Consider the following 97,772-nt stretch of genomic DNA (forward strand, 5'->3'; position numbering starts at 1 on the left):
TTGTTGGTCAAATAACCACAAGCAGATTACTGGTGATATTTAAAGTGATTTTAAGGCCTGCTGGCAATATTTATTTTATTTGCGAGTGAAGTTAGATGATTTTAGTTACAGTTAGGTGGCAGAATATATTGAAAGCTACAAATCCAGTCTATCCTACTAAAAGAGCAGCTTAATAAAGTTTTATTAAGATAAAAAACTCTATTAAGCTGCCTGATACTATTTAGATAACAATTATTCTATCCATTGAAGAATTTGTTGCTGAATTTTTTCTGCACTTAATCCCATTTGCGCTAACAATCGTGCTGTATCACCATGTTCAGTAACAATATCAGGAATTCCGAGTGTCAAAACGGGTTTAGTCAGATTATGCTGTACCAGCGCTTCAAGCACAGCACTTCCTGCACCGCCAATTTTACTGTTTTCTTCAAGCGTAACTATATAATCATGTTCTGCTGCCAGCTGTACTAATAACTCTGTATCCAGTGGTTTGACAAAACGCATATCTGCTACTGTAGCATCAATAGCATTAGCTACAGTCAGTGCCGGTTGTACCATACTACCAAACGCTACCAAAGCAATTTTACTTCCTTTGCGGCGTACTACTCCCTTACCAATTGCTACTGTGGACAAATCTGATCCCGCTTCGATACCGGTACCCGTACCACGCGGATAACGCACAGCCGCCGGCTGATTAAGCTGATAGCAGCTTGATAATAGTAAACGGCATTCGCGTTCATCACTAGGAACAGCAATTACCAGATTAGGTACACAGCGCAAATAGCTTAAATCATAGACACCCGCATGTGTCGGACCATCTGCACCGACAATTCCACCGCGATCAATAGCAAACAAAACCGGCAAATTCTGTAATGCCACATCATGAATCAGCTGATCGTAAGCACGTTGCAGAAAAGTTGAATAAATTGCTACAACCGGCTTCATCTGCTCACAGGCAAGTCCGGCAGCAAAAGTAACCGCATGCTGTTCTGCAATACCTACATCAAAATAACGTTCAGGGTAAAGCTTCTCAAACTCTACCAGACCACTGCCTTCACGCATTGCCGGAGTAATGGCCAGTAATTTATTGTCTGCTGCGGCCTGATCGATTATCCACTGACTAAAAATCTGTGTATAAGTGGGTTTAGCAGCCCCGGCAGATGAATGCAAACCCTGCTGAGGATCAAATGCACTGACAGCATGGAATGCAACCGGATCATTTTCTGCCAGTTTATAGCCATGCCCTTTTTTAGTAATAATATGCAACAATTGCGGCCCTTTACGGCTGCGCATTTCCTGCAATACATCTACCAGCTGAATCACATCATGCCCGTCAACCGGACCGGAATAGGTAAATCCAAAATTATCAAATAATGATAAAGTTTCAGAGCTGGTGCTTTCTTCAATCAGCCCCTTAATTTTATTTTCTACCCGCTGAGCCACATCCAGAGCACCCGGAACCAGACTCAGCACTTTTTCTGATTTGTGCTTGATAGATTTCACTAAGTCTTTTACATCATGCAAAGGATTTTTCGCTAAATATTTGGGTAAAGCTCCCACATTGGGTGAAATAGACATTTCGTTATCGTTGAGAATAACCAGCAAATCAATGTCCATATCTCCGGCATTATTCAACGCTTCAAATGCCTGTCCCGCCGTCATTGCCCCGTCACCAATAATAGCCACACTACGATTGGTTTTATGCTGTAATTTATCAGCAACAGCCATACCCAGAGCAGCACCAATCGAAGTAGAGGAATGACCGACGCCAAACACATCGTATTCAGACTCGCTTCGTTTAGGAAACCCGGCCAGACCACCGCATTGCCGCATTGTATTCATGCGTTGCTTACGTCCGGTCAGAATTTTATGCGGATAACTCTGATGCCCTACATCCCAAATCAGATGGTCATATGGCGTCTGATATACATAATGCAAAGCAACAGTTAACTCAACTGCCCCCAGATTACTGGCAAAGTGTCCACCTGTTTTACTTACTGATTCCAGTAAATAGGCGCGTAATTCATCGGCCAGCTTAGGTAACTGTGTTTTTTGTAAACGACGAACATCCTGCGGTAAATCAATGGTATCAAGCAGTGGTGTAGGATTCATGATCAGACTTTGCTTATTATTAATTTATTAATCCGGGTGACAGATCAAATACCTGCCAAGTAAATGCAGAGTAATTATATACCAGCATACCCCCTGCACGGGGGTATTTCATTGTATGACGATAAATTATTTTTATCCGGATTCATCCAAATAATTTAAGTCAATCAAAACAATTCAATCTTAAATTACCAATCAACACTATTGAATTACTCACGATGATAAGGATGATTATGCAGAATCGACTGTGCACGATAAAGCTGCTCTGTCAGCAATACCCGCACCATACCATGAGGTAAAGTAAGACTGGAGAGCCGCAATAACAAATTCGCCCGCTGCTTTAAACCATCAGTCATACCATCGGCACCACCAATAACAAAACACAGATTATCACCCTGATGCTGCCATTTTTTTAACCAGTCAGCGAGTTCCATCGAAGTAGGGGCTTTTCCGCGCTCATCCAGAACTATCAGGTAACTATGCGCAGGAATGGCTGTAACAATACGCGCCTCTTCTGCAGCCATTGCCTGCGCTGTACTAGTCCCGGGACCACGTTTTTCCGGCTTGATTTCTTTAAGCTGAAACTGAATTTCACGACCAAATCTTTTACTGTAATCGGTCACAGCATAATCTACCCATTGCGGCATTTTCGTTCCTACCGCCAGCACAGTAATATTCATTCAATTCCAGTAAAATGAGTATCCGGCACAAATCAATCTGCAGCCTGCCATGGCTTAGCTGCCCCAGCATGAAAGGAAGGTTTTTCACCACCCCACAAAGCTTCAATATCATAATAATCGCGTACTGCTGGCTGCATAACATGCACAACCAGATCACCAGCATCAACCAATGCCCATTCACCGCCATCAAGACCTTCAGTGCTGATAATTTCATAACCAGCCTCTTTCAAATCGACAGCCACATTGTTGGCCAGAGCCTTTACCTGACGTGTACTGTCACCACTGGCAATAATCATGCGTGAAAACAGCGAAGTTTGTGCTGAAGTATCCAGCACAATAATATCTTTTCCTTTAATATCTTCAAGTGCATTAACGCTAACGGCTACCATATTTTCCCATTGAGCGATAAGATTTTCATCCATATAGTAAAATACCCTATTATGTTAAAAGCATTTCCAGCTTAGAAATACTCTATAAATATAAATTATGCCTGATAAAGACCTTCATGGTCGATGTATTCAGCCACAGTCTCCGGAACATCATCATGATGACCTGATGACCATTTTGCACGAATATCAGTTGAGCTGACTGGTAAAAATGATGTTTGTAATAAAACTGCACGTCCGCCATCACTACCATCCGGTACCGTCATATTTTTAGCCAGTGCATCTGGCAACCATTGCTGCAATGATTCCGGCAAATCGGTTAATCTCTGTTGACCGCGCTGAGCAATTGCCAGATTCACACTTTGTAGCAGAGCCTGATAGCGATGCCAGTGAGGTAATTGCAACAATGAATCCATTCCCAGCAACCACCATAACTGAGTCTGCGGAAATACCTGACGAAACAGAGATACTGTATCAATAGTATATGTAGGTCCATTACGTAGTACATCGCAATCAGACACACTAAAACGTTTGTCTGTACTAATTGCCCTTTCCACCATAGCAAGACGTTGTAGTGCCGGTGTACAGATAACTGTCGGTTTATGATACGGATCACCAGCCGGAATAAAAATAACATTATCCAGCATTAACTCATCCGCAAAACCCTGTGCAATATGAATATGCCCATTATGCGGAGGATCAAAAGTACCGCCAAACAAACCGATACGTTTCATACTTTATTTCCGTTAACCACAATATTCAGCTTACCAGTAATCGGATGAATAACCAGACCATGCACCCTAATCTCACTGGGCATCAGAGGATGCTTACGTATCATATTCACCGAATGCATAATAGCATCTTCCACACAATCAAAATCAGTTAACCATTTATGGAAATCTACGCCGGCATTTTCCAGAATTTCAAGGCGCTCATCGCTGATCCCCCGGGCGCGCATTCGGTCAAGCATATCAGGCACATGTAATTCCTGCATGCCGCAATCATAATGCCCGATCACCATAATTTCAGTTACATTCATTTCAAATACAGCCACTAGTAATGAACGCATCACGGAACCCCAGGGATGGGTGACTAAAGCACCGGCATTACGAATTACCTTAGCATCTCCATTCTTCAATCCCAGAGCACGGGGTAATAAATCCAGAATCCGTGCGTCCATACAGGAAACAATCGCCAGATTTTTTTCCGGATATTTATCTGTAAAAAATTGCTCATACTCTTCTGCATCAACAAATCTCTGATTAAAGTCCATAATTTCATCGATTAAAGACATAATTTCTCCCTCTGCATTTATTTAATCGTTACATGAATCTTATTACATTGATACATCAGCCCGAAGAACAAAAACCATAAAATATTCAGGCAGCCCAACGGCTGCCTGTTAACAAACCGAACTGTCTATGCACCTAACCAGAGCAATTTAAAAGCCCATAGTACAGCAATAATCCACACCATATAAGAAACTTCTTTAACTCTGCCACAGAACAGTTTAATTAGTGCATAACTAATAAAACCCATTGCAATGCCATCTGCAATTGAATAAGCGAAAGGCATAAAAATCAGTGTAAAAAATGCAGGTGCAGCTTCAGATACATCTTTCCAGTCAATTTCCATCATACTGCGCATCATCAGTACACCCACATATAACAAAGCAGGCGCAGTTGCATATGCCGGCACACTGGCAGCAAGCTTGGAAAACCACAAACTGGCCAGCATCAGAAGACCAACCACCACTGCTGTCAGACCTGTACGGCCGCCTGCAGCTGCTCCTGCTGCCGACTCTACATAAGCAGTAGTAGAAGAAGTACCCAGCCCGGCACCGACTACAATTGCCGTTGAATCGGCCAGCAACGCTTTTTTTACCCGTGGTAATTTGCCATCCACTAACAAACCGGCACGTCCGGCAACACCAATCAGAACACCGGTACTGTCAAATAAATCCACAAAGAAAAACACAAAAATAACGCTAACCAGACTCATGCTAAATAAATCATGAAAATCCAGCTGTAAAAAGGTAGGAGCCAGAGAGGGAACAGGCGCAAATATTCCCTTAAACTCATTAAGACCTGCTACTGAAGCAATAGCCGTAATTGCCAAAATACCGATAATAATTCCGCCACGTATGCGGAAATGCTCCAAAGTAACTATGAAACAAAAGCCCACGATCGTCAACAGCACCTGAGGAGAATGAATATCACCCAGGCTGACCAGAGTGTTCGGATTAGATACCACTACTTCGGCACTTTTGAGCGCAACCAGAGCCAGAAATAAACCAATACCGCCGCCAATAGAATACTTGAGAGAATTCGGTAGTGAATTAACAATCGCTTCGCGCACCTTAAACAGGCTTAAGATAATAAAAACAATACCGGAAACAAAAACTGCACCCAGTGCTACCTGCCATGATATACCCATACCTTTTACAACAGCATAAGTAAAATAAGCATTCAGTCCCATACCGGGCGCGAGTGCGATCGGATAATTGGCTACCAATCCCATCATCATGCAGGCAAAAGCTGAAGAAATACAGGTAGCCACAAATACCGCACCAAAATCCATTCCGGCATCCTTAAGAATAGAAGGATTAACTACCAGAATATAGCTCATTGCCAAAAAAGTAGTCAGACCGGCTAACACCTCAGTGCGCACACTGCTGCCACTTTCTTTAATTTTAAAAAAACGATCCAGAAAAGAAGTACCCGCTGGGCTCATGCCAATTCCTTTTAATACCGAACAAAGGCCAGACAAAACCGGTTATCATTAATAAATGTTTACTGATAACCAGACGAAAAAACAAATAAATATAGCATCACATTCCGACAACAAGCACAGCCTTTATACTGTATTAATGTACATGTTCCGGTATCCAGATAAATGGATTAATGCAGCGTTTCCCCTTATTAGAAAGATTAATCACTTAATCGGCTAAAACCATTTTTCCGCGTAAAGAAAAAGTATGTGCCTCAGTGATTTCCAGCTCTACCATCTGATTAATCAGACGAGGATGCCCTGTAAAATTAACTACCCGGTTATTTGCTGTACGCGCCTGTAACTGATTAGGATCTTTTTTAGACACACCTTCTATAAGACAGCGCTGTATACTGCCAAGCATAGATTGATTAATACGCGCTGTCTCAGCTTCAATCACTGTATTTAATGCTTCCAGACGACGTACTTTTTCGGCATGAGGAGTATCATCCGGTAAATTTGCTGCTGGTGTTCCCGGACGCGGACTATAGATAAATACAAAGCTCAAATCAAAAGCCAGGTCTTGTACCAGCTTCAGAGTTTGCTCAAACTCACGCTCAGTTTCTCCCGGAAAGCCAACAATAAAGTCTGAACTTAAACATAAATCCGGCCGGATAGCCCGCAACTTACGGATAATATGTTTATACTCTAAGGCTGTATAGCCACGTTTCATTGCCATTAAAACACGGTCGGAACCAGACTGTACCGGAAGATGCAAATGTGATACCAGCTTAGGTAAATCACGATAACATTCAATAATTGCATCAGAAAATTCACGCGGGTGGCTAGTCGTAAAGCGCATGCGTTCAATACCGGGTATCTCATGCACTATGCGCAGCAACGTTGCGAAATCACAAATTTCACCATCACCCATATCGCCGCGATAGGCGTTTACGTTTTGTCCCAGCAGATTAATTTCTTTGACACCCTGTTGTGCCAGACCGGCAATTTCAGTAAGCACATCGTCAAGTGGACGTGAAAATTCCTCTCCGCGCGTGTAGGGTACAACACAAAAACTGCAATATTTGGAACAGCCTTCCATAATAGATACGAACGCTGCTCCACCTTCAACACGTGCAGGCGGTAAATGATCAAATTTTTCTATTTCTGGAAAAGAAATATCTACCTGTGACAGACCACTGGTTTCCTTATCAAGAATCATTTGTGGTAAACGATGCAAAGTCTGAGGACCGAAAACCACATCCACATAAGGTGCGCGCTGAATAATCGCCTCACCTTCTTGTGAAGCCACACAACCACCTACACCGATAATTAAATCCGGATTTTTAACTTTCAAAGGTCGGATACGACCCAAATCTGAAAATACTTTTTCCTGAGCCTTTTCCCGAACCGAGCAGGTATTAAAAAGAATAATATCTGCATCTTCAGCCCTGTCAGTTCGTTCTAATGGTTGCCCTTCTGCCAGAACAGACAGCATTTTTTCACTGTCGTATTCATTCATCTGACAACCAAAGGTTCGTATAAATACTTTTTTCATAACACCTACAATAATTATTCAACCTGAGGATTATTAGGTCTTACTAATGCGTCCTGCTCTTCATCAGTCAGTACCCAGATTTCCTGAATCTGACTTGCTCTGTCAACTCGCACTGCTATCGTTGCATTCTTAAATTTGTATAAATTGTTATACGTAACAAAACGATTATTTGTATCATGTATACGTACTCCCCTGCTTAATTGAAATGTTTTATTACCTTTAACTAAGCCCAAACTTAACGTACGTAACCATGCTTTTTTTGCCGTTCCTAATACAACCTGCTGTCCTTCTGCTTGTTTCAATACAACTATATGAATATCATTAGGTAAAACACGACCTGCCCATACTAATGAAGAGGATAAAAAAATCAGGCTCAACAATACTAAACGTAAATATTTCATGATTTCTCCTTAAATAACAATAGTCAGCTAAGCGTCAATAATTATACGCAGAAGAGAGATAAACAGCAGCTTTTTAAGAAAAACGAATTCTGAAAAGCTAAAACAGTAAATACAAACTTATTAAATCAAACAAATGTATTTAAATAGAATTACGGTAATAAACTTACACTAAACAAGTAGTTTAAATTCGGTTCAAAAATCAGCTTTTTATTTGTGTATTGATTAATTCCTAAAATAACTATATTTTCGGCATCATAACAAAAAACCAAACTTACTCAATGATGAAAAAAGTAGTGAATCGTACTTATTAAAATTTATAGATATATACTGAATTACTACATCACGACAACTAAATAAATATACATTTTCAAACTATTCACAAAACCATAAAGCAAAAAATCAAAATGAAACAAGCCAGCCTGATGGCTGGCTTGTTCGTGAAGCCTGATTACTCAGCTACAGCTTCAGATTCAGGTGCTTTCTCAACCAACTCAACCAGAGCCAGCGGAGCATTATCGCCTTTACGGAAGCCATACTTCAATATGCGCAGATAGCCACCATTCCGATTAGCAAAGCGCGGGCCTAACTCATTGAATAACTTAACAACAACATCACGATCACGTGTACGATTAAAAGCTAAACGATGATTAGCCAGTGAAGGCTTTTTACCTAAAGTAATCAATGGTTCAGCTACACGACGCAACTCTTTTGCTTTCGGCAAAGTAGTTACAATTGTTTCGTGAGTCAATAAAGAATTGGCCATATTACGCAACATAGCAGCGCGATGACTGCTGGTGCGATTTAATTTGCGGTTACCATTACGATGACGCATGTCATTATCCTTTAATCATCAAACTTGTGGCTTTTCCAGACTGGCCGGCGGCCAGGCTTCCAGTTTTGAACCCAACGTCAATCCTTTGGAAGCCAGGACTTCCTTGATTTCGTTCAGAGATTTTCTACCCAGATTCGGGGTTTTCAACAATTCAGTCTCTGTGCGTTGAATCAAATCGCCAATATAGTAAATATCTTCAGCTTTCAAGCAGTTTGCTGAACGAACGGTCAACTCCAGATCATCAACTGGACGAAGCAGAATCGGATCAATCGGTGGTTCTTTCTCTTCTACCACGGTAACTGGAGTACCCTGTAAATCTGCAAAAATTGACATTTGATCAATCAAAATACAGGCCGCATTGCGAACTGCTTCTTCAGGGTCAATAGCACCGTTGGTTTCAATATCTAAAACCAGACGATCTAAATCAGTACGCTGCTCAACACGAGCAGGTTCTACTTCAAAGCTGACACGACTGATAGGCGAAAAGCTTGCATCTAGTTGAATAGCGCCGATACGTTTGTGGTCGTCTTTATTACGACGACCTGACACAGATTCATAACCTCTGCCTTGTTCAACCTTAATTTCCATATTGATACTACCACCTTCAGACAGGTGGCAGATAACATGATCAGGGTTAACAATTTCGACATCATGAGGTAACTCAATATCAGCTGCGGTAACAACACCAGCACCTGATTTTTTCAAACTTAAAGTTACTTCTGTGCGGCCATGCACTTTAAATACTACACCTTTCAGGTTCAGCAGAATATCAACAACATCCTCCTGAACGCTGTCAAGTGTAGAATATTCATGCAATACGCCTTCAATCGTTACTTCTGTCGACGCATAACCATTCATTGATGACAGTAAGATACGACGCAAAGCATTACCCAACGTATGGCCGAAACCACGTTCAAAAGGCTCCATAGACACTTTGGCACGGGTAGCAGACAAGGTGTCAACGTCAATTTGACGTGGCTTCAAGAATTCGGATGTGTTTTGCATTTAACTGTCCTCACTTAACCAGCTTTATTTAGAGTAAAACTCTACCACCAGCTGTTCATTAATATCGCCACTCAATTCAGTGCGATCTGGCATGTTTTTGAAAACACCTTCCAGCTTGCCTTCTTCAACAGAAACCCAGCTTGGTAAACCGATCTGGCTGGCAAGACTGAATGCTTCCTGAATTCGCACCTGTTTTTTGGCTTTTTCGCGAACAGCAACCACATCACCAGCTTTCACCTGAAAAGAAGGGATGTTTACAACCTGACCGTTCACGGTAATGGCTTTGTGAGATACCAACTGACGGGCTTCGGCACGAGTAGAGCCAAACCCCATACGGTATACCACGTTGTCTAAACGAGATTCCAACAACTGAAGCAGCAATTCACCAGTCGAACCTTTACGACGGGCTGCTTCAGCAAAGTAACGGCGGAACTGACGTTCTAACACACCGTAAATACGGCGGATTTTCTGTTTTTCACGTAATTGCAGACCATAGCCGGACAAACGCGGTTTTTTTGCGCCATGCTGGCCGGGAGCAGAGTCTAGTTTACATTTTGAATCCAGAGAGCGACGTGCACTCTTCAGAAACAGATCTGTGCCCTCACGACGGGCTAATTTACATTTCGGGCCGGTATAACGTGCCATACTCAAATACTCCTGTTAGATACGACGTTTTTTAGGTGGCCGACAACCATTGTGTGGCAATGGAGTAACGTCTGTAATACTGGTAATCTTGAAACCAAGAGCGTTGAGCGCACGCACAGAAGATTCGCGACCAGGACCCGGCCCTTTAATGCGAACTTCCAGATTTTTTACGCCATACTCTTGGGCAACTTTACCAGCTGCTTCTGCCGCAACCTGAGCGGCAAATGGTGTGCTCTTACGTGAACCTTTAAAACCAGCACCGCCAGAGGTAGCCCAAGATAATGCATTGCCCTGACGGTCAGTGATAGTAATGATGGTATTATTGAAAGATGCATGTACATGCACAATACCTTCACTTACGGATTTACGTACTTTCTTGCGCACACGAGCTGTGTTTGCTTTAGCCATTATTATTCCTTATCAATTATTTCTTGCCTGCGATCGCTTTACGCGGACCTTTACGCGTACGCGCATTGGTACGGGTACGCTGACCACGGCACGGTAAACCACGACGATGACGCAGACCACGATAACAGCCCATGTCCATCAGACGTTTGATGTTCATGGTTACTTCACGGCGTAGATCACCTTCTACATGGTATTTGGCAATCTGTTCACGCAAAGCATCAAGCTGAGTCTCGTCTAAATCTTTTACTTTAGTGCTCGGCACAACGCCGGCAGCTTCGCAAACCAGTTTAGCGCGAGACGAACCAATACCATAAATAGCCTGAAGGCCAATTACGATATGGGCATTGTTAGGGATATTTACCCCTGCAATACGAGCCATATTTTTTCCTTAGGGCAAAAGTCTGTCACTATAACACAAAGACTTATGGTTATCCATTAGCCTTGGCGTTGTTTATGACGAGGGTCAGTACAAATCACGCGTACGACACGATTACGACGAATGATTTTACAATTACGGCAAATTTTCTTTACCGATGGCTGAACGCGCATATTATTTCCTTTCTACTCTTAGCGGGCGCGGAAAACGATGCGGGCACGAGTCAAATCGTACGGAGTCAATTCCACAGTCACTTTATCACCGGGTGAAATACGAATGTAATGCATGCGCATTTTTCCGGAGATATGACCTAAAACGACGTGATCGTTTTCAAGTTTAACTTTAAAAGTTGCGTTGGGCAGGGTTTCAAGAATTTCACCCTGCATTTGTATGGTATCTTCTTTAGCCATAATACTTAACGACGTGATGATAATGATTTCATCGCAGAACGCTTCATCAGATGTTCATACTGACTGCTCATTACGTAAGAAGCGATTTGCGTTTTAAAATCCATGGTCACCACCACCAGAATAAGTAGTGAGGTGCCACCTAGGTAGAAAGGTACATTCATCGCAGAAGTCAGCACTTCCGGAATCAGGCACACGATAGCAATATAAATTGCGCCCCAAAAGGTCAAACGCAATACAACTTTCTCCAGATAACGACTGGTTTGCTCACCAGGCCGAATACCCGGAACGAAAGCACCACTTTTCTTCAGATTTTCTGCCATTTCCCTTGGACTGAACACCAAAGCCGTATAGAAATAACAAAAGAAGATAATAGTAGCTGCAAATAACAAAATATAAACAGGCTGACCATGCTGCAATAATGTAGCCAGTTTCTGTAACCAACTATCCGGATTTGCCGAACCAAACCAGCTTAACAGAGTAGATGGAAACAAAATGATACTGGATGCAAAAATTGGCGGAATAACCCCAGCCATATTCAGTTTGAACGGCAGATGAGAGTTTTGCGCCTGCATAATGCGATTACCTACCTGACGTTTGGCATATTGCACAGGTACTTTACGTTGTGCACTTTCAATATATACAACAGCATATATCAATGCCAGCGCACCAACAATCAGTGCAACAGCCATCAGATAACTAATTGATCCCTGACTGGTTAATGTCAGCAAACGACCAATACCGGCAGGCAGACTGGCTGCAATACCGGCGGTAATAATCAGCGAAATACCATTACCTATACCACGTTCAGTAATTTGTTCACCCAGCCACATCAGAAACATGGTTCCTGTAACCAGACAAACCATAGTTGAGAAATAAAACTCAATCTGACCGGAAACTACTACATTTTGCTGGTAAACAAATGCAGCAGCACCAAAGCTTTGCAAAGTGGCCAGCAAAACAGTACCGTAACGGGTATATTTGGTCAAAGTACGGCGCCCCGCCTCACCTTCTTTTTTTAGAGCCTTCAATGAAGGAATAATTTCAGAAGCAAGCTGAATAATAATTGAGGCTGAAATATAGGGCATTACACCTATTGCAAAAATACTGAACCGTTGCAGAGAACCGCCGGAAAACATATTAAGCATACTCAATATGCCCCCGCCGGCACTTTCATACAATTTGGTCAAAGCAGCACCATCCACACCGGGCACTGGAATATGTGAACCGATGCGGAATACAACCAACGCACCAAGTAAAAATAACAGACGATTTTTTAAATCACCGAACTTTGAAAGTCCTGTTGCGGATTGCGGATTAGCCACTTGAGTCCTTGCCTTATTCTGCTACTTTACCACCGGCAGCTTCAATGGCCTGTTGCGCACCTTTGGTGGCCTTAATACCATTTAAAGTTACCGCCTTATCAATACTGCCTGATGCAATAATTTTAACATTCAGAGCAGTAGCAGGCACCAGTCCTGCCTGTTTCAGAACTAAAACATCAATTTCATCAACTGCAATTTTAGCCAGTTCATCTAAACGCACTTCTGCATTCAGATTAGCAGTCAGAGATTTAAAACCGCGTTTCGGCAGCCGGCGTTGCAAAGGCATCTGACCGCCTTCGAAACCGACTTTATGATAACCACCTTTACGGCTTTTCTGACCCTTATGGCCTCGGCCACAAGTTTTGCCTAAACCGCTGCCAATGCCACGACCTACACGGCGAGCCGCGTGTTTAGCACCTTCAGCAGGTTGAATGGTATTCAAAAGCATGTTACTTCTCCACTTTCAAAAGGTAGCTGATTTTATTGATCATGCCACGATTTTCGGGGGTATCAAGCACTTCAACAGTATGCTCGCGGTGACGTAAGCCTAAACCGCGTGCACAGGCACGATGAGCAGCAATAGTGCCAATCAGGCTTTTAACCAGTGTAATGCGTATGGTTTTTTGCTCACTCATGATCTGCTCCTAAAATTTCTTCTACGGTCAGGCCACGTTTAGCAGCAATCTCAGCCGGCGTATACAGCTTAGACAATCCGTCCAGAGTTGCGCGAACAATGTTGTATGGATTGGTTGAACCATGTACTTTAGCAGAGATATTATGAATACCCATTGCATCAAATACCAAACGCATTGGACCACCAGCTTTCACACCATTACCTTCTTTGGCCGGTTGCATGAATACACGTGTTGCACCATGGCGACCAATTACTTCGTGATGAATGGTACGTCCATTTAAAGGCACTTTGATCATATTGCGGCGGGCTTGATCCATAGCTTTCTGTACAGCCACAGGTACTTCTTTAGATTTACCTTTGCCCATACCAATGCGACCATCGCCATCACCTACTACGGTTAAAGCCGAGAAGGCCATAATGCGGCCACCCTTAACCACTTTGGTCACACGGTTTACGGCAACCATTTTTTCAATCAGGCCGTCACCGCGTTCTTCAGTTTCGTGTTTTGCCATATTTCTGGTCTCCAGTTTATTAGAAGCTCAAACCGTTTTCACGGGCTGCCTCAGCCAAGGCTTTAACGCGACCATGGTATTGAAAACCAGAACGGTCAAAAGCCACTGCATCAATGCCGGCCGCTTTGGCTTTTTCAGCAATGCGTTTACCAACTACAACAGCAGCATCTACATTGCTACCATATTTAATGCTGGCACGAACATCAGCCTCAAGAGTAGAGGCCTGAGCCAGTACTCGGTCACCTTCAGCGCTAATAACCTGGGCATAAATGTGATTATTGGTGCGGAAAACGCACAATCTCACTTTGTTCAGGGCTGCAATTTTGGCACGGGTTTTACGTGCTCGACGCAGTCTTGCTACATTTTTATCCATCAGTGAGCCTCAATTATTTTTTCTTGGTTTCTTTAATAACGACACGCTCATCAGCATAACGTACACCTTTACCTTTATAAGGTTCCGGCGGACGGAATCCACGAATTTCAGCGGCCACCTGCCCTACTACCTGTTTATCTGCACCGGCAATGATTACCTCGGTAGCAGAAGGAGTAGTAGCAGTAATACCTTCAGGCAATTCGTAATTAATCGGATGAGAGTAACCTAAAGAAAGATTCAATACTTTACCCTGAGCCTGAGCGCGATAACCCACACCAATCAGTTGCAGCTTTTTCTCAAAACCATTGCTCACGCCCACAACCATATTGTGCAATAAAGCACGAACTGTACCGGATAAAGCATTTGCTTTTGTACTGTTATCATTGGCGGTAACAACCAGCTGACCATCATTCAATGCTACATTTACTTCAGCGTGCTGATGCAGAGACAATTCGCCGTTTTTACCTTTAACAATGATAGCCTCTGGAGAAAACTTAACGTCAACGCCAGCCGGAACCACTACCGGATGTTTTGCAATTCGAGACATGTTTTCTCCTTAGGCAACTACGCACAATAACTCACCGCCAATACCATTGGCTCGGGCTTTACGGTCAGTCATTACGCCTTTAGAAGTGCTCACAATCACAACGCCCAAACCATTCATTACAGAAGGAATGTCGTTGGAACCTTTATACACACGCAGACCAGGACGTGATACGCGCTGAATGCGCTCAATTACCGGCTGACCAGCATAGTATTTCAATTGTATTTCCAATGTCGCCTTGGTTTCAGTAGATACGGCGAAATCTTCTACGTAGCCTTCTTCTTTCAAAACTTTGGCAATTGCTACTTTCAGTTTTGAAGAAGGCATACTTACAGAGACTTTATTCGCACGCTGAGCGTTGCGAATACGGGTCAACATATCGGAAATAGGATCATGCATACTCATATTTTATACTCCTATTACCAGCTGGCTTTGATGACACCCGGAATTTCACCACGCATGGCGATTTCACGGATTTTGGTACGGGCCAAGCCGAATTTACGGAAATTACCACGCGGACGACCGGTCAAAGCGCAGCGACGACGTTGACGAATCGGAGCAGCATTACGCGGAATAGCCTGCAGTTTCAGACGTGCCTGAAAATGTTCTTCATCAGTCGCGTTAGCATCATTGATGATGGCGAAAATGGCTTCACGCTTTGCAGCATATTTTTTTGCCAAAGCTTCACGCTTCAGCTCACGATTAATAAGTGCTTTCTTAGCCATAATTAACCCTTAAACGGAAATTTGAACAGAGACAGCAGTGCTTTGGCTTCTGCGTCAGTTTTGGCAGTAGTGGTAATAGTAATATTTAAACCACGCAAAGCATCAATTTTATCGTATTCAATTTCCGGGAAAATAATTTGTTCACGCACGCCCATGTTGTAATTACCACGACCGTCGAATGATTTACCATTTACACCGCGGAAGTCACGTACACGCGGCAAAGCGATTGCAATCAGACGATCCAGAAATTCATACATACGATCACGGCGCAAAGTTACTTTGCAGCCAATCGGGTAATTATCACGGATTTTAAAGCCTGCAATTGACTTGCGTGCTACAGTTACTACTGGTTTCTGACCAGCAATTTTTTCCAGATCACCAACTGCATGTTCCATTACTTTTTTATCGGCAACCGCTTCACCAACACCCATGTTGAGGGTAATTTTTTCAATACGCGGTACTTCCATGATAGATTTGTAACCGAACTGTTTGGTCAACTCAGGAACAACAGTAGTGTTATAAAAGTCTTTTAAACGAGCCATTGATTACTCCTTAAGCTCCCACGGCGGCACCGGTAGATTTATATACACGGGTACGCACTACTTTGCCGTCTACAGTTTCTACTTTGATACCTACGCGGTCAGCTTTTTGGGTTTCCGGATTGAAAATCGCTACATTGGAAATAGCCAATGGCGCATCTTTGGTGATTACACCACCTTCAATCCCACGCATGGGGTTAGGTTTCTGGTGACGTTTAACACGATTTACGCCGTCAACAATCACTTTATCACCCAAAACACGCACTACTTTACCCTGTTTGCCCTTATCTTTACCGGCAATAATGATCACCTGATCACCAGTTTTAATCTTTTTCATTGCAACCTCACTTACAGTACTTCAGGAGCCAATGAAACGATTTTCATGAATCGCTCAGTACGTAGCTCACGGGTTACCGGGCCAAAAATACGGGTACCAATTGGTTCCAGTTTGGTATTCAACAGCACGGCTGCATTGTTATCAAATTTGATCAGTGCTCCGTCATTACGACGTACACCTTTAGCTGTACGCACTACCACAGCGTTATATACATCGCCCTTTTTAACGCGACCACGGGGAGCTGCGTCTTTTACGGCCACTTTAATAATGTCGCCTACAGATGCGTAGCGACGCTTAGATCCACCTAATACTTTGATGCACATTACGCGGCGCGCACCAGAGTTGTCAGCCACATCTAAGATGGTCTGCATTTGAATCATGTTATTACCTTTAAAAATCCAACTTAATTTACCGCTTTCAGTCAGCCTGTTACCACTTAATAGCTGTCTGAAACCATTAACGGTTCTAGTAAACCAGTCTTGGGTCCCGAAGGGAGAGTTCCGGCGACTGCCGGAGACTTTCAAGAAACTGAAAGTTAAGGAACGAAGTTTACAGACAATATCTGATTGTCGCAAGACTTCGTTCCCTAATTGCAGCACATTGTTGTGTTAATTACACATTACGTGCTTTCTCAATCAGCTCAGTTACAACCCAGCTTTTGGTTTTTGACAACGGGCGACCTTCGGAAATGACAACAACGTCACCAATACCGTATTGGTTTTGCTCATCGTGCGCATGGATTTTAGTAGAACGACGGATTACTTTACCATACAGCGGGTGTTTCACTTTACGTTCCACCAATACTGTTACAGTTTTATCCATTTTGTCGCTCACGACTTTGCCCTGCAAAGTACGTACGTTTTTAGCTTCAGTCATTATTCACCATCCTTCTGATGCAAAATGGTTTTTACACGAGCAATATTACGACGCACTTTTTTCAGCTCACTGTTTTTACCCAGCTGGCCGGTGGCGTGCTGCATACGCAAACCAAACTGCGCTTTCAACAGACCAACCAGTTCTTCGTTTAACTGCTCAACAGATTTGTCTTTCAATTCACTGGTTTTCATTATTGACCTACCTGGCGTTTAACAAATACAGTCTGAATCGGCAATTTGGCTGCAGCCAGTTCAAAAGCCTGACGAGCCAATGTTTCATCAACACCGTCCATTTCGTAGAGCATTTTGCCCGGCTGGATTTCAGCAATGTAATATTCCACATTACCTTTACCGCCACCCATACGAACCTGAATTGGTTTTTCAGTAATAGGTTTATCCGGGAATACGCGGATCCAGATACGACCGCCACGTTTAATATGACGGGTCATTGCACGACGTGCTGCCTCAATCTGGCGTGCAGTCAAACGACCGCGACCCACAGCTTTCAGACCAAAATCACCAAAGCTAACTTTATTGCCACGAGTAGCAATACCGGTGTTGCGGCCTTTTTGCTGTTTGCGGTATTTCATTCTAGTTGGCTGCAGCATTTCGACCACCTGCCTTTCTGCTGTGTTTCTTGTCCTGTTCCGGCTTAGCCTGAATTTCACCCGGTGTCAGTTCACCTTTGTAAACCCAGACTTTGATACCGATAATGCCATATGTAGTTTTGGCTTCGCTGGTAGCGTAGTCAACATTGGCACGCAGGGTATGCAAAGGCACACGACCTTCACGATACCATTCGGTACGCGCAATTTCGATACCGTTCAGACGACCTGAAGACATAATTTTGATGCCTTTGGCGCCAACGCGCATAGCATTCTGCATAGCACGTTTCATGGCACGACGGAACATAACGCGTTTTTCCAGTTGTCCGGCAATATTGTCCGCAATAATTTGCGCATCGATTTCCGGTTTACGGATTTCTTCGATGTTTACATGCACCGGCACGCCCATGATTTTCTGCAAATCACGTTTTAATACTTCAATGTCTTCACCTTTTTTACCGATTACAATACCAGGACGGGCACTGTAAATGGTAATACGTGCAGATTTTGCCGGGCGTTCAATTACCACGCGACCTACAGAAGCATTTGCAAGACGTTTGCGTAAAAAATGACGCACGTCGATATCTTCTTTCAGCACTTTGGAAAAGTCGCCGCTTTTGGCAAACCACTTGGAAGACCAATCTTTATTCACTGCCAGGCGAAAGCCTGTAGGGTTAATTTTTTGTCCCATCGCTTTTCCTTAGTTGCCTACAATCACGTTGATGTGACAAGTTTGTTTTTCGATGCGGTTACCACGACCTTTAGCACGTGCCTGAAAACGTTTCAGACTCGGACCTTTGTCGATATAAATAGTAACCACTTTCAGTTCATCGATATCAGCACCTTCGTTGTGTTCAGCATTGGCTACTGCAGATTCCAGCACCTTTTTAATCAGTTCAGCACCTTTTTTCGGGCTGAATGTCAAAATATTCAACGCCTGGGCAATATCTTTACCACGTACTAAGTCAGCTACCAGACGGGCTTTTTGTGCTGAAATACGGGCATTTTTGTGTTGTGCACTAACTCTCATGTTTTATCCCTTATTTTTTAGCCTTCTTATCAGCCAAATGGCCTTTGAAGGTACGGGTCAATGAGAACTCACCCAACTTATGACCAACCATGTTATCGCTGATAAATACCGGCACGTGGGTACGGCCGTTGTGTACAGCAATGGTCAGACCGATAAAATCAGGCAGAATAGTGGAACGACGTGACCAGGTTTTAATCGGGCGTTTGTCGTTATTAGCACGAGCCGCATCGACCTTTTTCAGTAAATGCAGGTCGACATATGGGCCTTTTTTTAATGAACGAGCCATATCAGTTAACCTTTATTTGAGTAACGGCGGCGAACAATCATATTGTTCGTGCGTTTATTACGACGAGTACGATAGCCTTTAGTCGGTGTACCCCATGGGCTAACCGGTTCACGAGCTTCACCAGTACGACCTTCACCACCACCATGCGGGTGGTCAACCGGGTTCATCACAACACCGCGTACGGTCGGACGAATACCACGCCAGCGTTTAGCACCGGCTTTACCCAGTTTTTGCAGGCTTTGTTCTTCATTGCCTACTTCACCAATGGTGGCACGGCAATCAACATGAATTTTACGTACTTCACCTGAACGCAGACGCAGCTGTGCATATACGCCTTCTTTTGCCAGCAATACAGCAGATGCACCAGCTGAACGGGCAATCTGTGCACCTTTACCCGGTTTCATTTCGATACAATGAAGAGTTGTACCTACCGGAATATTGCGGATTGGCAGATTATTACCAGCTTTAATTGCAGCTTCAGAACCGGAAACCAATACGGCACCTACCTGAACATTACGCGGCGCAATAATGTAACGGCGTTCACCATCTGCAAAACACAATAACGCAATATGAGCGGTACGGTTCGGATCGTACTCAATACGTTCCACTTTAGCAGCGATACCGTCTTTATCATTACGTTTAAAGTCAACAATACGGTAATGGTGTTTGTGACCACCACCTTTATGACGGGTTGTAATGCGTCCGCCGTGATTACGACCGGCAGTTGAAGACTGTTTTTCTAATAATGGTGCATAGGGTGCACCTTTATGCAAGCCTTCCGCAACCACGCGTACCATTCCGCGACGGCCAGCAGAAGTCGGCTTCATTTTAACAATAGCCATAGTGCTTATTCCTTATCTGCAGAAGCGGCAGCAGATTCAATATCCAGCTCCTGTCCAGCCGCCAGGCTGACATAAGCTTTCTTAACATCGCTGCGCTTACCGATGGTACGGCCAAAACGTTTGTTTTTGCCTTTAATGATGGTTGTGGCTACAGAATCCACTTTCACATTAAATAATAGTTCCACTGCTGCCTTAATTTCAGGTTTAGTGGCATTCGGCAATACTCTAAACGTCATCTGGTTGCGTTTTTCAGCCAGCATGTTGCTTTTTTCGGAAACAACAGGAGCCAAGAGCACTTGCATTAAACGTTGTTGATTCATACCCATTGCTCCTCAAGTTGTGCAACTGCTGCTTTGGTAAGCACCACTTTCTTAAAGCGTAACAGATTGTACGGATCAGTTTGCTGTGCTTCCAGAACCAGTACATTAGGCAGGTTGCGGCTAGACAAGTAAACGTTTTCATCCAGCTGTTTGGTAATGAACAATACCTGCTCCATACCCAGATTTTTAACCTGTTCAGCAAATGCTTTGGTTTTAGGAGTAGCAGCAGACAATTCATCAATAACAAACAGGCGTTCATCGCGTACCAGCTGAGACAGAATGGCTGCCATACCCGCACGGTACATCTTACGATTTACTTTCTGGGTAAAGTTTTCATCTGGTTTATTCGGGAACGCACGACCACCACTGCGCCACAGCGGAGAAGATGTCATACCGGAACGGGCACGGCCGGTTCCTTTCTGACGCCATGGTTTTTTAGTGGAGTGTTTTACTTCGGCACGGGTTAACTGTGAACGGTTACCGGAACGGGCATTGGCCAGAAAAGCTGTAACCAGCTGGTGAACCAGATCTTCATTGTATTCACGTGCAAACAATGCGTCAGACGCAGCAACTGCACCTGCAACCTGACCCTGAGCATCAATTAATTTCAGTTCCATTACGCACCTACCTTCACGCTCGGACGCACGACAACGTCGCTGTTAACCGCACCGGGCACCGCACCTTTTACCAGCAATAACTGACGTTCGGTGTCTACGCGTACGATTTCCAGATTCTGAATGGTGGACTTAACGTTACCGTACTGTCCGGCCATACGTTTGCCACGGAATACGCGACCCGGATCCTGTGCCATACCGGTTGAACCAGGCACACGATGAGAGCGTGAGTTACCGTGAGAAGCACGCTGAGAACCAAAATTGTGACGTTTGATGGTGCCAGAAAAGCCTTTACCTTTACTGGTACCAGTGACATCAATTAACTGACCTGCTGCAAAAATGCCGACATTGATTTCAGCACCGGCAGACAATTCAGCCAGTTTTTCTTCAGAAACAGCAAATTCAACCAAACCACGACCGGCTTCAACACCTGCCTTGGCAAAATGACCTGCCTGTGCCTTGCTTACGCGATTGGCTTTTTTCTGACCAAAAGTTACCTGTACGGCAGTGTAGCCGTCAGTAGCTTCGGATTTGAGTTGAGTGACGCGATTGGCAGACATATCCAGTACAGTTACCGGAACTGATGCGCCGTTCTCATCGAACACGCGCGTCATGCCTACTTTGCGCCCAACCAGACCTAAAGTCATAGTTATTTCCTTTTATAAAGGGACCAATTACGATTGATTGGCCTCGCACAAATAAAGAATCTTGCCGACGTAAAATCGGCAAGATGGCGATAGTATCATGTTTACTCTGCATGAATCAATTTTTTATGCAAGTAAAGCACGGATTTTTAGATAAAAAACAACGTTTATGCCTTATACATGACTATTAGTCTGGATTTCGGGTATTTTTACTCTGCCTGAATATAAATATTATCTGATTAATTCATCAGTAATACTTTGCAAAAACTGAAGCCGCTCAGGCTTCAGTTTCCCGTCTGCCGCAGCCTGTTTCAGTGCACAGCCCGGTTCCTGACGATGAGTACAATTATGAAAGCGGCACTCTCCGATATACTGACGCATATCAGGGAAATAATGCAGCAGATTACTAACTAACAAATGATGTAAGCCAAATGCCTGCAATCCGGGCGAATCAATAAGCTGACTGTGTGCATCCAGATCATATAATTGTGCATGAGTCGTGGTGTGACGGCCTGAATCCAGTGCCGCTGAGATATCACCTACCCTTGCCTGTTCATTACCCAGTAATGCATTGGTTAAAGTTGATTTACCCATACCTGACTGACCTAACAGGATTGCCCGCTCTCCCTGCAAATACCGGTGTAGCTCAGCCACATTATATAAGGCACTAATATTGATTACCTGATAACCCAGACTCTGATAAAACGCCAATTTTTCGAGCCAAAGCTTATTTTGTGGTAAATCTGCCTTATTTAATACAATCAGTGGCGGTATATCCGCAGCCTCTGCAGCCAGTAATGCACGCTGCAATAATAATTCACTGGGAGTCGGTACAGCAGCCAGTACGATTAGCATAAGGGTAACATTGGCCGCAATGAGTTTACTGCGCGTAGCATCCTGCCGGTAAAGCAGGCTGCGCCGGGGTAAATAATCCTCAATTACAGCCTGCTGCTGATTGATATGACTAATATGGACTTCATCACCACAAGCAAAATCAACTCTTTTCTTTCGCGTAGTGGCTTCATAAGTTTTACCCGCATGTGTGCGCACCATGAAGCGGCGCCCGAAACTGGTAATAATCTGTGCTGTTAATAATTCATTCGCAGGCTGCGCCATTCTCAGTCTGCCTTTACGGCTGTTTGTAATGCCGCAATACGTTCCCGTGCTCCCGGATGCGAATCATAAAACCGCGAATACCAGATATCGCTAACCAGACTGGAGGCATTAGTACGATAAAGTTTGGTTAAAGCATGAATCAGATCATCGGCATTTGCATATTTTGCTGCAAAACGGTCTGCTTCAAATTCATTTTTACGCGACAAAACACTCGACAATGGTGAAAACGGAAAAGTAAATACGGGCAGTACCAACATGAATAATAATAAAGCCATAGCATGACTGACTTCATGCACACCCAGACCAGTATAAAAACCAGTCTGAGGTAATAGCCAGCCCAAAACAGCAAAAACAATTAAAGCCAATATAAAAGTAACAATCATTTGTTTGAATACATGTTTGTGGGCAAAATGACCTAACTCATGAGCCAGCACAGCCTCAACCTCACTTATCTGCATATCTTTCAGTAAGGTATCAAAAAATACAATGCGCTTATGTTTCCCCAGACCAGTAAAATAAGCATTACCATGCCCGCTGCGTCTGGAGCCATCCATTACAAAAATACCATCACTCTGAAAACCAGTACGCTGCAACAAGTTTTCAATCCGGGTTCGCAATGCATCATCTTTCAATAGTTCAAATTTATTGAAAAGCGGCGCAATCCATTTTGGAAAAGCCCACATCAGTAATAAGGAAAAACTGACCCATACCAGCCATACAGCCAGCCACCATGCGCCACCAAACCAGTTTGCTGCAATCAGAATCCGCATCAGCCACAGAATAATATACAGTAAGGGCAAGCCAACAATAATGGCTATAAGACTACCTTTAAACTGATCAGCAATAAAAGTAGCCATGGTCATTTTGTTAAAGCCAAATTTTGCCTCCAGACAAAAACTGCGGTACCAGGCGATCGGCCAGCCAAGAATCATATTAACCAAAGCAAACAGACCAATAAGCACAATTCCCTGTGCAATATCGTGCTGCACCCATTTCTGACTTAAATGCGCTAATAGATCAAGACCGCCACCAAGTGTGAATATTAGCAATAATAATGCCTGAAACAGAATTTCATAACGAGCCAGACGCTGCTTGGCCAAAGTATAATCTGCTGCTTTCTGATGCTCTGCCAGAGACACACTTTGTACAAAAGCCGACGGAACATGGCTACGATGTGCCAGTACAGCTTTACTTTGGCGAACCGAAAGATATAGCTGGCCACATATGCTGCAGATGAAAAATAATAAAAACAATATATAAATTGTTTGGGCAGAAAGATAAAACACCATAAAAATACTTTGTACCTGAAAATAATCATTTTAACGGAGTTTATCTGTTACTGGCTGAAAAGTGTCTGAATAAACATCCTTCTATTTAAAATTAACATGATTATTTAACTGAATAATATATTTATTACTGTATGTTATCTTGTGATAATATCCAAAACTACTTACAACATTACACAAATTATATTCAATTTAGAATAATTGAAATTCAGTCTGTTCTGTGTTTTCCTAAAACAATTACTTTTGCCTGATTTTAGCTCTAGATATAGGTAAAAAAATCAGCTTAACCTATCAGCCTTATCAGAAAGAAGCTAAAATCATATTTTATTATTAATCAAGATTAAGATATGCAAAACGCTAAAAATCTTGCGTGGCTGGATATGGAAATGACCGGATTAAATCCGGATACAGACCGTATTATAGAAGTTGCTATGATCATTACCGATAGTGACCTGAATATACTCGCACAGTCTGAAGTACTGGTAATTCATCAGCCAGACAGCATTATCGATCATATGGATAAATGGAATACCACCACTCATACCCGTACTGGTCTGGTAGATAAAGTAAAAGCTTCCACGTTAACAGAAGCTGAGGCTGAAGAAAAATTGCTGGCTTTTATCAGTGAGTGGATACCGGAAAAAGCCTCACCAATGTGTGGCAATTCCATTCATCAGGATCGCCGCTTTATGGTGCGCTACATGCCGCGACTGGAAGCTTACTTCCATTACCGCAATCTGGATGTTTCTACTCTTAAAGAACTGGCTAGACGCTGGAATCCTGCCATTGTCAAAGGCATTAGTAAAAAAGGTGCGCATCAGGCTCTGGATGATATTAAGGAAAGCATTGAGGAAATGGCTTATTATCGCGAACACTTCTTAACAATACCTAGCTGATTTTGTATACTGCCCTATTTATCTTTGCTGAAATTAATTCCGGTTATGATCAATCCGTCCTGCCCCATTAATCAGACAGCCATTTGGGCACAATTGCATCAGCATCAGCGCAGCACCCGTTTCTTGCATATGCGCGACTTATTCCGTCAGCAGCCGGATCGTTTTGCACAAATGCATGAACAATTAAATGGTCTGTTACTGGATTACAGCAAAAACCGTATTACTGAAGATACACTTGCATTACTGATTGAGCTGGCCAATATTGCAGATGTACGTGGCTGGACTGATAAAATGCGCCGCGGTGATAAAATTAATGTTAGCGAAAATCGTGCCGTATTACATACAGCACTCAGGTTACCGCCGCATGCTGAATTGTATGTTGATGATCATAATATCGTACCGGATATCCATCGGGAACTGGAACGAGCCTACTGCTTTGCCGAATCAGTGCGCAATGGTGAATATACTGGAGCTGGTAATGAACGTATTACGGATATTATTAATATAGGTATTGGCGGATCTCATCTTGGTCCGGAAATGGTGACACTGGCCTTACGTCCGTTTCAGCAAACTGGTCTGAATATTTATTATGTTGCCAATGTTGACGGCGCCAACCTGATTCAGGTATTGAATAAAATTAATCCGGCCACAACCATTTTTATCATTGCTAGCAAATCCTTTACTACACCTGAAACTTTGCTGAATGCACAAACCGCACGTAATTGGTTTTTACAACAGGGAATGAGTGAAGCTGATATCAGCCGCCATTTTATAGCGATAACCAGTGCTGTTGATAAAGCACAGGCTTTTGGTATCACTTCGGATCATACATTCTCCATGTTTGACTGGGTAGGCGGCCGCTACTCTGTTTGGTCAACTATTGGATTATCAGTTATTTGTGCCATTGGTAAAGAAAATTTTCAGGATTTTCTTGCTGGCGGCAGAGCAATGGATGAACATTTTTTTCATGCACCGCTAAGACATAATATTCCGGTTTTACTCGGACTGATCGGATTGTGGTATCACACCTTTTATACCACAACCAGCCATGCAATTATTCCTTATGACCACGGACTGCGCCGTCTGGCTGCGCACTTGCAGCAGCTGGACATGGAAAGTAATGGAAAACAGGTAAGCCGTTATGGAGAACGGCTGGACTTTGATACTGGTCCGATAATCTGGGGGGAGGAAGGTGTTAACTGCCAGCATGCTTTTTTTCAATTACTGCACCAGGGGCCACGACTGATTTCTTCCGATTTTATTGTTCCAGTTAACAGTTTTTATCATGTCAGTACCCAGCATAAAGTACTTGTTGCTAATGCCTTTGCTCAAACTGAAGCACTGATGCGTGGTAAAACACTGGCGGAAGCTTATGCCGAATTAATTGATCTGGATAACAAATCACGCGATATTATGGCTCCGCAAAAAGTATTTCCGGGTAATCAGCCATCTAATACACTCTTAATAGATGAAATTAACCCGTTTAATCTGGGTATGCTGCTGGCCATGTATGAACATAAAGTATTTGTACAGGGTGTAATCTGGGGAATTAATTCATTCGATCAGTGGGGTGTAGAGTACGGAAAAGTTCTGGCTAAAAATATTGAACCGGAATTAAGTACTAATGATTCGCTACACCATGATGCTTCAACTAACGGCCTCATTGACTATTTCAGAAAACATCATCATGACACAAACCTTAATTGACATTACCACCAAACTGGATGAACTGGGACATACGGTAACCTGTGCCGAATCATGTACCGGGGGCTTGTTGGCAGCAGAACTAACTCGCCTGCCGGGTAGTTCAAATTGGTTTAATATGGGCTATGTCACTTATAGCAATCAGGCAAAAAAACAGTTACTTAATGTTAACGAAACAACTTTGCGCCATTATGGAGCTGTCAGTGAGGAATGTGTACGCGAAATGGCACTGGGTGCTCTGATTAATTCGAAAGCAAATTATGCTATTTCGATTTCCGGTATTGCCGGACCAACTGGAGGAAGTGCCGAAAAACCAGTTGGTACAGTATGGTTCGGGCTGGCAACCAAACAGCGTATCTGGGCTAAAAATTATCAGTTTAACGGTAACAGAGATACAATCCGCACTCAGGCTGTGGAATATGCTTTGCGTTTTTTACGTCAATATTTATACCGTTAAACCAGACTGTCTACGTTATCAGAATCCAGCAGATAAAATAAAACTGACCGGTTTTTCACAGCCGGTCAGTTTTTCATTTCAAACAGAATTGAGAATCAACCATACTTATTCAATACGTTCACCATGGATACTCACATCCATACCTTCGCGTTCTGAATCATGATCAATACGTAAACCGCGACATACAATTGCCACAATTTTAAGAATCAGATAAGTCATAATTACGCTGTATACAATTGTAATAACTACATCTTTAATCTGTGCCAGCAGTTGACTACCTATAGCCGCCTCACCGCCAAAAATGGCGTTACTGAATAGCAAACCAGTTAAAATTGAACCAACGATACCGCCAAAGCCATGAATACCAAAGGCATCAAGCGAATCATCATAACCAAATCTGCGTTTTAAATATACTGCGGCAAAATAAGCAGCAACAGCTGTCAATACTCCGATTACCAATGCAGCTTGTGGACCGACAAACCCGGCAGCAGGTGTAATGCCTACCAGACCGGACACTGCACCAGAAGCCATACCCAATGCAGAAGGTTTATGTCCTGCCAGTTTTTCACATAACATCCATGTTAATGCTGCTGAAGCTGCTGCTATCTGAGTCACAGCCATAGCCATACCGGCAGAAGCATCCGCAGCACCAGCTGAACCGGCATTAAAGCCAAACCAGCCAACCCATAGCATCGCAGCACCGGTTAGAGTAAGTACCATATTATGTGGTGCCATTACATCCTTACCGTATCCCAGACGTTTACCAATCACCAGTGCAGCTACCAGTCCGGCAACACCGGCATTAATATGCACAACCGTTCCGCCGGCAAAATCCAGAACCGGTGTTTGCGTATTACTCATAAAGCCTCCGCCCCAGACCCAGTGACATATCGGCGCATAAACACAAGTAACCCAAAAACCGGAAAATAACAATAAGGCTGAAAATTTCAGACGTTCGGCAAAAGCACCTGTCACAATAGCCGTAGATATAATAGCGAAGGTCATTTGAAAAAACATGAATACTGACTCAGGAACAGTACCATCTCCATTAACAATAGTAGTCATTTCTCTGGTTTTATCCAGCCCCATACCACCAAGCATAAATCGATCCAAACCACCTATAAATGAATTACCCGGGGTAAAAGCTAAAGAATAGCCTATTATCATCCACAGCACACTCACCAGAGCGGCAACGACAAAGCTGTGCATCATGGTACCCAATACATTTTTTTTTCGTACCATTCCACCATAAAACAATGCCAGACCCGGAACAGTCATCAGCAAAACCAGTACGGCAGAAGTCATTACCCATGCTGTATTACCTGCATTTATCTCTGACAGCGGTCGCCACCATCCGGACAAATCAGCAGCCAGTAGCGGCAATGGTAATAACAGAGCTGTCGTTACTACACATTTATCAATCAACTTCATTGTATTTCCCTTAATAAATATTCAGATTATTTATACAGCATCCGATCCGGACTCACCTGTACGTATTCGCACCACCTGCTCAACCGCTGAAACAAAAATTTTGCCGTCACCCACTTTACCTGTACTGGCACATGTCATTATCGCTTCAACAGCCCGCTCTACCAGATCATCTACGAGTACAATTTCTATTTTAATTTTAGGTAAAAAATCGACTTCATATTCTGCACCCCGATAGATTTCAGTATGTCCTTTTTGCCTGCCAAAACCTTTTACCTCACTGACAGTCATTCCTTGCACACCTATTTCAGCCAGTGCTTCACGTACATCATCCAGCTTGAATGGTTTAATCATCGCTGTGATTTTTTTCATATAACTCTCCTCTTTTCAGAATTTTTGAATGTTACTCATCAAGACAGTCTTAATGACATTCATCAAATCCAAATTGTTAATTCTGCAATTTGCAGCAAGCAAAAATTTTAATAACACCATACATCTTTATTTTAAATCTGCAAAGATGTATCAAAATTACTGAGGTATTTATCTTATTTTTTGCTAATGAATCCCTCAGACAAATGACATAATCAATCTGGTTGATATAGCCTATAGAACAAATAAAATAGTTATATAAACCATTTATATTTCAATTCTGCATATAAACTAATCAGCTCAATAGATATAAATACATATCAACTCCAGATGATATCTTTATCAGAAATTGTATCTGAGAGAATAAAAGTAGCAGATGAAATAAAATTACATTTATTATTCTTTTTGCATAAATAATTTCAATAGAAAACACACACATGTGACATACATTAAATATGCCGTATCAGGTATAATTAATCACGACAGTAAAAATAAATATATGCATTATTGAAACTTCATGTTTCTATCAAGAGGTCAACATGCTAATTTGCAATCCGTATGAAATCGTTATCCAGGGTATGACTAATAATAATAAACGTTTTCGTCCCAGTGACTGGGCCGAGCGTTTATGCGGTATATTGTCCTCTTTTGATCAGGGACATCGTCTGTCTTATCATCAATGGGTTCGTCCTATTTTAATAGATAATATTCGTTGTGTTGCCGTTGATCGTAAACTGGAAGAAATCAGCAGCACAGCATTCAATTTTCTGATGGACTTTGCCCGTGATAACGACCTACGTATTCTGGATTGCAAATCTTTATTAGAAGAACAGGAACATAAACAAATTACACTCACCGATGCTGTATCTCAGAAAAATGCAGAAACAGCACAAACACAATTAAATACAATTCAAACAGAAATAGAAATAGAACTACAGGTTCCGGTTAATCAATTACGTGAACTGACTCCTGCAGAGACTAGTTCTGCTTTTGCAGCTTTGCATCTGTTGCATCCCAATATTCGTGATATAGCTCAGTTTCAGGATCTGGTCAAAATTCAGCAGACCGAAGGTTATCGTCTTTTGGGAATATTTGAAGAAGGTAAACAGAATGCCGTGACCGTTTGTGGCTTTCGAATTGTGACTAACTTTGCTTCTGGACGCCATATACATATTGATGATTTAGCCAGCCTTCATTTACCCATAGCTGATGAGCAGGCTAGCCAGATTTTCAAAACATTGAAAACAATTGCAATAAATGAACACTGTAGCAGTATTCATGCTGATTCAAATGTATCTTCGGATAGTAGCAATATGCATCATTTATATCTGAAAAACGGTTTTACATTATGCAGCCATAAATTCAGCCAAAAAATTGATTAAATAACATCTTCATAACATATAAAAATACAGGATATTTCATATCCTGTATTTTTTATCCGCATATTAGCTATCAAGATAGCAAATTTATCTTCAGTTAATTTGTTTTTAAAATACACAAATCAGATTGAATTTATTTTCATATTTCTGAATAGCACGATATAAATCTCATTCTTTTTCAGAAAGATAGCCACGCAATTTCTGCATAGCTTTGGCTTCAATCTGGCGGATACGTTCTGCAGATACACCATATTCACCAGCCAGGTCATGCAAGGTTAATCCACCATCATCTGCCAGCCAGCGACTTTCAACAATATGCCGGCTGCGATCATCCAGTTTAGCCAGTGCATTCTGCAAACCTTCGGTCTGCAGAGTATAATGCGCCTGCTGCGCCAGTACTTGTGTTGGTTCTGTAGTACTGTCAGTCAGCCAGTCTATCGGTGCAAAATTATCCTCATCATCATTTTCTGCCAGCAGCGACATGTCCTTACCTGTCATCCGCTGTTCCATTTCCAGAACTTCAGACAGTTTCACACCTAAATCATCAGCAATCGACTGTGCTTCTTTGTTACTTAACGCAGCCATAGATTTGCGCATACTGCGTAAATTGAAGAATAATTTACGCTGTGGTTTAGTAGTAGCTACACGTACCAAACGCCAGTTACGTAAAATAAATTCGTGTATTTCAGCTTTAATCCAATGTACCGCAAACGAAAATAAACGTACGCCACGACTTGGCTGAAAGCGTTTTACCGCTTTCATCAAACCAATATTGCCTTCCTGAATCAAATCAGCCTGATTCAGACCATAACCATCATAACCACGAGCGATAGAAACGACTACACGCAAGTGGGACAAAATCAGTTTTTTTGCAGCCTCTAAATCCCCTTCGGTCTGGCGTACCGCCAAATCCTGTTCTTCCTCAGGAGAAAGCATAGGAATATTGTTTACGGTATGAATGTATTGCTCCAAACTACCATGCCCGGTCAGCACGGGTAATGCAAAAGCGGTATTCATGCCTGTCCTTTCTCTGTGTGCCCAGCTATTTAATTATTTTTCGCTCCCTACAATAACACATTGTTTATTGCAGGAAAACAATTAATAACTGAGTTAATAATTTATCATTGTAATTAAAATATTACTGTACTTCAATTACTATTTATGATTTGTTCATTATAGGAAAAATAATGTATATTCAAAATTATGATTGTATAAATTTATCATTATACGCATTAGTTTGGTTTATTCAATGGCGATAATGTCCATAAATACCTAGTATTAACAGTAAAAACAGACTGATCAAAGCCAAAGACCAGCTGCTTCCGAGTCGCATATAGGGTGTACTACCTTTATAACCGGATATTTCACCTTCTAATACAGATGCAGTATCAGGTTTGAGTTGTGCCACAACTTTCCCTTTAGGATTAATAATTGCAGTCATTCCTGTATTGGTTGCACGAACCATATAGCGCCCTGTTTCTAATGCACGTGCCTGAGATTGCTGTAATTGCTGCTGCATAGCATGTGACTTTCCATACCAGGCCATATTGCTTACATTTGCCAGTAAACTCGCCTGTTTGGCTGTAGCAATTAGTTCATCTCCGAAACCATCTTCATAACAAATATTAAATGCAATACGCTGATTAGCCAGTTGTAAAGGCATTTGTCCTATGCCACCACCAGAAAAACCGACCAGTGGCATGTCCATCTTACTATACAGCCAGCCCAGTAAAGCCGGAAAAGGAATATACTCACCAAACGGAACCAGATGATTTTTTGCATAGAAAGGTAATCCGGCTGTTACAGGAGTAGCTGTAAAATTAATCACTGCATTTTGATAACCGGTTCCATCTGCCGTATATTGCGGAATACCCACGGCGAGTGCAGAACCATGGCTGCGCGCAAGCTGAGTAAATTCATCTAATAGTTCAGCAGGCATATCCTGACGCATTACCGGAATCGCTGTTTCTGGCAAAATAACAATATCTGCATGGGTACTGGCTATCTGATCAAAATAACGTTGTAATGTTGGCTGTAATGACCGCTCATCCCATTTGAATGACTGCGGAATATTGCCTTGTGCCAGAGCAATCCTGGCATGAGTGCCATCTGACTGTGTAAAGTGAAACTGTAATAATATTGCTCCAAGCAACCATACACTTATTAATGCAACACCACAGCTAATCTTTACTCTCCAGCTTTTTGCCAGTACCAACTCAGCCAGCCAGGCACCACTGGCTACAGTAACCAGTGTAACCAGAAAAATACCACCCACTGGTGCATAACCGGCCAGAGCCGAATCTGCTATTTGGCTATAACCCCAGATGCCCCAGCCAAAACCTGTTAGTGCACGTTCACGGACAAATTCAGCCAGACACCATAACAAAGGCAATACAATAGTATGGCAAATAGTGCCTGAAAACCTGAATTTACCCAGTAACCAGAATACTATAGCAGGATAAATAGCCAAATAAGCAGGTAATATCAATGTCAGCGGCCAGGCCCAAATTTGCGCTAATCCGGCAATATCATGTAAAGCAATATCTATCCAGTAGAGTAATGATGTATATGCAGTTAATGCCCACAGATAGGCTGTCCTGATACGCCATTGTGGCCGTACACTCTGCAAAATCAGCAATACCGCCAGTAAAACTGGTAATAACCAATAATGATAATAAGGAGCAAAGGTAAATGGTACCAGAACCGCAGATATGAATAATAACGGCCAGTACACCCATGCTTTAGCTAAAATAGCATGACACTTCATAGCAGAAGAATGTTGTGCAGCTATCTCCGGTTGAGCAGTCACATAAATCTCCGCAGCTTTTAGACAGCTAAATTAAAATTTAATAATTACATTAGCCATTAATGGCAAACATCAATATTCATTATATTTTAATAATATATTTTCAATACAATATATGATTAATTACCATAAATATTGCCTTCTATAAAATACGGATTGATAAGCTATCTCTATGTTTCTGTAGCTAAAACAATGTAAATAAAAAAATTTTCAATGCGCAAACGCATTAAGTATACTAATCTACATCATGTTTAACAGTTACCATTAGTGTCTGTAAGCGCCGTGCATCAGCCCGGGCTATTGTGAAGTTTAATTTACCAATGGTAATTTTTTCACCTCGTACTGGCATGTGGCCTATTTCCTGAATAACCAGACCACCAATAGTGTCTACTTCTTCATCAGAATAATCAGTACCGAAGAATGCATTGATATCTTCTATTTCTGTCACCGCATTAACGCGAAACCGCTCAGCAGACACTGCAAAAATATTATCAGCACTATCATCTTCATCAAATTCATCTTCGATATCACCAATGATAGGCTCTATTACATCTTCAAATGTCACCAGTCCGGAAGTACCGCCATATTCATCAACAACAATAGCCATATGATTACGTTGCTCACGGAATTCTTTCAGCAATGTATTCAGTGATTTACCCTCCGGAACAAATACAGCAGGACGTAATATTTGCTCTAGCTGAAAATGCTCTGTTTTATTCCAGTATTTGAGTAAATCTTTTGCATGCAGGATACCCAGAATTTCATCTTTATCCTCACCAATTACCGGAAAACGAGAATGAGCAGTATCAATGATATAAGTAATAATTTTGTCTAATGAATCATCAATCTTAATCACATCCATCTGGCTGCGCGTTATCATCGCGTCGCGTACTTCCAGATCAGCGAAGTCCAGTACATTTTCCAGACATTGTAAGGTATCTGCATCAAAAACCTGTCGTTCATGGGCTTCCCGCAAGGTTTGCAGTACGTCTTCTTCAGTATCCGGCGTCTCTCCAGATATACGATTAACCAGTCGCTCAAAAAATCCGGGTTTCGATGAACTTTCGTCCATAATCAATATTCATCCTGTATATAGGGATTGGTATATCCTAACTGATGCAGAATACGAATTTCAAGCGCTTCCATAATTTCTGCTTCATCATCATCAATATGATCATAGCCCATCAGGTGTAAAACACCATGGACAGTAAGATGAGCGTAATGCGCTATTACTGATTTATGCTGATCAGCTGCTTCTTTTTCTATCACCTGCGGACAAAAAACCAGATCACCATTGAGTTCTGAGCAGTTAGGTAAATACATACTCTCACCTTCATTGAGTGCAAAACTCAGAACGTTAGTTGCATAATTTTTGTTTCGATAATTATGATTAAATTGGCATGCCGCATCTTCATTACATAGTAATATGGCAATATTGGCTCGGTTATAACTATTCTTACACGTTTGCCATATCCATTGCCGCCACTGTCTATAAGTCGGAACAAGGCTGGCATTACTGCGATTATCGACATTTAAACTGAATATTTGATTCAAATGCTGTAAAACCGGCTTTTTTTTGGCAATTTTCATCTAATTTATTTTGGATCCTAATGGATATATTTTAGCAAGTGCTACTGATAAATGCACTAACTACTCCTATTTCGTTTTAATTACCTTAAAAATCTGATATTTCATTCTAATTACTACTATTCGTATTAAAAATCTGACCAATAAGAATTTATTTATCCTGTGTTAGTGCATAGTATTATTTATATACAATTGTAGGAATGATCTATTGGAATTCTTTTCTAAAATTTTTTATTCAGTGTTTTTAAAAATAATTTAGTTATTATTTTAAGATTAAGATATTTATTATTTCAGTAGTTAATGAATACTAGGCTTTAAAAAAACAATATTTTGACATTTCACTAATAGATATAGCTGATTAATGAATAATTAAGACTATTTCTTTCGCCAATAAACAAAATCCATAAGTAAATTCAATCTTTTATTCAAATATGAATATACTTATGGCAAAAGACATCTGGTAAATTGATTGCTTTAAATAATTTAAAATATACTGCTATTCTAAGCTACTTATCAATTTACCTCTTTGATATAAAATTACTCACCCTGCTTAAATATATGAAAACAGGGCTTTCATTATATATGATAATTTAGCGTAAAATATCTACAATACTACGTGCTGCGCGGCGGGCATCCAATAAAATGAGGCCAAGCTTAGCGCCTTCGTTAGCAGTAACTGCCAGCACATTGGTCTCACCTGCCTGAATTAGCAGAATATAACCATGTTTACCCTTTACCATAACCTGTTCGAGTTCATCACACTGTAACTCACGGGAGGTACGGTTACCCAAAGCAAGCAGAGCTGCTGCCATTGCACCAACGCGGTCTGGATCAACACCATTCGGTAACAAGGTTGCTACCGGCAGACCATCGGAGGAAATTACAGCAGATGCGGTAATATCAGCCGAAGAGCTGTTTAAATCACTTAATACCGAAACCAGTAATTGTTCTTGCATCTTGATGTCTTTCTATTGATGTTATTCATTTACCACATGAATGTCTTCACCCGCCAATACGTACAGACCACGTACCATCGTGACAAAAGCTTCACCATTTAGTAGCGGCAATCCTGCTGTTACCAAAATATTTTTGGTATTGCCTATATACAGAGGGAAGAATGTTAATTCACTCTGACCGGCAGGATCACATATCCCGATAGCGTTGTTGTAGATATTAAGGTTATTTTTAATCAGTAAACTGTGTTTTTCTGTCAGGCGTGTAGCCTCACTAGCCAGATTAGCTACCTCTTCGGCAGTTTCATGATTAAAACCGACATTAGCAAAATAAAAACCATCCTGATCTACCAACAGTGCTTTATGGCTGTCTGATAGCTGCCCCAGAATGTTTTCAAATTCATCAGAGGTAACTTTAACCAGCTGAGAACTGGGCTTAGCCTCTCCGTATAAGAATTCCAGACGTTGTAAGCGATATAACAAATTCAACGCTGTGTGAACATCATCTGTTTCAGCCCATCGTTTCAAACGCTCTTCGGTTAACTTCGCATTAATATCCGCCTGCAGAATATTGGCCAGCAACATACGACTGGCACTCTGGTTGGGGCTGGATACCGCATAAAATGCACCGGCTGGCATCACTTTAGGATACAAATCATGATGTAGCTGTAATGTAGATTCCATACTAACTACCCTTCTAAACCTGGATCAATTGAGTACAGCATAGCAGTAACCAGTTGTTTTACATCATCTTCATTACGGGCATCTACCTCAAAAACAGGTACATTAAGTTTATGCTGCGCCAAATACTGCTGATAAACATCCACGCCCGGCTGAGGATTGATATCCATTTTAGTTACACCAACGACAACCGGAGCCTCATCCAGTAAATCATGAAAAGAGGTAAGAAAAAATTTCAAATCTTTTAATGGATTCTGGCGGGTATTATCCAGCAGCAGAATTAAACCCATACTCCCCTTACTTAAAATACTCCACATGAAGTCAAAACGTTCTTGACCAGGTGTACCATATAAATGAACTTTTGTATGTTCATCAAGCCGAATAACACCATAATCCATGGCTACAGTAGTATGACCTTTTCTATCCTGTGTCATATCCGACGCACTGGCATCAGTCTGTACCGGAGGATCATCCGATAATGCAGCAATGGCAGTCGTTTTTCCCACCCCAACCGGGCCGGTAAATATAATTTTATTTTCAACCATGATTACTCCCTGCTTAGGTATTAATTGCCACGCAAGCGACCCATCAAACGTGCCAGTAAACCACCTTTCGGCTTGTCTTTATCGCTCTCATCATATTCTGCCTCTTGTGTACCACTTGCTGGTTTAGCAGCTTGTGGTGCTTTTCTTGTCAGAACCATTTCTTTCTCCTGTTGTGTAGCAGGAGGAGTCAACTGCTGCTCAATAATCAGGGCACCAATTGAATATGTAGCTGCTATATAGTTTAAAACATCTTCTAAAGAAACTGGTAATAACTTATATAAAGTATTCAGTGCCACAGGCGTACGCACCAAAAAAGCTGACAGACGCATGGCTTCAGGCAAATAAGCCAGACGAGTCATATTTGGCCATGCTTTCAGTCTGATCACTGTATCCGGCGTAATAGGCTCAATCAGACGACCGCGTGCTGTCCAGATTGATAACTGCCAAATACAGGATTGTAAGGTTAGCTTAGCTTTATCATGCAACTGTGCTGTTGATGCGGATGCAGGTACAGTTTTAGTCTGCCATTCTGCATCAGTTTGCATACACAATTGTTGCAAAAAATCACTTTCAGCTGCCAGTAATACTCTTTCAATGCTGGGAAATACAATTAATACAGGCTTATTATTAAACAGAATTGCTGTATCTTCAGTTTGCTGAGCAAGCTTTTGTACTATACCCAGTAAGGTTCCCTGAGTATGAAAGCGCACTACAGTTACCGACTGATGTGCATGCTCAGCAACTTTGTCTGCCTTATGTTCAGCATTTGATTCAATTTTTTCACTAACTGATTCTTTTTGTGCAGCTGCTTTATCAGCAAGCCAGACCCCGTTCCCCTGCTGCAAATTACGCAGATGCTGAAACAGCGTATCGAATCGGATAGGTTTCATCAGGTAAGGTGCTGTAAAAGATGGTGCATTACGACCAAAAAAGACTACCACAGCATCAGGAAATTTCTTTTTTGCCTTATGCCAGAGCTCTTCGCCGTCGTCAGCATCACCATCAACCAAAACCAGTTCGGGCTGTAAATTATCTTCAGGCTGAACTAACTGGTAATTTACACTATTGTACATCTTAAATGCCATGCGCAACATGGCTGTCTGGCGATCATCCACATTGACGAGCAAAACATAGGCAGTTTTTACTTTGGGTATTGAATTGTTCATCATTGATTTTGCACACCACCGTGGTTAATACGTTTCAATAATTGACTCATAGCAAGTACAACTTCTTCAGGTGGCGTCTGAATTTCAGCACGAATTACCTGTAACATTTTTTCCAGACGTGACCATTCTTCTGCACGTTCATATAAGTCAAATAAAGTAATGTAAAGCTGAGACTCTTGCGGATAAAGCAGGACTGATTTTTCTAATAAATCCATTGCTTCATCAAACTGACCAAAGGTAAGCAGCGATTCCACATCCCGCAATACAAGTTCTGCAGGTGTTTCGGCCACGTCATTCTCTGAAGATGCTTTATCAACCAATGACAGGCGTTTAGCTTTAAGGGCACTGCTATTCACAGGCAGATAACCCTGAGTCACGCCAATATCACGCAATATCGTTTCGCTAGGCTTAGTCTCCAACTTTTCAAACATTGGATGATCACCCAGACTGTATCCCCAACCCAGCATACGTTCTTTTACGACATTACCGTATTGGCCCAAAGTATAATACAAACGCCATAAATGCTGTGCAAACACATTGATATTATTATGTCTGTAATCCAGCACCAGAGCATCAATAATCATACCTGCTGGTTTTCTGGATGTTTTAATTGCTTTATTTAGACAGCGAATAGCTGCATCATAGGGCAACTGTTCTTTCAGCAACACGTAACTGTTTTCGGGTTTGGAAAAACTCAGCAGAACATCACGCTCATCACCGCGAATTTTAAAGTTACCTAGATTACCTTCTACCAGCAGTTCGTGCGGCTGCTCCTCAGCATTCTGTTTATTAGCAGAGGATTCTGCTTCAGGTCGAACATCTTCAGGTTTTTTATCCTGATTGATGCCTACTTCTTTTTCTGTTTCCTTGACATCCCATTGCAGCAAATCTTCTGCAAGCACGCGCAGACCCAGATGATTTTCATCTAGTGCAAGTCCTTGGCGAATCAGATTTTCTAATTCAGGCCGCTGGAAATAATTACGATATTGATCAATTACTTCAGCAAGTTTATCTGAATTTTTGGCATCTAAGCATAATGCAGCCAGTTCATTGACCAGAGTATTTGCCATTGCAGGACTCTGCTGGGCAATATTCTGCTCCAGATATGCACCGAGTGAATCAGCTGCTTTCTGAAAATAACCAAACTGTTTATAAACTTTATATTCAGTAAGATGATCTACAGTAGCGACAGAAACCGTGGATTTATCCGGACTGGTGGTTAACTGCCAGTCCCAATCCTCATCCTCCAGAGAAGCTGAAGCATCCTCATTCTCGGATGTATTCTGGGCTTCAGCAGCCTGTTTACCTGTCTTTTTATTTTGTTTAGATGCGGATTGCTTTTTGCGGACCGAACTTTTACTTTTGCCTTGTCCTGCCGCTTTCTGCCGCTTTTTCAGCACGAGCAATACAGCCAGCAAGATAACCAAAAGGGCAATAGGTAAATATAATTCCATAATTTACATCCCTTTTATAATTAGTTGCCAGATGCATGAGCGCATGGTTAAATGCATGTTTTTCATTTACGGTAACGCTTCACATACAATTGTCAATACTGTAACTATTTTACCTTAGCTTGCATTTGTTCGCCAGATTTTTATTTAACCTGGGGCAACATTCCGTTAGGTAATAGTTGCCAGACGTATCCGGGGTATTTCATTTTACCCGCCAAAGCACCGGCTTCATCGCCATAACCCCAGAAATAATCTACTCTTACTGCACCGTTAATGGCACTACCGGTATCCTGCGCCATCATTAACCGGTTTAAACCAAAACCATTAGCGGGATGGGTAGTAGCAACAAATAACGGGGCACCCAGATTCATAAAGTGGCTGTCGACAGCAGCAGAATATCCTTTGGTAAGGGGTACACCCAATGCACCGGTTGGTCCGCTGGCCGGCTCTGCAGATGCGCGAAAAAAGACATAGCTTGGATTTTGCCCTAAGACTTCAGCCAATTGCTGCGGATGTTGCTGTAACCAGGCTTTAATACCCTGCATTGAAGTTTGTGCAAGTGGCAGATAACCTTTGTTAGCCATATATTTTCCAATTGATACATAAGGGTAGTCATTTTTATCGGCAAAACTGAGGCGCAGCATCCGGCCGTCAGGTGTTCTTAACTGCCCCGACCCCTGTACATGCAGAAAAAATAATTCTACCGGATCATTAGCATAACCCAGAACAGGGGCTTTTCCATTAAGTGCGCCTGCATTAATCTGGGCACGGGTGTAATACGGAATCAATTGGTTACCACTGATGCGGCCTTTTAGTGCCCGTGTTTTCTCATTCAGGGGAAAGGAGGCCAGATTAGCGGTGTAATCTCCGTTAGGTGTAATGACGCCGCTATTTGCTCCGGTAAGTCGGATACGTACAACACCCTGACGCTGTCCGGCATTTAGCGGAACGACGATAAAATCGCTGGGAATACCATAAATAGGAAAGCGCGCCTGTGCAGTCTGTCTGGTATCGCCCGGCAGCATTGGTTCATAGTAGCCGGTTACAGTACCGGCCAGCTGTCCGTTCTGGCTGACTTCCCATGGCGTGAAATAAGTTTCAAAAAATACTCTGGCATGCTGGTTATGTCTGGATGTACGTGCTGCCTGCTGACATACTGGCTGCCAGGCTGGCTGCATTTGCAGTTTGCTGCAACTGGTTTTGAATGCATCCAGACTATCAACAAATGACTGAATCGGCCATTGCGGCAATTCCTGATAAGAAACAGCCCGATAGCTGACGCCGGCTTTCCCCGGGGTAAAGACATAATTCCGGGGTAATGGTTTACCCGGTGTTACTGAACCGGTTTCGCCCGGAAGAATTTTATCTGTAGGTTTACGGACATGAGGACAGGCACTCAGAAATAAAACACAGAAGCACAGCATCCAGCAGCGAATTAGGCTGAATTTCTTTGATGGCAAGATTTTTGACATTTTTTAATAGGAATTGAAATCGATACAGATAATATAAACTCTATTTTTACACCATTATGACAGTCCGTCACGCTTTTAAACAATGAACTATTGAATAACTGATTTTAGGCAGTGATATTTGGCGTTGTATAAACTGAATGTAAACACTCTGTTACAATAGCGTTTTTTTAATCAATTCAAATATTCTCCACATTATGAGTAAACCCGCCCTCACACCGATGATGACGCAATACCTGTCTATTAAGGCTGAACATCAGGACAAATTACTGTTTTACCGGATGGGGGATTTCTATGAACTGTTTCTGGAAGATGCCGTTGAAGCAGCCCGTCTGCTGGATATAACGCTGACTACTCGCGGACAGATTAACGGAGAACCGGTCAGAATGGCCGGTGTACCTTATCATGCAGCCGAACAATATCTGGCAAAGCTGGTAAAACTGGGTAAAAGTGTAGCTATTTGTGAACAAACGGGTGAAGTGGGGGCAAATAAGGGACCGGTAGAACGGCAGGTTGTACGTATTGTTACACCGGGTACGGTGACTGATACGGCATTACTTGAAGATAAAGAGACCAACCGTATTGCGGCCGTTTCTTTATTGAAAAAACAGCTTGGCATAGCGTGGCTTTCGCTGCAAAGCGGAGAATTCAGATGCAAAATCATTACTCCTGAAGCATTGCCTAATGAGCTGGCACGTTTGCAGGCTGCAGAAATACTGCTTTCTGATCAGACTCAGGAAAAATTGAATCTTAGTGGCTATGACCGGCAACTAACCCGGTTACACGCATGGCAATTTGCTGCTGATACTGGTGCCCGTATGATTGAGCGTTATTTTGGCAGTCAGGACTTACGTGCTTTCGGTTTACAACCGGGAGTACATGATGCAGCAATCGGTGCTGCGGGTGCTTTGCTGAACTATGTGCAGCAAACTCAAATGCAGTTACCTAAACATTTAGACAGCCTGTCACTGGAACAGGAATCTGCTTATATTGGTATGGATGCGGCAACCCGCCGCAATCTGGAACTAACTCAGACTTTAAGCGGTTTAAAAGCACCGACACTATTTTCTATTTTAGACCAGTGTGCAACTCATATGGGCAGCCGTCTGCTGGCACAATGGTTACATCAGCCATTGCGTCAGCGTGAGCAAATTATAGCCCGGCAACAGGCAGTTACAGATTTAGCCTCTCAGCAGGCACAGGTAACATCCATGCTAAATCAGGTAGCTGATATTGAACGTATTGCCGCACGAATTGCTATTGGCAGTGCCCGTCCTCGTGATTTATCTGCTTTACGGGATAGTTTGACCATTCTGGCAGAATTTCGTTTAGAAGAATCCGGCCAGAGTAGCAGCCTGATACAAACTCTGCTGGAACAGTTTCCACCTGCCGCACCTATTGCCGAACAGTTAAATATGGCGATTATGCCTGAACCGTCGATATGGTTGCGCGACGGTGGGGTGATTAATGATGGCTTTGATGCGGAACTGGATGAATTACGCCGTTTACAGAATCATGCGGATGAGTTTTTGCTACAATTGGAAAACCGGGAACGGGAACGCACAGGTTTATCCAGTTTGAAAGTTGAATTCAATCGTGTGCATGGTTTTTATATTGAATTGAGCAAAGTACAGTCCGAACAGGCTCCGGCAGACTATCAGCGACGCCAGACTCTGAAAAATGCAGAACGTTATATCACGCCTGAATTAAAGGATTTCGAAGAAAAAGTATTAAGTGCACAGCAAAATGCACTGGAACGGGAAAAACAGATATATGACAAGCTGTTGCTGCAATTACAAAGTGAACTGCCGGTATTACAGCGTTGTGCCCGTACGGCAGCCAGTCTGGATGTATTAAATACACTGGCCAGATATGCATGCACCGAACATTACTGTTTTCCGGAATTGGTAAACTATCCATGTTTACAAATTAAAAATGGCCGTCATCCGGTAGTGGCTGCACAAGTTAAACAATTTACTGCCAATGATACGCGTCTTGATGAAAAACGGCGCCTGATGCTCTTAACTGGCCCGAATATGGGTGGTAAATCTACTTATATGCGACAAGTAGCCTTAATTGTGTTACTGGCGCATATTGGTGCTCCGGTACCTGCAGACAGCTGTACAATGGGAGAATTTGACCAGATATTTACCCGTATTGGTGCTTCGGATGATCTGGCAGGTAACCGCTCTACCTTTATGGTAGAAATGTCGGAAACGGCTTATATTCTGCATCATGCAACGGAACAATCGCTGGTATTAATGGATGAAGTTGGCCGTGGCACATCTACCTTTGATGGTCTGGCTCTGGCGCAGGCCATTGCAGAACATTTACTGCAAAAAAATCGCAGTTATACTCTTTTTGCTACCCATTATTTTGAGTTAACCCGCTTACCTGAGCAGCATGCACACGCATTCAATATGCATCTTGCGGCTTTGGAACAAGGACAGGATATTGTTTTTCTGCATCATATTGAATCCGGCCCGGCAAGTAAAAGTTATGGGATAGCAGTAGCGAAACTGGCCGGCCTGCCGGCGCGGGCACTGAGTGCCGCCTACCGCCATTTACAAACACTTGAACAGCATGCAGCTTCCGAACAGCCGCAACTGGATATGTTTCAGGCTCAGGCAGCAGACAGCGAAGAAGAAACCATGATGGATACCGATATTAATCATGTTGCTATATCGGCAATTCCTGCTGATTTATGCGCTCAGCTAAATGCACTAAAGCCTGATGAACTGACACCTAAAGCAGCACTGGCAGCTATTTATGATCTGGTGAACTGCTGGCAAAATCATCAGTCATCATAAAAAATGCATAGAAAATCGGTTTTTTAGTTGACATAAGGCTAATTATCCGTATAATAGCTCCCTTACCAGACGCGGGGTGGAGCAGCACGGTAGCTCGTCGGGCTCATAACCCGAAGGTCGTAGGTTCGAATCCTGCCCCCGCATCCAGATTACTAAAATGTCCTGTTTAAAACAGGACATTTTGTTTTATTCATTCTCTGAACATCATTTCATTATTTTAAAAATAGATATTTCTGGTTTTCGATTGCCGATTTTACTGATTTATTTTTATTAGTCTTTGCGATTTATCTTAATTATTCACTTCACAACAAGCTGATTGATACAACCAGATTCAATATTTGACTAATAAATGTAAAGCGACAATATCAAAAATGCAGGTTTAATGGCTTTGAATATATAAAGGCAGAAAAGATATGCAAAATCTTTCTGTACTGAGGATATTTTCAGATATCGAAAAATATCTTAATTACGCATATCAATCACATATAAACCTGTAAAATTAACAATATTATTTTCACATGCATCAATGCACGGTATAGATATTTATTAAATCTTTCAAGGTCTCAGTAATATAGGTTATTGATTCAAAGCTTCCATGATTAATATCAGATATCCGTAAAATTTTAGATTAATTATATGAGACTCGACACGGAAACACTGGAATGTAAACAGCAATGTTATGTTCTGATGAGCTCGGTAATCAGAAATTACATTAAAAATTAATTTTCAACCAGTTTATTTACTCTGCCTGAATACTGGATTAACTTTAATTACTTAGGTAAGATAAAAATAAGGTAAATAATCCGAAAATCCAGTGCGTTTTCTGGAATATTTAAAGGGTGATTAATGTATAAATTCAACGGATTTACGCAGGCTGGACTTAATTTTTTACAAGATATCCGGATTAATAATAGTAAGCCGTGGTTTGATGAGCATCGTTCAATTTATGACCATGAATTGATACAGCCATTTCGGGCACTGGTTGAACAGTTAACTCCTGAAATGTTGAAAATCGACAAAGAATTTGAAACTCGCCCGGCTATTGGTAAAACGATATCACGTATTCATCGTGATACCCGTTTCTCAAAAGATAAATCTCTTTATCGCAGCCGTTTATGGCTGACATTCAAACGTCCAAGCCGCGACTGGAAAGTGGCACCTGCCTATTTTTTTGAAATTAGTCCCGATACTTATCGATATGGGCTTGGTTATTATTGTGCACCCAAACAAACCATGGATATTTTCCGTGAAGAAATACTGAATAAACCGGAAGTGTTTTTAAAAGTGATGAGGTGTGTGAAGAAACCGTTTGAGCTTGTTGGTGATAGTTATAAACGTCCTTTAATTAAAGAGCAGGATAAAAAGATTGCAACATGGTACAACCGGAAAAGTATTGCTGTAATGGCAACCAGTCATCATATCGAAGATATACTTGACAGGGATTTACCAAATAAACTGACCCAAGGCTTTAAACAATTATTACCACTTTATGATTTTTTAATGGATGTAGAATTCATTAAGAATATTTCCAAGTTATAAATATTCTCATCAATATAAAATGATTTTTATTATTTCCCGTATACCTTTTAATTTCTGAAACAATATAGCTATAGGGCTTCTTATAATTATTAGTTTTGAATTCTATATTTTCGGCTGGAATACCTTGTAGATATCTGCTCAGAACATCACGCACTAACATTCGGGTTACCCAATATTGGTGTTTATACTTGTTAAAGAATAATTTTTGCCACTGCTCCAATTCCTGATAATTCAAAAATTGGACATAGTTGGTCAAAGCAAATTCGGGATTTATTTCTTCATTATAGGTAAACCAGATGTGTATTTCATTTTCTGCTATCTTTATAAAGTTTTCTACTTAACAGAGGTCTCAATAAAAATCAAAGTGGTTTATACATATGGTAATTTATCAGTACCTGATTTTCTCTGGATATTTTGTTAGCCTGCTTTATTATAAAACCCCATTTTTTGAAAATTGGCATGGCCACTTTTGAAGCATCTACACTTAATTGTGAAAGCTTTTTCTGGTGGGCCAAGTTAAGTACATGGTCATAGAGTTTTCTGGCTATGCCACGCTTTTGAAAGTCAGGATGCACGTAAAAACAGTCTATGTAACCATCATCTTTAAGTTCTATAAACCCCGCAAGGCGTGAGCCAAAGATAGCCATCCAAGGCTGAGTGTTATCTAAACGTTTTAACCACATCTGATAATCTGGTGGTGTTGGGCACCATGCTTCTTGCTCTGCTTTGCTATAAATATCAGTATCAATAGCATGAATAGTCGAATGAAACAAATCGCATATTTCATTGGCATAGAGTGGAGAGTATGGTTTTACTTCGATTTCAGATGCAGCATTACCCAACTTGTTTTCTATTTTCATTATGATTCGTTCCAGCAAGACTTTGCACTTTATTATCACCAACATTGATATGTTATCGCATATTTGCTGAGAAATTCATTATCACTGCAAAATACCGGGTATTGCTGCCGGTAACAGCCAGCTAAGAATCAGAAAAACTTTTTATCTTAATACGATGCCACATGATAAATGGCATAAAATTTACAAACTAAGTTTAATCAGACTAGTTTCCGCTACTTTTTTGCACATCCGGATAAACCCAAAGCTTATTATCATGCACTTCTGCCAGAAAAACATCATCCAGTTTTTCTCCTAACCGGTTCAGCTCATTTTCCAGCCATTTTTCGTCATGCCCCAGAGATTTTAAACTTGGGTAATTCACTACTCCATTTTCTACTACAACAACGGCCATGGAGGGATCACCTTTTTTTACTACGGTCATCTGACCATTATATTCAAACCAGACATCACTGAGCGCTTCCAGACTGTTGTAGCCACGCTGATGCAGTAACATAATAAAATCACGGATAGACAGTTTTGCTTTACGAAAATTCTGTGAAAGCACGATTCCATTTTCCATTAAGCGTATAGAGGTACCGTCAACAAAATCTTTAGCAATATTGCGCTTAAATGTGGTGTAACGTACCAGTAACAGTAATCCTGCCCAAAAAATGGAAGCACTCATAAGTAGGGTAATACTTATGGACGGATTATATAGCGGACCGCCAATAATTGCCCCTAAAACCACGTTACCTACCTGATCAATAGCAGAAATGGGCGCCAGAGACCCTTTACCGGATAAGTTGATATACACTAACAGAATACAAAATGCGACCAGCATTTTGAAAATGATATTGAGATAGATGGGATTCATTAACGGTTCCTTTTAAACAATAATAACCGCAGCTTCAGATAAATAAACATAAATTATTGATTTTAATAAATGTATCATGAAATCAATAAAAAATATTATTCTGAATATCGCTCAATATCCTAAAGTAATTAATATTTATAATATTAGAAACACAATAATAAAATATATATTTATTATCAATGGTTTATATTGTAATTTTAAGGTAAATTTCAATGTTTAATTTGTTTAAAATTATGTAATTAATTAAGAATGCTTTTGGTTGAAATTTGGTCTTGATAAGGCAATATTGTTTTTGGCTGGATTATTTTAGTTATATTTTTATCGTTCTTGCCAGATATTTTCAGACGAAGGTTTTAAAAATTTGAATTCTGATGCGGAGAAAACCAGACTTAGTTACCCGCATCAGGTTATATAACGGCACTGATAAGATTACCAATAGCTATCATGGCATTAAAGCAGCTAAGAATTTACGGAAAGGTTTTCATTATCAGTTAATGAAACAAATGCTATCTAAATACAACTAATTTTTTATATCTCTGACTTATTGAAGTAATTAATGTTTTTATTTGCTCATCTATATCAGTAAAAAGATAGAAATTATGTAAACGCGGATAGTGTTTGATAAATATATTGCCTTTTTGGGTTCCGGCCGGGCATAAATTAAACGCTAATGTATTCGACGTTAAAATAATACTCATAAAATCATCCCAATAAAAAATACCTTCCATGTCAACTGATTTGATTAAGATTCCTTCTTCAAAAAACACATAATGATATTCAGCAGGCCAGTTAATTTCTTGGTATAAATTTTTTAATCTTCTGATTTCACGAATTATTCCGACAATTTGTGCTATAGATATCAGTAAAAATATAATCACGAGTATCTGAATAGATTCTATAGCTGTTCTAGGTATTGCATTTTCCTCTAAAAAAAATTTTTGCAAATAAAAACATGCAATATCGATGATATAAATAATTACGCCGCTAAAAAAAATTTTTTTAGGAAAATATATTTTAAATATCTCCCGGAATATTTGAGGCGCCGGTGATTGATTTTCTTCTAATTTAATATTCCTGGTAAATAAATATGTTGCCGTATCAGGATCGAAAGCAACATAAGGCTCTAATATATATTTTTTCATTATGACATTTAATTAATTATGTAAATTAATTTATTTTATCAAAAACCAGATTTATTTATATGATATATGTCAATATTCATTTTTTTTGTAAATTTATTCTAAACGGATACTCGGCAGATTAATGTTGAAAATAAAACAGGCAACTATGAAGATATCAGGTTGCCTGCTTACTACTACAAAGCTTTAAAATCCATGCCAGTAAATATTCGTACCGGATTGCCACGGGCTATCTGATGATGGTGTTTATGATGAGCCGCCTTATTGCTTGCCTGTAATCGCTGTTCCTGCTGTAACAGCTTATGCTGGAGCAACAGCACAGCTAGTTTTTTATTAGCATGCTGGCTGCGCTCTGATTGCACTTTAACACTAATACCGCTGGCTGTATGTGTTGCTCTGACAGCTGATTCCGTTTTATTAACGTGCTGTCCGCCTGCTCCGGATGAACGCATGGTTTCAAATACAATTTCATCAGAGTACTGCTGAACAACTGGATTAAAACAACTCGCTCCAATAAACCAGTTTTTTCGTTTGTGTTGTGGGCGATAAGGGCTGGTACAAACCCATTGAATAGTACCCTGCCACATATCAGCCAGTGCGCTGGCCTGAGTACCCTCTAAGCTCACCAGTACCGAATGCAGCCCGTGTTTAGCCGGTTCCTGTTCCAGAACTTGTACTTCAACCTGTTTCTGTTTTGCTTCATATTGTAAACGTGCTAATGCTTTCACAACGGCAAGACAACATTCAGCCGGTCCGTAAGCAGCAGATAATTGCAAAAGTTGCATTATTTCTTCTCCGTCTGAACTTTATAAGTAATCACTGGTTTAAGGCGTGCTACCGGTCTGATTAGCTGAGCCTGAACCATGGCTGCGATTACACTTTCAATTGATTTATATGCCTGAGGGGCTTCTTCATATAACAGTTCACGATCACAGCAGATTACTCTGCTGCCATGTGCTGTACGGGTTAGCTGTTCTGCTGTATAGCGTTCTGCCAGCCTGCCCTTACAGGCAGAGCGCTGCCATTTACGCCCTGCACCGTGTGCCAGAGAATATAGTGAGGAAACGGTCTCCAGTGGCTGTACCAGATAGCTGAAATCACCACGGGAACCGGGAATAATCACTAATCCTCTGTTGGCAGGCGCAGCACCTTTCCGGTGTAACCAGCCATACTCCTTATTGATTGTTACCGGTTCTATAAAGTTATGGCTGATATCCAGCAGTTTTTGCCCCTCCTGACGCAGGTTAGCCAGAATACGTCTGCCAATCAGCTCGCGGTTCTGCTGTGCATAATCCAGAGCCAGATTGTGTTGCATCAGATATTCTTTACCGGCAGGACTATCGGCGATTAATCCCTGATGCCCGTACTGGCGGGTATGTTTATCCAGAATCATGCCGCCCAGCCCGCGTGAACCGCTATGTACCATCAGTTGCAGGTGCTGTTTATCCAGTCCGGTCTCCCGGATGATTTCCGGTGCATAAACTGTTTCCAGCATTTGCAGTTCTGCAAAATGGTTACCGCTGCCAATGGTTCCTGAAGCATAGGTATGATTATTTAATGGCAGAATTTCCGGCCATAAAGCTGTACATTCTGTGATTGATAGCGGCTGGTCAATATTATCCAGACGCTTAATCAGCTTAGCCTGATTCATTGCCCGGATTTTAACTGTGGTTTGCCATAATGCCATTCCGCAGCCAATATCCCCGCCAATCAGTGCCGGATAAAGATATTGGGTAGTAAAAAAAGCTGCACCTACCGGATAACCGCGGCCGGGATGTAAATCCGGCATACCGGCAACGTATTTAATATCGGGAAGTTTTGCAGTTGTCTCTAGCTGTCGGATGGCTTCGCCCTCTAACCAGAGTTCTGGTGATGTTATCAGGGTAATATTGTCCGCCAGCTGCTGAATAGAATTGCCCATTCTGATCCATTCCAATTATTTTATTTGGTAATAAGCAAGCAATAGTCAGCCATGTTCATCATAAATGAACAGGATTTGCATGCTGAGTAATAAATTGGCAGGCCGTAGCCAAGGATCAGGATGTAATCAGCCCTGGATTGACCTGCAAGGGATAGGTAGTACAAACATAATTATTCCTTTCCGTTGCAATGTTGATAATTTGACAGAGTGGCGTACTGTAAATCAGGTTTTACAGGTAGTCAAAAATAATCAGTGATTTTTATGTCAATGAGCTGATTATAATTAGTGTTTTGTAGTTATTTCACCACTAATACATTAATCCGATACTGTTGACACTATTATTTTCAATTAAAAATAATAAAAATTAATCATTATTGATAATTTATACTCTGATATTAATCGGTAACTACGTTTCCTGCATTAATTTAAAAATCTGCGCCGAGTTAAAACCGCCAGAACTACTGCCCGTCAGCGGAACGGCAGTAGAAGCATAGTAATGGGGATTAACGATATTTATGGTCGCAGTAACTCAGGCAGGAATGGAACGGTAACGCCGCAATATATTGATGCCGTACAGAAATTATGTGCTCTGATAAGACAGTTTACCGGCACTGGTAGCGAATTTCAGGCTGAATGCTGAATTTTTCAGCAATTTTCTATTTGTGCTGATACCTGTCTGAATATGTGCTGGCTGTTTACTGCCGGTAATACTTCTAAATAAATAGTTAGTCAGACATATTATTCTCTGTTGGTGTGGCGGGCTTATGTTTACAATAACTGGTTAGATTGATAAATACAAAATGAGGAATTTTTATGGCACAGTTTTTTGCTATCCATCCTACTGATCCTCAGGAACGACTGATTAATCAGGCAGCAGATATTGTTCGTGGTGGCGGAGTGATTGTTTATCCGACGGATTCCTGCTATGCATTGGGCTGCCTGCCGGGCAATAAACAGGCAATGGAGCGAATTTTACGTATACGCGGCATTGATCAGAAACATCATCTAACTCTGATGTGTCATGATCTCAGCCAGCTGGGCGTTTATGCGCGTGTAGATAATAGCCAGTTCCGGCTGCTCAAGGCAGCAACACCCGGAAGTTATACATTTATTTTGCAGGCTACCAAAGAAGTACCAGCACGTACTCTTCACCCAAAACGCAAAACCATCGGTTTACGTGTTCCAGACAATCGTATAGCTCTGGCTTTATTGCAGAATCTGAATGAACCCATGCTGTCATGCACACTGATGCTGCCTCATGATGATGAACCGTTAACTGACCCTTATGATATCCGGGATCAGCTCGAACATGAAGTGGATCTGGTGATAGATGGTGGCTGGTGCGGTACTGAACCTACAACCGTCATTGATATGACCGAGGATATTACGCTGATACGGCAGGGTAAAGGGGATGCTGCACTATTTGGTTTGTAAAATTTTCACTGGTATCATAACTGTTTTGATACAGAATTTTCTATTTGTATTTTAAGGATTTTACTTTGCAGAAATTTGATCTGGCTTTCTTACTTCTGGCAATCTTGCCGATTCTGCTTGGGCTTACGCTCCCGGAAGCAGTTTGTGGTTATGTGGCACGCTTTTGCGGTGACCGTACAGCTGAAACGATGGGTCGGCTGAGTCTGAATCCGGCTAAATACATTGATATTGTCGGAACAATTATTATCCCGCTGGCAACTATGATTCTTTTGTCAGGCTTTCTTATGGTTGGCTGGGCCAAACCAGTACCAATTGACCCGCGAAATTTTAAAAACAGACGTCAGGGAGAGCGTCTGGTAGCCATTGCCAGCCCTCTGGCTAACCTGCTCTTATGTCTGTGCTGGACCATTGTTGTGATTATCAGTCAGTGGGTGCCGGAATATTTTCAGAAACCAATGGCAATGATGGGAATGATGGGTATTTATGTTAATGCTATGTTCTGCTTTTTCAGTCTCCTGCCGATTCCTCCGCAACCGGGTGCACGCTTTGTTGACAGTTTTCTGTCACCAAAAGCTTCGATGGAATACCGTAAACTCGAACCATATGGAACATGGATTATTCTGCTTTTGATTGTAAGTGGCATACTGTCGACTATTTTGTGGCCGTTTACCGATCTTATTGTATCGCTGATGTCATTAATAATTGATATCTTCAGTGATTAATCTCTTCTGAGATCAGATGTAGTTTTCATTATTAAAAATTCTATTGAAATATTTAATTCGGCAAGAATATTTTTATATTCTTGCCGAATTATACTGATTACATCAATATAAAATTAATTCTGGTGAATAAATGATTGGCTCATTGATTTACCTGGAAATTATTTTCTCTGTCCCAGTGTTACTCTTTCCAGACCTGCCAGATCAGGCTGTGTGTGAATCTGACTGAAATTATTCTGCGCTAACATTGTGCGGACTGCTTCTCCCTGATCAAAGCCATGTTCCAGTAATAACCAGCCATCAGGACGCAGAAAATGTGCAGCGCCGGTAATAATGGTTTGAAATGCAGTCAGACCGTTGTGATTATCGGTGAGCGCATGCTGCGGTTCAAAGCGCAAATCCCCCCGCTGCAAGTGTTGATCATGTACGGCAATATAAGGAGGATTGGATACAATTACGTCCACACTGTTAACTGCCGGCTGCGGCTGAGCCTGATACCATGAACCTTGTCCGAAAGATACGTCTGCCTGCAGGGCTACAGCATTGGTACGCGCAACTGCCAGTGCTTCTGCACTGATATCAGCTGCCCATACCTGTGCGTCAGGACGTTCACAGGCTACGGTAATCGCAATGGCTCCGCTGCCTGTACCTAAATCCCACACAACTCCGTGCTCAGGTAAATGTGCTAAAACCGCTTCTACGAGATGTTCCGTTTCCGGCCGCGGAATCAGTACAGCTTCTGTAACTTGAAAACGCCTGCTGTAAAATTCACGCCATCCGAGCAGATAGGCCAATGGCTCACCAGCCAGCCGCCGTTGTGCCAGTTGATTCAGTCTGGTCTGATCACTGCTGCTGATTAGCTGCTGACCATGGGCGATAATATAGCCATGACTGATATCCAGTACCTGCTGAAGCAGCATTCGTGCTTCCAGTCGCGGCAAACCGCAGTTGTGTAACCAGCTATCAAGAGTGATTGGCGTATCTGTATTCATTATCTATTCTTTAAGACAGGTTTATAACAAAAACAGGGTGGCCAGACCAAGAAAAATAAAAAAGCCGCCGGAATCAGTAACAGCAGTAATCAGCACACTGCTGCCAAGTGCCGGATCGCGGCCGGATTTTTGCATAATTACCGGTATCAGTACGCCGACCGTGGCAGCCAGTAACAGATTCAGTGTCATTGCAGCCACCATAACCAGACCAATACCTACGCTGTGATACAGGAAATAGGAAACTAGCCCCATCACAGAACCCCAGATAATACCATTTACAAGAGCAACGCCCTCTTCTTTGCGCAGTAACCGCCATGCCTGACTGTTACTGATTTGTCCGGACGTCATGGCGCGCACAATCATGGTAATGGTCTGATTACCGGAATTACCGCCAATACCGGCCACAATCGGCATCAGTGTTGCCAGCGCAACAATTTTTTCAATTGAGTGTTCAAACATGCCAATTACACGGCTGGCAACAAAAGCCGTACACAAATTGACAGCCAGCCATATCCAGCGGTTTTTTACTGAATCCACTACCGGCGCAAACAGGTCTTCCTCTTCACGTAAACCGGCCATATTCAGCATATCGGTTTCTGATTCTTCACGAATCACATCCACCATTTCATCAACGGTAATACGTCCGATCAGTTTGCGGTTACTGTCTACTACTGGTGCAGTGACCAGATCATAGCGCTCAAATGCCGCTGCTGCTTCTTCAGCATCGTCTTCAGGACGGAAGGTAACCACATCATCGGCCATAACTGTCGAGACCAGTAAATCCGGATCGGCAACCAGCAGACTGCGTATGGGTAAAACGCCTTGCAGAACATCGTAATTATCGACTACAAAGATTTTATCGGTATGGTCGGGCAAACGTTCAAAACGGCGTAAATAACGCAATACCACCTCACAGGTTACATCAGCCCGAATACTTACCAGCTCAAAATCCATCAGTGCGCCAACCTGATTGTCTTCAAATGACATTGCCGCAGTAATTTGTGCCCGCTCTTCTTCATCACGGCTGCTGATGGCTTCATAAACAACTTCTTTGGGCAAATCCGGAGCCAGCTCGGCCAGTTCGTCTGCATCCAGATTATCCACAGCGGCCAGCAGTTCCTGCTGTGCCATGCTTTCAATCAGGGTTTCACGTACCGGATCAGAAACCTCCAGTAATACCTCACCATCTTCAGTAGGTGTAGCCAGCTTCCACACCAGCATACGTTCCTGTAGCGGCAGTGACTCCAGCAGGGTAGCCATATCGGCAGGATGCAGCTCGTGCAGAGCAGCAATCAGTTCAGTCAGTGCCTGTTCCTGCTCCGGTGTTTGCAGGTATGACTGAGTATGCGAATGGATATGCTCGGCAACCGGCAAAAGAATAGCAACCAGCTCACATATGTGATCGGTATCCAGATGCAGGCGTTCCAGTTCGCTGAGATTGCTATGGCTATCCATTGTATTGTTATCCTGTGTGTTGCACATCCAAACCGGAATGTTACCGCTGCAATGCCAGCAGTATATCCTGATAAAACAGCATTTTGCCTGTTATGATAAATTAAAGCCTGCTTGAGCAGGCTGTCTTTAATAATATTGTACACGGATTTTACCTGTTCGCGCCTCTCCTTCTTTGCGTTTATCACCACAAACTACATTGCTAAGCTGCATAATCAGTGTATTTCACGGTAAGGTTTATATATTCTCTGTCACAGAATAAGGTTGCTGATGACACCACATTGTTTTAATGTATAAATTACATTACTGCTGCAAATTATGATTAAACTCAGCAGGGGGAATAGCAATATGCTCAGAGAAAATTTCAATGAATTTCAGTATTTACTGACAATAGCCAAAGAGCGAAGTTTTACCAGAGCAGCCCGTAAACTGGGAATGACACAGTCTGCGCTCAGCCACGCGATTAAAGTTCTGGAGCAAAAACTGCAAACACGTTTACTGACCCGGACAACACGCAGTGTGGCGCCTACTGATATAGGTGAACAGATTATTGCTTATCTGGAACCACGATTAAATGAGCTTGAATTTACATTACAGAATCTGGTTGAACAAAATGGTACGGCCAGCGGCAATATTCGGCTGTCTGTTAGTGAACATGCGGCAAATACGGTGCTCTGGCCGAAACTGAAACCATTTCTGAAAGAACATCCGAAAATTAATGTTGAGTTATTTATCGATAACCATTTTGTAGATATCGTGCAGGATGGTTTTGATGCCGGAGTACGCCTTGGAGAGAGCCTCGAACAAGACATGGTAGCCATTAAACTGAGCTCTGAAATACGTCTGGCCGTTGTGGCATCAGCAGATTATTTCAAGACTCACGCTATACCGGCCACTCCATATGATTTACAGCATCATCAGTGTATCAATGTACGCTTACCCAGTGCCAACGCACTTTATCAGTGGGAGTTTGAAAAAGACGGCAAACCACTGCGCATTAAAGTGAACGGACAACTTACTTTCAATCAGTTGCCTGAGCGCATAGACGCCGTGTTATCTGGTTTTGGTATTGGCTACGTGCCCGAGGATATGGTCACAGCACTGGTGGCATCCGGTCAGCTGGTACAAGTACTGAAAGATTGGTGTCCTGCTTTTCCGGGCTATTACCTCTACTATCCCAGCCGCAAACAGCACCCCCGTGCCTTTGCTATGATGATTGATGCTTTACGACTAGTTGAATAAGGGAAACCATATGAGTCTCCCTTATTCTTTCCTGATTAACGCCCTACACGTGCCTGCAGGTCAGCAGGATAACGCTCACCCACAATAGAAACACGCTCCAGAGCCTGATTAATTTCAGCAACATCACTGGCAGTTAGCTGAATGTCGGCCGCAGCCAGATTTTCCTGAAGTCTGTCTGGTCTGGTAGTGCCCGGAATCGGAACAATCCATGGTTTTTGTGCCAGCAGCCATGCCAGCGCAATCTGAGCCGGAGTAACCTGATGAGCCTGAGCCAGTTTATTGATCAGAGTGTTCAGTTTTTCATTTGCTGCCAGTGCTTCAGGAGTAAAGCGCGGTACACGCCGGCGGAAATCATCGGCGGTAAATACAGTAGATGAATTAATGGTACCGGTTAAAAAGCCTTTACCCAGCGGGCTGAACGGTACCAGACCAATTCCCAGCTCCTGCAGCAATGGCAAAATTTCTTTTTCCGGCTCGCGCCACCACATTGAATACTCACTTTGCAACGCAGTCAGAGGCTGTACTGCATGAGCCCGGCGAATGGTAGCAGCACCGGCTTCAGACAAACCAAAATGTTTTACCTTTCCCTCAGCAATCAAATCCTTAACCGTACCGGCAACATCTTCAATCGGTACATCAGGGTCGACCCGATGCTGATACAATAAATCAATCACATCTGTTTGCAGCCGCCGCAATGAACCTTCGACTGCCTGACGAATATGCTCCGGACGGCTGTCTAAATTCTGCTGTTTATTATCATCACCAAACGTAAAACCAAACTTAGTGGCAATCACTACCTGTTGCCGGTAAGGTTTCAAAGCCTCACCGACTAATTCTTCGTTCAGATAAGGACCATAGACTTCTGCCGTATCAAAAAAAGTCACACCTTGTGCCACAGCAGAACGAATCAGCTCAATGGCTTTTCCGGTTTCTGTTGCCGCACCATATCCGAAACTCAGCCCCATACATCCCAGCCCCAAAGCAGAAACGGCCAGACGGCTACTGCCTAAATAACGTTGTTGCATCGTACTATTCCTTTTGTGATTAATCGCAGAAACAGCATAGTCTTTGCAGGCAACAGGATTAAGAGGTCTGAATTACTAAGGTTAATTAATACTATTCATAAATAATCAACTTGCCTTTTCATCAGTCAAAAAAAAACGCCTGACAAATCAGCAGGCGCTCAGCGGTATATTTCAGACGTAAATACTATCTTTTCCAAATACCTTTATCAGCAATGATTTTCAGAAAATACTGATTTATTTGTCAGCTTAATCAGCCCAGTATTTTTTCTTTGAAGTTTTACCAATACCCGGATTAAAGCTATTGGTAGGATCCAGCTGCCGGTAGAATTGCTTTAAAGCCGGTTTGGCATGATACAAGTGACCGACATTGTGCTCAGCCGGATACTGGGCTCCACGCTGATCAAGCAGTACCAGCATCTCATCTTCAACTTTGTTGCAATCGGTACCTTTACGGGCAATATAATCCTGATGGAAAACATGACAGAAAAAGTGGCCATAATACATTTTATGGATGAAATGCTGATTAATACTGTCAGGCAGGGTTTCAAACCATTCGCTGTCATTACGCCGTAAAGCCACATCCAGTGCAACAATATTTTCTACCGTATCGCTATGCACATTACGATAGGTAGTGGCTGCGCCGGCTGCGGCAAAACGATGCAGCATTGCCGCTTCGGCCTCTTTTTCATTACAGCGGAAATAACTACCGGTTTTCTGCTGGAAAAAAGTATTCAGAAATGCTTCTGCTTCCTCAATACCGTCATCAGCCATTTTCAGAATCAGATGGTGTTCGTAACGGTCGCGGTAATCACGAATGGACTGAGGTAAATGCTGCGGCAGAAATTTACACATAAATACCGCAAAATGGTCAGAAAAATTCTTCGGAAAAAACGGAATTTTCGCCATGATACGATCAACAAAATTCTTAAAGGCAAACAGACGCGGCATGGCATCCGTACCGAATTTCTGGATGGCAACAAAAGTATCTTTACCATATGCCGCAGCAATATCAAAAGCCTCACGGTGCATGTACTCACCGGAAACCGGCAGATTTTTAAACTTGCTGAGAATATGGCGGCGAATATCATCCAGCTCGTGGGTATCATTACTGCCGATATAGAAAACCGCAGATTTTTTCTCCAGCGGGAAAGTATCCAGACGAACAGCAAAGACCATCAGACGTCCGGCGCTGCCGGAAGCTTCATAATGCCGTGCCGGATCGGCATTAAAACGTGCCGGCGTATCTGCATCTATTTCGCGTACATGGTTGCGGTATTCGTGGTCATGTCCCATACCGGCATCATGTTTGATATCCTGATCGCTGTATTTATGATTTTGCAGATTCTGTAAAATAGTTTCCGGTTCATCGCCCAGTTCGATACCAAGATGATTTACCAGATGCAACTGACCGTTTTCATCCAGTTGAGCAAACACTGCCATCTGAGTGTAGGCCGGACCGCGCTGAATCAGCGCACCGCCTGAATTGTTACATACTCCGCCCATCACGGAGGCACCAATACAGGATGAACCGATAACCGAATGCGGACCACGCTGATATTGTTTCAGCTCTTTTTCCAGACGGAACAGTGTGCTGCCGGGCAAACAGACTACCTGTTCACCATTTTCAATCACCTGAATACCATCCAGCCGGCGTGTGCTGACAATGACAATCGGGCGATCATAATCATTACCATCCGGTGTCGAACCACCTGTCAGACCAGTATTGGCAGACTGAGTGATGACTATCACATCCGCTTCAACACAGGCTTTTAATACCCGCCACTGCTCCACCAGTGTACCCGGTATCACAACAGCCAGCGCATCACCAACTCCGAAACGAATACCCTGACGGTAAGGCAGAGTACGTGCGGGATCAGTCAGAGTATATTCATGCCCGACAATTCCCTGTAATGTGTGAACGAGGTCGGTATGTGTATTAATACCCATACTGCTTCTCCCTTTATTATGTAGTGACTTATTCCTAATTAATACAAACCATTTTAGAACAGTTATATATTAACGGAAAGATTTTTAACATATCTGATGTATATCAGGCTTCAGGCAAAAAACCACCGCTCTGCCGTTGCCACAGCATAGCATAAACACCATTTTTCGCCAGCAGTTCACTATGTGTGCCCTGCTCGACTATCTGCCCTTTATCCATCACAATCAGCCGATCCATCGCGGCAATCGTTGACAGCCGGTGAGCAATTGCCACAACCGTTTTACCCTGCATTAACCGGGTAAGATTTTCCTGAATGGCGGCCTCTACTTCTGAATCCAGAGCACTGGTGGCTTCATCCAGCAGCAGAATCGGCGCATCTTTCAGAATTACACGGGCTATGGCAATCCGCTGGCGCTGTCCGCCAGACAGCTTCACACCGCGCTCACCCACATGTGCATCATATCCATGTCTTGCTTTAGAGTCTTCCAGTGACGGGATGAAACCATCCGCTGCTGCCTGCTGTGCTGCCCGTATCATTTCTTCATCAGAGGCATCCGGACGCCCGTAAACTATATTGTCACGTACCGAACGGTGCAGCAGAGAAGTATCCTGTGTCACCAGCCCCAGTGCTGCACGCAGACTGTCCTGTGTTACATCGCGGATATCCTGCCCGTCAATCAGAATACGCCCGCCCTGTACATCATAAAAACGCAGCAGCAGATTGGTCAGTGTGGTTTTACCGGCGCCGCTGCGTCCGACCAGACCCACTTTTTCACCCGCGCGGATATGCAGGTTAAAATCGCGCAGCAGCGGTTTATCCTCACTGTAAGAAAAGTTTACATGCTCAAAATCAATCGCACCCTGATTAACTGTTAACGCCAGTGCTTTAGGTTTATCAACAATAGCATGCGGACGGGATAGTATATTCATACCATCTTCAACCGTACCGATATTTTCAAACAAACGCGCACTTTCCCACATTACCCAGCGTGAAAGACCATTAATCCGTGAGGCCATGGCTGTCGCCGTAGCAATAGCACCGACACCCACCTGCCCCTGCGTCCACAGCCAGATACCCAGACCGGCAGAACCGACTACCAGTAAAGTATTAATCATGGTGCTCAGACTATCCAGCAGGGTTGCCAGACGCATCTGCGCATTCACGGTTACCAGAAATTCCTGCATTGATGCTTTGGCATAGGCGGCTTCACGCGCACTGTGTGAAAACAGCTTCACCGTAGCAATATTGGTGTAGGCATCAGTAATACGACCGGTCATCAGACTGCGGGCATCTGCCTGCCTCTGAGCAGTTTCAGACAGCCTAGGAATCAGAAATCTGAGTACCATGACAAACAGCACTATCCACAGAATAAAAGGCAGCAATAACCAGCTGTCCATACCGGCAAGTATTACCCCGCTGGTAACAAAATAAACCAGTACATAAACCAGCATATTGGCCACAGACATTACCGTATCACGTACTGCAAGCGCGGTTTGCATTACCTTGGCAGAAACCCTTCCTGCAAATTCATCCTGATAAAAACCCATACTCTGCCCGAGCATCAGGCGGTGGAAATTCCAACGCAAGCGCATCGGAAAGGCGCCCTGAAGAGTCTGAAACTGTACATTGGAAGAAAGAAATGACCAAATAATACTGAATATCAGCACAGCAGCCATCAGCAGCAGTTCATGTCCTTTTTCCGGCCATAACCTGTCTGGTGAATAAGCGCCAAGCCAGTCGATTACCGTACCAAGGAAGCGAAATACCAGAGCCTCCAGAATACCGGTACCTATGGTCATGACAACCATCAACAGCAGCCAGAGGCGTGCTCCTTCCAGACAACTCCAGATAAACGGTAACACACCTTTTTTCGGCGGTTGCGGAAGCATATCCGGATAAGTATCAATGCGGTTTTCAAACCAGCTGAAAAATCGGTTCAGTAACATATTGCGCGGGCTTTCTGCATAGATGAGCCATAGCGGCTGTACCAGCAAATACGGCAGCCAGAAAAATAATAAGACAAATCATTATACATAATCTGAAATATAAATCAGCTTTCAGTGGTTTGTGTTAGAATCCTGCAGGCACATCAGCATACCAGACAGTCGCTGTGCATAATATACATGCATGGAGGAAAGTCCGGGCTCCACAGAGCAGAATGCCGGCTAACAGCCGGGCGTCGTGAGGCGACGGAAAGTGGAACAGAAAGCATAACCGCCGATGGCTGTGGGAAACCACAGCACAGGTAAGGGTGAAATGGTGCGGTAAGAGCGCACCGTGCCGTTGGTAACAACGTGTAGCAGGCTAAACCCCATTCGGAGCAAGACCAAACAGAATGCACTGACGCTGCTCGCCGAGCATTCGGGTAGGTTGCTAGAGCGGCACAGTAATGTGCCGCCCAGATGAATGACTGTCCGAGACAGAACCCGGCTTATCGGTTGTCTGATGTGCCCCTCAGCATAATTGTTATTCACACAGTTGTAACCGTTTTTCCGGCTCTCTTGTACTCATTGATTTTTCAGCATTTCTATGGCACCGGATATCAAAGAAAAACATAAAGTAAAAACAAGTTAGTTATCTATTGTTATCATTCATTGAACAATCTGATTAATTTATTTTTGACCATGCCCTGCATCAAGCGAAAGATGGAGAATCTGATACAGATTCTGATTATTTATGGCTGGTTTGTCTTTAAAAAAAGTAAATGCGGCATAACGCCATTTATCAGGATTATAAATAATCACTTTACCAGTTTTATTTTTATACTCAGCACTTTGAAAAGAAAAATCTCTTAACCGTACTTGTTCTGCTATAGAAAAATTTTCTTCTAATACATACCGGCTTTGTGAGAAATCATTTGTCAATTCCACTTCTGCTGTAATACCAATATTGATTTTTTGCCAGCCAAAAGAATTAATAATATTGTCAAAATAGCCCTCGAAAATAAATTTGTTCATTCCTTTGGTTTGTTTCCAAAGATAAAGAGGACAATATCCATTGCCTGTGTTGCCACTCTTTTTATCAGCAATTATATAAACCTTAAATAATAAATCTTCAAAGCCATCTGTTTTAAAACCATTATCTTGAATACGATCTTTGATAATATTCATATCATAATCGGCTGGTAAACTAATTTTATATTGCATAGCCTGCATACTGAATTCCCGCTTTAAACGATGTAATTCAGTTTATAAATTTAATTAAATTTTGAATAATTCTAATCTGCGATTGAGTTATCAGAAAAAATGATAGGCATATACAACATATGGATTTCAAAGGATTATTGATTTTTAAAACAGTTTATGACGTTAAAAGTCTTAATAAAGCAGCAAAAATTTTAGGCTATTCACAATCTAATCTGACCGCACATCTGAAAAAGATGGAACATGAATTACGGGCAACGCTTTTTATCCGTAGTTTTGATGGAATGAAACCAACAGCACAAGGCCATCAGTTTTATGCTTTTAGCAATTCAACACTGGAAAAATTTACACAAATAAAATTATCATTTAAATCTGTTAAACCTTTATTATTAATTTCAGAACTTCTGTTTCAGTTTATTGTTATTGAAAAGACTGAATATCAAATAGAATCAACAGATATTGTTATTAAAAAAACCTGCGAAATAGAAAATGAAATTAATCAGCACAATTATGATAAGGTTATTACTTTTAAAGAATTTAAGCATAAAGATTATGATTTAACAGAAAACGGATATTTACGTGTTGCCTTTTTAAAAAGTTCCGAAATTACTCCTCATCAGCATTTACCTGTCTTGATTAACAACGATGCAGATTGTCCCTTACGTGCCAAAACTTTAGCAATATATCCGCAGCTGACTAATATTATTACCATTGATTCGCTCAGCCAGCTGTTAAATCTTGTTGAAAAGGGGCAGGCAATAGCACTATTGCCGGTATTCTTTGCGCAGGATAACCTTACACCACTCGATACTCACCAGTATCCGATTGACTATTTTTGTTATCAGCATCAATCAGTTTAAAAAATTTTATATCATATCAAGCTTACTATTACTAACCGGTTAAGTCTGTTAATAAACCATCTGCAGTGAACTGAATACGTCTGTATGGATTTTTACTACTATAGCCTGCATGTCCGCACATCTGAATAGTGCCTTACCGATAAAATTACCACTAAATAGGCGCAGAAATTATCTAAACAGGTACAAGGTTATGGCCTGATATTTATCCCGATTGGATTGATAATATCACCAGTCAAAATTCTTAAATTTTGATTTATATCATTCTATTTTTTATAGAAATAACATAATATCTATAAAATAAAACAGATATTTACATTCTTATATTCTCCAGTAACGCCTAATGCCGGATAACTATTGAATTCTTACTTTTTAAACCCAGAGATAGCCAAATGCAAAAAATCTTTATAGCTACTATTTTCATTATCTGTCAGCTAATCTCTTACTCAGCATTAGCACTATCTGAGCTACCCCCACTACCCATTCATAAAGTCAAAATTTCTGATTTTGTAGAAAAATTTAATACTTTAAATAAACAATATCGATATAATCTGAAACCTATTAAAAAACCCAAGGAGTCTGGATTTCTATATGAAATCACTTATATCCTTACACCTAATATTTATCTCACAATAAAGAGCGAGCTTGAGTTGGTATCAGGATTTAAACTTGCCTGTGACCGATTCGCGAATAATAAATCAGCCGATATGAATAAATGCCAGCAATCTATTCAGCTTGTTAGTCAGGCATTTGATCCTGATTTTGTGCTTAGCGACTTCGAGCGTAATAAAGTATGTGAATCCGAACATAAAACGTCATGGACAGCTGGATCCAGTGGCATGGTAAAATTATGTTCATATGAGTCCACTAAAGTTCGTTATACACAGGAGCATGATCTGGACGACCAATCTTTACGCTTTAGCATTTTTCCGTTTAGTGAGGATAGATCAGATTACCCCACAGAATCTGAATCAGATCTGATGTCCTTAAAACTTGTTCAATACTATGTCAGCTATGTTATTAATTACGCTTTACCATTTCTACATACAGACAATCTTCTTATATATCTGAATATTAAGATACATCAACTCAGAATGAGCATTTAGCAATATAAGACATACTGGTATGCAAATAATTCATATAACTACCAGATATTTGTTCCGACTGGATTGATAAATATGACCAGTCAAAATCTTCGAATTTGATTTATATCATTTTATTTTTTCAGATAAATAGCATAATATCTATATCAGTTAACCCATCTTTGCATTTTATATTATCCGGCAGCGTCAGCTCCTAGATAACTATTGAATGCTTACTTTTTCAAACCAGAGATAGCCAAATGCAAAAAATCTTTATAGCTACTATTTTCATTATCTGTCAGCTAATCTCTTACTCAGCATTAGCACTATCTGTGTACTACCTACCCACCCATCTATCAAGTTAAAGCATCTGATTTTATAGAAAAATTCAATACTTTAAATATACAACATCGATATAATCTGAAACCTATTAAAAAAAGCGAGGAGTCTCTATCTGAATATGACCTTGCACCTCATATCAACCTCACAATGCATAGAAACAGCTGGGATGAGTTGATAACACAACTTAAACTTAACTGTGACCAATCCTCGAATAATAAATCAGCCGATATGAATAAATGTCAGCAATCTATTCAGCTTGTTAGTCAGGCATTTGATCCTGATTTTGTGCTTAGCGACTTCGAGCGTAATAAAGTATGTGAATCCGTACATAAAACGTCATGGCCAGCTGGATCCAGTGGCAAGGTAAAATCATGTTCCTATGTGTTCAATGATGTTTTGTACAAACAGGAGCATGATCTGGACGACCAATCTTTACGCTTTATCATTTATCTGCTTATCATTTCTCCGCGTCTTGAAGATTTGTCTTAGCACTGATTATTAAATAATTTAAATATGAATAACTATAATGAATAAGATCGGATAACTGGTCTTTTAGGATTAATGCTAGTTACTATCACGTTTAATAATTAATCCCAAAGGGAATGATGGGATAAACAATACCAGATGGGGCAGATTGAATATTCTCAATCCTTAGCCTGAAATATAAACAGATTTAAAATATACAGACAGTTTTATACCTGCAATTTGTACTGCTAATTGTGTTTAATCTCTTTATCTGAATAAAATTTATTTAGATAAAGTGAAAATTTTGGTTTTTTCTCTTACATCACCAGAGAAAATTTCATGCCGAATAATCACTACTAAATACTGTTAAATCTCAGGTTACATCAACTCAGAAGGAGTATTTTGCAAAACCTGAATAATCAATGTAGATATAATTTAATTATTTGTCCGCTCAGTAACAGACTTTACATTAACAGTAGTTTTATGTCAGGCTTGGCTATTGTTTAATTATCGGTATCAGCATGCACACGCGCCAATTTTTGTCTTTATATGGTTCTATTTTTTTTCTATTTTCCGGTTACGGGCTTATTCTGAATTCTGCCGGGGTAAAGCCGACTCAAATGGGAGTCAGTAATATTACCATCGGTGTGCTGAATGCTGCCTTTTTTATTGGTGGTACGATTTCTGCTATTGTATCTCACCGGATTATTTCACGCGTAGGACATATCCGCAGCTTCAGCGTATTTGGTGCATTGTTTGCTATTGCCGCTCTCGCCCATCTGATGGTAGAACAGTTGTGGATGTGGGGGATTTTGCGTGCAGTACTGGGTTTTTGTCACTACAGCTTATTAATGGTAGTGGAAAGCTGGTTTACAGCACGCAGCGTTCCTCAGAACCGTGCCAAGATTCTGGCTCTGTACGAAGTAGTATATTACATGTCGTCAGCAACCAGCGTTCTGCTGCTAAGCCTGAATATGACCAGTAATAACATTTTTACACTGGCTGCTATTCTGGTGATTGCCGCCACGTTACCGGTAGGGCTGACCCGTATGCAGCAACCGGAAATTCCTAAACGTGAACGTATCAGCCTGCCGCATGTCTTTTCTATCGTCCCACTGGCATGGATAGCCTGTTTTATGGCAGGGATTTTTATTAATGGCTTTTTCACCATGGGCTCGGTATTTATGCTGAAACTGGGCTACAGTCTGCCTGAAGTATCTCTGTTTCTGGGTTCTGCAATGATTGGAGGGTTTACCATCCAATTATTTATTGCCTGGCTGTCAAATAAATTCGGGCGCCCGCGTACTATTTTCGGCTGTGCCTGTGTGGCTGCGGTAGCAGCAATCAGTGGCATGCTGTTGTTATTGGTGTTGCCGGGTAATATCTGGGCTCAGTGCGTGATTGCACTGGCTATCGGTTGTAGCGGCTTTCCGATGTATGCACTGGGGCTGGCACGCGCCAATGATGTTTTACCTGCCAATATGAATACAGTGGAAGTAAATCGCTGTCTGCTGTTTGTTTATGGTTTGGGCTCACTGGTGGCACCACTGATTCTGGGTTCAGTTATGCAGCTGTTCAATCATTTCGGCTTCTATAGTGTATATGCGATTATCGCAACCATTCTGGCAGTATATGCGTATATGCAGCCGGCTGTCCCTGTTTCAGAACGCAGTGTTTATGTGCCGGTATCCGGCAATGTTGGTCCGATGACCGCCGAGCTTGACCCGCGCAACAATGATGCCACTGACCCCCCGTATGATGCCCAAAGTGCAGAACAGCATATTCATGAAACTTTGCAGAATACTGATACTCAGAATCAGCCGGATAAATAACTATTTGCAAAGTAAGCAATGTAACGCATTAACCATACTGCCCGGATCACTGAATTGTTCCGGGTAGAAATTATGGTGGTATTTAAATCCTGAATTATCTGTATCTGTACTAAGCATTAGTTTTCTGAAAGTGATACAACCATTTGTCGCACTATAGAAAAATTTGTTTGAACGTTTATTCTTTCAGCCATGAAAATTTACGCCGGCCTAAAGCAATAAATGGTTTTTCAATATACTGAAAAGTCAGGGTACAGATAGTCAATAAAATCAACAATACTGCTGTAGATACTAATGTGTATTGTGTGCGATTCAAAACAAGATTTTGTACGGCAATATATTTATTCATACCATACCAGGCTAAACCATGAAGTAGATAAATACTATAGCTGGCATCTCCCAGACGTACGAATCCTCTCAGTTTTAATAAGCCAAAAAGATCACCACCCATAGTGATGAAGATAAATAGCAAAGCCATTACCGGCAAATAAACAATATTGTAAATTCTATCTGCAACTGCAAGCATAAATACGACTGTTAATATTATTCCAATATCACAAATGTATTTGGGTATTTGAATTTTTTCAGGTAATTTTCTTGCCAAAGCTCCAATAGCAAAATATGCAATATATACTGCATAATTTTGATTATATTGAGAAATAAAATATGTACAGATAACTAATATTGTTAAACTTAATTTTAATAAACCTATTTTATTGCGTAATATACAAATAACGGGTAACGAAAAATAAAATCCCCACTCCCAGAATAATGTCCATGTGACTCCAGCATTGATCAAATTAGAATTTTCCAAACCAAATAAAGGCGGTTTATTACCGGTAATACCTGCATCAAACCAATAATAAAAAGTATTGAATAATTGATCAGTATTAATATTATTTTTCTGGATAAAAAAAGCAAAAATAATGCAGAATATAGATGAAAGATAAAAAACAGGTGCAATGCGAAAAAAACGCTTCTGATAAAACATTATCCATGAAGTAGGCTGTGTACAGGCAAACAGATAACCGGAAATCATAAAAAATATGGCCACCCCAAGACCACCCATATTCATAACAATTGGATAGTTAGGACGATTTATTTCATCTGACCACGCCTGTCCATGAAAATAGAAATAACAAAGAAGATAGTGAAATAGTGCAACTATAAATGCTAAAAAGAATCTTAATCCGTCTAAATGCTTTACTCTGTTAACTTGACTGTTCTCATCCATAAAACTAAAAAGTCTTGAACCAAATAATAGTCCTATAAGCAATATCAGCCCAAACATCCATAAAATGAATTTATATTGAATTAGCATTTATAATTCTTCAAATTAAGATTTGTTTTTTAAATATTTTTTATAATAAACCAATTTTAACATATAAAATTTGTTCAAAATTAAACTTTTTATTTCTAATGTTCTTTATATATATGAATAATAAATGCTTTTTGACTAAATAAATTCAAAACAAAACACTACTTTATTTTAGGTATACCGCTTTTGCTGACTTAATTTCATAAAGGGTTGCTCAATAAAAAGATAGCTTAATGTACATATCAGCATTAAGGTAATAAATACCACGGTAGCAAGCAAGGTATAGCCTGTTTTCTCCAGATGAATTTCATTTATTTGAATAATTTTATTCATACAGAACCAGCCAATACCATGTAATAAATAAATACTGTAGCTGGCATCACCGAGCCGTATAAAAGCTTTTAGCCGTAACAGCCCGAATATATCGCCACCGAGCGCAATCAGACCAAACAGCATTGCAAACAGTGGTAAAAAATTAATGTTATAGTTACCATTAGTAATACAAAAAATCAGTACCAGTAACAGCACGATACCGATATCACAGAATTTTTTAGATATCTGTACAGTTTCTGACAATATTCTGGCCAGTGCGCCTATGGCAAAACAGGCAATAAAGTAAGCTTTTTGCTGATTAAATGGGGCAATCAGATAAACGGCAATAAATATTACGATTATTGCCAGAGGCAGTAAACCGGTTTTCGGGCGCAGAATACATATCAGTGGCAGGGAAAAATAAAATGCCCATTCCCAGTATAGCGTCCAGTATACACCTGCATTAATCAATCGGGCGTCCTGCATACCGAATAATCCTGGTTTAATGCCAGTAATACCGGCATCAAACCAGTAATACAGATTAAGCAGCATATCACGCGTGACCAGTGTATACCTTTGAAAATACAGTGCAAGTAATATACAGCAGGCAGAAGACAAACAAAATACCGGTGCAATGCGCAGCAGACGCTTCTGATAAAACTGTATCCACGAAACGGGGCCAGAATGCGCAAACAGATAACCTGAAAGCATGAAAAACAAAGTAACAGCGAATGCACCAAGACGCAGATTGAGCAGATTATGGACAAATACGGCCGGTGTCCATGGCTGGCCGTGCAAATAATAATAGCTGTAAACATAATGATGCATGGCTACACTGAAAGCTAATATAAAGCGCAGACCATCCAGTCGCTCTATCCGCCGGCCACCGGGATTATCCATAAATGCAAACAGCTTGGTTCGAAATACTGCCCAGCACAGTATTAATAATCCCAGCATCCAGCCAAACATTTGGTATGAAAAAAGCATAAAAATATTAACAATCAGTAGTAAACATAACCTGATATTAATGTTTTTTTACAGTATCTGTGAATCCGGTTTTAAGAATCAGGCTGGCTGTTAGTATACGTCACGCTGATAGCGTTGCTGCTGACGCAGCTCACTCAGATATTCATCAGCATCTTCAGAGCTGAGTTTACCCTGCTCAGTAACAATATCCAGCAGTGCCTGCTCAACGTCACGAGCCATTTTGCCGGCATCACCGCAAACATAAATATGCGCTCCGCGCTGTAACCATTCCCAGATATCCTGTGCGCGTTCCCGCAATTTATGCTGTACATAAACCTTTTCGTTTTCCTGACGGCTCCAGGCAAAATCGTAACGTGTCAGTAAACCGCTTTTGCGGTATTGCAGCCATTCGGCTTGATAAAGAAAATCATCAGTAAATTTCTGATTACCGAAAAACAGCCAGTTTTCACCTGCGTCACCATTGGCATCACGCTGTTGCATGAATGCGCGAAACGGTGCAATACCTGTACCGGCACCAATCATGATAATGGGGGTATTACCATTTTCAGGTAAGCGGAAACGGTGATTTTCTTCAATAAATACGCGTACTGCTTCACCTTCCGGCAAACGTTCACCGAGAAAACCGGACGCACCCCCTGTATATTGCCGTTCACGCTGAATAAAACGCACCACACCCACGGTCAGATGAACTTCCTCGCCAACTTCATCCTGACTTGAAGCAATTGAATACAGGCGCGGTGTAAGCGGACGAAATAAATCATGTAATGCCTGTGCATCAATTATATGCGGATAGGCTGCCAGCACACTAACTGGCGGAGTGGTGGCAATAAACTGTTTCAAGGCTGTACTGTCAGCCACGATTTCATCCAGTTCGGCATTTTGTATCTGCCGGGCATAGTTTTGTACCAGAGCAGGTGTATTCTGAGTAATATCCAGCTCATTCTGTAACGCTTCTCCAATACTTATTTCACGTCCATCAGCCAGTCGAACCAGTGCATCCCTGTCTACCTGAGTATGCTGCAGAATTTCTTCTACCAGTGTGGCTGCATTCTGATAAAACACGCCCAAAGCATCCCCGGGCTGATAACGGATACCGGAACCGGTTAAATCGATTTCGATGTGTTCGACATCTTTGTTGGCTTCAGGTGTGGTGATCCGCTGGCGCAAACTTAAGGTGGCACTAAATGGTGTTGCTTTGGTAAATACCGCAGTTTGTGCAGCGACTACACTTTGCTGAACCTCATTACTTATGCTTGCGCTATTAGTGTTATTCAGCTCACTGATAAGAGCAATAATTTTATCCTGCCATGCTGCGGCACTACTCTGATAGTCGACATCACAGTCAGTCCGTTCAGCAAGGCGCTGCCCACCCAGATGAGCCAGTTGATTATCAAAATCCTTAGCACACTGACAAAATTGCGGATAACTGCTGTCTCCCAGTCCCAGTACCGCAAAGTGAAGCTGATTAAGAGCCGGTGCTTTTTTACCAAACAGATATTTATATAGTGGTAAAGCTTCTTCCGGAGGTTCGCCTTCGCCCTGTGTTGAAGTTACCAGCAAAAGAATATCTTCACTGGAGAGCTGCTTGATTTTATAGTCGCCGCTGGCGATTAAAACTGCATTAATACCGGCAGCTTCAAGTTTCAGTTGCAGACTTTCTGCTACACGACGTGCGTTACCGGTTTGTGAAGCGGATAAAACCAGTACTTTGCGTGATGCAACCGGTTCTGCAACACCGGATACCGGCAACGCTGCCGGAGAAACCGTATTTTGCTGCTGACTGTTTGCCCATGCATAGCCGGACAGCCAGGCAAGTTGTGTTGGTGAAAGGCTGGCAAGCGATTGCAGCAATTCAGGGGAAATGGGTATGCTCATGGCTTGTGCTCGATAAAGTTATGATTAATGTAATTTTCAGACTGCAATAGATAGTCAGCCATACTAGCAAGCACAAAGTTTTTTGAGAAAGAAATGACGCTTATTTAGATAGAAGCAGTAAGAATATATAAAAAGGCAACCCTTCGGATTGCCTTGAATCGGATGGTCTGGCTTGCCTCCAGACTGTCCGGATTAGCGGTTAATACCGATTTCCGGAAAAGATTTACGCATTACTTCATCCAGATGGCTGGCTGAAGCACGCATTAAACCTTGCTCTTTTTCATTCAGTGGAATTTCAATTACCTGACGTATGCCGTGCCGGTCTAACACTGCCGGTGTACCAATATACATATCATTAACGCCATACTGACCGTTCAAATAAGCAGAAACAGGTAAAATGGTATTTTCATCATCCAATAATGCGCGGCAGATACGTGCCAGAGCAGCACCGACACCATAGTAAGTAGCACCTTTAAGGCGAATAATATCGTAAGCGGCATTGACCACACGATCAGCAATAATATCCAGATCTGCTTCGGTAAAGCGCGGGTCACCTTTAATCCATTCTTCTATGGTCAGCCCGCCTACACTCAGGTGAGACCAGGCCGGAAACTCGGTGTCTCCGTGTTCACCCAGAATATATCCGCTTACTGTGCGCGGATCGACATTCAGTAAATACCCTACATATTTACACAAACGGGCGGAATCCAAAGATGTACCGGAACCGATTACCCGTTCTGCCGGAAAACCGGAAATTTTCCATGTAGCATAAGTCAGAATGTCAACCGGATTCGAAGCCACCAGAAAGATACCGTTAAAGCCAGACTCTACTATATGAGTGACAATGCTTTTAATGATATGCAGATTACGATTAACCAAATCCAGACGTGATTCACCGGGTTTTTGAGCAGCACCGGCAGTAATGACTACGATATCAGCATCAGCAGCATCACTGTAATCACCGGCGTAAATGTTTTTCGGATAAGTAAACAGTAATGCATCAGCAATATCTTTAGCATCACCATGTGCTTTATCACGGGCAACATCGACGATAACCAGTTCCTGACCGATACCTTGCAGGGTAGCAGCATAGGCAAAAGTGGAACCAACTGCACCGGCGCCGACCAGAACAATTTTCTGGTGATTTTTGGCATTAGTAGGCTGTAACATAAATCAACCTCGTTTCTATGGATAAATACAAAACTATATGAATTTATGCATAAATTGTAACAGATTATCATATACCATTTTTTTTATTTATTTATATTCATTATTCATTACAAATTTTGGTATATTAGGTCTATAAATATAATTTTATGTATATTTTTTGCCAGTTATATTGATATTTTCGTGAATTTAACATAATTATATTTAATTTTGAATAATATCTTTACGCTGGCAAATTCTATTTTATACCTGACTAAAAACCAAAATATTGATCTTTATTTATAGACTTTATTGATTATTGATATAGTTAGTTATAAAAAGTGGTTTCGAATTACTACTCGTAAGAACTATGTCAAATATTCATTTATTGTATTTATAATCTGCCTTTTTCTCTTAATGTTATCGCCATTCTAAAATAGAATAAATTATGGCCTTGCGAATACCAGGCTAGAGGCATCATAAAATTTTGCATTAAAGGTAAATTGAATAAATATCTATTTTTATGATCAAAGGAAGATTTATTCTTGATATTCGGAATATAAATACGGGTTATTTTAAAGATAAAGATGCTATGTTATCTGTAAGGTAACAATAGCAAATTAAATTAATTTTGAGTCATCTCTTTAACTAATAAAAAAAGCCATATACTATGGTATCAATAAGTTATTTTATTAATAGTGATGTGATGAAAAATTTAATTTGCTATAAAACGTTGCCCGTCTGGAATGCACAAACCTTACCGAAACAGTTTCGTGAACAGCATAATACGCAAACAGGTACCTGGGCAAAATTAAATATTATTAAAGGTTATGTGAATTTCGATATATTAACTGAACAGGGAGACATCATTTCTGAGCATGTTTTCAATACTCAGCAGCAACCACCTTTGATTTTACCGCAGCAATGGCACCGGATAGCTCAGGTATCGGATGATTTGCAATGCCAGCTGGCTTTTTATTGTCTGCCGGAAGATTACACTCAGAAAAAATATCAAATGACCAGAACGCACTCTGAAGTACTGGCAGTTAGTCAGTTCTTTTCGGCAGGGAAAGTTTTGGATTTAGGTTGTGGTTCCGGTCGTAACTCACTCTATTTACAGCAACTGGGTTTTGATGTTGATTCCGTTGATAAATCAGAGGTGAGTATTAATAATTTACAAAGCATTATTGCTAATGAACATTTATCCCATATCAACGCATCTGTATATGATATAAATCAGGCTGATTTAACAGGTAATTACGATTTAATTATTTCAACAGTGGTAATGATGTTTCTACAGGCAGACAGAATTCCCGATATTATTCGTAATATGCAAATGATAACAAAACCGGGGGGATATAATTTAATTGTCAGTGCGATGTCCACTGACGATTTCCCTTGTACAGTCGGGTTTTCGTTTACTTTTAAAGAGAATGAATTGCGTAATTATTATCAGGACTGGAATATTCTGAAATACAATGAAGATGTTGGTGAACTGCATAAAACCGATAGTGATGGTAATCGAATAAAACTGCGATTTACCACTTTACTGGCACAAAAAAAGTAATATCTCAGGATGTAGTTTAGTACAATTGAAAACATGCAATGGTTAAATAGAAAATTCAATAATAACTATATTAAGATTAAAAAGCGATAATGCCAGTTTCAGACTAAGTAATACTTATTTGAAAACAGTCAGATCTGTTTCCCTTGAAACCAGCAGAGCATTAGTAAACAATTTACTGAATTAAAAGTATCCAGCTTAATTAAAAAATAACATGATAATGACACCAATTACAACTCTACAGCGTAATAAAATATCCGACCAATGATAATAATGTGATTAGCTGGTATACAGACATCACTATATTCCTTTGTATTAAAAGCATGCAAACGTACTTCTTCGTAGGGCATTGAATATAGTTTCCTGATGCGATACTGGTGATTTTGTTTAATCAGATATAAATTACCATCAATAATATTGGTGCGGTTTAAATCTACTGCAAAAATAGTACCGTAAGGAATAATAGGTTCCATACTATTATCATTTACCGAAAAGCACACCACCATTTGCGGATTGATTTTTTTACGCTCCAGAAGCTCAGTTCTTAAACTGATTCCTTTACCGTGCTGAATATGCAGTTGGTTTGACTGCACACTGCCGGCCTGTTCTATTGAAGAATAAAATGGAACAAGCGTTTGATCCTGATTTTCTGCAATAATATTTACTTCTGCAGCCAATGTTGTGGTTGTTGCCGGAAAAGGGCTACCACGGCCTTCACGTAACCAGGATAAACTGACACCCAGTATATTGGCCAGTATATCCAGATTTTTCGGTTCGTAATGACCATTCTCCCATTTAAATACGGCAGTTTTAGAAACCCCCATTCTATCAGCCACCTGTTGCTGTGACAGAGCCACATGCTTGCGCGCCTGTTTAATCCGATCGCTTAACATCAGTTATCTCCTGACTCAAATACAGAATGATGTTAACGTAAATCGTGTTATGTTTTGTTTATACGAATAATCATTTTTAATATATAAAATATGGAAATTTATCCAAAAAAAGTTAATATTATTTACCCTATATAAATTATCCAATAATATTAATATGATAATTCATCATAAACTTTAATTAATATCATATTACATTAACAATTTGACTTTTTAAACTTTCAGTTTAACGTCATTTTTACATATTTTTTACACAAAAGTTTGATATAAATCTTATTCTGACATTGTATGTTTGCATTCAAAGCATCAGATATTTACCTATTAGATATTAAATATATCTGAATTTTGCCGGATAAATAATTTGAAACGACGAATAAATTTAATAAATATTATCTACAAGTTAATATATGCCAAAACAATACCAGCCTGAGTATCAGGCTGGTACCAGACAGACAGAATATTAATTCTGTCTGCTTATTTTCAATAGATTAACTATTATTGAATGCGGTTTTAAGCAACAGAAACAATCATACCGGCTGCAACAGTATGGTTGGTGGCTTCATCAATCAGAATAAAGGCTCCGGCAGCGGGATTATCCTCATAAGTCGTTGCTACCACGGGTTTCTGAATACTAAGCTGTACACGGCCAATATCGTTTAGCTGCAGGCTGTCGCTGTCTTCGCGATGGTTCAGGCTTTGAACATCCAGCAGATAATCAACCTGTCTGATTTTGGCGTATACCGTCTGAGTAGTATGCTTGAACCAGTAGCGGCGGGCTGAGTTTAAGGGTTTGCTGTCGAACCAGCACACGGAAGCACTGATGGTTTTCACTGGCTGTAATGCACTATCTGCTGCCACCAGACTGTCGCCCCGAGATACATCAACATCATCTGCTAGTACCACAGTCAGCACAGCTCCTGACTGTGCCTGCTCCACCTGACCATCAGGCGTATAAATGGCCGCTATGGCACTGGTCTGCCCTGCCGGTTCAATACGTATACGGTCGCCCACTTTCAGGGTACCTTGTTCCAGACGTCCCTGATAACCGCGAAAATCATCTGCGCTGCTGCCATCCAGCCGGGCAACCCGCTGAACAGGGAATAATGCAGGAGCAGACAGTAACTGGCTGCTGCGATTGGCAGCGGGCAGGCTTTCCAGCAAAGGCAACAGAGGCTGTCCCTGATACCATGGCATATGCGCACTGGCAGTCACTATATTGTCACCATTCAAAGCTGATATGGGTACGTAGCTGATATTGTGTAAATCCAGAGCAATAGCCAGTTCAGCATAGGCACGCTTAATGGCATTAAATTTTTCTTCACTGTAATCCAGTAAATCCAGTTTGTTTACTGCCACAATGATATGCGGCGTACCCAGCAGTTTCAGAATCGCGCTATGGCGGCGGGTTTGCGGCAGTAAGGCTGGTGTATGTTCAGTGTAATCCAGCCGGGTGGCATCTATAAGAATAATGGCTGCATCAGCAGTAGATGCACCTGTAACCATATTGCGTGTGTACTGCTCATGTCCCGGCGTATCAGCAATAATAAATTTACGCGCCGGCGTGGCAAAATAACGATAGGCTACATCTATAGTAATACCCTGTTCACGCTCAGCGGCAAGTCCGTCAGTTAGCTGAGCAAAATCAGGAATGCCGTCGGCGGTACGTTTGTGCTTGCCGTGATACAGCGAAGCAACCTGATCAGCCAGTAAGGACTGACTGTCAAACAGCAGTCGTCCTATCAGCGTGGATTTACCATCATCTACGCTGCCGGCAGTAATAAAACGCAATACAGAATCAGTACTCATCGGTGTCTCACTTTTTTAAGGTTGCCGCCTGTGCCAGCATCTGTTGCAGGCTGTCCCGGGCAGGTTCCAGTTTTCTGAAGCCGTCTTCTGCCATCAGATGGCCGCCATCAGGGATATACTGAATACTGCTATGCAAGGCATGGGCAATATGGTTACTGGCTGCTTCGGGAACATATTGGTCATTAGTTGAAATAATGCTGTGAACCGGCATACTGATTTGCTGCAATACTGCAAAATCCGGCTGACTGGCATCGATATAACCATCCAGTATTTGTAGCTTGGGCAGGTGTGCGGCAAAGCCAGCAACCAGAATCAGACCGCCCAGCCGTGCAGGTTTATGCCGGCTGAGAAATTGCAGCAATGTAATAACGCCAAGACTATGACCAATCAGAAAAGTCTGTTCATCCGGCTGCCCGATAAGCTTATCCAGTGTCTGCTGCCATTGCGCTGCCTGCGGATAATCCGGCTGAGGCATAAGCGGTACGGTTACTTCTGCACCGGTTGGCCGGATCTGTGCAGCCAGCCAGTCGAACCAGTTATCCTGCGGACTGCTCTGAAAACCATGCACAATAAATATTCTGGCCGGTAATACCGTTTGTTTTTCTGTCATCAGAAATAACCTGCTTTCTTACGCTCTTCCATCGCCGCTTCCGATACCTGATCATCCATACGGGTAGCATTACGTTCGGAAATCGTGGTTTGTGCGGTTTCAGCAATAATTTCTGCTGCTGTACTGGCTGTGCTGGCTACCGGACAGGTGCAGGAAATATCGCCGACAGTCCGGAAACGCACACTGCGCACAATACTGACTTCACCTTCTTTTTTCGGTGTCAGCTCTGTTACCGGTACCAGCATATCGTTGCGCTCAACGACTTCTCGCTGATGTGCATAGTAAATCTCCGGCAAAGCAAGCTGTTCACGCGCGATATATTGCCAGATATCCAGTTCTGTCCAGTTGGAAATCGGAAAAACCCGCATATTTTCACCCGGATGCAGACGTGTATTGTACAAATCCCATAATTCGGGACGCTGGTTTTTCGGATCCCACTGACCAAATTCATCCCGAAAAGAAAAAATCCGTTCTTTAGCCCGGGCTTTTTCCTCATCCCGTCTGGCGCCGCCCATTAATGCATCAAAACCATTGGCTTCAATTGTTTCCAGCAGAGTGACGGCCTGTGCGGCATTCCGTGAATCAGTAGCCCGGCGCAGAGTAACACTGCCGCGGCGGATCGACTCTTCTACGCTGCCGACAACCAGACGTGCACCAAGGCGGCGTACGACTTCATCACGGAAAGCAATAACTTCCGGATAGTTGTGTCCGGTATCTATATGCACCAGTGTCAATGGCAGTTGCAGGCTGTGCCCCGGAATCTGAAAAGCCTTTACAGCCAGAGACAGCAGCACCACTGAATCCTTGCCACCGGAAAACAGTAATGCCGGATTGCGTGCTTCGGCCACTACTTCGCGGATAATATAAATAGATTCAGCTTCCAGCCAGTCCAGATGTTTGTCTTGAATATTCATGATATTCCCGTTACGGGCACAGACCATTCTGTCTGCAACCCTGAGTTGATTTCAGCTTATTTATGTAAACCACATTCTTTACTGTCCTGACTTTCCCACCACCAGCGTCCGGCACGAATGTCTTCGCCTGCTTTTACAGGGCGGGTACAGGGCTCACAGCCGATACTGGGATAACCTTGCTGATAAAGGGCATTAACCGGTAACTGCTGCTGCCGGGCATATGCCCATATTTCAGTTTCCAGCCATTCGGCCAGAGGGTTATATTTAGCCATGCCGTGCACCTGATCCTGCTCTGCCAGAGCCAGAGCCGTACGTGTTGCCGACTGCTCACGCCTTTGTCCGGTTATCCAGGCATCGGCCTGACTCAGGGCACGGCCAAGCGGTTCGATTTTGCGGATATGACAGCACTCACGCCTCAGTGCAACACTGTCATAAAAAGCCAGTTTGCCGTGAGTGGCGATATATGCATTTACAGCGTGTTCATCTGGCCGGTATTCCGCAATATGAATACCCCAGTGCTGACGCACAGCCCCTAGCAAGCTCAGTGTTTCACTGTTCAATGCACCAGTATTAAGCGTAAATACTTCAATAGGCAGCTGTTCGCGGGCAATCACATCAGTAATGACCATGTCTTCAACCGCCAGACTGGAAGCAAATTTAACATGGTGATGCTGCTGTGCAATCTGCTGCAAGCGTGTTGTCAGCTCGGCCGTCAGAGCCGGCAGGCGGCCGGTGGCAGCCGCATCATGCGGAGGAGTCCACAAACGGGGACGCAACATGGTTATCACTATCCTGAATGCACAAATTATTAATGACAGTAATTGTTTAACCGGATTACTGTCTGAATAGCACAAATAGTAACAAGTGCAGCCGGCATGGAGGAAAGAATAAAAATTTCTTTCTTTATAACCAAATTTCCGGTCACTGATGCTGCTGTTACAGATATAACTGCCAACGCTTTGGTTAGAAAAATTCCTTCTTTTTCATCCGGGCACCGACGCTTATAAGATAGCGTATAAACAACAACGACAAGTCAGCATGAATCACTACCCGATTTTTACCCAACTACACCAGCGTAAGGTATTACTGGTGGGTGGCGGCCACGTGGCCGAACGCAAAGCCAGTGCTTTGTTAGAAGCTGGTGCGCATTTGCTGGTCGTCGCACAGCAGACTACAGCCAGATTTAAAGAATGGTTTGACCGGCAACAGGCTGAACATATAAGTACCGAATTCAGCCCTGATTTATTAAACGGTATTTTTCTGGTGATTGCCGCAACCAGCGATCATGCGCTTAACCGGCGTATTTTTCAGGCAGCCGAAGCAGCAGCTACTTTCTGCAACAGCGTAGACCAGCCTGATTGCTGCTCATTTATTGTCCCGGCACTGATTGACCGCAATCCGATACAGGTAGCGGTAAGCAGCGGCGGTCATGCACCTGTGCTGGCACGGCTGATTCGTCAGCAAATCGAATTATTACTGCCCTTTTCTATCGGTCGGGCAGCGGCGATAGCCGGACGCTGGCGTAAACGAGTCAAAGCCACGCTGCACAACATGAGCGAACGCAGGCGTTTCTGGGAATATCTGTTTGAACACAGCCGTTTTAACCAGTATATTGCCCGTGGCAATGAATCAGCAGCAGAAACACTGCTGCAACAACAACTGACACAGCATCAGCCTTTGCCACAGGGCGAAGTTACTCTGGTCGGAGCCGGCCCGGGCGATGCCGGCCTGCTGACCCTGCATGCTTTACAGGCGATACAGACAGCAGATGTGGTGTTATATGATGCACTGGTTTCAGCAGAAGTACTGGATCTGGTCAGGCGTGATGCATTAAAAATCAGTGTAGGCAAACGTTGCGGACACCATCAGGTACAGCAACAGCAAACCAATGAATTACTGGTACAGTGGGCGCAGCAGGGAAAACGCGTTGTGCGTCTGAAAGGCGGTGATCCGTTTATATTCGGTCGTGGCGGAGAAGAATGTGCCATATTGCAGGCTGCTGAGATTCCGTTTCGGATTATTCCGGGTATCAGTGCCGGTCTGGGAGCAACTGCCTATGCCGGTATTCCGCTAACCCATCGTGATTATGCTCAGAGTGTATTATTTATTACCGGCCATCAGCAGCTGGCCGACCAGCCTTATGGCTGGCAGACACTCGCCCGTAACCGGCAGACACTGGTTATTTACATGGGTACGCTGAAAGCGGCTGAAATCAGCAGACAACTCATTAACCACGGACGTGCTGCCGATACACCGGTTGCGATTATCTCTCATGGTACGCTGTCCAGCCAGAGTGTCTTAACCGGCAGGTTGCATCAGCTGGCCGATCTGGCTCAGCAGGCTGATACACCGGCTCTGATGGTTATCGGTGAAGTAGTACAGTTGCGGGAGCAACTGGCATGGTTTAACCAGACGGATAACCAACCTGTTGTCAGTGAAGCTGCTGCTTAAAAGTTAATCATTTCTCTGGCTGAAAAAACAACACGTTCGCAAACGTGTTGTTTTTTCATTCAGGCAAGTATCAGTCTGCCTGCGCTGCGGTCTGGGCATAATTAGCCAGACCAACTTCTTCAATCAGGTCTAGCTGTGTTCCCAGCCAGTCCAGATACTCTTCATTTACTGCTTTTTGCTGTTCAAGCAAATCACGGGACACAAAATCCAACTGGTTTTCACATACTGCAATGGCATCAGCCAGTGCCACATGTTTTGCCTGTTCTGCCTGCTGGTCACATTGCAGAATTTCGATGATATTTTCGCCAACCAGAATTTTGCCGTATTCCTGTAAATTTGGCAGTCCTTCCAGCAGCAGAATACGTTCAATCAGTGCATCCGCACTTTTCATATCGCGAATCGAATGTTTGTATAATGCCTCACCCAGTTCGGCAAAACCCCAGTTACGTAATATCCGTGCATGTAAAAAATACTGATTGATAGATACCAGCAGCAGACCCAGATTTTTATTCAATACCTGTAAGGCCAGACGATCACCCTGCATATCTTTCTCCTTACAGCTGGCTTTGCAGATAATTCGGCAAACCCATTATTTCAATCTGGCGTAACTGTTGCTCCAGCCAGTGGGCATGGTCTTCTTCAGTATCTTTCAGCTGTGTCACCAGAAACTGCCGGGTGACATAGTCCTGTTCCTGCTCACACAGCTTAATTGCATCTTTCAGATTCTGGCGTACACAAAGCTCTGTTGCCAGATCATTTTCAAGCATACTAATCACATCAGTACCGACATTAATTGCATCCGGTACCATTTCCGGTTTGCCATTGAGCATCAGAATACGGTGAATAAACTGGTGAGCATGATCGGTTTCTTCCTGCATCTCATGGTCTATACGCTGAAAAAGCTTCATATAGCCCATATCTTCATACATGCGTGAATGCGCAAAATACTGGTCACGTGCGGCCAGCTCTCCTGCCAGTAACCGGTTTAAACAATCCAGTACAACTTTTTTGCCTTCCATGTCTGTTTCCTTTTTACTCAAAACTCTTCTGCTAATCCGTCCAGACAGGCATGCTCAATCACTAAACAGTCGTCAACAAACCGCCCTGACTCATTTGCCGTCATAGCCTGAACGTCATTCATAGAATTTTGTTTATTAATTTATCGTCGCCGGTATCATCAGCAGATTAGGCGATGCACTGACATCGCGCAGTCATTTATACGGGGAAAAATATTCTAAAATAATATCTTTTTTGTCTTGGGTTGCAGACTATTACTAGCCCGCAACCCGACTCCCCTCTAAACAGCTGTATTAACAAAGCAATAAATTATGCCCAATCAGCAATACAACCATTTAGGGTTATCATAACATTAAATTAAATAACTATTTTTAATCTAAATAAGACTAATTTTCATAATAATTTGATAAAATATTCTTTATTTAACAAAATATTAAATAAAAACACTGCCTTATAACAATAATGGTTCTCACCATCTGTTAAACTGTTGAAAATAACCTGAAATAGCCATTTAATTTATAAAATATTTATATAATTTAACTTATTTTCACTATTTATTTTTATTTTTACAGCAACATACCCATAATTTTATCAGTTAGTTATCCGCGTAAAACATAACTATTCGTATTTATTATCGGAGCAGAATATACCAATAAGATAAATACTGCTTAGTATCAAAATTATGAGAATAAAATAGTTTGCCTGAAAGAGAGGCAATGTCCGGAATTTCAATACTGAAGCAATTTATTTAATACAATGCTTATACAGTCAATAAGTAATCATTTACAGATACGGGATAACACTCCTGCCCAGAATACAAGAATCATACCGGACGATTTTTGAAAATCATGACTACAGCCTGTCAAATAAATACTGGCTGGTCAGAAGAACGCAGAAAATCCGTCTGTAATTAACAAAAATCCGTACCGGAATTTAAGCTCTCCGGCTGATAAACAATCAGAGCGGAAAAAAATTTCGGTACGGATTAATACAGATTACGCTTTAAAGTACTGGCTTACAGCACAATACCACCAGTTACTCCGTATACCTGTGCTGTCACATAGCTGGATTCTTCAGACATTAAGAAAACATAGGTAGATGCTAGTTCGGCAGGCTGTCCGGCACGACCAAGTACTGATTCACTCTGACCGAATTTCGGAATAGCTTCAGGAGGCTGACCACCGGTAATTTCCAGTGCAGTCCAGATTGGGCCGGGAGCCACAGAATTAACCCGGATACCTTTGGCGGCAACCTGTTTAGCCAACGCCTGAGTAAAAGCCACAATTCCGGCTTTAGTAGTGGCATAGTCGACCAGATTCGGGCTAGGCTGATATGCCTGTACAGAGCTGGTCGTCACAATAGTGGCACCGGCTGGCAAGTGCGGCATAGCAGCCTGAATCACCCAGAACAGGGAAAAAATATTCACTTCAAAAGTCTTTTTCAACTGTTCAGTGCTGATATCACAGAAACGCTCTACCGCAGTCTGTTTACCAGCCACTAAAGTCAAACCATCAAGGCCGCCCAGCTCAGTATGAGCTTTTTCAACCAGCTGTTTGCAAAAATGCTCGTCACTCAAATCACCGGGTATGCACACCACCTTACGGCCGGCTTCCTGTGCCAGAGCAGCAACCTGTTTGGCATCCTCTTCTTCAGCTGGCAAATAATTAATGGCCAGATCGGCACCTTCGCGTGCATAAGCGATAGCAGCAGCACGACCAATACCTGAATCGGCACCAGTTACCAGAATTTTACGGCCGTGCAAACGACCATGACCTTCATAGCTTCTTTCACCGCAATCCGGCACCGGATCCATTCTGCTCTGCAAGCCTGGTGCAGGCTGATGCTGTTTAGAAAAATCCTGATGGTAGTACTTGGTTCTTGGATCTTGTAAACCTTCTTGATGCTTCATAATACATCTCCTTGTTTAACAATGCTTTATCCAAAATGGAACAGCTGAACCATCATACGACAGATTAGTACACAACAAAGAAAAGTATCTGTAATTTATGTCAATATTCTAGTTAAAGTTTATTAATCTCAATGGCTTAAAAAAACAATAATCAAACAATGACATCAAGCAGCCATCCGGACAGATTTCAGAACCGGTAAGTATACGAAACACCGGCAATATGCGCATTCGAACGATAATCAGCTTCACCGCGCACATTGCTTGATACATGTGTTCCTTCATCCTGCTGATTCATATGTGTATGCTGAATATGCAGATAAGCATACGATACCGCTACCGTATTCTTTTTATCCACATCATACTTAAATCCGGCACCAAACAGCCAGCGGTTACCATCAGGAATAGTAGACAGACGCGAAGAAGCACTGCGTACTGGCGACTGGTCATAATTCACGCCGAAACGCCACTGCAAATGCGGATTCTGCTGATAGGAAGCACCCAAGCCAACCGCATAAGTATCACGCCAGTTTGTGGCAATATGAGTGGTATTCGAAGTAGCACCATGTACCGGATCAATTGCCTTATCATTCTCAAATTTAATATCCAGAGCATGCAGACGTGAAGAACGCGTCCAGCTCACATTGCTGAAAACATTCCACTGCGGATTGACCTTCCACATACCGTGTACAGATACTACTTCCGGCGTAGTAATCTGTACCTGTGCACCTTCCAGAGCCTTAAAGCCAAACTGCTCAAACAGCGGGGCATAGTTTTCTGCAAATTTGCCCATAGGTTTCCAGCGCGCAGTACCGTGCAAATGCTGATTAATCTTCGAACGATAGCTCACACCTACCCGGACATCATCATTAATGTCCCATAACCAGCCGGCATTAAAACCATAGCCCCAGTCATTACCCTTGACTGTTGCGCGTGCATCAAATGCGCCCGGAGCTTTCTGATGTAATACAGATTGCGGTATTCCCGACTGTGCACTGCCTACCGGCGTAAAATCCGCATATTTCTGTACTTCTGCATGCAGGTATTGCGCAATCAGCCCCACACCCAGTGAATGTCTGTCATTAATTTTATAGGCAACAGCCGGATTAATATTCAATGCCTTTACGTTGGTTTTATTTACGTTATAGCGCAATACTGAATCAGAACTGTCATTGGTTCTGGCCGCATACGGAATATATACCCCAAGTCCCATACCCCATCTGTCGTTCAGGCGATGGGAAAAATACAGCTGCGGCACCAATTGCGCAGTATTGGCAATATTGCCATGCTCAGGTCCCTGTACAGCCGCACCGTCTGAAAATGTCCCACGGGCATTACTGTATTTAATATCGGGCTTAATCACAAACAGATTAGTATCAAGCTGGGTGCCATCCAGATACGTCAATCCGGCAGGATTATTGACAATTGTTGCCGCATCGGCCGCTTCAGCAGCAGCTGCATTACCGGTTCCAACAGCTGTTACCGACTGTAATCCCAAATGATATCCTGAAGCATATACAGGAGAAACAACTACCGCAGTACTGATTAACACCGCACTTATTTTCATCACAACTGGCAAATGTCTTGTCATTGTGTTTTTTCTCAAACGCATAAAATAAAAAAAGACCTTAATTAAAGGTCAGAAAATAAATAAAAATATTCAGTAAAATTTCAAATTAGCAAAATTTGAGTGTTTATTCTAACTTAAAAAGATAAATAATGCTGATAGATAATCTTTACAATTATTCAAATAGATTAAATTTTTTATAATTGAATACAAGTAATTTTCATTCAAATTGCATAAAAAATGCAAATAAAAATTATTATTTTTCAAAGATATAATATTACCGATATCAGAGATATGCACAGATTAAAACCGGTCAGACAAACAAGAGAACTAAATGCATAATAAATTAAATAACAACAAAATTGTATTATTCAGAATGAATTTGAAACATATTTGCCCGATATCATGTTCAGTTTGCTTATACATGACTGACCATTATTTCTGGCTGGTAAGCAAACCACAGATAAACAGATAACTAATGATTACCTGAAAATGAATACCGGGCATTTCGCAGTGCCTCACACTAGCGCTTCATTATTCCGCCATCAATATTTGCCCGATTTTGCAATTATTAATTATTTTTTATATAGCAGTTTCAGCATTTATTAGCAAAAATATCCGGCTACCAGCCATTTACAGTGACCAGTGCCAGTGGTTACACTGTCGTATTATTGATTTCCACGGCTGCATAACAATGTTTCAACGTTTGAAACGTACCTGGCCACTATTACTGTTATGGCTGGATCTGATTTACAGTTTCATACTGAATATTGTTGCCAGTATTTCAATGGAACAGACGCCAGTACCACGCAACAGTTTACCGGTATCACCAGACATTGCCTTTAGCTGGTTACAGGTAATCGCCAACGGCGGTATGGTATTCATTCTCAGCCTGGCTTTTCGTACACTGCTACAGTTAAACCGCGCAGTACAGCAACAGCAGATATGGCCTCTGACATTGCTCAGAACAGCTGCGCTGCTGATTGTACTGGCATTTAGTTTACCTGCATGGTGGCAATGGTCATGGGCATTATGGTCACTTGCACATGGACAGCTGGTTATAGACTGGCATAATCTGCATTACCTCATCGTTTCCATACTGTTACTTTATCCTGCCCCTCTGTGTCTGCGTTTACTCTGGATCCGCAGCCGGCAGCAGCACAGCAAAGCTGGCTCCGGCAGCTCTGCTGAATCTGAAAACACCCAGCCACCAACCTGATTATTCACTACCGTCTTAAGCAAATACTGGCTGCAGACCAAATAGGGTAAAATATGCGCCGGAAATACAGTTGCGGACTTAATTTGTATGAACACACAATCCATTACCGCCTTACTTAACACAATATCTATTCCGGACAGTAACCGTACACTGGGCAGTGAAAAAGCCCTGAGTAATGTTACCGTCGCCAGTGACGGCATTCATCTGGATCTTACTTTTCCCTATCCGGTTGCCCATCTGATTGACGAACTGCAACAGCGTATTGATCAGGCCATTACCACTGAATTCGGTGACACACCATTATTTGTTCAGGTACAACTGGCGATAGGCAAACATAAAGTGCAGCCCGGTGTGCAAACCATTGCCGGCGTCAAAAATATTATTGCGGTTGCCTCAGGTAAAGGCGGTGTGGGCAAATCGACTACCAGTGCTAATCTGGCAATTGCCCTGAGCCGCATGGGTGCTCGTGTCGGCGTCCTTGATGCTGATATTTACGGCCCCAGCCAGCCTACCATGCTCGGTGTCGCCGGCCTTGAACCGCGTCAGCATCAAGATAAGCTGATTCCGGTCATGGCTGCCGGTGAAATTCAGGTGATGTCCGTTGGTTTTCTGGTTGATACTGATCAGGCAGTTATCTGGCGCGGCCCGATGGTTAGTCAGGCTTTACAGCAGCTTCTGTTTCAGAGCCAGTGGGATGATGTCGATTATCTGATTATCGACTTACCCCCCGGTACAGGCGATATCCAGCTGACACTGGCACAGAAAATTCCGGTTACCGGTGCGGTTGTAGTGACCACACCGCAGGATATAGCACTGATTGATGCGCGCAAAGCAGTCAATATGTTCCAGAAAGTCAATATTCCCATTTTCGGCGTACTTGAAAACATGTCGGTGCATATCTGCTCTAACTGCGGCCATACCGAATCTATTTTCGGACAGAATGGCGGTAAACAGCTTGCTGATAAACTCGGTGTTCCCCTGCTGGGTCAGCTACCGTTAACAATGGCTGTACGTGAGGCCATGGATAACGGTACCGCCGGCATACTGGCAGAGCAGCAGCCGCAAATAGCCGGCTTGTATGAACAGGCTGCATGGCAGCTGGTGCAGGCACTGGCAGATCAGGGTAAAGACTATAGCCGGCGTTTCCCCAAAATTGTGGTCGAATAAACCTGCACAGCCAAATACATTTACCGAACCATGCGATAATATTAACAACGGTTGTGACTGCACGGCCGTTTTAACAGCCTGTCTGCATCCGGCGCAGCCGTCAGACACAGCAAATTGAATTTAACCTGTTGTAACCAATGACACCCTTGGTGATGCCATTTTATGAACACACCGTTTTGGCCGTTACTGGCCTTGCTTGCCGATGGTCTGGCACATGAAGTCCAGACACTGGCAGGCATTCTGAATAAAAAAATACCGCAGCTCAATGCAGCATGGCAGGATATGCCTGCCCATATCCAGAATCTGCTGCGTCAGCGCAATGGTGTCTGGCAGCTAACTAAAACTCTGGCATTAATACCGGAACACATCTTCAATACCAGTGCCCGTCAGTACGGGTTTAATCCGCAGCTGCTGGAGCAGACCACATCGACCAACAGCGTCCTGCTGGAGCAATTGCGCTATGCACCGGTAAATACAGCGCCGCAAATCTGTCTGGCTTATGAGCAGACTGCCGGACGCGGACGTCAGGGCAAATCATGGCAAAACCGTATCGGTGACTGCCTTATGTTCAGCCTGAGCTGGTCATTTAAGCGGCCTCAGGCAGAGCTTGGCGGTCTGGCGCTGGTAGTAGCGCTGGCTGTCGCACAAACTTTACGCGAACTCGGTGTAACGGCACAAATTAAATGGCCGAATGATCTGATGCTGGATAAAAACAAACTTGGCGGCATCCTGATTGAAACCATAGCGCAACAGAATCAGACCACTGCTGTTATCGGTATCGGCATCAATTTCAGTCTGCCCGATCAGGTAGGCACAGCCGCAGCTATTCTGTCTCTTCTGCCACATGCACAGGTAACACAGATTTTTCAGGGTGTTCTGGCCAAACTGGCACAATATCTGCCTCTGTTTGACCAGACCGGGCTAGAATCGTTTCTTAATGATTACAACCAGCTGCATCGGGATCAGGGACAAATAGTCCATCTCTTGGCCAACGGCAAGACCATTGCCGAAGGTACCGTTAACGGGATTGCAGCATCGGGGGCTTTATTGCTGCAAACTGCCGACGGAGAACGCAGTTTCGTCACCGGTGAAATCAGCCTGCGCCCGGGGACTGCACAGAATCAGGTACAAGCCAATAACAGAAAACGCTATCTGTTACTGGATGCCGGCAACAGCAAACTCAAATGGGCATGGGTAGAAAACGGCTGCATACTGGCTTATGGCAAAGCAGCCTACTACGACCTGAAGCCACTGATACAGGACTGGACCAGACAAGGGGCCGGCGTACAGCGCATTATCGGCTGTGCTGTCTGCGGAGAAGCCCGCCAGCAGCAAATCGCTGGTATTCTGCCACTGCCCGTACAGTGGCTGCCTTCCATGCCGGAAGCACTCGGCATCTCTAATCATTACCGCAATCCGGCCGAACATGGTGCCGACCGCTGGTTTAATCTCATCGGCAGCCGGCGCTACAGCCGTCAGGCCTGTGTTGTAGTCAGCTGTGGTACAGCTGTCACAGTAGATGCCCTTACCGACACCAACCATTATCTTGGTGGCAGTATCCTGCCGGGTTTTTATTTAATGAAAGAGGCATTATCGCGGCGCACTGCTAACCTTAACCGGCCGCTGGGCAAACCATACGCTTTTGCCACCACCACCCCGAATGCCATGGCCAGCGGCATTATGGACGCAGTCTGCGGGGCTATTGTGCTGATGCATGCGCGCCTGCAACAGAAAATCGGTGCCGGCAAACCTGTCGACATTATTATTACCGGCGGTGGTGCCAATAAAGTGGCTCAGGCACTCCCTAATACATTTGTCTTAGACAACCGCATTGAAATTGTGGATAATTTAGTGATTTACGGTTTACTAAACTGGGTTGAATACGCATGAAATGGCTGTTTGCAATTTTGGTAGCACTCAATATCATTGTTTTCGGCAGCATGATAGCAGGGAAACTGGTACATAGTAATTCTGGTGCACCTGCTGCAGCCAGTGCGGCCAGCCCTGAAACAGAAGCTGTTGCACCCGCCAGTCCTGACATCAGTGTGCGGCAGGCAACAGAAACTGAAACTGTTGCCGGCAGCAATACAACAGCGGCTAAAGCTGCCAGCAAAACAGAGACTACTGCTGCGCCCAAAACAACTACTGCCGCTACTACTACTGCTTCCGACAACACTGACAAACAGCCTGCTGCTCCGGCCAATACCTGTACTGCCACTGTTACCCTGCCGGAAGACGATTTTCATCGTATCAAAGGCCTGCTTACTCACTGGCCGTTTACCACCAGCCGCTTTATAGAACAGGTCAGCGCTCCGGTCAAAACCCGTCAGACAGCTGCTCCTACCCGCTACATGGTTGCCCTCTCTTCCGGTAATGACAGCAGTATACGTGCCCGTCTGCAGGAACAGGGATTTGACTACGGTGTTAATCAGGGTAAAGTCAGCCTTGGCGTATTTAACCGCCGGGAAGATGCAGAAGGCCTGATGGCGCGTGCCAAAATGCAGGGATTCAGTGACGCCTTTATCACCACATTGGGCGGTAGCAGCGACAGTGACAGCCAGTCATCCGGCAGTTCCGCTACCAGCATTGCCAAAATGCGCGTTGTATTCAGTGGTGTAGACAACTCAGCTATGCAGGACATCAACGCCATTACCGGTCGTTACGGCCGGATGCAGCGTAGTGGTAAATGTCATTAAGCCGGCACCTATCCGCTTAAATATTCATGAGTACCCGTGCAGTTATCCTGAAAAACATATCCGCTAATCTGCTGCTGCAACTGATAACTGCACTGGGCGGATTTATCCTGCCGCCGTTAATTGTTGTAACCTATGGTTCAGCAACCAACGGTATGCTGGCCTCTATCAAACAGTTTATTGCCTACCTGACTTTACTAGAGGCTGGCATCGGTGCAGCTGCCGTCGTAGCCCTTTATCAGGCGCTGACTGCACAGGATAACCAGCTGCGTAACCGCATTCTTGCAGCCGCCCATCACTTTTACCGCATCTCCGGCTGGCTGTTTGCCGTCGCATTACTGATACTGGCTATCCTGTTTGCCTGGCTTACCCACACCGAAATCAGTGCCAGCCTTACCTTTTACATGGTACTGATAATGGGTGCCGTGAATATTCTGGATTTTTTCTTTTTCGGCAGCTACCGTGCCTTACTTACTGCCGACCAGAAAACCTATATCATTTCCGCCATTCAGGCTGGCAGCATCTTCGTTAACATCGTCGTATGCTACTGGCTGATCCGTAACGGCTATAGTATTCTGACTGTTCAGTTTATCTCTACCCTGATACAGGCGAGTAAATTTCTGTTGTACCGTCACTATGTAAAACACCACTATCACAATCTGAACCAGCATTACGACAAACATAACGCGTATAAGCTGCAACAAACATGGGATGCCCTTACCCATCAGCTAACCGGCCTGCTGATATTCAGCTCACCACTGGTACTGATTACTTTTTTCCTGTCACTGAAAGACGCCAGCATCTACGCCGTTTATGCGTTGATTTTCGGCGCCATCAAAATGGCCTTGCAATCACTGTCACAAGGCATGCAGGCTATTTTCGGTCATAGCCTTACCACAGATATTCAGCGTACCCGTCAGAATTTCTGCCGCTATAATCGTCTCTTTATGTGCTTTCTGGGCTGGGTCTATACATGCACCGGCCTGTTGCTGGCACCCTTTATTCAGCTTTATACCCGTAATATGACCGATGCCAACTACCATCAGCCCGTGCTGGCTGCCCTGTTTTTACTGGTGGGCATTATTGAAAACAGCCGTATTCCGAGTATGACCATGATCATGGCAGCTGGTCGCTACAAAGACACCAAACCACAGGCACTGATCGAAGCTGCTCTGAACATTACCTGCTCAGTATGCTTTATACAGATATGGGGCAGTGCCGGCATTTTGCTTGCGGCATTGATATCATTTCTTTACCGCAGCAGTGAAATGGTGCATTACACCAGCAGACACATTCTGTCCCTGCCCTGCACCCGTGCCTATCTGCTGTGGCTGACAGTTTTTGCTACCATCGCCATTATCCTCACTATTGGCTGGCATCCGGTAAACAGCATCAGTGTACATACCTTTATCGATTGGATTAAACTTGGCTTTATTACCGGTCTGAGCACCGCCATACCCTTTGGCATCCTGTTAATTCTGATTTATCGCCGGCCTGCCCAATGATACCCAAACTGATTCACTATTGCTGGTTCGGACCTCAGCCACTGCCTGCCGCCACCCGACAATATATTGCCAGCTGGCGCCAGTTTCTGCCCGATTACCAGATTCAGCTGTGGAACGAACACAATTTTGACTATCAGGCTAATGCTTACACCCGTTCAGCCTATGCTGCCGGAAAATATGCCTTTGTAGCCGATGTCTGCCGTATTCAGGCACTTTATCAGCATGGCGGCATCTATCTGGATACCGATGTACAGATGATTGCCTCATTCGACCCGTTTCTGCACCATCACTGCTTCACCGGTTTCGAACAAGGTATGAATCCCTATACCCGCGAGCTTACCTGTAACCCTCAGGCTGGCGTAATGGGTTGTGAAGCCGGAAGCATTCTTATGCAGGATATCTGGCAACAGTATCAGAATCTTGAATTCAACCCGCAGAAGCTTATTACCATCAACCAGTTATTTAAACAAATATACCAAAAGCATGGAATTATCCTTAACGATCAGCGGCAGGAAATTCCCGGCTATGTCTGCGTTTATCCAAGTGATTACTTCATGGCCAAAAATGCCTATACCCATGAACTGAACCGTACTGCTAATACTGTCTGCATTCATCACTACGACGGTACATGGCTTAATGACAGTAAAGGCGTCAACCGGCTCAAACGCAGAATCCTGAACACTCTGCGTACTACACTTGGCGCCCGTAACAGCCAGAAACTGATAGTGCTGCTCAAACGGAAAAACCGATGAACACCAGTACTGACAATACCCCGATTGATTTTGTTCTGCCATGGGTAGACAACAGCGATCCGGACTGGCTGGCTGCAAAAAACCACTATCAGCCACAGCATCAGGGACACAGTGACGCGACCAGTAATAACCGTTATCAGGATTTCGGCACCCTGCGTTATGTGCTGCGCTCCATTGAAAAAAACTGCCCATGGTATCACAAAATTTACCTGATAACCGCCGATCAGCAGCCGCCATGGCTGAAAACCAGCCATCCGAAAATCGAAATTGTCAGCCACCGGCAACTGTTTATCCGCCCGCAGAATCTGCCAGTATTCAATTCCTCAGCTATCGAAATGAATCTGGTTAACCTTAAAGGCCTGAGTGAACAATTTGTTTATCTTAACGACGACACCGTCATTCTGCGTCCTGCCCCGCGTGAGCGGCTGTTTCAGCAAGGGCTGCCGGTAGACTTTCTCTGTCATGGCTGGCTAAAGCGCGGCAGCCTGTTTCGCCGTCTGCGCGGCCGCAACAGCTGGGTAGATGCACTGAATAACAATATTGCCCTGATTAACCGCCTGTATCAGCCGGCCTCACTGAATAAACAGCAATTATTTGCCCATAGCTACAGTTTGCGTGAAAAATTCAGCAATTTCCTGCTCAAATACCTTTACCGCCATTATTTCTGGTTTGCTCACTGGCATCTGCCCCAGCCTTACACCCGCAGTACCCTGCAACAGGTTTATCAGCACTTCGAACCGGAAATACTTGCCAGCACCGCAAACCGCTTCCGCGCCGGTAACGACCTCACCATCTACCTCAATCGCTACTGGCAACTCGCCAGCGGTGCATTCATACCCCAAAAACATAACGACGGCTTCGTACGTAACATCAGCAACATCACCGAACTGAATAACGCTATCCATTATCTGCATCGCCACCCGGAAATCCGTTTTGTCTGTCTCAACGATACCTGCACCAGCAACAACAGCACCGAACTGGCACAACTGCACGCTGCTCAAAGTGCATTTTACGAGCACTACCTGCCCGATCCGGCCTCATTTGAGCAAAACAGCCAGCAGCCATCATCACAGTATAAATAGATATAAATGTAAAAAAATCAGCAACTATCTTTGATGTAACAGCATAAACTTGCGCCCGCTGTCATCCGGGAGGCACCTGCCTGCATTGTTGCGATATAATAAACAAATCTTGACAAACTATTAGCATAGGCATCCATCACTGCCACAACCATGAAAACGCGCCCTTTTTCCGTTCTGCTTTCCTTATATGCACAGGAACATCCCGACTGGCTCAGCGCCTGTCTGGAAAGCCTGTGCACGCAGAGCATACAGGCCGACGAAATCATCATGGTACTGGATGGTGCCGTAGGTACTGAACTGCATAGCGTACTGAACAGCTATCAGACCCGGCTGCCTCTGAAAATCGTCCCCCTGCCGCAACACGTCGGTCTCGGACATGCCCTTAATGCCGGACTGGAACATTGCCGGCATGAATGGATCATGCGCATGGATACTGACGACATCTGCGCACCCGGACGGTTTGAATACCAGTGTGCATATATCCTGGAAAACCCCGATATCGCCCTGTTCAGCGGGCAGATAGCTGAATTCAGCACAACCCCGGAACTAAGCGGCACAGTCAGGCAGGTACCTCTTACAGACAGTGCCATCCGCCATTATGCTCAGTGGCGCAACCCGATTAATCACATGGCTGCGGCCTACCGCAAAAGTGCGGTACAGGCAGTAGGCGGCTATCAGCATCACCAGTGGATGGAAGATTACAACTTGTGGCTGCGCCTGCTGGCGGCCGGCTATCAGGCAGCAAACCTGCCGGAAACCCTCGTGTATGCCCGTGCCGGCCACAACATGCATGCCCGCCGGCGCGGGCTGCGCTACCTTCGCAGCGAATGGCAGCTGCTGCGTCTAAAACACCGCCTCAAAAGCCAGCCATTGCTGCCGGCACTAAGCTGTTTTGCCCTGCGCGGCAGCAGCCGTCTGCTGCCCACCAGCCTGCTGGGCAACCTCTACCAACATTTGCGCCTGAACAAATAAAAAACAATTATGCGAAGTTTACTGTCCTATAAAAGCCGTCTTTTCTTCGGAACCCTGCTGGTAATGCTACTGCCGCTGGCCATCATGGAGCCTATTAAAGGCTTTGCTCAGGGGCGTGCTGCTTTCATCACCAGCATAATTCTTGCCGGTATTGCCCATATTCTGACAACCAAATCTTTATCCGTATTCAGCAACTTTCCCGGCAGAAAATCCGCAGTGATTGCTCTGCCGCATGCTTTCTTCTGGTTTTTCGGCATGTGGATGACGGCCAAATTCTTTAACCTGCCCTATACCGTATGGTTTTTATTCATGGCAGGCTGTCTGTCCCTGTTTCTGTGTATTTCTTATATCTATTACCGCAACAAATTCATAACAACCTACGCATACCTGCCCTACGGACGTGCCAGCAACGCCGACCAGCTTCCCAATGTCAACTGGATAAAATTAACCAGCCCCTGCCTGCCTGAGACCTCTGTTATTAACGGCATTGTTGCCGACCTGCACGAACCTGAGCTCGACAACCACTGGCAGAAATTTCTTGCCCGGCAAACCCTCAATGGCATGCCTGTCTACAATATTCGTCAGGTAGAAGAATTTCTTACCGGACGGGTTAAAATTCATCACCTATATGAAAATGATCTTGGTTCTTTACTGCCTTCACCAACCTATGTATTGATTAAACGCGTATTCGACATCGTTCTTATCCTGCTGTCTGCCCCTGTTACCCTGCCGGTAATGCTTATTACTGCCATTGCCATCAAACTTGAAAGCCCGGGTAACATCCTGTTCCGGCAAAACCGTGTAGGACGCAGCGGCAAAGAATTTTGTATTTATAAATTTCGCAGCATGTGCAGCGATTCAGAGAAAAACGGTGCCCGCATGGCGCAACTTGGGGATGCCCGCGTCACCCGTATCGGACACATCATCCGCAAAACCCGCATCGACGAACTGCCGCAATTCTGGAACATCCTGAAAGGTGACATGAGCCTGATTGGTCCCCGTCCCGAGCAAAAAGTATTTGTCGACCAGTTTATTCAGGAAATTCCCTTTTATGACTACCGCCACATTGTCAAACCCGGTATTTCCGGCTGGGCGCAAGTTACTCAGGGCTACGCTGCCGACACCGAACAAACCCAGATAAAAATCGAACATGATTTTTACTACATCAAACATTTTTCCTTCTCACTTGATATACTCATATTCTTCAAAACCCTCAAAACCATGCTCACCGGCTTCGGCGCACGCTAACCCAGCCATCTCATACAAAACGCTACCAGTAAAATCTTACCGGTAGCGTTGCAATACACAAACAGAAACCCATAAATCCAACAAAAAGCAAACCATGAACATCAAAACAGCCAAGCAGTAATACTCATAACATCGCTTAAACTTCTGTTTTCCGCCATTTTCTATAATCGATTCAATTCCTTTAATTACATACCAATCAAAATCTGCCTGCACTGCGCATCCATATACACGTATCAGAAAATAATAATCACATCCGTTGCCGAATCCAACATCAACCTATAGCAATTAGCGTATAACATGCCTCAACCAAATCTATGCATAACCAATTATCAAAACCCAATATTATTCATATATAAATATTTATTCATAATATATAACATATCCTGACAATATAATTATTTCACAAATTTTATTTAGTCATTAACAATTATCAAATAACAGAAAATTTAAACACCAAACAACATTCAGCCATTTCCTGAATGTAAATAAAATGTTAATTTATCTTTATAAATAGAGAAAAAGGGCTGCTTATGAAGTCTGGATATAAAAAGATTATGCTTATCGTGGTGCTGTGGCAGGTGTTGCTGCTTGCCGGCTGTGACTATTATGTGAGCGAACAACCAGCACAGCAAGCACCTCTGTTCTATAACCGTGATAGCCGTGGCCGCGCCGATACTATTGGCAAACTCGGTACTTACTCTATCAGCATTCCTGCAGGAGTGATTGATGGCTGGGCACGCTATATGGGCGATCCGGGCGATTTTGCTGATCCTAAAATCAAAGCCAGATACCAGCGCCCGCCGGAATCTTACGATTTGCCGATTGAATCATTTGGCTTTCTATATCGTATTACTGATGGCGATGTTTATACCTCTTTTCGGCAGACACAACAGGATTATCGCCACGATAATGAGACCCTTATCCCTAATTATTTACCATTTCCTTGGGCGGACGTCAGTGCCTATGGTGTCTATGGTGCGAAACCATTGAATTTTAATGCCTATGTGCAAATTATCTTTAGATCAGCAAAGGAAGTTACCAATTTTGACTATATTCAACAGAAACAACCGTTGTATGGCTTAACTGTGTATAAGGCAAATAATGGTATTGATCCAAAAACCAGCGAGCCGTGGAAATCGGATGCGAATACCAAAGATATTTTGCTTAAAAAAGATCAGGCCGGCAATATTAAAACCTATATCAATTGTCAATTTACTCAGCATATCAATTCTTGTGGTCATATGTTTTATAACGATGACTGGCATATTCAGGTACGGATGAGCTATAGCAGGACGTATCTGCCACGGTGGCAGGAAATGGAGGGCAGGGTTATGCAGATACTGGAAAGCTGGCGCGTAACACGGGAAGGCAAGCTGCTGGGCAAACAGATTGGTAAGGCTTAGTTTTTGATAGTGGTACAACTTATTGATTATCTTAGGGAGAAGAGCATGTTAGAAGCACAAAAAGTATCGGCAGCTGAAATCAGGGCATGGCGTAAGCAGATTGAAAATGGTGATTTATCCGATGTTGGAGCGGTGTATCAGCAACTGGCCAAGTGGCTATCATTATGCTGAATGGGCCTATGGAGTAGCTTCTGCAGATAGCATTACCGGTAATGGCGCGCTGGAATTTATGCAGACGGTGGCGAATGAACATAATCATATTTTAACGGCCGATGAAACCAATAAGATACGCCGCGCTGGATAAGCTTATTTAAATGTAAATATTTATCAATATATTCTATATGCATCAATACTGAACTTTTGCTTAACATTTAATTTAAAACAATAAAAATTCTAAAATAGCATACTTTTTATTTCCTTTTGGTAAAGTTTCTGTTAATTTTTATCCTATGAAATAGAGAAACAAGGCTGCTTATGAAGTCTGGATATAAAAAGATTTTGCTTATCGTGGTGTTGCTGCTTGCCGGCTGTGACTATTATGTGAGCGAACAACCAGCACAGCAAGCACCCGTACCGTTCTATAACCGTGATAGCCGTGGCCGCGCCGATACTATTGGCAAACTCGGTACTTACTCTATCAGCATTCCTGCAGGAGTGATTGATGGCTGGGCACGCTATATGGGCGATCCGGGCGATTTTGCTGATCC

The 97,772-nt window shown here is 42.7% G+C and carries 104 protein-coding genes, 1 tRNA gene and 1 other RNA gene; 32 read left to right on the forward strand and 74 right to left on the reverse strand.

Annotated features, from left to right (window positions below; genetic code table 11):
• Window positions 1–231: 231 nt before the first annotated feature.
• The 38 genes from dxs to GYX91_RS10285 all read right to left on the reverse strand — a co-directional run bounded on the left by dxs (window position 232) and on the right by GYX91_RS10285 (window position 24,123).
• Complete coding sequence (gene dxs / locus GYX91_RS10100; RefSeq protein ID WP_174830743.1) at window positions 232–2,109, reverse strand: 1-deoxy-D-xylulose-5-phosphate synthase; 1,878 nt, start codon at window positions 2,107–2,109, stop codon at window positions 232–234.
• 206 nt (window positions 2,110–2,315) lie between these two features.
• Entirely contained in the window at window positions 2,316–2,786 is a 471-nt protein-coding gene (gene rlmH, locus GYX91_RS10105; protein ID WP_174830744.1) for a 23S rRNA (pseudouridine(1915)-N(3))-methyltransferase RlmH, read from the reverse strand.
• A 32-nt stretch (window positions 2,787–2,818) separates the two neighbouring features.
• The gene (gene rsfS, locus GYX91_RS10110) at window positions 2,819–3,208 is read right to left on the reverse strand and encodes a ribosome silencing factor (protein WP_110414712.1); all 390 of its coding nucleotides are present in this window, start codon (window positions 3,206–3,208) and stop codon (window positions 2,819–2,821) included.
• Window positions 3,209–3,270: 62 nt separating this feature from the next.
• Window positions 3,271–3,906: a nicotinate-nucleotide adenylyltransferase gene (gene nadD, locus GYX91_RS10115; protein WP_025331680.1), complete on the reverse strand. Its 636-nt coding sequence runs from the start codon at window positions 3,904–3,906 to the stop codon at window positions 3,271–3,273.
• Window positions 3,903–4,466, reverse strand: a complete 564-nt coding sequence (locus GYX91_RS10120) for a carbonic anhydrase (protein ID WP_025331681.1) — start codon at window positions 4,464–4,466, stop codon at window positions 3,903–3,905. Before GYX91_RS10120 ends, nadD begins: the two co-directional genes overlap by 4 nt.
• A 125-nt stretch (window positions 4,467–4,591) precedes the next feature.
• Window positions 4,592–5,905 carry an NCS2 family permease gene (locus tag GYX91_RS10125; protein ID WP_041880047.1) on the reverse strand — a complete coding sequence of 438 codons (1,314 nt, stop codon included), beginning with the start codon at window positions 5,903–5,905 and terminating at the stop codon, window positions 4,592–4,594.
• Between the two features lie 205 nt (window positions 5,906–6,110).
• Window positions 6,111–7,439, reverse strand: a complete 1,329-nt coding sequence (gene miaB, locus GYX91_RS10130) for a tRNA (N6-isopentenyl adenosine(37)-C2)-methylthiotransferase MiaB (RefSeq protein ID WP_174830745.1) — start codon at window positions 7,437–7,439, stop codon at window positions 6,111–6,113.
• 14 nt (window positions 7,440–7,453) lie between these two features.
• Window positions 7,454–7,840, reverse strand: a complete 387-nt coding sequence (locus GYX91_RS10135) for a hypothetical protein (RefSeq protein ID WP_174830746.1) — start codon at window positions 7,838–7,840, stop codon at window positions 7,454–7,456.
• Window positions 7,841–8,288: 448 nt separating this feature from the next.
• Window positions 8,289–8,672 (reverse strand): 50S ribosomal protein L17, encoded by a 384-nt coding sequence (rplQ, locus tag GYX91_RS10140; RefSeq protein ID WP_025331685.1) that lies wholly within the window; start codon window positions 8,670–8,672, stop codon window positions 8,289–8,291.
• A gap of 18 nt (window positions 8,673–8,690) precedes the next feature.
• The gene (gene rpoA / locus GYX91_RS10145; protein ID WP_025331686.1) at window positions 8,691–9,677 is read right to left on the reverse strand and encodes a DNA-directed RNA polymerase subunit alpha; all 987 of its coding nucleotides are present in this window, start codon (window positions 9,675–9,677) and stop codon (window positions 8,691–8,693) included.
• Between the two features lie 24 nt (window positions 9,678–9,701).
• Window positions 9,702–10,322, reverse strand: coding sequence for a 30S ribosomal protein S4 (gene rpsD / locus GYX91_RS10150; RefSeq protein WP_025331687.1), 621 nt, complete (start codon window positions 10,320–10,322; stop codon window positions 9,702–9,704).
• 15 nt (window positions 10,323–10,337) lie between these two features.
• Complete coding sequence (gene rpsK, locus GYX91_RS10155) at window positions 10,338–10,730, reverse strand: 30S ribosomal protein S11 (RefSeq protein ID WP_025331688.1); 393 nt, start codon at window positions 10,728–10,730, stop codon at window positions 10,338–10,340.
• 16 nt (window positions 10,731–10,746) lie between these two features.
• Entirely contained in the window at window positions 10,747–11,109 is a 363-nt protein-coding gene (rpsM, locus tag GYX91_RS10160; RefSeq protein ID WP_025331689.1) for a 30S ribosomal protein S13, read from the reverse strand.
• A gap of 56 nt (window positions 11,110–11,165) precedes the next feature.
• Window positions 11,166–11,279: a 50S ribosomal protein L36 gene (gene rpmJ / locus GYX91_RS10165; protein ID WP_003697674.1), complete on the reverse strand. Its 114-nt coding sequence runs from the start codon at window positions 11,277–11,279 to the stop codon at window positions 11,166–11,168.
• 18 nt (window positions 11,280–11,297) lie between these two features.
• Window positions 11,298–11,516 (reverse strand): translation initiation factor IF-1, encoded by a 219-nt coding sequence (gene infA, locus GYX91_RS10170; protein WP_003684714.1) that lies wholly within the window; start codon window positions 11,514–11,516, stop codon window positions 11,298–11,300.
• Between the two features lie 5 nt (window positions 11,517–11,521).
• On the reverse strand, window positions 11,522–12,838 hold the full coding sequence (gene secY, locus GYX91_RS10175; RefSeq protein WP_025331690.1) for a preprotein translocase subunit SecY: 1,317 nt from the start codon (window positions 12,836–12,838) through the stop codon (window positions 11,522–11,524).
• Between the two features lie 13 nt (window positions 12,839–12,851).
• On the reverse strand, window positions 12,852–13,286 hold the full coding sequence (gene rplO, locus GYX91_RS10180) for a 50S ribosomal protein L15 (protein ID WP_025331691.1): 435 nt from the start codon (window positions 13,284–13,286) through the stop codon (window positions 12,852–12,854).
• A gap of 1 nt (window position 13,287) precedes the next feature.
• Window positions 13,288–13,473, reverse strand: a complete 186-nt coding sequence (rpmD, locus tag GYX91_RS10185) for a 50S ribosomal protein L30 (RefSeq protein WP_025331692.1) — start codon at window positions 13,471–13,473, stop codon at window positions 13,288–13,290.
• A complete protein-coding gene (gene rpsE / locus GYX91_RS10190) occupies window positions 13,466–13,984 on the reverse strand; it encodes a 30S ribosomal protein S5 (protein WP_025331693.1) in 519 nt (172 codons plus the stop codon). Before rpsE ends, rpmD begins: the two co-directional genes overlap by 8 nt.
• 19 nt (window positions 13,985–14,003) lie before the next feature.
• Window positions 14,004–14,357, reverse strand: a complete 354-nt coding sequence (gene rplR / locus GYX91_RS10195; RefSeq protein ID WP_025331694.1) for a 50S ribosomal protein L18 — start codon at window positions 14,355–14,357, stop codon at window positions 14,004–14,006.
• A 13-nt stretch (window positions 14,358–14,370) separates the two neighbouring features.
• The gene (rplF, locus tag GYX91_RS10200; RefSeq protein WP_025331695.1) at window positions 14,371–14,904 is read right to left on the reverse strand and encodes a 50S ribosomal protein L6; all 534 of its coding nucleotides are present in this window, start codon (window positions 14,902–14,904) and stop codon (window positions 14,371–14,373) included.
• A gap of 9 nt (window positions 14,905–14,913) precedes the next feature.
• A complete protein-coding gene (gene rpsH, locus GYX91_RS10205; RefSeq protein ID WP_084564662.1) occupies window positions 14,914–15,306 on the reverse strand; it encodes a 30S ribosomal protein S8 in 393 nt (130 codons plus the stop codon).
• A gap of 14 nt (window positions 15,307–15,320) precedes the next feature.
• Entirely contained in the window at window positions 15,321–15,626 is a 306-nt protein-coding gene (gene rpsN / locus GYX91_RS10210; protein ID WP_025331697.1) for a 30S ribosomal protein S14, read from the reverse strand.
• A 2-nt stretch (window positions 15,627–15,628) separates the two neighbouring features.
• Window positions 15,629–16,168, reverse strand: coding sequence for a 50S ribosomal protein L5 (gene rplE, locus GYX91_RS10215; RefSeq protein WP_025331698.1), 540 nt, complete (start codon window positions 16,166–16,168; stop codon window positions 15,629–15,631).
• 10 nt (window positions 16,169–16,178) lie between these two features.
• Window positions 16,179–16,502: a 50S ribosomal protein L24 gene (gene rplX, locus GYX91_RS10220; protein ID WP_025331699.1), complete on the reverse strand. Its 324-nt coding sequence runs from the start codon at window positions 16,500–16,502 to the stop codon at window positions 16,179–16,181.
• An 11-nt stretch (window positions 16,503–16,513) separates the two neighbouring features.
• Window positions 16,514–16,882: a 50S ribosomal protein L14 gene (gene rplN / locus GYX91_RS10225; RefSeq protein ID WP_025331700.1), complete on the reverse strand. Its 369-nt coding sequence runs from the start codon at window positions 16,880–16,882 to the stop codon at window positions 16,514–16,516.
• Window positions 16,883–17,114: 232 nt separating this feature from the next.
• Complete coding sequence (rpsQ, locus tag GYX91_RS10230) at window positions 17,115–17,378, reverse strand: 30S ribosomal protein S17 (RefSeq protein WP_025331701.1); 264 nt, start codon at window positions 17,376–17,378, stop codon at window positions 17,115–17,117.
• Complete coding sequence (gene rpmC, locus GYX91_RS10235; RefSeq protein ID WP_025331702.1) at window positions 17,378–17,569, reverse strand: 50S ribosomal protein L29; 192 nt, start codon at window positions 17,567–17,569, stop codon at window positions 17,378–17,380. The genes rpsQ and rpmC overlap by 1 nt, the downstream gene beginning before the upstream one ends.
• A complete protein-coding gene (rplP, locus tag GYX91_RS10240) occupies window positions 17,569–17,985 on the reverse strand; it encodes a 50S ribosomal protein L16 (RefSeq protein WP_037394618.1) in 417 nt (138 codons plus the stop codon). The genes rpmC and rplP overlap by 1 nt, the downstream gene beginning before the upstream one ends.
• The gene (gene rpsC, locus GYX91_RS10245; protein WP_037394614.1) at window positions 17,969–18,673 is read right to left on the reverse strand and encodes a 30S ribosomal protein S3; all 705 of its coding nucleotides are present in this window, start codon (window positions 18,671–18,673) and stop codon (window positions 17,969–17,971) included. Before rpsC ends, rplP begins: the two co-directional genes overlap by 17 nt.
• A gap of 9 nt (window positions 18,674–18,682) precedes the next feature.
• Window positions 18,683–19,012, reverse strand: coding sequence for a 50S ribosomal protein L22 (gene rplV, locus GYX91_RS10250; protein WP_037394611.1), 330 nt, complete (start codon window positions 19,010–19,012; stop codon window positions 18,683–18,685).
• Window positions 19,013–19,022: 10 nt separating this feature from the next.
• Window positions 19,023–19,298 carry a 30S ribosomal protein S19 gene (rpsS, locus tag GYX91_RS10255; RefSeq protein ID WP_025331704.1) on the reverse strand — a complete coding sequence of 92 codons (276 nt, stop codon included), beginning with the start codon at window positions 19,296–19,298 and terminating at the stop codon, window positions 19,023–19,025.
• A 5-nt stretch (window positions 19,299–19,303) separates the two neighbouring features.
• Complete coding sequence (gene rplB, locus GYX91_RS10260; RefSeq protein WP_037394606.1) at window positions 19,304–20,140, reverse strand: 50S ribosomal protein L2; 837 nt, start codon at window positions 20,138–20,140, stop codon at window positions 19,304–19,306.
• A 5-nt stretch (window positions 20,141–20,145) separates the two neighbouring features.
• Window positions 20,146–20,460: a 50S ribosomal protein L23 gene (gene rplW, locus GYX91_RS10265; protein WP_025331706.1), complete on the reverse strand. Its 315-nt coding sequence runs from the start codon at window positions 20,458–20,460 to the stop codon at window positions 20,146–20,148.
• On the reverse strand, window positions 20,457–21,077 hold the full coding sequence (gene rplD / locus GYX91_RS10270; protein WP_025331819.1) for a 50S ribosomal protein L4: 621 nt from the start codon (window positions 21,075–21,077) through the stop codon (window positions 20,457–20,459). Before rplD ends, rplW begins: the two co-directional genes overlap by 4 nt.
• Window positions 21,077–21,721: a 50S ribosomal protein L3 gene (gene rplC, locus GYX91_RS10275; RefSeq protein ID WP_037394597.1), complete on the reverse strand. Its 645-nt coding sequence runs from the start codon at window positions 21,719–21,721 to the stop codon at window positions 21,077–21,079. Before rplC ends, rplD begins: the two co-directional genes overlap by 1 nt.
• Window positions 21,722–21,949: 228 nt before the next feature.
• Complete coding sequence (rsgA, locus tag GYX91_RS10280; protein ID WP_084585883.1) at window positions 21,950–22,834, reverse strand: ribosome small subunit-dependent GTPase A; 885 nt, start codon at window positions 22,832–22,834, stop codon at window positions 21,950–21,952.
• Window positions 22,835–22,836: 2 nt separating this feature from the next.
• A complete protein-coding gene (locus GYX91_RS10285) occupies window positions 22,837–24,123 on the reverse strand; it encodes a M48 family metallopeptidase (protein WP_174830747.1) in 1,287 nt (428 codons plus the stop codon).
• A 344-nt stretch (window positions 24,124–24,467) separates the two neighbouring features.
• Here GYX91_RS10285 and orn point away from each other — a divergent pair, with 344 nt between their 5' ends.
• The 3 genes from orn to GYX91_RS10300 are packed head-to-tail and all read left to right on the forward strand — an operon-like array spanning window position 24,468 to window position 27,177.
• On the forward strand, window positions 24,468–25,016 hold the full coding sequence (orn, locus tag GYX91_RS10290; protein ID WP_078475446.1) for an oligoribonuclease: 549 nt from the start codon (window positions 24,468–24,470) through the stop codon (window positions 25,014–25,016).
• Window positions 25,017–25,061: 45 nt separating this feature from the next.
• Window positions 25,062–26,723, forward strand: a complete 1,662-nt coding sequence (pgi, locus tag GYX91_RS10295; RefSeq protein ID WP_084586031.1) for a glucose-6-phosphate isomerase — start codon at window positions 25,062–25,064, stop codon at window positions 26,721–26,723.
• Entirely contained in the window at window positions 26,704–27,177 is a 474-nt protein-coding gene (locus GYX91_RS10300) for a CinA family protein (RefSeq protein ID WP_025331711.1), read from the forward strand. Before pgi ends, GYX91_RS10300 begins: the two co-directional genes overlap by 20 nt.
• A gap of 105 nt (window positions 27,178–27,282) precedes the next feature.
• Here GYX91_RS10300 and GYX91_RS10305 read toward each other — a convergent pair whose 3' ends face one another.
• Both GYX91_RS10305 and GYX91_RS10310 read right to left on the reverse strand, forming a co-directional pair.
• Complete coding sequence (locus GYX91_RS10305) at window positions 27,283–28,608, reverse strand: ammonium transporter (RefSeq protein ID WP_174830748.1); 1,326 nt, start codon at window positions 28,606–28,608, stop codon at window positions 27,283–27,285.
• A 30-nt stretch (window positions 28,609–28,638) separates the two neighbouring features.
• Complete coding sequence (locus tag GYX91_RS10310; RefSeq protein ID WP_025331713.1) at window positions 28,639–28,977, reverse strand: P-II family nitrogen regulator; 339 nt, start codon at window positions 28,975–28,977, stop codon at window positions 28,639–28,641.
• Between the two features lie 536 nt (window positions 28,978–29,513).
• Between GYX91_RS10310 and GYX91_RS10315 the strand changes: the two genes are divergently transcribed.
• Window positions 29,514–30,356 (forward strand): DUF3579 domain-containing protein, encoded by an 843-nt coding sequence (locus GYX91_RS10315; RefSeq protein ID WP_174830749.1) that lies wholly within the window; start codon window positions 29,514–29,516, stop codon window positions 30,354–30,356.
• A 165-nt stretch (window positions 30,357–30,521) separates the two neighbouring features.
• Here GYX91_RS10315 and rpoH read toward each other — a convergent pair whose 3' ends face one another.
• From rpoH to GYX91_RS10365, 10 genes are all read right to left on the reverse strand, one after another.
• On the reverse strand, window positions 30,522–31,370 hold the full coding sequence (gene rpoH, locus GYX91_RS10320; protein ID WP_084550936.1) for an RNA polymerase sigma factor RpoH: 849 nt from the start codon (window positions 31,368–31,370) through the stop codon (window positions 30,522–30,524).
• A 229-nt stretch (window positions 31,371–31,599) separates the two neighbouring features.
• On the reverse strand, window positions 31,600–33,120 hold the full coding sequence (lnt, locus tag GYX91_RS10325; protein ID WP_174830783.1) for an apolipoprotein N-acyltransferase: 1,521 nt from the start codon (window positions 33,118–33,120) through the stop codon (window positions 31,600–31,602).
• A gap of 274 nt (window positions 33,121–33,394) precedes the next feature.
• On the reverse strand, window positions 33,395–34,231 hold the full coding sequence (locus tag GYX91_RS10330; protein ID WP_025331717.1) for an HlyC/CorC family transporter: 837 nt from the start codon (window positions 34,229–34,231) through the stop codon (window positions 33,395–33,397).
• A gap of 2 nt (window positions 34,232–34,233) precedes the next feature.
• Window positions 34,234–34,749 (reverse strand): rRNA maturation RNase YbeY, encoded by a 516-nt coding sequence (ybeY, locus tag GYX91_RS10335; RefSeq protein ID WP_084550932.1) that lies wholly within the window; start codon window positions 34,747–34,749, stop codon window positions 34,234–34,236.
• A 587-nt stretch (window positions 34,750–35,336) separates the two neighbouring features.
• Window positions 35,337–35,702 (reverse strand): roadblock/LC7 domain-containing protein, encoded by a 366-nt coding sequence (locus GYX91_RS10340; RefSeq protein WP_025331721.1) that lies wholly within the window; start codon window positions 35,700–35,702, stop codon window positions 35,337–35,339.
• 21 nt (window positions 35,703–35,723) lie between these two features.
• Complete coding sequence (locus GYX91_RS10345) at window positions 35,724–36,383, reverse strand: peptidase M23 (protein ID WP_078475436.1); 660 nt, start codon at window positions 36,381–36,383, stop codon at window positions 35,724–35,726.
• Window positions 36,384–36,388: 5 nt separating this feature from the next.
• Window positions 36,389–36,925 carry an ATP/GTP-binding protein gene (locus GYX91_RS10350; RefSeq protein ID WP_078475435.1) on the reverse strand — a complete coding sequence of 179 codons (537 nt, stop codon included), beginning with the start codon at window positions 36,923–36,925 and terminating at the stop codon, window positions 36,389–36,391.
• 20 nt (window positions 36,926–36,945) lie between these two features.
• Window positions 36,946–38,094, reverse strand: coding sequence for a hypothetical protein (locus tag GYX91_RS10355; protein ID WP_100126087.1), 1,149 nt, complete (start codon window positions 38,092–38,094; stop codon window positions 36,946–36,948).
• Complete coding sequence (locus tag GYX91_RS10360) at window positions 38,091–39,545, reverse strand: hypothetical protein (RefSeq protein WP_078475433.1); 1,455 nt, start codon at window positions 39,543–39,545, stop codon at window positions 38,091–38,093. Before GYX91_RS10360 ends, GYX91_RS10355 begins: the two co-directional genes overlap by 4 nt.
• 140 nt (window positions 39,546–39,685) lie before the next feature.
• Entirely contained in the window at window positions 39,686–41,014 is a 1,329-nt protein-coding gene (locus tag GYX91_RS10365; protein WP_238791339.1) for a murein transglycosylase A, read from the reverse strand.
• A 194-nt stretch (window positions 41,015–41,208) separates the two neighbouring features.
• Here GYX91_RS10365 and mutS point away from each other — a divergent pair, with 194 nt between their 5' ends.
• The 3 genes from mutS (at window position 41,209) to GYX91_RS10380 (ending at window position 45,360) form a co-directional block, all read left to right on the forward strand.
• Window positions 41,209–43,821, forward strand: a complete 2,613-nt coding sequence (gene mutS / locus GYX91_RS10370) for a DNA mismatch repair protein MutS (protein ID WP_174830750.1) — start codon at window positions 41,209–41,211, stop codon at window positions 43,819–43,821.
• 70 nt (window positions 43,822–43,891) lie between these two features.
• A tRNA-Met gene (locus GYX91_RS10375) sits at window positions 43,892–43,968 on the forward strand.
• A 699-nt stretch (window positions 43,969–44,667) separates the two neighbouring features.
• On the forward strand, window positions 44,668–45,360 hold the full coding sequence (locus GYX91_RS10380; protein ID WP_084586028.1) for a DUF2461 domain-containing protein: 693 nt from the start codon (window positions 44,668–44,670) through the stop codon (window positions 45,358–45,360).
• Between the two features lie 359 nt (window positions 45,361–45,719).
• Here the strand turns inward: GYX91_RS10380 and GYX91_RS10385 are convergent, their stop codons facing one another.
• The 5 genes from GYX91_RS10385 to GYX91_RS10405 all read right to left on the reverse strand — a co-directional run bounded on the left by GYX91_RS10385 (window position 45,720) and on the right by GYX91_RS10405 (window position 50,133).
• On the reverse strand, window positions 45,720–46,220 hold the full coding sequence (locus GYX91_RS10385; RefSeq protein ID WP_144363187.1) for a GNAT family N-acetyltransferase: 501 nt from the start codon (window positions 46,218–46,220) through the stop codon (window positions 45,720–45,722).
• A 202-nt stretch (window positions 46,221–46,422) separates the two neighbouring features.
• Entirely contained in the window at window positions 46,423–47,073 is a 651-nt protein-coding gene (locus GYX91_RS10390) for a DUF421 domain-containing protein (RefSeq protein ID WP_025331730.1), read from the reverse strand.
• Window positions 47,074–47,579: 506 nt separating this feature from the next.
• Window positions 47,580–48,215 carry a hypothetical protein gene (locus GYX91_RS10395; RefSeq protein ID WP_025331731.1) on the reverse strand — a complete coding sequence of 212 codons (636 nt, stop codon included), beginning with the start codon at window positions 48,213–48,215 and terminating at the stop codon, window positions 47,580–47,582.
• Window positions 48,216–48,388: 173 nt separating this feature from the next.
• Window positions 48,389–48,997: a peptide chain release factor H gene (gene prfH / locus GYX91_RS10400; RefSeq protein WP_041880010.1), complete on the reverse strand. Its 609-nt coding sequence runs from the start codon at window positions 48,995–48,997 to the stop codon at window positions 48,389–48,391.
• Entirely contained in the window at window positions 48,997–50,133 is a 1,137-nt protein-coding gene (locus GYX91_RS10405) for an RNA ligase RtcB family protein (protein WP_174830751.1), read from the reverse strand. The genes prfH and GYX91_RS10405 overlap by 1 nt, the downstream gene beginning before the upstream one ends.
• A 79-nt stretch (window positions 50,134–50,212) precedes the next feature.
• On the opposite strand from GYX91_RS10405, the gene GYX91_RS10410 reads away from it, so the two are divergent.
• The 4 genes from GYX91_RS10410 (at window position 50,213) to GYX91_RS10425 (ending at window position 52,289) form a co-directional block, all read left to right on the forward strand.
• On the forward strand, window positions 50,213–50,389 hold the full coding sequence (locus GYX91_RS10410) for a hypothetical protein (protein WP_174830752.1): 177 nt from the start codon (window positions 50,213–50,215) through the stop codon (window positions 50,387–50,389).
• A gap of 240 nt (window positions 50,390–50,629) precedes the next feature.
• Entirely contained in the window at window positions 50,630–50,773 is a 144-nt protein-coding gene (locus tag GYX91_RS10415) for a hypothetical protein (RefSeq protein WP_172397107.1), read from the forward strand.
• A gap of 173 nt (window positions 50,774–50,946) precedes the next feature.
• Window positions 50,947–51,567: an L-threonylcarbamoyladenylate synthase gene (locus GYX91_RS10420; RefSeq protein ID WP_025331735.1), complete on the forward strand. Its 621-nt coding sequence runs from the start codon at window positions 50,947–50,949 to the stop codon at window positions 51,565–51,567.
• 65 nt (window positions 51,568–51,632) lie between these two features.
• On the forward strand, window positions 51,633–52,289 hold the full coding sequence (locus GYX91_RS10425; protein WP_037393709.1) for a site-2 protease family protein: 657 nt from the start codon (window positions 51,633–51,635) through the stop codon (window positions 52,287–52,289).
• Window positions 52,290–52,447: 158 nt separating this feature from the next.
• Here GYX91_RS10425 and prmC read toward each other — a convergent pair whose 3' ends face one another.
• Together prmC and mgtE are read right to left on the reverse strand one after the other, a co-directional pair.
• Window positions 52,448–53,260 (reverse strand): peptide chain release factor N(5)-glutamine methyltransferase, encoded by an 813-nt coding sequence (prmC, locus tag GYX91_RS10430; RefSeq protein WP_370520389.1) that lies wholly within the window; start codon window positions 53,258–53,260, stop codon window positions 52,448–52,450.
• A 39-nt stretch (window positions 53,261–53,299) separates the two neighbouring features.
• The gene (mgtE, locus tag GYX91_RS10435; RefSeq protein ID WP_041880017.1) at window positions 53,300–54,733 is read right to left on the reverse strand and encodes a magnesium transporter; all 1,434 of its coding nucleotides are present in this window, start codon (window positions 54,731–54,733) and stop codon (window positions 53,300–53,302) included.
• Window positions 54,734–55,078: 345 nt separating this feature from the next.
• Between mgtE and GYX91_RS10440 the strand changes: the two genes are divergently transcribed.
• Window positions 55,079–55,972, forward strand: a complete 894-nt coding sequence (locus GYX91_RS10440) for a LysR family transcriptional regulator (protein ID WP_037393712.1) — start codon at window positions 55,079–55,081, stop codon at window positions 55,970–55,972.
• Window positions 55,973–56,007: 35 nt separating this feature from the next.
• On the opposite strand, the gene GYX91_RS10445 is transcribed toward GYX91_RS10440, so the two are convergent.
• The 3 genes from GYX91_RS10445 to GYX91_RS10455 form a co-directional block, all read right to left on the reverse strand.
• Complete coding sequence (locus GYX91_RS10445; protein ID WP_084586768.1) at window positions 56,008–56,997, reverse strand: aldo/keto reductase; 990 nt, start codon at window positions 56,995–56,997, stop codon at window positions 56,008–56,010.
• A 246-nt stretch (window positions 56,998–57,243) separates the two neighbouring features.
• On the reverse strand, window positions 57,244–58,944 hold the full coding sequence (dld, locus tag GYX91_RS10450; protein ID WP_100115734.1) for a D-lactate dehydrogenase: 1,701 nt from the start codon (window positions 58,942–58,944) through the stop codon (window positions 57,244–57,246).
• 103 nt (window positions 58,945–59,047) lie between these two features.
• The gene (locus GYX91_RS10455; RefSeq protein WP_174830754.1) at window positions 59,048–60,889 is read right to left on the reverse strand and encodes an ABC transporter ATP-binding protein; all 1,842 of its coding nucleotides are present in this window, start codon (window positions 60,887–60,889) and stop codon (window positions 59,048–59,050) included.
• Window positions 60,890–61,032: 143 nt separating this feature from the next.
• Here GYX91_RS10455 and rnpB point away from each other — a divergent pair.
• Window positions 61,033–61,393, forward strand: an RNA gene (gene rnpB / locus GYX91_RS10460) — RNase P RNA component class A.
• Window positions 61,394–61,555: 162 nt separating this feature from the next.
• On the opposite strand, the gene GYX91_RS10465 is transcribed toward rnpB, so the two are convergent.
• Window positions 61,556–62,098 (reverse strand): DUF4865 family protein, encoded by a 543-nt coding sequence (locus tag GYX91_RS10465; protein ID WP_174830755.1) that lies wholly within the window; start codon window positions 62,096–62,098, stop codon window positions 61,556–61,558.
• Window positions 62,099–62,208: 110 nt separating this feature from the next.
• On the opposite strand from GYX91_RS10465, the gene GYX91_RS10470 reads away from it, so the two are divergent.
• From GYX91_RS10470 to GYX91_RS10485, 4 genes are all read left to right on the forward strand, one after another.
• The gene (locus GYX91_RS10470; protein ID WP_078475200.1) at window positions 62,209–62,946 is read left to right on the forward strand and encodes a LysR family transcriptional regulator; all 738 of its coding nucleotides are present in this window, start codon (window positions 62,209–62,211) and stop codon (window positions 62,944–62,946) included.
• Between the two features lie 389 nt (window positions 62,947–63,335).
• Window positions 63,336–64,049 (forward strand): hypothetical protein, encoded by a 714-nt coding sequence (locus GYX91_RS10475; protein WP_078475201.1) that lies wholly within the window; start codon window positions 63,336–63,338, stop codon window positions 64,047–64,049.
• Window positions 64,050–64,595: 546 nt separating this feature from the next.
• Window positions 64,596–64,856 carry a hypothetical protein gene (locus GYX91_RS10480; RefSeq protein ID WP_174830756.1) on the forward strand — a complete coding sequence of 87 codons (261 nt, stop codon included), beginning with the start codon at window positions 64,596–64,598 and terminating at the stop codon, window positions 64,854–64,856.
• 497 nt (window positions 64,857–65,353) lie between these two features.
• Complete coding sequence (locus GYX91_RS10485; protein WP_174830757.1) at window positions 65,354–66,664, forward strand: MFS transporter; 1,311 nt, start codon at window positions 65,354–65,356, stop codon at window positions 66,662–66,664.
• 175 nt (window positions 66,665–66,839) lie between these two features.
• On the opposite strand, the gene GYX91_RS10490 is transcribed toward GYX91_RS10485, so the two are convergent.
• From GYX91_RS10490 to GYX91_RS10505, 4 genes are all read right to left on the reverse strand, one after another.
• A complete protein-coding gene (locus GYX91_RS10490; RefSeq protein WP_084562211.1) occupies window positions 66,840–67,982 on the reverse strand; it encodes an acyltransferase in 1,143 nt (380 codons plus the stop codon).
• A gap of 168 nt (window positions 67,983–68,150) precedes the next feature.
• The gene (locus GYX91_RS10495) at window positions 68,151–69,278 is read right to left on the reverse strand and encodes an acyltransferase (RefSeq protein WP_174830758.1); all 1,128 of its coding nucleotides are present in this window, start codon (window positions 69,276–69,278) and stop codon (window positions 68,151–68,153) included.
• Window positions 69,279–69,368: 90 nt separating this feature from the next.
• Window positions 69,369–71,153: an assimilatory sulfite reductase (NADPH) flavoprotein subunit gene (locus tag GYX91_RS10500; protein WP_174830759.1), complete on the reverse strand. Its 1,785-nt coding sequence runs from the start codon at window positions 71,151–71,153 to the stop codon at window positions 69,369–69,371.
• Window positions 71,154–71,345: 192 nt separating this feature from the next.
• Window positions 71,346–72,323, reverse strand: a complete 978-nt coding sequence (locus tag GYX91_RS10505) for an L-lactate dehydrogenase (RefSeq protein WP_174830760.1) — start codon at window positions 72,321–72,323, stop codon at window positions 71,346–71,348.
• Window positions 72,324–73,005: 682 nt separating this feature from the next.
• On the opposite strand from GYX91_RS10505, the gene tehB reads away from it, so the two are divergent.
• Entirely contained in the window at window positions 73,006–73,866 is an 861-nt protein-coding gene (gene tehB / locus GYX91_RS10510) for an SAM-dependent methyltransferase TehB (protein ID WP_174830761.1), read from the forward strand.
• Window positions 73,867–74,093: 227 nt separating this feature from the next.
• On the opposite strand, the gene GYX91_RS10515 is transcribed toward tehB, so the two are convergent.
• From GYX91_RS10515 to GYX91_RS10535, 5 genes are all read right to left on the reverse strand, one after another.
• A complete protein-coding gene (locus GYX91_RS10515) occupies window positions 74,094–74,756 on the reverse strand; it encodes an XRE family transcriptional regulator (protein ID WP_078475205.1) in 663 nt (220 codons plus the stop codon).
• A gap of 507 nt (window positions 74,757–75,263) precedes the next feature.
• Complete coding sequence (locus GYX91_RS10520) at window positions 75,264–76,559, reverse strand: sulfate adenylyltransferase subunit 1 (protein ID WP_025331752.1); 1,296 nt, start codon at window positions 76,557–76,559, stop codon at window positions 75,264–75,266.
• A gap of 7 nt (window positions 76,560–76,566) precedes the next feature.
• On the reverse strand, window positions 76,567–77,169 hold the full coding sequence (locus tag GYX91_RS10525; protein ID WP_174830762.1) for an alpha/beta hydrolase: 603 nt from the start codon (window positions 77,167–77,169) through the stop codon (window positions 76,567–76,569).
• Window positions 77,169–78,083 carry a sulfate adenylyltransferase subunit CysD gene (cysD, locus tag GYX91_RS10530; RefSeq protein WP_174830763.1) on the reverse strand — a complete coding sequence of 305 codons (915 nt, stop codon included), beginning with the start codon at window positions 78,081–78,083 and terminating at the stop codon, window positions 77,169–77,171. The genes GYX91_RS10525 and cysD overlap by 1 nt, the downstream gene beginning before the upstream one ends.
• 56 nt (window positions 78,084–78,139) lie before the next feature.
• Window positions 78,140–78,868: a phosphoadenylyl-sulfate reductase gene (locus GYX91_RS10535; protein WP_216353285.1), complete on the reverse strand. Its 729-nt coding sequence runs from the start codon at window positions 78,866–78,868 to the stop codon at window positions 78,140–78,142.
• A 253-nt stretch (window positions 78,869–79,121) separates the two neighbouring features.
• Here GYX91_RS10535 and cysG point away from each other — a divergent pair, with 253 nt between their 5' ends.
• Entirely contained in the window at window positions 79,122–80,534 is a 1,413-nt protein-coding gene (gene cysG / locus GYX91_RS10540; protein WP_174830764.1) for a siroheme synthase CysG, read from the forward strand.
• A 70-nt stretch (window positions 80,535–80,604) separates the two neighbouring features.
• Here the strand turns inward: cysG and bfr (GYX91_RS10545) are convergent, their stop codons facing one another.
• From bfr (GYX91_RS10545) to GYX91_RS10560, 4 genes are all read right to left on the reverse strand, one after another.
• Window positions 80,605–81,078, reverse strand: coding sequence for a bacterioferritin (gene bfr, locus GYX91_RS10545; RefSeq protein WP_174830765.1), 474 nt, complete (start codon window positions 81,076–81,078; stop codon window positions 80,605–80,607).
• Between the two features lie 10 nt (window positions 81,079–81,088).
• A complete protein-coding gene (gene bfr / locus GYX91_RS10550) occupies window positions 81,089–81,553 on the reverse strand; it encodes a bacterioferritin (RefSeq protein WP_025331758.1) in 465 nt (154 codons plus the stop codon).
• Window positions 81,554–82,566: 1,013 nt separating this feature from the next.
• Window positions 82,567–83,460: an SDR family oxidoreductase gene (locus GYX91_RS10555; protein ID WP_084551662.1), complete on the reverse strand. Its 894-nt coding sequence runs from the start codon at window positions 83,458–83,460 to the stop codon at window positions 82,567–82,569.
• Between the two features lie 187 nt (window positions 83,461–83,647).
• Window positions 83,648–85,048, reverse strand: a complete 1,401-nt coding sequence (locus GYX91_RS10560; protein ID WP_174830766.1) for an OmpP1/FadL family transporter — start codon at window positions 85,046–85,048, stop codon at window positions 83,648–83,650.
• 670 nt (window positions 85,049–85,718) lie between these two features.
• Between GYX91_RS10560 and GYX91_RS10565 the strand changes: the two genes are divergently transcribed.
• The 13 genes from GYX91_RS10565 to GYX91_RS10620 form a co-directional block, all read left to right on the forward strand.
• The gene (locus GYX91_RS10565) at window positions 85,719–86,243 is read left to right on the forward strand and encodes a hypothetical protein (RefSeq protein ID WP_174830767.1); all 525 of its coding nucleotides are present in this window, start codon (window positions 85,719–85,721) and stop codon (window positions 86,241–86,243) included.
• A gap of 87 nt (window positions 86,244–86,330) precedes the next feature.
• Complete coding sequence (apbC, locus tag GYX91_RS10570) at window positions 86,331–87,410, forward strand: iron-sulfur cluster carrier protein ApbC (protein ID WP_037393749.1); 1,080 nt, start codon at window positions 86,331–86,333, stop codon at window positions 87,408–87,410.
• A gap of 162 nt (window positions 87,411–87,572) precedes the next feature.
• Window positions 87,573–89,300, forward strand: a complete 1,728-nt coding sequence (locus GYX91_RS10575) for a biotin--[acetyl-CoA-carboxylase] ligase (RefSeq protein WP_174830768.1) — start codon at window positions 87,573–87,575, stop codon at window positions 89,298–89,300.
• Complete coding sequence (locus GYX91_RS10580) at window positions 89,297–90,106, forward strand: hypothetical protein (protein WP_174830769.1); 810 nt, start codon at window positions 89,297–89,299, stop codon at window positions 90,104–90,106. Before GYX91_RS10575 ends, GYX91_RS10580 begins: the two co-directional genes overlap by 4 nt.
• A 26-nt stretch (window positions 90,107–90,132) precedes the next feature.
• The gene (locus GYX91_RS10585; RefSeq protein WP_174830770.1) at window positions 90,133–91,608 is read left to right on the forward strand and encodes a lipopolysaccharide biosynthesis protein; all 1,476 of its coding nucleotides are present in this window, start codon (window positions 90,133–90,135) and stop codon (window positions 91,606–91,608) included.
• Window positions 91,605–92,360, forward strand: coding sequence for a glycosyltransferase family 32 protein (locus GYX91_RS10590; protein WP_174830771.1), 756 nt, complete (start codon window positions 91,605–91,607; stop codon window positions 92,358–92,360). Before GYX91_RS10585 ends, GYX91_RS10590 begins: the two co-directional genes overlap by 4 nt.
• Window positions 92,357–93,442, forward strand: coding sequence for a stealth family protein (locus tag GYX91_RS10595; RefSeq protein WP_174830772.1), 1,086 nt, complete (start codon window positions 92,357–92,359; stop codon window positions 93,440–93,442). The genes GYX91_RS10590 and GYX91_RS10595 overlap by 4 nt, the downstream gene beginning before the upstream one ends.
• Before the next feature lie 150 nt (window positions 93,443–93,592).
• On the forward strand, window positions 93,593–94,414 hold the full coding sequence (locus GYX91_RS10600) for a glycosyltransferase (RefSeq protein ID WP_174830773.1): 822 nt from the start codon (window positions 93,593–93,595) through the stop codon (window positions 94,412–94,414).
• A 9-nt stretch (window positions 94,415–94,423) separates the two neighbouring features.
• Window positions 94,424–95,662 carry a sugar transferase gene (locus tag GYX91_RS10605; RefSeq protein WP_051506515.1) on the forward strand — a complete coding sequence of 413 codons (1,239 nt, stop codon included), beginning with the start codon at window positions 94,424–94,426 and terminating at the stop codon, window positions 95,660–95,662.
• A 530-nt stretch (window positions 95,663–96,192) separates the two neighbouring features.
• Entirely contained in the window at window positions 96,193–97,065 is an 873-nt protein-coding gene (locus GYX91_RS10610; protein ID WP_174830774.1) for a hypothetical protein, read from the forward strand.
• A 45-nt stretch (window positions 97,066–97,110) separates the two neighbouring features.
• Window positions 97,111–97,236 carry a hypothetical protein gene (locus GYX91_RS11155; RefSeq protein ID WP_255454446.1) on the forward strand — a complete coding sequence of 42 codons (126 nt, stop codon included), beginning with the start codon at window positions 97,111–97,113 and terminating at the stop codon, window positions 97,234–97,236.
• Window positions 97,187–97,369, forward strand: coding sequence for a hypothetical protein (locus GYX91_RS10615; protein WP_174830775.1), 183 nt, complete (start codon window positions 97,187–97,189; stop codon window positions 97,367–97,369). The genes GYX91_RS11155 and GYX91_RS10615 overlap by 50 nt, the downstream gene beginning before the upstream one ends.
• A gap of 170 nt (window positions 97,370–97,539) precedes the next feature.
• On the forward strand, window positions 97,540–97,772 hold a 233-nt coding region (locus GYX91_RS10620), incomplete at its 3' end, for a hypothetical protein (RefSeq protein ID WP_174830776.1).

It is taken from the genome of Snodgrassella sp. ESL0304 (genome assembly GCF_013344995.1).
Classification (GTDB): domain Bacteria; phylum Pseudomonadota; class Gammaproteobacteria; order Burkholderiales; family Neisseriaceae; genus Snodgrassella; species Snodgrassella alvi.

Bases quoted from the DNA above. Each gene is read 5' to 3' on its own strand.
- dxs (WP_174830743.1), bottom strand. From the start codon at position 2,109: ATGAATCCTACACCACTGCTTGATACCATTGATTTACCGCAGGATGTT.
- rlmH (WP_174830744.1), bottom strand. From the start codon at position 2,786: ATGAATATTACTGTGCTGGCGGTAGGAACGAAAATGCCGCAATGGGTA.
- rsfS (WP_110414712.1), bottom strand. From the start codon at position 3,208: ATGGATGAAAATCTTATCGCTCAATGGGAAAATATGGTAGCCGTTAGC.
- nadD (WP_025331680.1), bottom strand. From the start codon at position 3,906: ATGAAACGTATCGGTTTGTTTGGCGGTACTTTTGATCCTCCGCATAAT.
- GYX91_RS10120 (WP_025331681.1), bottom strand. From the start codon at position 4,466: ATGTCTTTAATCGATGAAATTATGGACTTTAATCAGAGATTTGTTGAT.
- GYX91_RS10125 (WP_041880047.1), bottom strand. From the start codon at position 5,905: ATGAGCCCAGCGGGTACTTCTTTTCTGGATCGTTTTTTTAAAATTAAA.
- miaB (WP_174830745.1), bottom strand. From the start codon at position 7,439: ATGAAAAAAGTATTTATACGAACCTTTGGTTGTCAGATGAATGAATAC.
- GYX91_RS10135 (WP_174830746.1), bottom strand. From the start codon at position 7,840: ATGAAATATTTACGTTTAGTATTGTTGAGCCTGATTTTTTTATCCTCT.
- rplQ (WP_025331685.1), bottom strand. From the start codon at position 8,672: ATGCGTCATCGTAATGGTAACCGCAAATTAAATCGCACCAGCAGTCAT.
- rpoA (WP_025331686.1), bottom strand. From the start codon at position 9,677: ATGCAAAACACATCCGAATTCTTGAAGCCACGTCAAATTGACGTTGAC.
- rpsD (WP_025331687.1), bottom strand. From the start codon at position 10,322: ATGGCACGTTATACCGGCCCGAAATGTAAATTAGCCCGTCGTGAGGGC.
- rpsK (WP_025331688.1), bottom strand. From the start codon at position 10,730: ATGGCTAAAGCAAACACAGCTCGTGTGCGCAAGAAAGTACGTAAATCC.
- rpsM (WP_025331689.1), bottom strand. From the start codon at position 11,109: ATGGCTCGTATTGCAGGGGTAAATATCCCTAACAATGCCCATATCGTA.
- rpmJ (WP_003697674.1), bottom strand. From the start codon at position 11,279: ATGCGCGTTCAGCCATCGGTAAAGAAAATTTGCCGTAATTGTAAAATC.
- infA (WP_003684714.1), bottom strand. From the start codon at position 11,516: ATGGCTAAAGAAGATACCATACAAATGCAGGGTGAAATTCTTGAAACC.
- rplO (WP_025331691.1), bottom strand. From the start codon at position 13,286: ATGCTTTTGAATACCATTCAACCTGCTGAAGGTGCTAAACACGCGGCT.
- rpmD (WP_025331692.1), bottom strand. From the start codon at position 13,473: ATGAGTGAGCAAAAAACCATACGCATTACACTGGTTAAAAGCCTGATT.
- rpsE (WP_025331693.1), bottom strand. From the start codon at position 13,984: ATGGCAAAACACGAAACTGAAGAACGCGGTGACGGCCTGATTGAAAAA.
- rplR (WP_025331694.1), bottom strand. From the start codon at position 14,357: ATGGATAAAAATGTAGCAAGACTGCGTCGAGCACGTAAAACCCGTGCC.
- rplF (WP_025331695.1), bottom strand. From the start codon at position 14,904: ATGTCTCGAATTGCAAAACATCCGGTAGTGGTTCCGGCTGGCGTTGAC.
- rpsH (WP_084564662.1), bottom strand. From the start codon at position 15,306: ATGAGTATGCATGATCCTATTTCCGATATGTTGACCCGTATTCGCAAC.
- rpsN (WP_025331697.1), bottom strand. From the start codon at position 15,626: ATGGCTAAGAAAGCACTTATTAATCGTGAGCTGAAGCGTGAAGCTTTG.
- rplE (WP_025331698.1), bottom strand. From the start codon at position 16,168: ATGGCTCGTTTAAAAGACTTTTATAACACTACTGTTGTTCCTGAGTTG.
- rplX (WP_025331699.1), bottom strand. From the start codon at position 16,502: ATGAAAAAGATTAAAACTGGTGATCAGGTGATCATTATTGCCGGTAAA.
- rplN (WP_025331700.1), bottom strand. From the start codon at position 16,882: ATGATTCAAATGCAGACCATCTTAGATGTGGCTGACAACTCTGGTGCG.
- rpsQ (WP_025331701.1), bottom strand. From the start codon at position 17,378: ATGACTGAAGCTAAAAACGTACGTACTTTGCAGGGCAAAGTCGTGAGC.
- rpmC (WP_025331702.1), bottom strand. From the start codon at position 17,569: ATGAAAACCAGTGAATTGAAAGACAAATCTGTTGAGCAGTTAAACGAA.
- rplP (WP_037394618.1), bottom strand. From the start codon at position 17,985: ATGCTGCAGCCAACTAGAATGAAATACCGCAAACAGCAAAAAGGCCGC.
- rpsC (WP_037394614.1), bottom strand. From the start codon at position 18,673: ATGGGACAAAAAATTAACCCTACAGGCTTTCGCCTGGCAGTGAATAAA.
- rplV (WP_037394611.1), bottom strand. From the start codon at position 19,012: ATGAGAGTTAGTGCACAACACAAAAATGCCCGTATTTCAGCACAAAAA.
- rpsS (WP_025331704.1), bottom strand. From the start codon at position 19,298: ATGGCTCGTTCATTAAAAAAAGGCCCATATGTCGACCTGCATTTACTG.
- rplB (WP_037394606.1), bottom strand. From the start codon at position 20,140: ATGGCTATTGTTAAAATGAAGCCGACTTCTGCTGGCCGTCGCGGAATG.
- rplW (WP_025331706.1), bottom strand. From the start codon at position 20,460: ATGAATCAACAACGTTTAATGCAAGTGCTCTTGGCTCCTGTTGTTTCC.
- rplD (WP_025331819.1), bottom strand. From the start codon at position 21,077: ATGGAACTGAAATTAATTGATGCTCAGGGTCAGGTTGCAGGTGCAGTT.
- rplC (WP_037394597.1), bottom strand. From the start codon at position 21,721: ATGACTTTAGGTCTGGTTGGGCGCAAAGTAGGCATGACGCGCGTGTTC.
- rsgA (WP_084585883.1), bottom strand. From the start codon at position 22,834: ATGGCGCAGCCTGCGAATGAATTATTAACAGCACAGATTATTACCAGT.
- GYX91_RS10285 (WP_174830747.1), bottom strand. From the start codon at position 24,123: ATGGTGTTTTATCTTTCTGCCCAAACAATTTATATATTGTTTTTATTA.
- orn (WP_078475446.1), top strand. From the start codon at position 24,468: ATGCAAAACGCTAAAAATCTTGCGTGGCTGGATATGGAAATGACCGGA.
- pgi (WP_084586031.1), top strand. From the start codon at position 25,062: ATGATCAATCCGTCCTGCCCCATTAATCAGACAGCCATTTGGGCACAA.
- GYX91_RS10300 (WP_025331711.1), top strand. From the start codon at position 26,704: ATGACACAAACCTTAATTGACATTACCACCAAACTGGATGAACTGGGA.
- GYX91_RS10305 (WP_174830748.1), bottom strand. From the start codon at position 28,608: ATGAAGTTGATTGATAAATGTGTAGTAACGACAGCTCTGTTATTACCA.
- GYX91_RS10310 (WP_025331713.1), bottom strand. From the start codon at position 28,977: ATGAAAAAAATCACAGCGATGATTAAACCATTCAAGCTGGATGATGTA.
- GYX91_RS10315 (WP_174830749.1), top strand. From the start codon at position 29,514: ATGCTAATTTGCAATCCGTATGAAATCGTTATCCAGGGTATGACTAAT.
- rpoH (WP_084550936.1), bottom strand. From the start codon at position 31,370: ATGAATACCGCTTTTGCATTACCCGTGCTGACCGGGCATGGTAGTTTG.
- lnt (WP_174830783.1), bottom strand. From the start codon at position 33,120: ATGAAGTGTCATGCTATTTTAGCTAAAGCATGGGTGTACTGGCCGTTA.
- GYX91_RS10330 (WP_025331717.1), bottom strand. From the start codon at position 34,231: ATGGACGAAAGTTCATCGAAACCCGGATTTTTTGAGCGACTGGTTAAT.
- ybeY (WP_084550932.1), bottom strand. From the start codon at position 34,749: ATGAAAATTGCCAAAAAAAAGCCGGTTTTACAGCATTTGAATCAAATA.
- GYX91_RS10340 (WP_025331721.1), bottom strand. From the start codon at position 35,702: ATGCAAGAACAATTACTGGTTTCGGTATTAAGTGATTTAAACAGCTCT.
- GYX91_RS10345 (WP_078475436.1), bottom strand. From the start codon at position 36,383: ATGGAATCTACATTACAGCTACATCATGATTTGTATCCTAAAGTGATG.
- GYX91_RS10350 (WP_078475435.1), bottom strand. From the start codon at position 36,925: ATGGTTGAAAATAAAATTATATTTACCGGCCCGGTTGGGGTGGGAAAA.
- GYX91_RS10355 (WP_100126087.1), bottom strand. From the start codon at position 38,094: ATGATGAACAATTCAATACCCAAAGTAAAAACTGCCTATGTTTTGCTC.
- GYX91_RS10360 (WP_078475433.1), bottom strand. From the start codon at position 39,545: ATGGAATTATATTTACCTATTGCCCTTTTGGTTATCTTGCTGGCTGTA.
- GYX91_RS10365 (WP_238791339.1), bottom strand. From the start codon at position 41,014: ATGTCAAAAATCTTGCCATCAAAGAAATTCAGCCTAATTCGCTGCTGG.
- mutS (WP_174830750.1), top strand. From the start codon at position 41,209: ATGAGTAAACCCGCCCTCACACCGATGATGACGCAATACCTGTCTATT.
- GYX91_RS10380 (WP_084586028.1), top strand. From the start codon at position 44,668: ATGTATAAATTCAACGGATTTACGCAGGCTGGACTTAATTTTTTACAA.
- GYX91_RS10385 (WP_144363187.1), bottom strand. From the start codon at position 46,220: ATGAAAATAGAAAACAAGTTGGGTAATGCTGCATCTGAAATCGAAGTA.
- GYX91_RS10390 (WP_025331730.1), bottom strand. From the start codon at position 47,073: ATGAATCCCATCTATCTCAATATCATTTTCAAAATGCTGGTCGCATTT.
- GYX91_RS10395 (WP_025331731.1), bottom strand. From the start codon at position 48,215: ATGAAAAAATATATATTAGAGCCTTATGTTGCTTTCGATCCTGATACG.
- prfH (WP_041880010.1), bottom strand. From the start codon at position 48,997: ATGCAACTTTTGCAATTATCTGCTGCTTACGGACCGGCTGAATGTTGT.
- GYX91_RS10405 (WP_174830751.1), bottom strand. From the start codon at position 50,133: ATGGGCAATTCTATTCAGCAGCTGGCGGACAATATTACCCTGATAACA.
- GYX91_RS10410 (WP_174830752.1), top strand. From the start codon at position 50,213: ATGCTGAGTAATAAATTGGCAGGCCGTAGCCAAGGATCAGGATGTAAT.
- GYX91_RS10415 (WP_172397107.1), top strand. From the start codon at position 50,630: ATGGGGATTAACGATATTTATGGTCGCAGTAACTCAGGCAGGAATGGA.
- GYX91_RS10420 (WP_025331735.1), top strand. From the start codon at position 50,947: ATGGCACAGTTTTTTGCTATCCATCCTACTGATCCTCAGGAACGACTG.
- mgtE (WP_041880017.1), bottom strand. From the start codon at position 54,733: ATGGATAGCCATAGCAATCTCAGCGAACTGGAACGCCTGCATCTGGAT.
- GYX91_RS10440 (WP_037393712.1), top strand. From the start codon at position 55,079: ATGCTCAGAGAAAATTTCAATGAATTTCAGTATTTACTGACAATAGCC.
- GYX91_RS10445 (WP_084586768.1), bottom strand. From the start codon at position 56,997: ATGCAACAACGTTATTTAGGCAGTAGCCGTCTGGCCGTTTCTGCTTTG.
- dld (WP_100115734.1), bottom strand. From the start codon at position 58,944: ATGGGTATTAATACACATACCGACCTCGTTCACACATTACAGGGAATT.
- GYX91_RS10455 (WP_174830754.1), bottom strand. From the start codon at position 60,889: ATGTTACTGAACCGATTTTTCAGCTGGTTTGAAAACCGCATTGATACT.
- GYX91_RS10465 (WP_174830755.1), bottom strand. From the start codon at position 62,098: ATGCAGGCTATGCAATATAAAATTAGTTTACCAGCCGATTATGATATG.
- GYX91_RS10470 (WP_078475200.1), top strand. From the start codon at position 62,209: ATGGATTTCAAAGGATTATTGATTTTTAAAACAGTTTATGACGTTAAA.
- GYX91_RS10475 (WP_078475201.1), top strand. From the start codon at position 63,336: ATGCAAAAAATCTTTATAGCTACTATTTTCATTATCTGTCAGCTAATC.
- GYX91_RS10480 (WP_174830756.1), top strand. From the start codon at position 64,596: ATGAATAAATGTCAGCAATCTATTCAGCTTGTTAGTCAGGCATTTGAT.
- GYX91_RS10485 (WP_174830757.1), top strand. From the start codon at position 65,354: ATGCACACGCGCCAATTTTTGTCTTTATATGGTTCTATTTTTTTTCTA.
- GYX91_RS10490 (WP_084562211.1), bottom strand. From the start codon at position 67,982: ATGCTAATTCAATATAAATTCATTTTATGGATGTTTGGGCTGATATTG.
- GYX91_RS10495 (WP_174830758.1), bottom strand. From the start codon at position 69,278: ATGCTTTTTTCATACCAAATGTTTGGCTGGATGCTGGGATTATTAATA.
- GYX91_RS10500 (WP_174830759.1), bottom strand. From the start codon at position 71,153: ATGAGCATACCCATTTCCCCTGAATTGCTGCAATCGCTTGCCAGCCTT.
- GYX91_RS10505 (WP_174830760.1), bottom strand. From the start codon at position 72,323: ATGTTACAGCCTACTAATGCCAAAAATCACCAGAAAATTGTTCTGGTC.
- tehB (WP_174830761.1), top strand. From the start codon at position 73,006: ATGAAAAATTTAATTTGCTATAAAACGTTGCCCGTCTGGAATGCACAA.
- GYX91_RS10515 (WP_078475205.1), bottom strand. From the start codon at position 74,756: ATGTTAAGCGATCGGATTAAACAGGCGCGCAAGCATGTGGCTCTGTCA.
- GYX91_RS10520 (WP_025331752.1), bottom strand. From the start codon at position 76,559: ATGAGTACTGATTCTGTATTGCGTTTTATTACTGCCGGCAGCGTAGAT.
- GYX91_RS10525 (WP_174830762.1), bottom strand. From the start codon at position 77,169: ATGACAGAAAAACAAACGGTATTACCGGCCAGAATATTTATTGTGCAT.
- cysD (WP_174830763.1), bottom strand. From the start codon at position 78,083: ATGAATATTCAAGACAAACATCTGGACTGGCTGGAAGCTGAATCTATT.
- cysG (WP_174830764.1), top strand. From the start codon at position 79,122: ATGAATCACTACCCGATTTTTACCCAACTACACCAGCGTAAGGTATTA.
- bfr (WP_174830765.1), bottom strand. From the start codon at position 81,078: ATGCAGGGTGATCGTCTGGCCTTACAGGTATTGAATAAAAATCTGGGT.
- bfr (WP_025331758.1), bottom strand. From the start codon at position 81,553: ATGGAAGGCAAAAAAGTTGTACTGGATTGTTTAAACCGGTTACTGGCA.
- GYX91_RS10555 (WP_084551662.1), bottom strand. From the start codon at position 83,460: ATGAAGCATCAAGAAGGTTTACAAGATCCAAGAACCAAGTACTACCAT.
- GYX91_RS10560 (WP_174830766.1), bottom strand. From the start codon at position 85,048: ATGACAAGACATTTGCCAGTTGTGATGAAAATAAGTGCGGTGTTAATC.
- GYX91_RS10565 (WP_174830767.1), top strand. From the start codon at position 85,719: ATGTTTCAACGTTTGAAACGTACCTGGCCACTATTACTGTTATGGCTG.
- apbC (WP_037393749.1), top strand. From the start codon at position 86,331: ATGAACACACAATCCATTACCGCCTTACTTAACACAATATCTATTCCG.
- GYX91_RS10575 (WP_174830768.1), top strand. From the start codon at position 87,573: ATGAACACACCGTTTTGGCCGTTACTGGCCTTGCTTGCCGATGGTCTG.
- GYX91_RS10580 (WP_174830769.1), top strand. From the start codon at position 89,297: ATGAAATGGCTGTTTGCAATTTTGGTAGCACTCAATATCATTGTTTTC.
- GYX91_RS10585 (WP_174830770.1), top strand. From the start codon at position 90,133: ATGAGTACCCGTGCAGTTATCCTGAAAAACATATCCGCTAATCTGCTG.
- GYX91_RS10590 (WP_174830771.1), top strand. From the start codon at position 91,605: ATGATACCCAAACTGATTCACTATTGCTGGTTCGGACCTCAGCCACTG.
- GYX91_RS10595 (WP_174830772.1), top strand. From the start codon at position 92,357: ATGAACACCAGTACTGACAATACCCCGATTGATTTTGTTCTGCCATGG.
- GYX91_RS10600 (WP_174830773.1), top strand. From the start codon at position 93,593: ATGAAAACGCGCCCTTTTTCCGTTCTGCTTTCCTTATATGCACAGGAA.
- GYX91_RS10605 (WP_051506515.1), top strand. From the start codon at position 94,424: ATGCGAAGTTTACTGTCCTATAAAAGCCGTCTTTTCTTCGGAACCCTG.
- GYX91_RS10610 (WP_174830774.1), top strand. From the start codon at position 96,193: ATGAAGTCTGGATATAAAAAGATTATGCTTATCGTGGTGCTGTGGCAG.
- GYX91_RS11155 (WP_255454446.1), top strand. From the start codon at position 97,111: ATGTTAGAAGCACAAAAAGTATCGGCAGCTGAAATCAGGGCATGGCGT.
- GYX91_RS10615 (WP_174830775.1), top strand. From the start codon at position 97,187: ATGTTGGAGCGGTGTATCAGCAACTGGCCAAGTGGCTATCATTATGCT.